Genomic DNA, 112,317 nt, shown 5'->3' with positions numbered 1-112,317 from the left:
TAAAGTATCCGATAATCGCCGCAAGTACACGTTTCCAGCACGGGGTAGTGAAGCCCATGAGAAACTGTATGATCAACGAACAGCTGTTGAACGTGTATTTGCCTATCTCAAAGGACAGTTCCAACTTGATAATGTTCGTCATCGTGGAGGTAAAAAAGCCAAAATGCATATGGAGTTAGCCTGCTTACTTTATACATCCTGTAAACTTTCAGTTGATCGAATTAACCAAGCAATGAATACCCCTCAGCTTTCTGCTTAATTTTTTTGAAAAGTACCGATTCAAATTGGAGAAGCAGATTCTCAAATAAATTACATTGTGAAACTTACTCCCAGAGACTCTTATTTGTTTTCGGGGCAAGCGAGGGTTAGTCGGTCGATGATAACAAGTCAAACTACATCTGCGAGCCTCCTTTTAGGCGTCTACTACCTTCAGCAAACTCTCAGAAACCTCTCAACTAACATTCAGTTTAAATTAAGTTGAGATTCAGGTTAGGCGTCTATACTTGGTTTTGTAAGGAAGAAACAAAAAAATAAAGAAAAAGGTGGAAACAAATTATGAAAAACATCGGAAGAAAAATTCTTACAGGTTCATTGGTAGCTTCTTTTGTACTCGGAGTTGGTTTTGTTGGAGCTTTACATAATCAAGCATTTGCAGATACGGTAACAGGCACGTCAACGAGCACATCGACTCAAAAAGCAGGAGCGGGTTTCAAAGGTCATGGAGATTTCGGAGACCGCGGTGGCTTCAAGGGTGCGAACGTGGTAAAAGAAACTGCGACAATCCTGGGCGTTGACGAAAGCGTCGTACAGGACGCATTGAAAGCGGACAAAACATTGGCTGCATTTGCAGAGGAAAAAGGACTTGCGAAAGCAGACTTTTTGCAAAAGCTAGTCGATGCAGAGACGGCTTCCATAACAGCTGATGTAACAGCGGGCAAATTGACACAAGCGCAAGCAGATAAGATTCTCAATGGTCTATCTGATCAATTATCGAAGCGTATTGACAGCAAAGGGTTCAAAGGCGGCTTCCCAGGTGGCGATCGAGATGGCATGGGCAGAGGTCATGAAAGCAATCTTGTAGAGCAAACAGCAACAATTCTTAGCGTGGATCAAAGTGTCGTAAAGGATGCTTTGAAGGCAGGCAAAACATTATCAGCTTTTGCAGTGGAAAAAGGTTTAACGGAAGCAGACTATGTAGCTAAGCTAGTTGCAGCAGAAACCACTGCCATCAACGCTGAAGTTACAGCTGGTAAACTAACGCAAGTCCAAGCAGACAAAATGTTGTCCGGCCTATCCGACCGTTTGACGAAACAAGTGCAAAGCACGCGTCCTGAAGGTGATCGGGAAGGTAAAGGCGGCCGTCATGGCGGCCCTGGCGGTGGACAATTCGGGAACCCTGAAGTGTTGACACAAATTCTGGGCATCACACAAGATGAGCTAAAAACAGAACTGAAAGCGGGCAAATCGATCGTGGATATTGCTACAGCTAAAGGCATCAGTGAAGATGATCTCATTAGCAAAATCAAAGACGGAATGACGGATTCCATTAAGAAGCATGTTGAGCAAAAAGGCACTGATCGTAAGCGCCCAGAAAGCGCACCGTCTGCTAATACAACAGCACCAACTACAACTCCTGCTGCAACGAACTAAAATTGATTTGGATGAAGCTGCTCGCTATGCGGGCGGCTTTTTTGTCGTGTGAGTACGCATGTGATTTCTCTCCCAGTGAGATAGCCAATGAGTTAGAAATTCCGCTCTGTAGCGATGATTTTCATCGCTAAAGTGAGCGAGTGGCGAGGAGATTGACTCGTTAACGATGTAAAACATGCTTAGATGACCAGGAAACTGGCCGTATAGACCGATTTCCGTGCTGTAGTGATGATTTTCATCGTTAAAGTGAGCGAGTGGCGGGGAGATTGTCTCGTTAACGATGTAAAACATGCTTAGATGACCAGGAAATTGGCCGTGTAGTCCGATTTCCGTGCTGTAGTGATGATTTTCATCGTTAAAGTGTGAGAGTGGCGGGAGATTAACTCGTTAGCGATGTAAAACATGTTCAAACGACGAGGAAATAGGCCGAGTAGTCCATTTTCTACTCCGAAGTGATGATTTCATCGCTAAAGTGTGCGGTGGCCGGGAGTTCGTTGCTGTAGCGACAGAATGTCTCTAGCCGCTAGAAACGATTTGAGCTCACACGGCCCAGCCGTCAGTGGACGAGTCATCGAGCACCAACTTCCAAAGCGCACCCTTGCTGAGCTCCTTCGTCCCGCGTCCCGCGTCACCAACCGACACTCGCGTAACCTAATCTTTTTCAGCAAACACTCAGCCTGTGTTCAACTTATATTCAGCCTACGCTCAGACTGGTTTCAGCGATCCCATTTACACTATGGCTAGTAGGAATTGTGATGGCCTGGGCGGTGGAAAGTCTGGGTAACTGGGAGAGGGGCATAACGGATGAAATTAGGTTGGAAGAAGAGATGGGTCATTGTGGCCCTAGCTGCCATTCTATGTGGAGCGGGAACATACTATTACGTACATAACAAGGCGCAGCCAGCGTCTGCAGCAACACAGCAAACAACGATGAAAGTGACCAAAGGGGCGATATCCATGGCGGTATCGGGAACTTCTCAGCTGGATGCCAAGGACAAGCAAAATATTGTGATCCCCATAGATGGTATCATCAAAACGATGAATTTGACGCAAAATCAGGCGGTCAAGAAAGGCGATGTGCTCGTCGAGTTGTCGGTACCTTCAACGGAAACGACTCTCAAGGAAGCTCAGGTCAGCTTGCAGCAGCTTGAGAAAGAGCTTGCAGATCTACAGGACCAACAAAATCATATGAGTGTTGCAGCCAGTATGTCTGGCAAAATTACTTTACCAGCCAATCTAGATGTAGGCAGTCAAGTCAACAAGACAACGAAGATCGGCACGATTTCAGATACAACACAGTTTAAAGTGAAACTGCCATTCTCCTTGCAAGAAGCTGTGCAGCTGAAAAAAGGTGACCCTGTAGAGCTTAGCGTTGATGGCTATTTACTATCCAAAGTCGGAGCCGTGGATACGATAGATCGTGAAATTAAAGCGGATGCTAACGGGAACAAAGTGGTTACAGTGGAGGTTCTGGTTAGCAATGACGGGACGCTTTCGGCGGGCCTTAAGGTAAAAGGCAGCATAGGCAGCGGTGATGGTAAAATCGACTCCTCCGAGCAAGTGGCGCTAGAGTATGTGCGCACCTCTCCTATTTTCGCAGAGGCAAGCGGAACGATAAAAAGCATGAAATTTAAAGATGGCGAAACGGTGAAACAGGGCGATCTGATCGCCACTCTGTTCAATGACGACCTTCAGAATAGTATCATAAGCAAGCAATCAGCTATCGAAAGCCAGAAAATCCGTGTAAACGATGCGGAGCAGAAAGTAAATCAATTGACGATTAAGGCGCCGTTCGATGGCGTGTTCTCGGCTGATTTTGCCAATAGTAAAAACAATGTGCTTCGTAATTATCCAGTAGGCGCGCAAATTAATGCCAATACAACACTAGGAGCCGTAGCGAGCCTAAGCACGATGCAGCTGGCTATTGCCGTAGATGAGCTGGATTTAACAAGCGTTAAAGTGGGGCAGAAGGTGAATGTGAAGGTTGATGCTATCTCCGGCAAGACGTTCCAAGGTGAAGTGACTTCCGTATCCAATGTAGGAATAACGACGAATGGGGTCACAACGTATGATGCTGTGGTCGCGATTCCGAATACCGATCAGAATGATTTGAAATATGCGATGACGGCGACGGCTGAAATTTCTATACAAGATAAGAAAGATATTCTCGTGCTTCCGATCCAAGTGGTTACAACAACCAGAGGCAAGTCTACCGTTTCGCTGAAGAAAGCGGATGGCACCGTCGAAGAGCAGCACGAAATCAAAGTGGGAATTCGCAGCAAGACGCAGGTTGAGGTGGTAAGCGGTTTGAACGCAGGCGATGAGGTCGTGATGCCGGTGCGCAGAGCGACAACGACGAATCAACAGCAGCAAGGTTTCCCTGGGGGTGCGGGTGGTTTTCCAGGCGGCGGCGGAGGCAACTTTGGTGGAGCTGGTGGCCAAGGTGGTGGCGGTACGCAAAACGGTGGAGGCGCGGGCCGCTAACCGTGAGCCAGCCCTACGGAGAGGAGCGATTCGATGAATATCATTGAACTAAACGAGGTAACGAAGAGCTATGCTCGGGGTGCAGAGGAATTGCAAATTTTGCGCGGCATTACCCTGCATATTGCGGTAGGAGATTTTGTTGCCATTATTGGTCCCAGTGGATCGGGAAAGTCAACGTTAATGAATACAATTGGGCTTCTGGATAGTCCGACTTCTGGCTCCTATACGTTAGACGGCGTAGCGACGGAGAAGATGTCGGACAACGGGCTTGCTGAGCTGCGCAACCGAAAAATCGGCTTTATTTTTCAACAGTTCAATCTGCTGCCCAGACTTACTGCGACGGAGAACGTAGAGCTGCCGATGATTTATGCAGGCATTCCAGCCAAACAGCGGAGAGAACAGGCGCAGCGAATGCTGGAGAAGCTGGGGATGGGGGAGCGAGGACATCACAAGCCCAGTGAACTGTCTGGCGGGCAGCAGCAGCGGGTAGCCATTGCCAGAGCTTTGGCCATATCCCCGTCCTTAATTCTAGCCGATGAGCCGACTGGCGCACTGGATTCGAAGACCGGCATTGAGGTGCTGGAATTAATTAAGGAGCTGAATCAGCAAGGCAACACGATTGTTTTGATCACCCACGATCATCACATTGCAGACAACGCCAAACGCGTCGTGACACTGCGTGACGGAGAAATCATAAGCGATCAAAGAAACGAAATGCTGCCAACACCTGCACGTAAGTTAGAGGGGGCGGTTTCATGAGAATTTGGGAGCTTTTCCAAATGGCGCTGGCCACGGTGCGTTCGAATCCGCTTCGTACAGTACTGACCATGCTTGGCGTTATCATTGGCGTTAGCTCAGTTATTACGCTTGTTTCGATAGGTCAAGGCACGTCCAAAGCGATTGAAAAGCAGTACGAAGGTCTGGGAACGAACCTGCTGACGGTAAATCTGATGGGCAACGGACGCGCTACTCAACTGAATTATGATGAGATTATGCAGCTTGAAAATACATCGGGAATCAGTGCAATTGCGCCAACGATGACTAGAAATAGTACCAGTATCAAATACGACCGGACAACAGAGACCTATAATGTCATTGGAACTAATGATCGATATCTCAGTTTGCAAAAGGGGACGGTCGCCAACGGCCGCTTCCTGGCACAAGCCGATCTGGACTTCCGTAATCACGTTGCGGTCATAGGCAGTGATGTGGCCAAGCAGTTTTTCGGTACGGATGACCCGATAGACGAAGAAATTAATGTGAATGGATATATGTACACGATTATCGGTGTGCTCAAAGCGAAAGGCTCCAATACAAGCGGGACGTCGCTCGATAGCTCGGTTTATGTACCTCTCCCTACCATGAGCAGGGATTTTAAACTGGGCAACATTCGGACGGCTTACGTCGAAGCAGCTTCTGGCAATGATGTGACCCGTGCACAAAGAACGTTAGAGTTGTATTTATTTAATAAATTTAAAAGTACAACGGGCTATAACATTTTGAATTCATCCGAATTAATTAGCGCCAGACAGACGGCTTCCAGCACACTGACCAACCAGCTAGTTGCGGTAGCGGCGATATCCCTCCTGGTAGGCGGGATCGGCATCATGAACATCATGCTCGTAACCGTCAGTGAGCGAACTCGGGAAATTGGGATTCGTAAATCGATTGGCGCCAAACGGAGAAACATTTTGCTGCAGTTCCTAGTTGAAGCTACGCTGATCAGCGGCATGGGTGGGTTGATTGGACTGATTTTGGGGATCGGCTTATCTTTAGCGTGGCCTTATATCAACCCTAGTCAACAAACGAGTTTGTCCATAAATATTGGGCTTTACGCATTTTTATTCTCGGCCTTGGTTGGTGTTGTTTTCGGATTATATCCAGCTAATAAAGCATCGAAATTAAAACCTATCGACGCACTGCGTTTTGATTAGGTCCACAGGAGGTATGAAAACATGATTCGCAAATTAACATCGATTTCATTCAAACAGACTGGTCTTGCCCTACTGCTGACTGGCAGCTTTGCAGCTGCAGCGTGGGTGGCCCCAGCGGCTCATGCGGCATCGGAAGGGATTTATATCTCAAACTCCTCTTATTTTACATTAAACCAAGCATCACTTTCGTCCTCTTCTCTTCAGTTTTCCGTTCTTTTACATAACGGGGAAAGCCAATCGATCGATTTTAACCAATATGGGGTACGGGTTACGGATCAAGCAGGACATAGCTACACGGCGAAATTAAGCGAGAAAAAGAGTGCGAGTGTCCTCCCCGGGCAGGATCAAAGCTTCCGCTTCTACGCCAACCTGCCAGCAGGTGAAACAGCAGATCAATTAAAGGTTGATGTTTTCCGCTGGGATTTCAGCAAAGCCGATTTCATGAATCATCTAGGAGATCTGCCAGTTTCCTCGGTTGTGCAGGAGGGACAGGTCAAGGTGCCTGAGCAAATTATTAATTTGCATGCACTTGATAGTACGCTCTCCAATGACGCCTCTGTTGCTTTTCAATTGGGCCAAAGCGTTCGCGTAACGGAGAATGGAAAATGGTACATGTACACGCAAGTTTCAGCAAAAAACTTAGGCTCGAGCAGCGTTAAGCTGCCCTCCGGTCTACAAGTTAGACTCGTGGATGCTAATGGGCTGAAATATACAGCGACGGTTGCCAGCGGTTCCGATACAACATTCCTGCCGAATCAATCGGATACGATGACGCTCAAAACACTCGTTTCCCGACAAATGCCGACCAGTGGTCTCACGCTGGAATATTATTACTTGAACCAAAGCGAGGATGTCTCGCTGGGTACGCTTAGTCTGAATACTTCGCTTCAAACAGCAGCGCTTGGCACCAAACAAGCTTACGCTGGGCAGCAGGAGGGTGAGCAGGTCACTGTGAAGGCGAATACGTCGACGTATTCGATTCAAGCAGACGGTGTGCATGTGCAGACCGTTGTCACGCTCAGTAATGAAGGCGAGGCGATCGCCTCTGTGCCATCCTTCTCTGCTTCTTATCAATTCGGCGACGCCGGCACGTCTGTTGTATCAACCGATAACGCCGCCCGCAGCGGTTACTTGGCTCCAAAGGAGACGGCCACTTACTACTTCAACGCCACTCTACCAACGGGAGTTGATCCGAATGCGGCTCAGCTGGTGCTTTGGCAGAAGGCTAGCACGGGTAGCTCAGGGACTGGCTCGACTGCAAGTACATCCAGCGGCGGTGCCGCTTCGGGAACAGCTACCACTGGCTCAGGGGCGGGGGCTTCTGCTAGCTCGGCGTCTACAAGTAACAGCAGTGGAGCAGCAGCAACTAGTAAAATGCCTGTTGCCGTCTTCCTGCTTAAGGGGGCAAGTGAAGCGCAAAGCGGCTTTACAACAGCTGTGAACTACGAGCTTGGCAGCAAGCTAATTTTCAACAACAACGCTGTTGTAAACAAAAATCTAGATGTCTCCTTAATGGAGCTGCATGCTCACGAGAACGACGATCTAGGCTACAAAACAGCCATAGCTAAATACAAAATAACAAACAACGGAACAAGTACCCTTGCCCTTCCCGAGCTTCAAAATGAGCTGATCGACAGCAAAGGCAATACCTACACAGGCTCTCGCCAAAGTGCAGCTGCGACTCAAATTACACCAGGAAGTTCTTATGTCGTGAGCTATTCCTACCTGCTTCCGAATAAAGCACAAACGGATGATGAGACATTCGCATTGAACATGTATGATGATAAGTCTGTCTCCGAGGGCAATGTATCTGTCGGTACCTATCGGGTAGCGCTGCAGAAAGAGACGGAAAGCGATACGCTTGCTTTATATCCGTTCTCCCTCAAAGTGAATGACAGCTCGATAAGCTGGCTTTATAACAGCGGGACTTATTCCTATCAGCTTAATCTGGATTTGGATATTACCCATGAAGATCAGGTCATTATCGATTCGAATTTCTCCAAAATTGAATTCGATATGGTCGATTCCCTCGGCCGAATTGTTGGCACTCAAACAGCAACGTTGACGGGGACAGGTAAGCTTACCAGCGGTAAGCAAAAAGTTATTGTCACCGGTTTGAAAAATGAGCAGGTTGATTCCGGCGTGGTCGTCAATATGTACGAGGTCATTGAGACACCGAATGGGACGGCTAAGAGACTTATTAAGCAGTTTCATTAGTATGGATGGGGACTGAAATTCGTATAAGAAGATTAAATTGTTAACATACAAAAAGACTGCCAGACATTGGGCTATTTCTAGCCTTGTCAGGTAGTCTTTTTGGTTTGTCTCCGAGCGGAATGCTATAAGGAAGCCCTTCACCTGCAAGGCTCCTTTGACGATTGGAGGGTGGCCGCGGAGTCGGCAGATGCCTATTTCACGTCGTATCCTTTGGCGATGGATGGCTCTATCCATCGTTTTTTGAAATGTTCGCGGCGCAAGATCACCACGCGGTCCTTGTAGACGTCCACAACGAGACTCTGGCTGATGGCCTGCGTCTCGGGCACGTTTTGCGCGTTCCATACCTCCCGGATGGAGCTACTTGAAGCGGCAACAAACTTCAGCTGCTTCACTTGTCTGGTCGTTTCTAGGTTCCAGTGGGTGTGACCACTGAACAGAATGACGTTCGGGTGCGCATCGAGCAGCGCCCGCAGTTCTTCATGCTGGACGACGCCCAGCTCCAGATCCGTGCCGTCCAGCGTCCGCGGCAGCGGCTGGTGGAGGAACACGAACACGGGCTTGCCGGCGTCCGCCGAGCCCGCGGCCGTAAGCCGCTCGCGCAGCCAGCCCAGCTGCTCGGGCGAGAGGAACGCATCCTCACCGTAGGATGCGTTCACGTCTCTGTACGCTTCCCCGCTAAGGAAAAGGAAGCGGTAGCCCTCCACGATAAGCTCGTGATACGGCTTATCGTAGCCCATCATGCGGTCGAACAACGCGACCGCTTGCTTGCTCGACCATGTTGGATTCATCTTCGATGTATCCAATCCGCCCTCCGTCGTGCGCCACACGCCGTAGTAATCGTGGTTGCCCATGGTCGCATGCACAGGGGCATGGGGCTTACGGCTGAGCAGCGCCAGCAAGCTACGGTAGTCGGCCTCACTCCCACTCGTGAGGTCGCCGTTCAAGACGAGCAGCTTGCTGTCCGGGCGCAGCGCGTGATGGTCGGCCAGCGCTTGGCTCAGCCGCAGCTGAGCGACTTGGTCGTAGGAAGTGATGTGAACATCACTCATCACGGAGAACGAAAACAAAGGAGCAGCCAACGGCTGCTCGACCTTGTCGCTAGCCACGGTTGTGCTTCGCAACGGGGTCAAAAATAGAAGAAAACCAAGGATAAGTATTCGCAGCTGTAATGATTTCATCTTGCATACACCTTCCAATTAGACTTGTCGATTGTCCTTATTTAGCTTGCTTAGAGATAGCTTGCGCTGAAGGAGATTGCGGAAATTTTCCCGGCTTTAGGAGGGGGAAGTTGTACGGCGTACAACATTTTTGCCCATTTTTTCCAATAAAGCTGAGATTGTTGTAGTTTGTACAACAAAAAAGCTTTATTTCTCGATATTGAGCTGTTTTTGGGCTAAAGAGTTGTAGGTTTTACAACAATCGCCGCGAACTCGCGGATTCACTCATTTAATGTTGTACAAAGTACAACTTTGCGAAGTGGGAGCAAGCCAGAGGTGCTAAGAGTATGTAATCTTCTCTGGTTGATTGACAATTATGCCCAGCGTACCTTGAGCAGCATTTACCTTAAACCCCCTATTCCCCAAAAAACAAGCAACCACATACCCTAGTGGTATTCCCAGTTCCATGGGAATTTATTTATTTTGCTGCCCAGCCCAAATATCAGTTTTGCTGTTGACTTTTAAGTCAGTTGGTTGTATGGTTAATTACATGAGTAACTAACCAATGTGGTGGTGAGAGAAATGGGACTAATGATGGACGATAGCCGCCCGATTTTTGTGCAAATTGCAGAGCGTATTGAAGACGACATTATAGAGTCAAGAATGCCGGAGGAATCGCAAGTGCCTTCTACGAATCAGTTTGCATCCTTTTATCAAATTAATCCGGCGACAGCAGCGAAAGGCGTTAATTTGTTGGTGGACCAAGGGATTTTGTACAAGAAACGAGGGATTGGCATGTTTGTAGCGGAGGGAGCGCGAGCGAAGCTGATGGAGAAGCGGAAAGAACTATTTTATGAGCAATATGTCGTGACGATGGTGAAAGAAGCTGAGAAGCTCGGAATTACTGTTGAACAATTGACGGAAATGGTGCGAAGAGGGGAGAAAGCGTGATGACCAACATTGTGGAAGTGAAAGGATTAACCAAGTCCTATGGCCAAGTGACAGCAGTGGATCATGTTAGTTTCACGATTGAAGCGAATAAAATCTATGGCTTACTAGGCAGAAACGGCGCAGGCAAAACAACGATCATGCATATGATCTCGTCTCAACAGTTCGCGACAAGCGGCGAGTTGAAGGTATTTGGGGAAGAACCTTACGAGAATAGCCGGGTGCTTAATCAAATTTGCTTCATTAAAGAAAGCCAGAAGTACCCAGATAGCTTCCGTGTCATAGATGTAATCGAGGTTGCGAGATCGCTTTTCCCGAACTGGGATCATACTTATGCGCATGCTTTAATTGAAGATTTCCGTCTGCCTTTGAAAAGAAAAATAAAAAAGCTATCCAGAGGGATGCTTTCTTCCGTTGGTATTGTGGTTGGTTTGGCTAGCCGGGCACCTTTAACCATCTTTGATGAGCCTTATTTGGGTCTGGATGCTGTGGCGAGAATCCTATTCTATGATCGCTTGCTCGAAGACTATGCCGAGTTTCCGCGGACGGTCATCCTTTCTACGCATCTCATCGACGAAGTTAGCCGCTTACTCGAGCATGTGCTGGTTATCGATAACGGCAAATTGATTATGAATGAAGATGCGGATGCTCTTCGCGGTCGTGCTTGCACGGTTTCCGGTCTAGCGACAGCTGTGGATTCCTTCACGCGGGGCAAAGAGCTGCTTGAACGCACGGCGATAGGTGCGGCTGCAACGGCAACGATTCTAGGTGCTCTAAGTGACCGGGATCGGAAGGAAGCAGAGGCCATGGGGCTTGAATTTGCTCCGGTATCTATGCAGCAGCTTATCGTTCATCTGACACGCACATCAATCGCGGGAAAGGGGACTGAAGAATAATGAATCAAGTTAACCAGGTAGTAAAGCTCCACATGAGGAACAAAATGGCATCGTGGGCTATCCCGTGGATCATTATTGGGGCAAACTTTTTGATCAATTTTCTTATAGCGATGTCGTTGGACAAAGGTGAATCTATTAACACTGGGGCGATTGTTTCGATTTTCATCTACACCTTAGTAGCAGGTACAGTTACTATTAAAGAAACCTTTCCATTTGCCTTGGGACTAAGTATTCGTAGAAAGGATTATTTCTTTGGAACTGCTGTGACAGCTATTATTGTAAATTTTAGTTCAGCCCTAGGACTTGTCATCTTGTCTGTGATTGAAGAGGCGACCAATGGGTGGGGAGTTCGATTGCACCTTTTTAAAATCCAATTTCTAAACGATCTTTCGCTGATAGGCACGCTGGGTATTTATCTGATTGTACTTCTTCATATGTATTTCCTCGGGTTCGCGATATCCAGTTTACACCGTCGTTTCGGCGGCGCTTCGATGTATATCTTTTTTACATCCCTGCTTTTGATTGGTACGGTAGTTTCCTATACCTTCACGCACTTTGGGTTGTGGGGCGGTCTCTTGGATTGGTTCATCCATAGTTATATGGATATATTCTGGTGGATGGTGCCTTTGGTTGTCGTTTACTTAGTGGCAGCTTATGGATTGCTTCGTAGAGCGACGGCTTAGAATTAAGAATAAGGGGCAGTCACATAAGGCGTTCATCTTTAGGCTGCCTCTGTTTTCACTGTTGCAATACATGGAATTCCTGTTAGATTTCGCTCCGTATCGAAACAAAATAAAGGCTGCTCGCTAGGTTATTAAACCTTTTGAGTCAGCCTCTTATTTTGTTATTTAGTCTCCTGAACGAGATCCGTAAGAGGCGGAATCGAGCTACGTATTCGGGTTACCTGCCTAAGAGCAAACCAGCTTTGGCTTGCCGGCGCTAATCCATAAAGCGCTGGATGGAGATAAGCGCGTTTTTCGCATCTATCTCCAGTCAACCCTAGAAATAAGCGCGTTTTCTGAGCTTATCCGCGAATGCTTCACTGCGTTTTACAGGTTTAAGCGCGGAAACCGCCTTCTCCGCCTTCATATTTCAGCCATAGCCTCATAAAACCAAACCTAAACCCCTTTGGCGCAAGCCCGCATCACCCAAAGAAAAAACGCCACCCAAGCAACATACCTGAATCGGCAAGTGCTGCTAGAGTAGCGCATAGAACATCATTTTAACCTCTTAAACGATTTTGGCTAAGTAGGCATCGAGCTGATCGAACGTTCCGCCGAAGCCTTGTTTCATGGAATCATGCATGCCCTCAAAGAATTTAAGTTCTTCCTCAGTTGCATGGATAGGACCTCCACGCATGATCAGTGTAGTTTTTCCTTCATCCTCAGTAAACGATAGTTTATTCATGATCTCCAGAGGGAAGTATTCGCTAAACGGTGCTCTGATCGTATTCGCCTCTGCATCGGAAAAAGAATTCACGAAGACGAGCTTCTCAGGGGAATTAATTTCATGGTACACAAACTTGCCCCACATTTCAAAGCCTTCAGCCGATTTCATGCTGTAGTGGAAGATGCCGCCTGGGTGTAGATCAAAGGTGTGTACGTTTAATTGAAGCCTGTTGGTCCCCACCAGCGAGCTAAATGTTCAGCCTCAGTCCATGTTTTGAAAACGAGTTCACGTGGTGCATGGAAGGTGCGTGTAAGAACCAACTCGCCTCCTTCTATGGTGGCATTGAAGTTGTTCCCTGCTTTTTCTTGTGTCATGTCGAATCCTCCAAATCAAATTGTTTTTTCTTTTCCTTCTCTAACATTTGCTGCAAATAATCGTCCAAACGATCGAATCTCTCTTCCCACATACTTGTGGTTGCTGAAGCTCAAGCCGATCCGCTATTTCCCCGACGGTAAGAGGGCCGTCACGTAAGAGCTCGACGATGTGCAAGCGGTTTGGTTCAGCGAGAGCACTGAAAGTCTTATTCATAAACAAAATATACTTCGAAAGGAATACTTATATGTGTAACCGATTGAAAAGCAAAAAGACTGCCGCACAGCAGTCTTTTCCTATTTCTCAATTGTTAGTCTAAGCCAAGATTCGTTTTATATTCACTTTATGCTTTCTTATTTCTTTACCCATTTTCTTGCTTATTTTTTGGCGCTCTGTCCACCTGTCTTTTAAAATGAAAAAAATAAATACGAGACGTATATAAATCATAGAATTGGACGAATCTAGTAGCTATAACTCTATTATTTTTTAAGAGGAGGAGATACTATGTTTCGTAAAATTCTTTATGTAACTTTGACGCTTCCTTTGCTGCTTTGTTTGTGGCAGGTGCAGCCAGCCTATTCGTATCCTGAAAGTGAAGATGGGGGGGAATTACCTCCTACGTATAGTATGGCAAGCAGTGCAGGTTCTGTGGAAGCAGCGGCTCAAACCGAGCCAGTTCAGTCTAAGACGCAGTATCAAGTGGACCGAGGAGATACGCTATTCAAAATTGCACGTGATTTTGGCGTTACCGTAGATGACCTTATCAACACTAACAATATTCAAAATCCGAACCAGCTAACCATTGGTCAAAGTCTAACGATTCCGAAAAGTGAATCCGAGATTGGTTTACCAAATGGTCAAAAGAAAATTATCAAAAAAGTGTTGAACACAACCCTTACAGCTTATACGGCGGGCTTTGAATCAACAGGAAAAAAGGCTTCCCATCCCATGTATGGCATCACATTTAGTGGTCTTAAAGCCAAAGAAGGACGCACGATCGCCGTGGATCCGGCTGTAATCCCTTTAGGATCTACGGTGTTCATTGACGGTATTGGCATTCGCAAAGCCGAGGACATTGGTTCAGCTATTCGCGGTTCGAGAATTGATGTATTCATGAATGATCTAAATGACGCTCAAGAATTCGGCGTAAAGAAGAATGTGAAAGTCTATTTGCTAGATAGAGAGAATGTTTAAATCGATAGGCATTTACTAGGTTAAAGGTCAACCGGGACATCCGGTTGGCCTTTTTTTTGTGTGAAACCACACACTTTGTGTATGAATTCCCTCTATTTTGTAGAAAAATGTTGAATTTCATTATTTTATGGAATACCATGGAAATAGATAGTACTTTACAACTAGAAATAATCACTGAAACACACCTAATATCAAGCAATAATGAACAAAGGCAAATCCATCGAAAGGTGGAGACGCAAAGCCACGGGTCTAAGTCATGAGTCACATGTCATGGGATGATAGCCGGGTTACTCTTTAAGGGCTTGTTTTTTTATTGCCAAAAAAGGAAAGGAGAGTCGGGAAATGGCAACATATCTTATGCTGATTAAAGTATTCGACGATGCGGAAAAGGTCATATACAAATTTGGTCCAACAGAAGAAAGTTTGGGTGAAATTGAGTTTGATCTAGTTAATGAAGAATTTCGGCAGCTAGAGAGGATCCCGGGTACTACCAAAGACCATATGTTCATGAAGGCTGCTTCAGCAATTGCAAGATGTTATGCAGAGGGAGACGGTTTTCCAGACAAAACTTTTTTTGCTTCCTAAAAGAGTTGTTTCCATTACCAACTTTCCGTACGATACATCTGACCCGTAGCAAAAGTGCCAAGGATTTTTTTCGATTACAAAATTGCTCTAAATACTGTGTATTTCTTTAGTTGCACGATATATAAAAAGATCATCAACTACCTTGCGGTCTCGCTAGGTAGTTTTTTTATTCCACCACATTACGCTTCAAATACCGGCTCAGTCCACTTCTGCTCAAAATGCCCACGCCTCTGAATCACAATTTTTCCTGAAACCAAGAAAGCTATTCATTGGATAGATAGTAAGTATAGTTAACCATGGTATATGTCGTTTCATATAAGTTAAACCTTCTTTTTCCCATGACAAAAGCGTGAGTTACCAAGCTTGCTAAGTAACGTCTATCGTACAAACACTGTCGCGCTCTGACACAGGTCTTAGATGCGCCCCGACTAAGGTCTAGGAACAAATACCGTCGTTAGTCCGTTTTGGAAAGCTTCGTTTTTACCTAAAATAAAGACATGAACAAGAGCACAGCAAACAACAAAGCAAACAACGAAAGGCGGTGACGAAACGATGAAAAGAAATACAGGCTTAGCCGCTCTGCTAATCGCATTCGGTGCACTGATTCTGTTAAATAAGCTAGGCGTTCACATGGGACCATTTATTGGCTCGGTGATGGGATACTTGATTCCAATAGGAATGGTTGGCCTTGGTTATGTAGGCATACAGAACGGCAGCAAAATCGGTTGGATTATTGCAGGGCTTGGCGCCATCATCCTGATTGGTAAATTAGCTGGTTGGATCATCATTTTACTGGCGATTGGGTTGATATGTTACGGAGTTTCGATGTTGACAAGAAGAACGGTGTAATGCAATGAAACGAATACAGAGAGTGAAAAAGGTGGTATGAGAGATGAGCCTATTTAGGCGAATGAGAGACATTACCGTAGCGACACTGAATGAACATCTGGAGCGATCGGAAGACCCGGTCCGCTTGATTGACCAGTACTTAGCAGCGCAGCGTGAGCAGCTTCAACAGTCCGAGAGACTGTATCAACAATGCGTAAGCCACGCAGCTTCACTCCGGCAGCAATATCTGACGGCGCTGGAAACCAAAGAGAAGCGCGAGCATCAAGCGCTGCTGGCTCTGAAGGCCGGCGAAGAACATATGGCAAGGATCGTGCTTCAAGAGAAACTGCAAGCCGAAGAGAAAAGCGAGCAGTATCATGAGTTGTACGATCAAGCGAAGCAGTCCATCCTTGATTTGGATGAAGAGCTGCAGCAGCTCAAAGCCGATTACAAAGAAGTGGCAGACAAACGCAGCTACTACTTAGCACGAATGGAGTCCGCAAGGTTGCAGCAAAGATTGCATGCTCGCAGCAGTGTGGCGCAGGATGCGACACCACGGATGTTCGGTCGCTTGGAAGAGCGCGTTTCCGATATGGAGTTGCACGCCAGAACGCTCCGCGATGTAAGACGAATGGGGCGCGAAAGCTACTATAGCGGGGGCAACCCGGCTGTAGATGCTGAAATGGAAGCTCTGAGAAACAGACTGCAGCAGGAGGGAGCCAAGTAATCATGAGCAAACTTTACCGCTCACGAAGAGATAAGAAGGTTACTGGTCTATGCGGCGGACTCGCCGAGGCCATGAATGTAGATGCAACGCTATTGCGTTTGTTAGTGGTGATCACCACAATTTTCACCGGAGGAACGGTCATTTTCATCTACTTTGTAGCTGCACTTGTTATTCCAAAGGAACCTGGGTACGATCAGCCTCCATTTGATCCTTATGCTGGCTCATATGGCCGTCACGGCTATAATGGCGGGGCATGGAACAATCATAAACCGCACCCTAACCATGCGCCACAACATACGGGCTATAATGCTCCGTACGACGCTGGAAAGACAAACAATATCGATGAAATGATGAAAGATATTGAAAAGAAAGCTTTGCAAAGAGAAGTAGAAGAACTTAGAGCCAAAGTCGCTCGCTTGGAACAACCAATTGATATTAAAAAAGGAGACGTGTAAACCATGGGAGTATTTACAAGAATGAAAGATATGACAAAAGCATCAATTCACGAGGTATTGGATAAAATTGAGGATCCGATCGTTATGTTGAATCAATATTTGCGGGATATGGAGCAAGAAATCGCGCAAGCTGAAGTTACGGTTGCTAGACAAATTGCGAATGAGCGCAAGCTGAAGCAGCGTTTGGAAGAGTCTGTTCGTCTCGTGGCTGACCGTGAAGCGAAAGCTTCCGCAGCGATCAAAAATGGCCAAGAGGCTATCGCTCGCCAAGCCGTCGAAGAAAAATTGTACCACGAAGATAAAATTGTTGAGTACACAGATCTATATGCGGCTTCCAAAGCACATGCTGATGAGCTGACACAGCAGCTGCACGAAATGAAAGATGAGTTCTACAAACTGCGTAACAAACGCAACGAGCTTGTATCCCGCGCTCAACTGGCTAAAGCCAAAAAACAAATGGCACAAGTATCCTACAACGGTGTCATCGAGAGCGGCAACGCATCCCGCGGCTTCCAACGTATGGAAGAGAAAATTATCCAAATGGAAGTTGAAGCGGAAATCGCTCGCAAGCCTTACGTGCCAGCGGGTTCAGTAGGCAGCTACACACCAGTTGATGTTGCAAAGCAAGCTAAGGTCGATGAGCAGTTGAATCTGCTGAAAGAAAAATTAAACGGTAAAGAAGCCGAGTAATGAACGGTGTTTGATCGAGAAGCCCCTCCTTGTGAGGGGTTTTTTGTGTTTCAAATTCGGTGACTGATTTGATTTATTTCTCCAAGTTTAATGGGGAAGTGAAAATAGGAGGGGTTTGGAGGAAAAGTTGTACAACGTACAATAATTTCGTTGGTTTTTTCTCGCAAAACCATAGATGTTGTATGGTGTACAACAATTTTTCCTTATTTGATCCGATTGAGCTACTTTTGGTTGAAATTGTTGTGTTTTTTGCAACAATTGCCGGAATCACGCGGAATTGTCATCATATTGTTGCATAAAATACAACACTATTTGGAGCAAATGTTTTATTTGATCGTTTACACAAAATCATAAGATTTTTAACTTTTTTGCAGAGATTTATCCACTCTTTTTCCAGCAAATTGCAGATAGAATAAGCACATAAGCATGAATGGTTAAAGCAAAGCACGAATGTTAAAACAAAACACGAGGTGAGGTCATGAGTGAAGCTCTGGTCCGGATGGAAGGAATTGAGAAGCATTTTCCTGGTGTGCACGCCCTCCATCAATGTCGTCTGGAGTTGGCAGCTGGTGAAGTGCACGCGCTTGTTGGCGAGAACGGCGCCGGAAAGTCCACGTTAATGAAAATCGCAACGGGTGTCTATCAGAAAGATGAAGGCAGGATCTTCTTGAAAGGCAAGGAAGTGAACATCCCTAATACGAGAGCGGCTCAGCAGCTTGGCATCTCGATGATTCATCAAGAGCTGAACTTAATGCCGGATCTAACGATTGCCCAAAATATATTCATTGGGCGAGAGCCGAGGAAGGGAATCAAGCTGTTCGTTGATGATCGGAAGCTGAACGATCAGGCACAGCAACTGCTGAACGAAATGAATCTCCAGCTCGATCCGCGCACGAAGGTGTCCGAGCTGACTGTTGCCAAGCAGCAAATGGTGGAAATCGCTAAGGCATTATCATTTCAATCCGAAGTGCTTATCATGGATGAGCCCACGGCGGCACTCACCAATGCGGAAATCGAGGAGCTTTTTCGAATCATTGAACAGCTGCGCGGGCGTGGGGTAGGCATCGTCTATATTTCTCACCGGATGGAAGAATTGAAGCGAATTACCGATCGCATCACCGTCATGCGTGACGGCCGTTATATCGATACTGTACAGACGAAAGATACGACCATCGATCAGATCATTGCGATGATGGTTGGTAGGGAGCTGTATGCCACATCTCAGCAATACACCGTCAACACGTCAGTGACTAAGGTGCTCGAGGTTACGAATCTGAACCGCGGATCCGCCGTGAAAGACGTCTCCTTTCATTTGGCGAAAGGCGAGATTCTTGGCTTCGCGGGTCTTATGGGAGCCGGTCGTACCGAAGTGGCGAGGGCTATTTTCGGCGCTGATACGATTGACTCGGGCGACATACGCATCCACGGACACAAGGTCCAGCTCAAGGCCCCGCATGATGCCGTAAAGCATGGGATCGGTTATTTATCCGAGGATCGAAAGCGCTACGGGCTCATGGTGGATATGGATGTGAAGACGAATATTGCCATAGCCTCTTATCGCAAAGCGAGACGTCTGCTCGGGTGGATGCACGATGGCAAGATTGATCAGTCGGCCTCACATTTTGTGGAAGCGCTTCAAATCAAGACGCCAAGCATTCATCAGCAAGTCAAATTCCTGTCAGGGGGCAATCAACAGAAGGTCGTTATCGGTAAATGGCTGCTGCGGGACTGCGACATTCTCATCTTCGATGAGCCCACGCGAGGGATCGATGTTGGCGCGAAGACAGAGATTTATAAGCTGTTGGATGAGCTCGCCGCACAGGGGAAATCGATCATTATGATTTCGTCCGAGCTGCCCGAAATATTGCGCATGAGCCATCGCATCATGGTCATGTGTGAAGGACGAATTACCGGCGAGCTCCGTCAACAGGACGCCACCCAGGAAGCGATTATGAAATACGCCACGATGCGAATCAGTTAGCGGATGTCTTAGGAGGAATCATAATGTCAACATGGCTTGTACGTAAAAAAATAGTGCCCACGATGTCTGGGCAAACCGGCGCTGCACAGAAGCTGCTGGCATTCGCCAGTTTGATTATGCTGGTTATTATCTTCTCTATATCTTCTAGTAATTTTTTTCAATTCGATAACATCGTAGCCATTATGCTCTCAACAGCCGTTATCGGCGTGCTTGCGCTAGGTTCAACGTTCGTCATTATCACCTCCGGGATTGATCTGGCTGTTGGAACGGTGATGACCTTCTCATCGGTGATGGCGGGAGTCATCATCACAACGTGGCATTTACCGATGCCGCTTGGCATTATCGGGGGCATTGCCACTGGAGCCATTTGCGGTCTCATCAGTGGGCTTCTCGTGGCGAAGATGAAAATTCCGCCATTCATTGCAACACTAGCTATGATGATGGTGACCAAAGGTCTTTCACTCGTCATCTCTGGGACGAAGCCGATCTATTTTAACGATACGACGGCATTTTCGCAGATTTCGATGGGGTCCTTACTTAATTCGATCATCCCCGGCTTCGAAATTCCGAACGCGATTCTCGTCTTCTTCGGAGCTGCTGTCATTGCCAGCATTATTTTATCGAAGACGATCATTGGACGCTATAACTTTGCCCTAGGGAGCAATGAAGAATCCACGAGGCTTTCCGGCGTTAACGTAGACTATTGGAAAATTGTCATCTACTCACTGACTGGCGTGTTCAGCGGTATCGCCGGCATTATGATGGCCTCCCGCCTCAATTCCGCTCAACCCGCGCTTGGCTCTGGTTATGAACTGGAGGCGATCGCTGCTGTTGTCATCGGCGGGACTTCCTTAAGCGGCGGTAAAGGATCCATTCTCGGAACTGTTATTGGCGCCCTCATTATGAGTGTACTCACGAACGGGTTGCGCATCTTATCTGTTAAGCAAGAATGGCAGACAGTGATTGTAGGGGTTGTTGTTGTGTTAGCAGTCTACGCTGATATGATGAGACGTCGCAAAAAATAAAGGTATTTCACTCCAAATCGGAGTCACATACAACAAATTATACGTAAGGGGAGATTAAGATTGCATAAACGGACAAAGAAATTTGCGGTAGCATCATCGCTTTTATTATTAACGACGATCGTACTTGGGGCATGCGGTGCCAAAACAACAGATACGAAAACGGCGGCGACAACGCCTGCGCCAGCAGCATCAACAACTGCGGCTCCTGCGGCGGCCAAATCGGATAAAATTTATATTCCGGTCATCTCAAAAGGCTTCCAGCACCAATTCTGGCAAGCTGTTAAACAGGGGGCTGAGAAAGCCGCCAAAGAATTTAATGTTGAAATAACATTCGAAGGTCCGGAAACGGAGACGCAAGTGGATAAGCAAATTGAAATGCTGCAGGCTGCATTGGGCAAAAAACCGCAAGCCATCGCTTTCGCTGCGCTGGACAGCAAAGCGGCTACGCCGCTGCTGGAGAAGGCTAAAGCAAGCAAAATCCCCGTCATCGGCTTTGACTCTGGTGTGGACAGCGACATTCCGGTGACGACAGCCGCCACCGATAACAAAGCTGCCGCCGCGCTGGCAGCGGACAAAATGGCATCGCTCATCGGCAACGAGGGAGAGATCGCCCTTGTCGTCCACGACCAAACGAGCCGTACGGGTATTGATCGCCGGGATGGCTTCACGAATCGGATCAAAGAGAAATATCCGAATATCAAAATTGTTGATACGCAGTACGGCGGAGGCGATCAACTCAAATCCACAGATTTGGCCAAAGCCATTATCCAAGCTCATCCGAATATTAAAGGCTTCTTCGGTGCGAACGAGGGCTCCGCGATCGGTGTAATCAATGCCGTGACAGAGCTGAAAAAAGACGGCAAAATCATCGTTGTCGGCTACGACTCCGGCAAGCAGCAAATGGATGCGATCCGCAGCGGTAAGATGGCAGGTGCTATTACACAGGATCCGATCGGCATCGGCTACTGGTCAGTGAAAGCAGCCGTCCAAGCGATTAAAGGGGAGACGGTTCCTAAATCGATCGATACAGGCTTCCACTGGTACGACAAAACGAACATTGATGCTGCTGACATCAAGCCGCTGCTCTACGAATAAGAATAAAGAGGCTGCGCCCATTCGGGCCAGCCTCTATTGTCATTTCATGAAACTGCTGTGTACAATACACATAGAGCTTAATTCGATTTCGCCAGAGGTGACCCATAATGTACAAAATCATCATGATTGACGATGAAGATGAAGTCAGAGAAGGCATCAAGCGGAAGACGAATTGGGAGGCCTGCGGCTTCCAACTGGTTGGAGATTTCGATAATGGCCGAGATGCCTATGAGGCGCTGGAGCGTTTGCAGCCGGATGCCGTCATTACAGATATTTGCATGCCGTTCATGGACGGCATGCAACTGACAGAGCTAATTGCCGCGAATTACCGGGATGTTAAAGTGATTATTGTAACCGGTTACGAGGATTTTGAATATGCGAAGCAGGCGATCAAACTCAAGGTCAAAGATTATTTACTGAAGCCGATCAACTCCGCAGAGTTTACCGAATTTCTTCATAAGTTAAGGCTAGAGCTGGATGAGGAGCGCAAACAGCGGGAAGATGTCACCTTTCTCCGACATCAGTTTAACGAGAGCATGCCGCTTCTTCGAGAGCGATTCCTTGAGCGGTTAGTTACATCCTGCATGAGAAAAGATGAAATTGAACGCAAGTTCCAGATGCTTGGACTTATTTTGAGCGGTCCTAGTTTTACGGTACTTGCTCTTGATATTGATGAGTTTCACCGTGAGTTCTATAGTGACCAGGTGGCCGAGGAGGAGCTGTTACGCTTTGCAGCCTATAACATTTTTCATGAAATTATGGAGAAAGAACAAGGCGGCATCGTATTCAGAACGCGTGATGACAAGCTTGTCGCACTGCTCTCTGGCGATTCGGAAAGGATCGAATTGACCTGTCAAACACTTGCCGAACATGTGAGGCACAGCATCGAGAAATATTTGAGCATGACGGTAACGATGGGCATTGGACGCACGTATAGCGATCTGCAAGACCTGCCAAAAGCATTTCAGGAAGCGATTTCTGCGCTGGATTACCGTTTTTTGCTCGGGAAGAACCGGATCATTTCGATTGGGGATATGGAGTTTGGGAGCAGCTTGGACAATCTTAGTTACATCCATATGGAGAAGAAGTTGATTTCTGCCATTAAAATAGGTGAAAAGACGATCGTAACGCTTACGCTGCAGGATTGGATCCATGAATTGAAGAAGGGCACCTGCTCGATGGATAAATGCTACGGCAAACTGAATAAACTGCTCGTCGCCTTAATGAATGTATTGGTGGAGACTGGTTTCGAAGAAACTGCGGTGCTTGGCGATCATTCTTTTATGCAGTTATATGCGAGGAAAACCTTAGATGATGTGCGGCTCTGGTTAGAGGAAATTTGTCTAGCACTCGTGGACCTGCTGGCTGAGAAACGAACCAAAGTGTCTCAAGCTCAGATGGAAGCCGCGGTCGCCTACATTCATACGCATTATGCGGACGAACAGCTCTCGCTTCAGCAGGTTTGCAATCATATTTATATGAGCATGAGCTACTTCAGCGCCTTGTTCAAACCGCATACGGGTGAGACTTTCGTCGAGTACGTGACCCGATACCGTTTGGATAAAGCCAAAGAAATGCTCGCTGCATCGCAGCTCAAAACCTATGAATTGGCCGCTAAGGTTGGCTACAATGATCCGCAATATTTCAGTGTTATTTTCAAAAGACATACAGGCATGACCCCCAAAGAATTCAGAACAGCGCGCAAAGGGTTGCCGAGCCTATGAGAACCTGGCGGCGTCCTATTCAATTCAAAAGCATTCATACGAAGATTGCACTGGCGTTCTCGTGCTTAATTCTTTGCACAACCATCATCCTTAGCTACAGCGCTTATCGCCTCTCTACGGTGGCTGTTACGGATACTTCATTGGAATATACCAAACAGCTTATCGAGCAAGTAAACAAAAATATCCAAACCTACATCGGTAACATGGAAAGTATATCTGCTCTATCGCTGAGCAACGCGGATCTGAAACGATACTTGGCTTTGAAGAACCCGAAAGAGGCAGAAGGAGTGCAGTTGGCGAGTCAGATCAGCAGTTATTTTCATGCGATTGTTGCTTCTCGAAATGATATCGCTTCCATCGTATTTGCGGGCTCCAACGGTGCCATCGTATCGGAACGCATGGATGCTAATTTCAAATCATATGCCGAATTAATTACGCAAGAGTGGTACAGCAAAGCGAATAGAGACAATAGCGATGTGGCTATTTCTCCCTCACACGTTCAGCACCTATATAAGGATGAGTACAAATGGGTCGTATCGATTAGTAAGCAAATGCCAAATCCATTGCCTGGAGCAGCAAGCGGAGTTCTATTGGTCGATCTGAACTATAACGTCATTAATGATTTATGCAACCAAATACAGTTGGGGCAAAGAGGGTACGTCTTCATACTCGACCAAGCAGGCGACCTGATTTATCATCCTCAGCAGCAACTTATCTACTCGGGACTGAAATCAGAGGATATTCCAACTCTTTTGCAGGCGAAGGACAGTACGTTCCATACGCAAGAAAATGAGCAAAGCAAAATCTACACGGTCCGTACAACGAAATTTGGCTGGAAAATTGTTGGGGTTACCTACGCTGGGGATTTGAGCGGAAATAAGAAGGACATGCAGCTGACATCCGCGATGTGGGGCGGCATTTCGTTAATCATTGCTTTAGCGATCTCCATTTTGCTGTCTATCACCCTAACCAAGCCGATTAAACAACTGGAAGTCCATATGAAGCAGGTGGAAAAAGGCAACTTCGACATTCGTGTCGATGTAGAAGGTGCGAATGAGATCAGTAAACTGTCACGTACCTTTAACCTAATGATCAGCAAAATCAAAGAGCTCATGAACCAAACTTTGAAAGATCAGGAAGTCAAACGAATCAGTGAGCTGAAAGCGCTGCAGGCGCAGATTCAGCCCCATTTTCTATACAATACACTGGATTCTATCATTTGGATGGCTGAAATGGGTAAAGTGGATGAAGTGGTTACGATGACTTCGGCCCTGTCCAAACTCCTCCGGTCAAGCATTAGCAAAGGGGAGGAACTCATTCCAATTGCGGTTGAATTGGAGCACATTCAGAACTATTTGACGATTCAAAACATCCGTTATCGGAATAAATTTACGTACGAGATCGAAGTAGAATCGGACATTCAAAGCTATCCAATATTAAAAATTATTTTGCAGCCCTTGGTTGAAAATGCCATATACCACGGAATGAAGCATCTGCCGGAACGCGGTCATATACGCATCACGGGACGCAGGATCGAAGGGGTTATCGAGCTCAAGGTGATGGATAACGGTGTTGGGATGAGCGAGGAGAGATTGAAAACGTTGATGCTCAAAACACGTCAAACCGAGTCAGGCAAAGGCTTCGGCTTGCATAACGTGAATCATCGCATCCAGCTTTATTTCGGGGAGCTGTACGGCTTGCAATTTGAGAGTGAGCTGGAAGAAGGAACGATAGTAACTGTACGTATTCCGGCCATTCCCCCGGCCCATAACGATAGTGAGAATTGAGGTGTGAAGGTGAGAATTAGAGTAAACTACGCAGCGATTGCAGTCATAGTGGTCCTGCTCATGACGACTGCGTATCTATTCGTTTCAAAGGGGATGGAGGCAAAGGACAGGCCGTTAATCCTCATTCCCAAGACGATCGATCCTCATGTGGAATTTTGGCGGGTTTTGAACCAAGGCGTGACTGCGGCGGCCAAAGAGTACAACTCAGAGGTTAAAGTAATAGGTACGCCTTCCGAATCAGACATCGATGAGCAGATCAAGTTGGTGGAAGAAGCGATCACATTGAAGCCGAAAGCCATTATTTTGGCGGCAACGGATTATAACAGGTTGGTGCCTGCTGCTCAAAAAGTAATTGGGGCCGGCATCACGCTAGTTACCGTGGACTCGGGACTCGAGGGCGACATTTCGACCAGTTTGATTGCCACTGACAACTATGCCGCAGGGCGCAAAGCAGTGGAAGCGATGAGACGCTATGTAAAGGAACCCGCTACCTATGCGATCGTCAGTTTTGTCAAAAGGTCCACAACCCAACTGGATAGGGAGAATGGGGTGAGAGACAGTCTGAAGAATGATCCCTCCATCCAGATTTTAGACACGTTATATAGTAATGGTTCTGAAGATAAAGCGTATGAGCAAACGAAACAGCTTCTTGCTGAACATTCGAATATTCGCGGTATTTTCGGGTTGAATGAAGTTTCTACGGTCGGGGCTGCGAGGGCTTTGAAAGAGCTAGATCCTGAGCATAGCATTAAGTTGGTCGGTTTCGACAGCTCGATGAATGAAATTGCTTTCCTGGAAGGAGGGACCCTGCAAGCAACTATTGTGCAAAAACCTTTTAACATGGGATATTTAGCGGTAAAAACAGCACTTCAGGTTCATAATGGGGAAAAAGTTAAAGCATCCATAGATACAGGCTCTGAGGTTATCACGAAAGAAAATATGTATACCAGAGAAAATCAAAAGCTGCTCTTTCCATTCGTTGAGAAATAAAAATGTTTTATTAAGAAGCTCCTCCTTGCGGGGGGCTTTTTCGCGTTATTTAGACGAAGACAACAGCACTTCTACAAATTTCCCGGGAAATATTGGGTTTAATGTCGAAAGCAAAGGAAGCCATAATAAGAACGGATTGTAATGGAGCGACTGTTTGCGATGAAGAAGAGGATTTCTTAGCAAAAAGGGGTGAGCATGAAATGGGAAGCATGATTCGGACTACCGGTGTACTTGTAACGATCTTTTTTAGTGGTTCAAGTTTAATTGGATGCTCGACACCAGAATTACCTATAGGGAAGGCACCGAAATCAGTATCCATTGAGACAGTGCCACTATCACCAACTGGAATAGGAAAGACATCCACAGCTTCCACCGAGACTTACGGAAACGACGAAATTGTTGAATCGCAGCATTTCTACACGGGACCTCCACATGTCCTTTCTTCTGGAAAAATTGCGTATCTCACCTTCGATGACGGTCCCTCTGAGAGTACGAGCAAGATTCTTCATATTTTAAAAAAATTCGGTGTCACCGCTACTTTCTTTGTTATTGGTGCGGATACGAGCGAGGGGCGAGCGCTTTATAAGCAAATTGTCGCTGAAGGCCATGCACTTGGGAATCATACATACACGCATGACTATAATCGTATTTATAAATCACCTGAGGCTTTCATGAAGGATGTGCGCAGGTTGGATCAGCTCTTGGAGGAAACGGTCGGTTATCGTCCAGATATTTTGCGGTTTCCGGGAGGTTCGAATAATCACTTGAGCTGGAAGCCTGGCGGCAGAGGCATTATGAGGAAAGTAGCTAGCGAGGTGAAAAAGGAGGGTTACCAGTATTTCGACTGGAACGTGAGTTCAACCGATGCGGCTGCTCCTGTGCAAGCCAGGGAAATGATTATCGATTCTGTGCTTAGCGCAAGCCGCGGCAAGAAGAGCATAATTGTCCTTATGCACGACAACACCTACAAAACGACAACCTTAGAAGCGCTGCCTATCGTGATCAAAAAGCTGCAAGCGGCCGGCTTTCATTTTGAAAAATTAAAGAAATCTTCCTTCACGTTTCAATTTTTGGAACCTTAACAGTTGCAGATGCCCCTTACTTTGACTACGATAAAGAGAGTCGAAAGAGAGAGGCTGGCGTTATCTATGCCTGATGTGTTACAGATTGGACCGTTTCAATTGCAAGGACAATTACTGGCGCTGCTGTTGGCGTGTGCTTTGGGACTATGGCTAATCCGGAGGGTCACGCAGCGTTTGCTGCAGATCACCCAAATCGTGATTGCCAAGCCTATTGAGGATCTTATTTTTAACAGTGCCATTATCGTTTTGTTGACCTGGAAACTAGGGGCCATTGTGACGCAGCCATCCCTATTATGGAACAATCCATTGAAGCTGCTAATGGTATCTGGCTCCGGCACGGAGATTGCCTTAGGTGTGCTTATTGCTTGTATCTATATGTACTACCAAATTCGTAAAAATCGAACGCCACTCTTCCTTGTACTGGATGTTATCGCAATTGGAATAGCGGCTGCTGTATTCCTATTCTGCGCACTGATTCCCGCATATGGACTGCCTACAACGGTACCTTGGGGCATTGGGGTCGATGGTACGGTATCTCGTTTTCATCCTTATCACGCTTATATTTCGCTGCTTCTTGTGCCACTGCTTATTTGGCAGCATGTTATAGAACCTCGCAAGAAGACGCTTGGGCAAGGCATACTGCTCAAATATTCGCTAATGTATGGGGGCGCGGCAGGAATGCTGGCCAGCTTCTTTACCACTGCTAAACCGACACTGCTGTACCTTAGCGTAGCGCAGCTGGTGTTTCTATTCATGCTCATCCTTGGAATGCTTCTCCCCGTTTTGACACATAATACTAGCAGAAAGGAGCTGAGTGCAATGAGTCAAAACGATTCGAAGACGCAAATCCAGCAAGAACAGCAAAACCAAGAGCGCGAGAAGGCCGCAACACCAGCTGGGAAAGAGGGCTTTGTTGATAAGAAACTGGACGGTCCCAACCGACCTTCCACATGACGCAAGACAAGAATAAGATGGCCAAATCCGCTCAGGAGCAGAGCAATCAGAACCAAAGCGATCTGGATCCGTTCGAGATTGAATTTCTCCCTCAGTTTGAGCAGGGGCGCGGTCCGCGAGAAGCTTTTGTGAATGAGCATGGCGTCGTTATTGGTGATCACGAGTATGAATCGGACAATTCCCCGCTAGAGCAGTGGACGGCTGAGACCGACCCTGAGGTCATGGCTGGAGATGAATGGGTTCATCCTTTTAAGGATGTTGGGTTCCAAAGTGCCGAGAATCGGGAATATTTTGAAAAAGGCATCTTACCGCAAAGCGGTATTTTCACGCATCCGGATAAGGATGTTTCCTATGAGCCTGGACAGGCTTCAAGCAAGAAGAAGGAAGATGAAGCGGAAGCGTAAAAGCTTTCGCTTTATTTCTATTTAGGACATTAGACTTTGCTTTCACGGCTATCGGATGTATAATATAAGTTGTAACGATTACGTTTTGAGAGTAACTAATAAATCCTAAGGGGTGGCACATATGGCAATGTCTTTTGATTCTTACATGAAAGATATGGTTAAACCGATGAGAGAAGATTTGACTCGTCTGGGTATTACTGAGCTTCTTACACCAGAGCAAGTAGAAGAAGCGATTGAAAAATCGAAGGATGGCACGATGCTGCTTGTCGTCAATTCCGTTTGTGGTTGCGCAGCCGGCCAATGCCGTCCAGGTGTAGCCAAAGCACTTCAAAACGATACACTGCCAACGTACACATACACGGTGTTCGCTGGACAAGAGAAGGATGCAACAGCGAAAGCGCGTGAATTCTTAGCGCCATACCCGCCATCATCCCCTTCCATCGCATTATTCAAGAATGGTGAACTTGCACACTTCATTCAACGTCACCAAATCGAAGACCGCTCCGCGGATATGATTGCTGGCGACTTAATTAGTGCCTTCAATGAATTCTGCAAATAATAAATAGCATTAATGATATTTGGAAAGGCCCGCCTTGCAGCAATTGCAAGTGGGTCTTTTTGTTTTTGGACCCATGTCCGTCGGATTGACCTTTGAAATTTCAAGATTGAAAGTCTATACTAAATCTTAAAGAACGAATGGTTTCATACTATAGAAAAGGTGGAGAGATGCATGAGTTTGCAAACGGAAATTATCGCGAAGCTCGGCGTTAAGCCGGAGATTGATGTGGATGAAGAAATCCGCAAACGTGTGGACTTTCTGAAAAACTATGTATTGGGTGCGAAGGCAAACGGCCTGCTGATTGCTATCAGCGGCGGTATCGACAGTGCAGTGGCTGCGGGATTATGCAAGAAAGCGACGGACGAGCTAACGGCTGAGAAGGGCAAAGAGTATAAAACCGTCGGCGTGTTTCAGCCTTACGGTCAGCAAGTGGATATCGAAGATAGCTACGCAGTGGCAAAAGCCTTCGATTTGAAATATCAAATCGAGAACAATATTGAAGAAGCCGTCGACGAAATCGCCATTGAAGTCGAGTATGGTCTCAAGCATATCGGCGTCCATCAGCATGTAAGCCGCGGCGGCAAAGGCAACATCAAAGCGCGGACACGCATGGTTATGCAGTATGCACTTGCATTCGAACTGGGCCTGATCGTTGTAGGGACAGACCATGCATCGGAAGCAATCACGGGCTTCTTCACCAAATATGGCGACGGTGCGGTAGACATTACGCCGCTGAGCACGCTGAACAAGCGTCAAGTGCGTTCACTTGCTTCGAAGCTTGGCGTACCGCAAAGCGTGCTGGATAAAGCTCCGACAGCCGGACTATGGGACGGCCAGACGGACGAGAATGAGCTGGGAATTACATACGGAGATAACAGTGACTACCTCGAGGGCAAGCAAATTGATCCCGCTGTGCAGGAGAAGCTGGAGAAGCAATATTTGAAAACGGAGCATAAGCGGATTCCGATTCCGGGTGTGTAGGGCTTCATATAAAACAACCCCCGACCAGATGAGGTCGGGGGTTGTTTTCGTGATCGATCCTATGGCATCGATTGGCCGCGGGAGCTTGTATAGAGGGTGTACCATTCTTCGCGAGTCAGGGATTCGGATATTCTCACAGCGTCTTTGCAAGCGACAATGCGTTCTGCAGAAGACGTACCGATAACCGGTTGAATGCGGGCAGGGTGCTTCATAAGCCATCCGAGCACGATGGATTCTGGTTTAGTTTCATATTTGTCGGCTAGTTGTTGTACGAGAGCCGTTGTTTGTCTCACGGTTTCAGGCGCATCATCGAGACTGCTGCCGGAGAACTTTCCATTGGCAAGAGGGCCCCAAGCCTGGATTTGAATGTCTAGCATTTGGCAATGCTCCATGATGCCGTCAGCGAAATTGGTGTCCAAGCCTGCCTTTTGGTTGACTGAAATGCCTTGATCCAACCAGTCTAAACGTGCCAGGCTCATTTCCAGTTGGTTCACAACGAGCGGTTCTGGCAATGAATTTTGAATGAAACGAATTTGTGCGGAAGACATGTTGGATACACCGAAATGACGCACTTTTCCAGCTGATCTCAATTGATTAAAAGCTTCAGAAATCTCTTCAGGTTCCATAAGCGGATCTGGACGATGCAGCAAGAGAATATCCAGATGTTCCACGCCAAGACGCTGCAGAATTCCATCAACCGAGCTTATGATATGGCTTTTGGAGAAGTCAAAGCGAGTTGGAAGTACGCCGTCACCAGGGCGAATGCCGCATTTGGATTGTAGAATGATTTGGTCGCGCAGATCGGGTCTTTTTTTGAGGATTTCTCCGAAAATAGACTCGGATTTGCCTTTTTTATAAATATCAGCATGATCGAACATCGTAATACCAATCGACAATGCAGCTTCTACAGCTTTTTCAGCGATGATGAAATCTTCCTTTGTATAAGGAGTCGTATTCCATTCCCCGCCAATTCCCATACATCCATAGACGACTCGGCTATTTGATATTCCACGTTTCTCAAGTGGCATGATTCTCATTATGTTTGGCCTCCCAGCTTTTAGTCTATACCCAGTATAACCCTAGTCGCGGCTCGGCATAAGAGCTGAAAATAGTGTAACTTACTTACCTTGAAGTAAGCGTTGGAGAATGAAGAGCAGGGGGGAGAACTGCTTGACCGACATCTCTCTTCAACATAGGCGCTTCCCCCATTCATGAGAATGAACAGGGATTGACTAGGGTCAAGTATGGACAGTCCCCTCTCCCCCTTGACCGCAAGCAAGGAATCATGTAAATTGTACGCACAACGTTGCAAGAAAAGTGGGGCTCAGGAGTCTATGATTATTGGGGTCGGAACGGATTTAGTTGAAATTGCACGGCTTCGCAAAATGTTAGAGGGTTCTACGGGCGAAAGGTTTCTTGAGCGTATTCTAACGCCTCAGGAGAGGGAATTGGCGCAGAGACGGCGTGGCCGTCTTGCTGAGTTTGCTTCAGGCCGTTTTGCGGCTAAGGAGGCCATTGTTAAGGCGATTGGCTGCGGCATTGGCAAGCAAATCGGTTTTCAAGACGTCGAGGTGCTGCCGGATGAACTTGGCAAACCGGTATGCCTTGTGAACGAGGCAGCGCTGCTGCGGGCAGGCTTAATAGGCAGCCACCGCATCCATATTAGCATTACACATACGGAATCGATGGCTGCCGCCTATGCTATCGTCGAGAAGCTCTAAGTCGGCGACTACTTCTTCGAATTGAGCCAGTCGGATAGAAGTGCGATTTCCTCTTCGGAAATCGTGGTTTTATAGACAGGCATGCCGCCTCCGCCATTCTTGATCTTATTGGCGATTTGCTCGCTGCTCAGTCTGCTGCCGACCTTTTGCAAATTCGTCTTCGGGCCGACTTTGCCAGCAAGATCTACACCGTGGCAGCTGATGCACTTGTTCGTTGTGAAGAGCTCCTGCGCTTTCACGAACGCAGGGTTGCTCTCGGCTGCCGCGGTTGCTGCCGGTGTCTTCGTGGCGGCGCTGCCGCCCGAAGTACCACCGCCGCACGCGGCGAGCGCCAGAACCATCGGCGCGATGACGAGCGCGTAGGTCAGATATTTATTCAGGCTTGCGCGAGTGCAAGCCTTTTTGTTTTGTTCCATAGCGAGCTTCCTCCTATGCTGGGGTTAATTCTTGCGCTTGTCTCACTATGCTACCAGTTGGCTAGCACCAAACTTTGGCAGAGGGAGATAGACTAGGCATGCGGTAGATTTCCAAAAAGATGCAAAAAGTGCATCTAATAATCATTTTTTTTCTGATCTGAAGAGTTATCATGCATTTTGTGCATCAAATTCCCACATTATAGCTGGAAATGGAGGCTATCCGCCATATTAGATGCACTTTTTGCACGTTCTCTTCTGAAACGGGAGGTGTAAGCCTGAATTTGATGCGCTTTTTACATCATTTCTGCTTTTATCTCATTCCAATTACCGTCCCCAAACACGCAGCATATACCCGCTTAGAATAAGGCTGATGCCGCCCATTCCTTCAAGCACAACACCGGAGTAACCTAAGTACCACACGCCCATCAGCGCAGACAAGGCGAACAGCCACAAGCCAAGGTAAACAAGAGGTCTGCCTAGCAGAAGTCCGACCTGTACGAAACCGATGGCGAGAATGAACGCTCGCAGCACGGGTGCGAAAAGCGGACTAACAGCGCCAATGGCTTCGAGCAGAGCAACGGCTGCAACGAGCATCGCTCCAGGCAGCACTAGTAGCGCTGGATGTCCCCAGCCACTGCGTTCACTTGACCTTGCTCCTGCCTGTGCAAGAGAGCCAGCTGATCTTTCCCGTGCGCCTTCACCTGATTCGGCCCTAAACTCCTTACGCAGGCTCCATATCTGAATCAAGCTTGCCACAACCGCTGTGATAAATGCCGCCTGCTTCAACCAATCCAAGTCGCGCCAATAGATCGCAACATCAACAAGCGCGCTGAATATCCATTCCGCACCCCAAATGAACAGAAGCGGGATTAATGCGTTAGCTTGACCGATCCATGCTTTTCTTTTATCCTCCATGTTCTGCCGCTTTTGATTCTCCAAGTTCTGCTGATTCGTATTTGCCAAATCCTTTTGTTTTGAGTTTTGCATACATTCACCTCTAGTTTTATGTTCCACACTTCTCGTATAATGGAAACATGTCCATTCATTCATTATAACTGGAACGTGTCCCATAGAGAAGGAGAGCTCATGTACAGCGAAGAACAGAAGGTTTATTTTTCCAAAAATCTATTGGATTGGTACCAAACCCATAAACGAGATTTACCATGGCGAAGAAGCAAAAACCCTTATTATATATGGATTTCCGAAGTCATGCTGCAGCAAACGCGGGTGGATACGGTGATTCCGTATTTCCATCGCTTCGTCGATCAATTTCCAACGGTTGAGGCATTGGCTACGGCGCCAGAGGAGAACGTGCTCAAAGCTTGGGAAGGGCTCGGATATTACTCGCGCGCAAGAAACCTACAATCAGCAGTAAGAGAAGTTCACGAGCGTTATGACGGTATCGTCCCCCAAAACAAAGAGGAGATTTCCTCGCTCAAAGGCGTCGGCCCCTACACATCAGGAGCGATCCTCAGCATCGCCTATAATAAACCTGAACCTGCCGTGGACGGCAATGTTATGCGAGTCCTGTCGCGCTATTTTCTAATCGAAGAAGATATTATGAAGCCCGCAACACGGACCAAAATGGAGAAGCTGGCACGCGAACTCATCTTAGAAGGTACGGCAAGTGACTTCAATCAAGCCTTGATGGAGCTTGGGGCTATGGTATGTACGCCTCGTTCACCGCACTGTTTGACATGCCCTGTTATGGCACATTGCTCCGCACGTGAAGCTGGTATGGAAGAGGCCCTGCCTATCAAAAAGAAAGCCAAACCTCCGCGCCCAGAACTGCGTGCAGTGGCTTTAATAGAAGGTACGGGTGAGAACGAAGGGAAATGGTTGATCAGGCAGCGTCCGCAAGAGGGGTTGCTCGCTCGTATGTGGGAGCTGCCGCATGTGGCCTGGAAGTCTGAGGGGTGGCATTCGGATGAGGATAATAGGAGCGAGCTCCGTCAAGCCCTTATGGATCAGGAGCAAATCGGTATTGAGCCTGACGAGTGGTTCATGGATACAGAACATATTTTCAGCCATATCGTTTGGAAAATGAAAGTATACCGCGCCAAGCTAAGCAACGCTAATCGCCCTAGTACTGGGGGAGAATGGATCCCTTTTCATTATCGCTGGGTAGGCCCGGACGAACTTGATCAATACGCTTTTCCGAACGTTTTTATACGGATTATGAGAGAGTGGCAGGAGAGAAACGAGGAGTAACTCTTCTGTTTTTCTCTTTTTATATAGACCTTTATCGAATTTCGCCCTTAATGGCATCCACGTTTCTTAATGTGATTAACTTTTTATCAATTTGTATGAATTCGTCATCGAGGAGCTCTTGCAACACCTTGGTTACGGACTCTCGCACAGTGCCAACCATATTAGCTAGCTGTTGATGTGTTAGTTTTACATTAATCAGAAGACCCTCCGGTGTAGGTACACCATGCTGCTCGGATAGACGGATAATGGTCTTTAAGATTCGAGAGCGAACCCCTAAGAACGTAAGGTCGTAGATTTGATCATTGGCCCGACGCAGTCGTCCCATCGTTGTTTCTAGCAGCTTTAAGCATAGCTTAGGGCTCTTCTCCATGAACTGAGCGAATACCGTACGTTTAAGGACATAAAGTGTGCAAGTTTCCAGCGTTTCGGCGGTTGCTGATCGAGTATGGCCACTGCCTATCAAGGACATTTCTCCGAAAAAATCCCCATCACGAAACAAAGCAAGAATAATTTCCTTGGCTTCATCCAAGCGATATATTTTCACGACACCTGATTTAATAAGAAATAATTCTTCACCTTCATCACCCTCGAGAAAAAGAATTCCGCCCTTTTTTGCTTTTTTTTCTGTGAATAAAGGGGCGATTGCCTGTAAATCTTCTTCTGAAAGCTCTTGAAATAAGGGGACATTTTGGAGTAAAGATACAATTGTTTTCACCAGGCATTCCTCTCATTTCGGCCAAATTAAGAGACCAGCTGTTCACCAATTTCTACAATCTTGAATTTATCTGTAATTCAGGGAATAAAGAAGCCTAGAGGAGATATCGCGACGTTGCCTACGGAACAGCTTGACCATGTCTATATCGTACAGCTTTCCGGTGTTTGCGTAAAGAACTTCCAGCGTGTGATGTCCGGAAAGGTCTATTGAATGAGGGATTCAAAAAGTATCATCCATAGCGGTATTTGAAAAAAGTCTGTTCTATTTATAAAACTTGCATTAATATGATAAGAACTAAAAAAAGATGGGGGTGCCAATATGTATGGAATAGTTAATTATGAGGTGTTTTTGCTTACAGGAATTCTCCTGAATCTTATTCCTGGTGCAGACACCATGTATGTGATGGGAAGAAGTATTTCCCAGGGGAGAAATGCGGGTATTTACTCGGTTTATGGAATTATAAGTGGTTCTTTAATCCATACCCTATTAGTTGCTTTTGGTCTATCGATCATACTTACGAAGTCACTTCTCCTATTCAATATCATAAAAATAGTTGGAGTCATCTATTTGGTTTATCTTGGAATCAAAATGTTGCTTGATAAAACAAATGTCAACTTTAGTGCTGCTTCCGAGTCTAATAAACAAAATATAAGCAAAATATACACACAAGGGCTTTTAACCAGTCTAACGAACCCAAAAGTTTCTTTATTTTTCATTGCCTTTCTCCCGCAATTTATTGATAAAAAGGCTTCAGGGCCTATCCCATTTATTATTCTGGGGCTTACGTTTACGTTCACTGGATTGCTATGGTGTCTCTTTATTGCCTATTTCTCTTCGTACATAACCAAAAAAGTAAGAGGAAGCGCGAAGATCGGCACGGTTTTAAACAAAATAACGGGCATTATCTTTATTGGAATGGGATTAAAGCTGCTTCAAACCAAGGCGCCTCAATAATCGTCACTTGTTGTATAGGGAATTTTGATTTTCTGAAAGCGCGGTTTTCGCGCTTATTTGTTGCTTGGCAGCCTCACGTTTACATAAACCATTGGATTTTATCCAATGTCTTTCCCATTCAGGCTTAACATTGACATCTACCATTGGATTATTTCCAATCGAACTGCCCCTGAAAGTTAATATTCATGGAAAATTTTAGATTCTGTTGGGTTTTCTCCAATGAAAGTCGGATAGCCAAAGGTTGATTAGGAGTTTTATTGGATTTACTCCAATGGAATTCAGATACCTCAGAGCTTGTGAGATCCAGTTTGCGCTACGAACTCAATAACTCATGAATGTTTTGCCACACTAATGCGAATAGTGTCCGTATTAAAAAAAAGCGACCCCGCGGGGTCGCTTTCGCTATGCACAGTTATTACTTCGCAGCGTCGTAACGTTTGCCAACTTCGTTCCAGTTCACAACGTTCCAGAAAGCCGCGATGTAGTCAGGGCGTTTGTTTTGGTAGTTCAGGTAGTAAGCATGCTCCCAAACGTCAAGACCAAGGACTGGCGTTTCGCCTTCCATGATCGGGCTGTCTTGGTTAGGCAAGCTGTATACTTTCAATTTGCCAGCTTTGTCAACAGCTAGGAAAGCCCAGCCAGAGCCAAAACGTGTTGTAGCTGCTGCAGCGAAGTCTGCTTTGAATTTGTCAAAGCCGCCAAGCTCGCTCTCGATAGCTGCTGCTAAAGCGCCAGTAGGTGCTCCGCCAGCTTCTGGTCCGATTGTTTCCCAGAACAGGGAGTGGTTTGCGTGTCCGCCACCATTGTTACGAACGGCTGTACGGATATCTTCAGGAAGGCTGTTCAGGTCAGCGATCAGGTCGTTTAAGGATTTGTCATGCAGAGCAGGGTGTTTGTCCAGAGCTGCATTCAGGTTGGTAACATAGGCGTTATGGTGACGATCGTGGTGAATTTCCATTGTTTTTGCATCGATGTGTGGCTCAAGTGCGTTGTTCGCGTACGGAAGAGCTGGTAATTGATGTGCCATTGTATAAATACCTCCTAAAATTATGTAGTTTCAACTTCATTATGAAGGAATTTCGATAATAAAGCAACATGTATGTTTACTAAGTCAGACACCTCGGCGCTCAATTTCTTGGATGATTTGACTGTGAATATGGGTTCCTTGTTCATTGAGCCAAGGAGATAAATCGCTCATGGCACTGTGATTGTACCGAAGTTCGATCTCCGTCCATTCGCTAGGTTTTATGGAGCTCAGTACCTGAAAATCACGTATTTTTCGTGGGTATGAATCACCGATCTCTTCATTGTTTGACATGAATTCACCTCCCGTTCTTTGCACATCCTTCTATAAAATCCGACGTTATCACGATTTTTATACATGAGGTAATATCTTTTAAACCAAATAAAAGTTAAATTTTGAAAAAATTTGGTGAAAACGCTTGCATTTAAGCGCTTTCAAGAGGAAATACGAAAAAAACAAAGTTTTTTGTGAATTTTAACACATTTTTAGCAGGATTCCGGACTTTTTTGTCGTATTTACTACTTTACCAGAAAATTGATCCTAACAATCTAATGTGGAATTGGGAGAGAACCGTATGCACGTTCGTTCATTTCAGCTTGGTGATACCTCTTCGGTGAAGACACTTCTGCAGGATGTTTTATCGGAAACCTGCTATGAGGAAACGATTGAAGCATTTGCACGTCAGCTATCATGGGATACAGAGCTTGTTTTAATCGCTCAAGAAGAAGAGGAAGTTGTAGGCCTGATTATCGGTACGATTGATAACAACAATGGCTACTACTATCGGATCGCAGTTGCAACAGAGTATCAACGTAAAGGTATCGGTAAAGCTTTGATCGAAGCAATGAAGCAAAGGTTCCTTCAACGGAACGTGAAGAAGATTATGGTGACGGTTGATGTCCACAATGAAATGGTGCTGCCTGTGTACGAGTCTGTTGGTTACAGCACATCGGACTTTTCCCGTACCGCACATCGTCTTAGCATTGTGAAGAAAGTCAGTGTTTAACTGATCGTTCGGATGTCCATGAAATGAATAGATTTGGAACGAGGGAAGCATATCTGTGCCGCCATTGCAATTGGGGGTCAGATATGCTTTTCTATATAATATGGGAACTTTTCGGCAGCAATGAATAGAGGAGCTTTGGACATGGATAACTTCGCGCCGTATGTGATAAAAAGCTTCAAACATGATGGACATCTTCACCGGATGTGGCTAACGAATTGGCGAGTACCGCAGCACATCCTGCATGCCGATCATCAGCAGCAAGAAATGATGGTGTTTATTAACAGTCAGACCAAGATCCAGGAAGCGGACGGCAAGGAATGGGTTAGCCGAATTCCAGGGGTATCTTTTTTTATTCCCAAAAAGTGGTTTAATATTGTTGCACTCATAGAAGAAACAGGTGTTAGATACTACTGCAATGTCGCATCTCCACTGTATGTGACACAGCAAGTACTGACTTATATTGACTACGACCTTGATGTTATTCGGATGCCGGATCGTTCCGTGCATATCGTAGATCAAGATGAATATGAACGCCATAAACTGAATTATCATTATTCTTCGCTTGTGGAGACGAAGGTGAAGGACGGTCTTGCAGCTTTGCTTGCGCTGGTGAACGCTGACAAGCCGCCGTTTCAAGATGATATGGTCATGTATTATTACGAGCAGTGGGAAAAGTATAAGAACGGAGGAGCATAAATGAGCTTCTTTGTAGGACGCAGTGAATCGAATAAAACAGCTTCTCAGCCTAAGAACTATCATGAGGCTAAAAGCCTAACCCATGAGCTATGGGATTGGACGAAATCCATTCTTGTAGCTCTTCTTGTCGTTATTCTCGTACACCAATTCGGATTCAATCTTTCCACGGTACGAGGTCACTCGATGCAGCCGACCTTGCAAGAGGGGGAGTGGTTGTTCGTGAACAAAGCAATTACATACCTGAAGGCGCCAAAACGCGGAGAGATTGTCATTCTCAAAGAGTCTGAGGAGTTTGTCACGGTGCAGCATCCTTTCTTGGTTAAAAGGATTGTCGCGATTGCCGGCGACGAGGTGCAGGGCCGAGCCGGATATTTGTATATCAACGGCGACAAGATGGAGGAGCCGTATACGGACTCGCTCATCGAGGACGGAGACTTTGGACCGACACGCGTCGGGCAAGGCCACGTCTTCGTGATGGGCGATAACCGCCATGCGGCGGCAAGTGGCGACAGCCGCAGGTTCGGGGCTGTCCCGATCGGCCAGATCCAAGGACGGGCCGAGTATGTGCTGTGGCCATTCGCGATGGCCGCAAAGCTTTAAACTTAATTGACGCGAAAGAAGAGAGAGGTGAGAGGGTTGGCGGTTTCCATAGCAGCAGGAACAGATGCGGATTGGCGCAGGCTACAACAAGAGATCGTGGAAGCCGCGCCGTCCCTCGGTATTGATAAAATCGGCTTCACATCAGCGGAGCCGTTCACAGAACTGAAAGAGATCCTTCTCCGCCATAGGGAGAAGGGGTTTGAATCCGGCTTCGAGGAGCCGGATATCGAGAAGCGGGTACATCCAAGCTTAAGCTTCGACGCGCCGCAGTCGATCATTTCCATCGCTGTTGCGTACCCGTCGAAACTGCCGAACCCTCCCCGATCCGAGCCTGGGGCGTATCGGGGGATTATTTCGCGCTCCTCGTGGGGGAGCGACTACCACGACGTGCTTCGCGATCGGCTCGCGAAGCTGGAGGCTTTCATCACGCAGCGCGTGCCTGACGCGAGACTGCAAAGCATGGTCGACACAGGCGCACTCGTCGACCGCGCCGTAGCCGAGCGGGCAGGGATCGGCTGGACCGGCAAAAACTGCGCCGTCATCACCCCCGAGTGGGGATCGTGGGTTTATTTGGGCGAAATGATCACGAATATACCGTTTACATCCGATACATCTATTATGGATCAGTGCGGGGACTGCACGATTTGTATCGATGCTTGTCCCACGGGAGCGCTGGTGGGACCAGGACAGCTGAACTCAAGCCGCTGCATTTCCTTCATCACGCAGACCAAAGGCTATGTCGATGACGAGTTTAAGCTCAAAATCGGCAACCGTCTCTATGGCTGCGATACCTGCCAGATCGTCTGCCCGAAGAACAAGGGGATGAACTGGACGCATCATCCAGAGCTCGAGCCTGACCCCGAGAAGGTCAAGCCTTTATTAATCCCCTTGCTGACGATGTCGAACAAGGATTTCAAAGAACAGTACGGGCGCATTGCAGCGTCCTGGAGGGGCAAGAAGCCGATCCAGCGCAATGCCATTATCGCGCTCGGGAATTTCAAGGACAAGACAGCTGTGCCTGTCCTAAGAGAGCTGCTGCTGGCCGATCCGCGCCCTGAGATCAGGGCTACGGCTGCGTGGGCACTAGGGCGGATTGGCGGCGAAGATGCAGCTGCCGCTCTTGATAAAGCCCGAGCAGCCGAGCAGGAACCCGCAGTTATGCTGGATATCGAGAAGGCGCTCGACATAATTAGCCATTTTACAGCTGATATGGGGGAGAAAGAGCAGATATGACACAGAAACAGACACAAGCTGCGACCGTCCTTTCCTATGCGGAGGTTGCCTCTCCAATAGGTCCGCTTGTTCTTATATCGACCTTACAGGGACTCTGCAAGGTCGATTTCGGCACCTATGAACAGAACCGAGAGAATCTTCAGCAATGGGCTGACCGCTGGTTTGGCAGGCATGAGCTGCAAGAGAATGCCTCCCAGCTCGAACCGATTGTGCAGCAGTTGGAGCAGTATTTTAGAAGAGAACGTGTAAGCTTTGAGGGTGAACTGGATTTGCATGGAACTGATTTCCAGAAACAAGTATGGACAGCACTGCTTTCTATTCCATATGGAGAGACAGCTTCCTATAAACATATTGCAGAAGCCATAGGCTCACCGAAAGCCGTCAGAGCGGTTGGTGGAGCTAACAATAAAAACCCAATTCCCGTCATTATCCCTTGTCATCGCATCATTGGAGCTAGCGGCGACCTTGTTGGCTATGGCGGAGGTCTTCCCATTAAAGTGCGCTTGCTCGATTTGGAACGAGGCCTGAATACGGTAATAACTAATAAATAAAACGTGGAGTGAATCCTATGAAATATGTGCATTTGGATTCCGTTGAGCCGGGTCAAATTTTGGGCCGAACGATATTTGCCAGCAATGGAGCAATTTTGCTTTCAGAAGATGTGCATTTAACGGTGTTTATGATTAACACGCTTAACCGAATCGGAGTCACAATGATTTATATCAAAGACCCGAACCTAGAGGATGTAGAAATCCCTGAAATCCTTTCGGATGAAACCAAACGTATCGTTATGCAGCAAATGGGCCAAACGTTCGCGGCTATCCAGTCTGGTAAGGAATTTAACTCGCGTGCTATGAGTATTTCGATTAATACACTGCTCGATGAGATCATGAAAAATCGTGATGTACTCGTGCAGTTGACGGATATTCGTACGCAAGATAACGAGATGTATGTCCATGCAACGAATGTCTGTATGATGGCCGTGCTCATTGGGATCAATATGGGGTTCAATGGAACCCAATTGAAGGAGCTCGCTATTGGTGCGCTTCTGCATGATGTGGGTAAGGTGGAGCTTGTTTGCGATGATGAATCGCCCGACATGAAGAGGCATCATACTTGGCGCGGCTTCGAGCTACTGAAGAACAAGCGTGAATTCAGCCTGCTCATCGCCCATGTAGCCTTCCAGCATCATGAAATGCTTAACGGCCAAGGGGTTCCGAGAGGACTTATGAGTGAAGAGATTCATATTTATGCGAAAATTACGGCCGTCGCGAATATGTACGATAATCTGCTCTTTGATGTCTCCTTAGGGCGCCGCATGCTGCCGCATGAGGCTTGCGAGCATATGATGGCGTTAGCGGAGACCAAGCTTGATCGCGATGTCTTGATCCAGTTTCTGAAAATCGTCTCGATCTATCCGACGGGAGCTTCCGTTCGTTTGTCCAATCGGGAGACGGGCGTCGTGGTCGGGCAGCATAGAGGATTGCCAAGCCGTCCGATTGTGCGAATCGTGAAGCAAAATGGGATGGATAAAGAACTGGATATCAAAGAAATGGATCTAGCCAAGCATACGACCATTTTCATCGAACAAGTTCTGTAATTAGGGTTAGTCATTTGTAAAAAGATGAGCAGAAATGATATGATAGGGCAAGCAATTGATACCAATTTGTATATGCAGGGGGCATAAATGATGTGGAGTTATCTGATTCCAATTCTCACGTTAATTGTTGGCTTGGTAGGTGGGTTCTTTATCGGCGTATTCTATTTAAAAAGACAGCTGGAATCCATGCAGAACAATCCGGAAATGCTGCAAAAAATGGCCAAACAAATGGGCTACAACATGAATAAGCAGCAGCTAAACAAAGCACAACAAATGATGAAAAACCAAAAGTGGAAATAATACGTAGGGTTCGAATAACCCTTCAAAAAGGGCTTTGCTGTTTAACCGTACGAACGGTGGCAGCACGAGCCCTTCCTACTATATAATTATAGGGATCTAATATAGGGATCTTTGAGTGTAGCTCAAAGTCTTTCCTAATGTGAGTGTAGCTCAAAGTAGGACATACCAGTACTATTCAGAGGTGGCTCAAGCGATGGCTAGCAACAAAGACCGCATCATGGAAGCAGCCATGGATTTATTTCACGATCATGGTTTTCAAGGAACGGGTCTGGAAGATATATTGACGATCAGCGGAGTATGCAAGAGCAATTTTTATTACCATTTTAAAAGTAAAGAAGAGTTAGGTTTGAAAGTTATTGAGCGCAAGGTGCAGGAGATGCGGCATTCAGTGATGGAGCCTAGCTTGGGTAATGCGCAATTATCGCCGAAGCAGCGGGTGCTGGCATTGTTTGAATACATGCTTGCGTTTTGTGAGGAGCATGAATGCCGCAGAGGCTGCTTCTTCGGTAATCTGGCCTTGGAGCTGAGTGATAGTTCTGAGGAGCTGCGTAAGCCGTTAAGCCGCTTTTTCAGTGAGCTTACGGCTGAGGTGGAATCCTGTTTGCAGGAAGGTAAGAGACAAGGCGAGCTGCTGCTGCAGGGGTTAACCCCAGTGGAGCTGGCGACTCCGATCGTATCCCTTCTACAGGGTGGTGTGCTGCTTACCAAAACGCACAAAGACAGCAGAGCGCTGCGCGACAGTATCAAGGTTTTGACCGTTTGTATAGGGTAGAGGATAAGAAAGAGGAGTGATAGAAAGATGGCGTCCATTGACTACAAAAATACAAGAGTTGCTGAGAATCGGGAGCTGATTGAACAGCATGTCCGCGAGATTTTACGGCTGATTGGCGAAGATGTAGATCGGGAAGGTTTGTTAGATACACCTGCTCGCGTAACCCGTATGTATGAAGAAATATTTTCGGGCTATGAGGCGAATCCGCGCGATGTGATGGGTGTAACTTTTGATGAACAGCACGAAGAGCTGGTGATTATTAAGGATATTATCTATTACAGTCAATGCGAGCATCATATGGCACCCTTTTTTGGGAAAGTGCATGTAGGGTACTTACCTAGCGGAAAAGTGGCTGGACTTAGCAAATTTGCTCGTCTGGTTGATGTGGTCACTCGTAAGCTGCAGGTGCAGGAGCGGATTACTTCAGAAATCGCCGACATTCTCGATGATGTGCTGAAGCCGCACGGCGTCATGGTAGTCGTAGAGGGAGAACACATGTGTATGTGCTCCAGAGGCGTGAAGAAATACGGAAGTCAAACGATTACCTCAGCCGTTCGCGGTTCATTCCGCACGGACTCTACACTTCGTACCGAATTTCTGTCTTTGTTAAAATAAGTAGATATACAAGGGATGTGCATGGAGACAATAGTCTTGTGCAGCATCCCTTTTTTTGTTCAGGAAGAGCGTCATGACTTGTTGCGAGGTAGACGATATAGTATTATTTTACCACATAAGAAAGTTTGAGATTCTCGGACCTCGAGAGAGGTTATCTGACATAATACAAGATCCCCAAGGGACTATTGTACATGCAGTAGCATAAACTGATAGGAAAGCAAGATGAGGTAAACGGAGGGGCTTATTGAACTTGAAAAAAAAGATTAAGAGCGATACCGGGCGTCCGGCAAGAGCACTAGAGGAGGCAAGCTTATGAACAACATACGTAAATATCGGCCAGGTGAGGCCGGTTCCTCTAAATTGAGTGAAGAACGGGATGAATTTGAGCGTGATTATGCGAGGTTAATCCAATCTCCGACCTTTCGTCGGCTGCAGGGCAAATCGCAGGTGTTTGGCGCAGGATCAGGTGATTACTATCGAACACGTCTGACCCATTCGCTCGAAGTTGCCCAAATCGCCAGAGAAGTGGCGAAGCGTTTAGAACGGACGAACCCTTTTTTGAGTAAAAGAGAGCATCCTGGCTTGATCATTGATCCTACCGTCGTCGAGTGTGCATCGATCGCTCACGACTTCGGTCACCCGCCTTTTGGGCATAAAGGGGAAGAGGTTCTGAATCATATTCTGATGAGGGATCATGGCTTGAAATATGAAGGCAATGCCCAAAATTTCCGTATCCTGATGTTTCTCGAAAAAAGAGCAGGAAGTGAAAGCGGTCTGGACCTTACAGCCGCGGTGCTTCTTGGCATTAATAAGTATCCATTTTTAATCGAGGAAGAAGGCCGGCTTAAGGGTGTCTACGCTTCGGAATGGGAGATCATTCAAGATCTGCGCTCGCAATGGAATATGCCGGAGGGCTGTTCGACGTTGGAAGCACAAATGATGGATTTATGCGACGATATCGCGTACTCTACCCATGATATTGAAGATGGTATCCGTGCAGGCAAAATTCAAATGAACGCAACCTTTTTTGAGGATCAAAGACTGATTCGCCATGTGGTCATGGAAATATTGAATGATCCCAACAAGCACAAATTCGGCTGGGAGCAAGTCAATATCGAGCAAATGGTCAGGCAAGTTCTGTCGGACTACCTGGAGCAGTGGGAGCAAATTTTCGCAGAGTGCAACGGGGAAGAGTCGCGTACGCGCAGAGAGATGAAAGCCCGCTGGGTGAGCTCTTTCGCGAGTAGTCTGGACATTATAGATGACCCTGACCGAGGCTGGAAAAAGGTTGCGCTTGTGAAAGACGGAGCTGAGGATATGAATCTGCTGCGCACGATGGAAATTCTCAAGAAGCTTGCGTGGGTCACGCTGATCAAGGACTTCCGCGTGCTGCGCCTGCAAAAACGCAGCGAGATCATCGTCGAGCGCCTGTGGGACAGCTTCATCGACAAGGACAAGGGGCAGTGGATCATGCCTCCCGACTGGATAGATAGCTACGAACGCCGTAATGCCACTTGGAGCTGGCCGCGTTTCGTCGCGGATTACATTTCCGGTATGACTGACGCCTACGCGGAGAAAGTCTACGCCGAATTGTTCGCTAGCAAATCCGGCTCGATTTATGAGATGGATTAGTTGGGTGTTAAGATCCAGACCCCAAGCGGCTGATTGGACCAGCATAATACCGTCTGTGAAAAGCAGCAAAGTGTTGCTGAGAAGTCCGAAAAGGACTTCTTGGAGGCAAAAGGATAGCTTGTTTGACCACAAATTAATGCTGAGAGAGCCGAAATGGACTTCTATCGCCCGAAAAGTAGCAAAGTGTTGCTGAGAAGTCCGAAAAGGACTTCTCAGAGCCGGAAGGATGCTTGTTGAACACAAATGAATGCTGAGAGCGCCGAAATGGACTTCTCATCGCCGGAAAAGTAGCAAAGTGTTGCTGAGAAGTCCGAAAAGGACTTCTTGGAGGCAAAAGGATAGCTTGTTTGACCACAAATTAATGCTGAGAGAGCCGAAATGGACTTCTATCGCCCGAAAAGTAGCAAAGTGTTGCTGAGAAGTCCGAAAAGGACTTCTTGGAGGCAAAAGGATGCTTGTTGACCACAAATGAATGCTGAGAGAGCCGAAAAGGACTTCTCATCGCCCGAAAAGTAGCAAAGTGTTGCTGAGAAGTCCGAAAAGGACTTCTTGGAGGCAAAAGGATGCTTGTTGACCACAAAAGAATGCTGAGAGAGCCGAAAAGGACTTCTCATCGCTAGAAAAGTAGCAATGTGGGGCTGAGAAGTCCGAAAAGGACTTCTTGGAGCCAGGAGTCCAGAAACACGCTAGTATAGGCAAAAAAATATCGACCCGCGAGGGGCCGATTTTATAGGGAGGAGGGAATACCTAGGTTAACTTGCATAGGAGTAGTTGAGATACTGTTAAGGAAATTCATCGTTCGGCGCATATACGTTTTGGGCTCTGCTCGGTACAGCAGCTCATGCTGCGCATTTGGGATAATCCAGAGCTTGGATTCGGAGTCCTTTTGCTGCTTGAACATATCTTCTACCATGCCATAGGGTGCTTTGTAATCTTCCGTACCATGGATGAAGAAAATCGGCATCGGATAAGCTGTTGAGGTTACTTTGTTGTAAGGGACTTCTTGCAAGCTAACCCCATTGAGCAAAGGGAAGAATAAGCGTACAAGCGGTAGAGATGGGAATTTCGGCACGTTAACGACTTGCTTCATATTATGATAGAGTGTGTCTGGATTGAGCAAAAAAGTGCTGTCCAGAATCATCCCCGAAATATCGTTGCCACTTTGAAGAGCAGTCTGTAGTGCTGTTCCTGCTCCCATAGAGAAGCCCCAGATATAGATAGGACCGCTGGAAATCTGCTTGATATAATGGATGGCGCCAAGCAGTTCTTGCGATTCCTGGATGCCGCCAGTCATGATTCGCTTACTGTTAGGGTGCACATAGCCATAATCGAACATGAGTACATTGTAGCTTTGCAAATGAAGTTCGCGGGCTAAGCTGTAAATGGGAACCCAAAGTTCTTCGCGATTGCCGCCGTAACCATGGGAGAAGATAACCGTTTTATCGGAATTACCAGGTATGAACCAACCGTCTAGGTTTGATGTGCCATTCAGACTAGGGAAAGTCACATTGTTGTAAGAAAGACCCACGGCCTTCATCGGATCCGAATGAAGCGGGTCAATATGCGGCCGAGCCAGTGTCCAAGCAATATAGGCGTGAAAACCAAGAAGTAAAGAAGTGCATAGGATTAGAAATGAAATGAGGATGGTGAAAACCAGCCTTTTTTTGCGCAAAAGCGGTCGGGTGACCACTTGCTCTAGTGTGGGTTGTAGTGAACCAGTTCCAGGGGTTAGAGATGTTGTTGACATCGTAGTACCCTCCCTCAAATAAAATAGTGTGATTATGCTTATGCGGGTTAGAGGTTAAAGGGAGAATGAATTATTTAAATATTCAGATAAGTATTCCATTAACTTAATAGTATTCTGAATGCGCTTTCAAGTCAATGAGATTGCGCTAATTGTAAGCCCTTTGTAATCGTTCTGTAACAAATGAGAAAACAGATTTATAGGGATCTTAGTTCAAGACCAAAGTCCCTCCTTTACGGGTTAAAAGAGATTCGCTATACTGAATATAACTGAGTTTCATATAGTGAAACTTTTTCACGCGGATGAAAGTGGTGAAAACAATGGAAGATGGCAAGCTGACCGTGCGCGCCGTTGAGCGCGCTTTAGATATTATGCTTTGTTTCACCGGTGCGTCGGAATTGACGCTGACCGAAATAGCAAGTCGTGCCCAGCTTCACAAAAGCACGGTACACCGTCTTCTAGCTTCCCTAGAAGGCAAAGGATTCATCATGCGCGATGGCTCGACGGATAAATACAGACTCGGTTACCGGCTATGGGAGTTGTCCGCTAACCTCTCCAAAGAGGGGGACCCCGGCGTCATTCTGCTGCCGGAAATGGAACGGCTGCGCGATCAGCTCGGCGAGACGATCTCGCTGTACGTGCAGGACGGCCTTGAGCGCGTACGCGTCCAAGCCGTCCAGAGCAACCATGCCATTCGCCGCGTTGCCCCTGTCGGGGCGCGAATGCCTTTGTACGTCGGCGCCTCGAGCAAGGTGCTCGTCGCCTTCGCTGAGCCAGCGCTGCAGGAGCAGCTTCTAGCCTCGGCCGATTGGCCGACCGGGCTAGATACGCTTGCGTTCCTGCAGCAGCTCAGCGACACCCGACGCGCCGGCTTCGCCACGAGCGTCGAAGAGCGCGAACCCGGTGCGGCGGCTGTGTCCGCACCGGTTCTCGACCGCGGCGGCCGGCTTGTGGCCGCCCTCGCGGTCTCGGGTCCAGCGAACCGGCTCACGCTGGAGCTGATGCAAGAGCAGGCGCCGCTCATTGTGGAGGCGGCGCGGCGTATGGGAACGATGCTGCGCTAGACGCATCGTTCTTTTGTGCGGCTTCGTGCTGGCGCGAAGCCGCAGCCCTACTCGTCATCCGTCGTCAGGATGACGGATGCTTTGCTTCTAGGAGGTCATACTAGAAGAGGGAAAGGGAGTGGCAAGTGATGAATAAGACAGCCTCGATGCTGGCGATCTGGATCAGTCTTGCCAGTAATATCGTGCTGACCGCCATCAAAATCATCGTCGGCCTCAATTTCAAAAGCCAAGTGCTAATCGCCGACGGCATCCATAACGCGGGAGATGTCATTGCAACCGCAACCGCTTATAGCTCGATGCGCGTTTCCTCCAAACCAGCGGATGTGGACCATCCTTACGGGCATGGCAAAGCCGAGGTGCTCGGAGCCTTCATTGTCGCTATCATCTTAGGTGGAGCAGCCATTTATATGGGCTACCACTCTATTCATGCGTTATTTGAGCCAGCAGGAGAGGCGCATATAATTGCATTTATCGCGGCAATCATCTCGCTAGTTTGGAAGCAAATTCTTTATGTTTACACCAAACGTATCGGCCAAAAGGTTAACAGCAAAGGATTAATAGCCACTGCTTATGATCATTTGGCCGACGTATATGCTTCGATTGCTGCTTCGGTCGGTATAGGTTTGGCTTTAATCGGCGATCACTACGGCTATAGCATACTGGCTTTTGGCGACCCCGTGGCTGGTATCATTGTTTCTTTTTTAGTGCTGAAATTGGCATACGAAATGGGCAGCGAATCTTTCGACATTCTCATGGAGCGCAGTGTAAGCACGACATACATTGAACAATACGCGGCATTGATCCGATCTGTACCAGAGGTCAAACGAATCGACCGCCTGCGTGCCCGTGAGCACGGTCATTACATATTAGTTGACGCCAGACTTGGTGTATCAGGCAAATTAACCATCCAAGAAGGTCATGACATTAGCCGCCGTATTAAGCAAAAAATCAAAGAAGCGCATAGTGATGTGGATGAGGTGCTGGTTCATTTGAATCCTTGGTATGAGGAGTCTACTACATCAGGCGGGGATTGATCTTAATTCTTAATCTTCCTGAGCTGCCAATTCGCATATCTATGTAAAACACCTCTACGCGAGGTCGCTCACCATGTGGCGGCTTCGGTAGAGGTGTTTGTTTTTCTTCTATCTTTGTATTACCTAGCAAAAATATGATGCCCAATCCGCACAGTCTGCGGTCTTGACCAGATCCATTTGCTTGTCGCTGTATCTGGATTAAAATAATACAGGGCACCCTTGGTAGGGTCCCAGCCGCGAACAGCATCCTGTGCTGCCATGTAGGCCGTGGAATCCGGCTTAAGCCAGTATTGTCCGTCACTAACGGCTGTAAAAGCCCCCGGTTCAAATATAATGCCTTGGATGGAATTCGGGAACTGACTCGATTGTAGACGATTCATGACAACGGCCCCAACAGCCACTTGTCCTTCATAGGATTCACCGCGAGCCTCGCTGTAAATCACCTTCGCTAACATATCCAATTCAGCTTGATTCACTGAATAGTTGCGTAAAGCCTCCCAAGTTTTCGCTCCAATCATGCCGTCAACGGTTAGACCATAATTATATTGAAAATTGCGAACAGCAGCGGCCGTAATCGGACCATAATTGCCATCCACAGGTTGCTGATAGTAGCCTAAAGTCCCGAGTCGGAACTGAGCGTCCCAGACATCACCGTTTTGACTGCCTTGCTTCAAAGTAGTAGCAGCAGAAGCCGGTTGGCTCCATTCGCTTACGGTAAAACCTAATCCCATTGAAGCTAGCAGCACGACAAGGACGAGTTTTTTAATCAACTTCATGTTCATCTCCCCTTTCGTTCTATCAGTATAGGTGCCAAGGAGGGGAGGCTCAACCCGCAGTTATTGGTAATACAGCCCAAACCCTTGGCGCCGTAAGGGAATTTAGGTTGTGAAAATGGCTTAATTATTGCTGATTTGGCTTCTATTAAAAATAAAAAGCCCGAGATCGCCATATATGGCAATCCCGGACTTTTGCTGTGTTATGCGTTTTTTGTGTGTATTGCTGTATTAGTTTTTCTCAGAAATGATTTGACGAAGAACGGTTTGCAGGATACCGCCATTACGGTAGTAATCTACGTCAACCATGCTATCTAAACGCACTAGTACATTGAACTCGAAAGTCGTACCATCTTCACGAGTAGCCGTTACTTTTACAGTGGACCCTGGTTGTACGTCGTTGCTCAAACCTGTGATATCGAATGTTTCGCGACCCGTGATACCTAGTGTTTTCCAACCATTTCCTTCCGTGAATTGAAGTGGAAGAACGCCCATACCAACAAGGTTACTGCGGTGAATACGCTCGAAGCTTTCCGCGATAACGGCTTTGACGCCAAGTAGGAATGTACCTTTTGCCGCCCAGTCACGGGAGCTTCCAGTTCCGTACTCTTTACCCGCGATAACTACGAGGTTTTGGCCTTCAGCTTGATACTTCATGGAAGCATCGTAGATGGATTCAACTTCGCCAGTAGGCAGGTAAGTTGTTACGCCGCCTTCTGTTCCTGGTGCCACTTGGTTACGAATGCGGATGTTCGCGAACGTTCCGCGCATCATCACTTCGTGGTTACCACGACGGGAACCGTAGGAGTTGAAGTCTTCTTTTTTCACACCATGGTTGATCAGGTACTGACCTCCAGGGCTGTCAACTTTGATGTTTCCGGCAGGGGAGATATGATCCGTAGTAACGGAATCGCCCATAAGTGCCAATGTTTTCGCGTTGCGAATATCAGCGATATCATCAAGAACCGTGCCCAAATCTGTGAAGAACGGAGGCTCTTGAATGTATGTGGAGTTCTTGTCGAACTCGTACAGATCGCCTTCTGGAATCGCGATTTGGTTGAAACGCTCGTTCGCACGGAATACGTTGCTGTATTTATCACGGAACATGTCAGCGCTCATTGCTACGCCAAGAGCTTCTTGAATCTCTTGGTTTGTAGGCCAAATGTCTTTGAGGTAAACAGGTTGGTTGTTTTGGTCATAGCCGATTGGATCGTTAGCCAAATCAATGTTCACTGTTCCTGCAAGTGCATAGGCAACAACAAGCGGAGGTGATCCCAGGTAGTTTGCTTTTACTTGAGCATGTACGCGGCCTTCGAAGTTACGGTTACCGGAAATAACGGCAGCCACAGTCATATCGTTGTCGATGATAGCTTTGCTTACTTCTTCTGGAAGCGGACCGGAGTTACCGATACAAGTTGCGCAACCGTAGCCTGCAACGTGGAAGCCTAGTGCTTCTAGTGGCTCAAGCAAGCCTGCTTTAATCAAGTACTCGGTAACAACCAAGGAACCTGGTGTCAGTGAGCTCTTAACGAAAGCTGGTTTTCTCAAACCGCGAGCTACGGCTTTTTTCGCTACAAGTCCGGCTCCTAGCATAACGCTCGGGTTCGATGTGTTTGTACAGGAAGTGATTGCCGCGATGACAACGGAGCCTGTGCCCATTTTGACCGTTTGGCCATTTGGATAAACAACATCAACGACTTCTTCGATTTTCTCATCGGTAAGGCCATAGCCGCCTTTTTCGATAGGAGTACGGATGATGGAGTTGAAAGACTCCTTCATGTTCGTAAGCTCAACACGGTCTTGCGGACGTTTAGGACCAGCTAAGCTTGGTACTACTGCGCCAAGATCAAGTTCAATGACATCTGTGAACTGTGGATCTGGTGTGCTGTCTGTACGGAACATACCTTGAGCTTTGTAGTAAGCTTCAACAAGCGCGATTTGATCAGCGTCACGACCTGTACTTCTTAGGTAGTTCAATGTTTCGTTGTCGACTGGGAAGAATCCGATTGTTGCGCCATACTCAGGAGCCATATTCGCTACTGTTGCACGGTCAGCCAAGGAAATGTTGCTCAGACCAGGACCGAAGAACTCAACGAATTTACCAACAACGCCTTTTTTACGCAAAATTTGTGTAACCGTCAGAGCCAAGTCAGTTGCTGTGGCGCCTTCTGCCAGGTGACCTGTCAATTTGAAACCAACAACGTCCGGAGCTACGAAGTAAAGCGGTTGTCCAAGCATACCAGCCTCAGCTTCAATACCGCCTACGCCCCAACCTACAACACCAAGTCCGTTGATCATTGTCGTGTGGGAATCTGTACCTACGAGGGAATCTGGGTAAACAACCGTTTCTCCATCAATCGTTTTGGTAGCTGCTACGGAAGCTAGGTACTCCAAGTTAACTTGGTGAACGATACCTGTTGAAGGTGGAACAGCACGGAAGTTATCGAACGCCGTTTGTGCCCAACGTAGGAAACGGTAACGCTCTTCGTTTCTTTCGAACTCTAAGTTAATGTTGTAGTCCAGTGCATCCGGGGATCCGAAAGCATCGACCATAACAGAGTGGTCAATAACAAGGTCTACAGGAACGAGCGGGTTGATCCGTTTTGGATCTCCGCCTTCACGAGCCATCGTCGCACGCATTGCCGCAAGGTCAACAACGACGGGGACGCCTGTGAAATCCTGAAGAACGATACGGGCAGGAATGAAAGGGATTTCTTTGTTTTCATCGCGGCCTTCAGCCCAACCAGCGATTTGTTTCACGTGTTCACTTGTAATGGCACGACCGTCGAATTGACGAATAGCCGCCTCGAGCAAAACGCGAATGGAGACAGGCAGATTGCTAACGGTTCCGTGGCCTTGATTTTCAAAATCAGGAAGACTGTAATACTGGAACGATTTCGTTCCCACAGTTAACTGCTTACGCACAGAAAAAGAGTCCTTATTGGACATGGGTAATTCCTCCTCAATAATATTAATCATCCATTGGTTTCATCTAATGAAACTCAATTTCATTAATCCCTCTACATCAAGTATAGCGTTTCGCTGTGTATGAGTAAAGATTAATTTCAATCATTTTTACCGTCAAAATGTCATATATTGAATCAATTCAAAGCAATTCGGGCTCGTCCTAAGGAGGATACCAAGATGTCCTGGAAAACAGCGCTCTATAACTACGTTCACGCTAAGAACCAGGCAGAGATCGAAGGCTCTGCTGCACCTTTGGAAGCTTATGTCTCAGACAGCGCTTATGTACGGAAACAGGATGTCAAGGTACGAAGGCTCCTGGACAGTTACCGCGACCGTGATGCTAAATTGCTGCGTGGAGAAACGAAGCTTCGTCTTACTGGTGTCAAAGAATCGCCTCAAATGATTATAGCGGATATCCAATTACATCGATTTCTAAACTATCGAATTGGAACCATCGAACATCTTGAAGAACGTATTGAACCTGAACGTGTGTTCATTGATATTGCGGCAAACCGTTGGCAGGTCCGATATACAGAATCGCTCCATGGAGAAAAGTCGCTTCCAAGCAAGCGGCGCGGCGTCTTTTTGCCTGATCCTGAAGGTTTTGAGGATGGGCTCCGAAGAGCGCCCTCACTTCCTTATATCAATTATAGTATACTCAACAGTGCTGCTCAGGAATCAGCTCCTCGCAAAATCATTTATAATCGTGCCAAAGTGGTCCAATATGCAGAAACTTGGTGGCAAACTCCGAATCCGAAATATGAGGAATTTGAAGTTGACTGTACGAATTTTGTATCGCAATGCCTCTTTGCAGGCGGGGCTCCAATGGACTATACTGGGAAAAGGGATTCGGGCTGGTGGTATGCTGGGAAAAAAGGCAATCAAGAGCTTTGGAGCTTTAGTTGGGCTGTTGCCAATAGCCTGCAAAAATTCCTCTCCCATAGCCGCAGAGGTCTGCAAGGTCATGTGGTAGATGATCCTAGTGAGCTTCAACCTGGTGATACAATTAGCTACGACTGGGATGGCGATGGCCGCTATCAGCACAATACGATTGTGATAGGCAAAGATGCCAACGGGATGCCGCTGGTCAATGCGCATACATATAATAGCCGTAATCGCTATTGGGCTTATCAGGATTCACCTGCCTGGACAGAGAGGACGAAGTACGTTTTCGTTCGGGTCGCTGATCAAATGTAATAGGAGAGAGAACGCAAATACTATACGGAGGTACGTAATGAGCCGCAAAATACGAATTGGACTAATTTATGGGGGGAAATCCGGAGAGCATGACGTGTCCTTGCAAACAGCATTGGCGGTTATGAAAGCTGTGGATTTCAATAAATATGAGATCACACCGTTTTATATATCCAAAAAAGGCGAATGGCGAAGCGGTGCACCCCTATTAGGTCCGGCTGAATCCAAAGAAGTATTGACTTTTAGCAGTGGAGAAACGGCTGCAGCCCCACCTGCTTCCAATGCTTTGGCACCTATATTCGGGGCAATTCAGACAAAAGGCGATGTGGCCATAGCAGCGAATACAGCTGCAACAATGGACAGCGGCTTAGATGTTATTTTCCCGCTTTTGCATGGCACATTCGGTGAAGATGGGACCATTCAAGGATTGCTTGAAATGGCGAACATTCCATACGTAGGAGCGGGTGTGCTAGCATCAGCTGTCGGGATGGATAAAGTCATGATGAAGAAGATCTTCGCACAAGAAGGGCTTCCTCAGTGTGTTTTCCGCCATTTCACTCGTACCGAGTGGGAAAAGAACCGTGCGTATCACCTGGTCGAGCTGGAAACAGCTATCGGATATCCGTGCTTCGTGAAGCCGGCTAATCTAGGCTCCAGTGTCGGTATTTCCAAAGCAAGAAATCAAGAAGAATTAATTAAAGCGGTCAATTTCGCTTTCCAATATGATCGTAAAGTCATTATTGAAGAGAATATCGATGCCCGCGAGATCGAAGTAGCGGTTTTGGGCAATGATGAACCTATTGCTTCTGTTGCTGGTGAAATCGTGTCCTCGAACGAATTTTACGATTACAAAGCGAAATATATGGATGGCAAATCAGCGATGGTTATTCCTGCAGACATCCCCGCCGAAACGGCCGAACAGATCAGACAGTTGGCGATTCAAGCATTCTTGGCAGTGGACGGCAGCGGCTTATCGCGTGTTGATTTTTTCTTAGGCAAAATCGATCAGAAAATCTACATCAATGAAATCAATACGATGCCGGGCTTTACACCATTCAGCATGTACCCGCTGCTATGGCAAGAAACCGGTAAACCCTACACAGAGCTGCTGGACGATCTTATTCGTCTGGCTATCGAACGGCATACAGCGAAGCAGAGTATCCAATATTCTTTTGATGTGGAGTAGATGCAAATGGGATTTCAAACGGAGTTCAATTCGGTCTGCAAGTTTAAATCAGCACAGGAGCTCTACGAGCTTCTAGAGTACGGCCGCGGCAAAATGGTGAAGAGCGGCTTCCGCGTCTTCCCGACCGGTCAGAAGGTCATTGCTTACACACCTGAGAATCAGGCGATTGCCATTGTGCGAATTGTTGCTTCCATCGCGGAAATCAATTTCCAAGGCGATGAAGTCACGCAAGTGGAGATGGAGCTCATTCGCCGTTTGACGGAAGAAGAGTCACGGATTCAGACCTCACTTGCTTTTGAGATGTTTTTTGGCGAGCAAGCATAGCCGCATAGCATAAAGTAGAAGACATCGTCCGATATGGACGGTGTCTTTTTGTTCAATTGGGAATTTTACGGCTATATGAATGATAGAATTAAACATTTGTCAAACTCGTGACATTACAAATCTTTACATTTTGGTGTCGAAATTTAGCATTATTTTGCAATTTAACTCAAAATTATGGTCACTTTTATTGCAATTTCGAGCATTTTGTACTAATATTCGGGATGCTTGCAGGAAACCTTACCCATCTATGGGATGATTACGTTTATTAAATTAGCAAATTGTCCCACTACGTTTCCTAATTTTCATAAAGGAGTGTTTTGTCATGTCATTACATAGAAGAACAATGAGATTAACAATTGGTAAAAAGTTAATGGGGGCATTTTTGATTATCGTTATCTTAATGGGAATTTCAAGTAGTATTTCTCATTATTACCTTAAACAAGTAGATGATTCATATACAGAATTAGTTGGAAGACGATCGACAATCTTAGCCAATGCTCAAACCATGCAATTAGAAGCTGCGAAGCAATCTAGTAGATTACGTGGGTATCTCTTAACCAAAGATCCGGAATATAAGAATAATTTGCAAACATCCTATGGCAGCCTATCTAAGCTAGTCAGTGAAACAATGACGTTGGCTTATAGAGAGGAAGATAAAGATAAACTAAGAAAATTGGACGAGCTCAATGTACAATTCAAACAAAAGTATGATCAATTACTACAGATGGTCCAAAATGGCCAGAATTCGACTCAAGTATTGGATTTTTACAATAATGAAGTGTTGGCTGCGGGAAGGCAATTAGAACCAGCAGCAGATGAAATAGCTAGCGGACAGCGGAAATTAATGGATGAAGCTAGCGTTAGCAATACGGAGATGGTTAATTCTGCTATTAGGACTGTTTCGATACTAAGCATCTTGGCATGTGTATTAGCGATTTTGATTGGGTATTTCAGCTCCCGTATGATATCTAGGCCTATTGTCGTTATGGAAAAATTCGCTGAGAAGATAGCATCAGGGGATATATCTATAGATAACATTCAGGTTAAAAATAAGGATGAAATCGGTACTTTAGCAAAGTCCTTTAATCAAATGAAGGAAAATCTTCATGATTTAGTCAGACAGATTAGTATAAGCGCTGAGCATGTCGCTGCTTCCTCGGAGGAGTTAACAGCTAGTGCAGAACAAACGAGTCGGGCTTCCGAAAGCATTACCACTACCATTCAGGGGGTCGTCGTTAGCGCAGAAAGACAATCTTATAGTGTAGAAGAAAGCGTACGAGCGATGAATGAAATGTCCGCGGGCGTACAACAAATCGCCGCAAACACACAAGTAGCTTCTTCAGTGTCTATGCAAGCCGCGGAAAAAACGTTGGAAGGAAACAAGGCCATTCAATCGGCAGAAGAGCAAATGGAATCGATTCATATTTCATTTAATCAGCTTGCAGGCGAAGTAAAAGAAATGGGCGAGCTTTCAGGAGAAATTGGACAGATTATCGACGTGATCGTAAGTATTGCTTCTCAAACCAATTTACTTGCTCTAAACGCAGCGATTGAAGCTGCAAGAGCCGGTGAGCAGGGCCGCGGATTTGCAGTAGTTGCGGGAGAAGTTCGTAAGTTAGCAGAACAATCAACGCAATCGGCTGAGCAAATTACACAGTTAATTACACATATCCGGAACGGTATCGAAAAGACGATTCAATCGATGGAGAACGGAACTAGGGAAATTAATGAAGGTATTCGTGTGGTCCATACTGCCGGGGGAACTTTCGAAGAGATTAAGGGATTTGTAGAGCATGTAGCCACCCAGGTCCAAGAGGTTTCCGCAGCTTCGCAACAAATGTCCGCCAGTGCTGAACAGATCGTTCATTCTTTTGAAGAAATTTCCGAGGGATCGCAAAGAGTGACCTTTCAATCTCAAAACGTAGCGAGTGCCACGGAGGAACAATTGGCTTCCATGGAGGAGATTTCCTCATCTGCCGCTTCTCTGTCTCAAATGGCCGAGGAACTACAAACGGTAATCGGTAAGTTTAAAGTTTAATTGAGGTGCAGCATGATAAATCCCATGAACAAGGTTGAGATAAATAATTGGCTAGTACGGAAGACAACTGCTTATACTGTATGCTTCTTCATCGTTCTGTTTGCCGTAGTATTGATTGACGAGATTTACCCCAGAGAAAATTTAACAAGCATGTATCTTGTTCCCTTAGTCGTTGCAGGCTTTGCATTCTGGAAACACCTATCTGTACAAATTATTGTAGCTGGTGTTCTGACATGGGTTAATAAGTTTTATTCTCCATACGGCCATTTACTAAGTATACATGTGGTTGTATCTCAGTGGCTAACCTTCACATTAGCCATATTGTCCGTATCCACTTCAATTAGGTTTTATATTAGAGATAAAGAGAATACGCTGAATCTAACATTTGCACTAGCAAAATCGTTGGATTCCAGAGATGCGCACACAGCATTTCATTCAGAGAATGTAGCCAAGTACGCTTTTTTAATAGCCAAAGAAATGAAGCTATCCAACCGCGTATGCGATCATATTTACTTAGGGGGTCTCCTGCACGATATCGGGAAAATAGGGGTGCCGGAATCTACGTTATCGAAGCCAACGTCTCTAACCGAAGATGAATATAATGCAATTAAACAACACGCTATCATTGGTTATAACATGGTTAAGCATATTCCCTCGTTCAAAAAGAACGGTATTTTGGATATGATTCTATACCATCATGAAAGGTATGATGGTACCGGTTATCCTGAAAGGTTAAAGGGTGAGCGAATTCCCCGATTAGCCCGAATCTTATCTGTTGCTGATTCATTTGATGCGATGACTTCAACACGAGTCTATAGAAACAAGTTGGATGTGGCGTATGCTACCAACCAGCTGCGAAAGAATCGGGGGACACAATTTGACCCTGAAATTACCGACGTTTTTCTTAAGATACTGGAGAAAAAAGGCCCTCATATTTTATTGCATATGGAAGATATCAAAAGGGCCCGCACTAGCTTTGTAACAAGCTAACCAGGTGTACCAAACACATTAAATTTGTTCTCGGCAAAATGAGGCTGACTCAAAAGGTTAATAACCTAGCGAGCAGCCTCTATTTTGTTTCGAAACGGAGTGAAATCTAACAGGAATTCCTCCCGTTAATTTGGCGTTAATTGTTCTAAACGGTCATCTAACTGGAAAACTCCATGTAGTGCAACAGTGAAAACAGAGGCAGCCTAAAGATGAACGCCTTATGGAACAGCCCCATCCCTTATACGTTGCCGTTACTCTTTAGTGGCTTGGCGGCACAGGTACTACAAGAACTTAGTACTTATTCTATCTAGCTCGAAGAACTACAATGTAATTAGTAGATATTCAGATTGGAGCGTGAAAAGGATGAGACAAACGTTTTTGACGGACAGGAAGTTTATTGCTTATTGGCTTTTCAATATAGGGTTAGGTATACCAACCCCTTATGTACTTATTTATTTGATCTTTGGGTTCTATGGCTTTATGTCGCCACCAACGATGCATGATCGATATATGGCTGCTGGAGTACTTTGCGTTTACTTGTTAGTTTGGTTTATCGGAAACTATCTGTGTTTGCGAAAAGAAGATCGAGGCACCAAGTACGGTATGCTAGCGTTAAGCCTGCTGCCGCTTGCGATTTCGTCTTTTATCAGCTTCAAAATCATAACATCCATTTCGTCCTAAATGAGGTGAGTTATGTATGTGCGGTGGCTCCAAAGGGCACCATATGAAAAGAATTTTTGCATCAATTATTATTAAATGCATTCGTCCAACAGGACGATATAAGCCGTTTATTCCTGCATATTCTTTTTGGAGGTTAACCTTGCATGATTATTCGCCTTGGGTATGTGGCTATGTCGACGGTAGTCAAGAACGCTTCCCCTTCCAAAACGATGACAGTCACGAACTTCAGCAAGCTCCTGGACCGAGATGCGGCCATTCGGAAGCTTGAGCGACTTGGCGCCGAAAATCTGCATAATACGCTTAGATTGCTCAGGCACAACCGTGCGCATGATATCATGGTGTTTCGTTTTTCCTCCAGGCTGATCCCGCTCATTGGGCATGTAATGTTAGGTGACTGGGACCCCATTTCCATACTTTCTGCTGAATTTCAAGAGCTTGGCAGTTACGCTAAGCAGGCTGGCATGCGCGTAAGCTTTCATCCGGATCATTTTACCGTCCTGAGTACGCCCAAGGAAGATGTGCTGCAGAAATCAATGGAGGATCTAGAGCGCCATACGGCTATGTTTAATGCGATGGGGCTGGGGATGGAAGCCATGTGCAATATTCATGTAGGTGGTTCCTACGGCGATAAAGAAAAAGCGGCTGTACGATTTATTCGGAATTTTTCCACGCTGCGCCCTGAAATCCAGAGGCGAATCACACTTGAGAACGATGATAAAACCTTTACTGCGCAAGAGACACTTGATATTGCAGAAGAGGTGGGAGCGCCTATGGTGCTGGATATTCATCATCATGCGGTCAATAACAATGGGGAGGATGCGGCTGATCTCTGGCCGCGGATCCAACAAACATGGTCGAGACAGGAGAGTGAGCTGTCGGAACAGGCTGCCAATTTACTCCCGCCGAAAATCCACGTTTCAAGTCCAAAAAGTCAAAGTGAACCAAGAAGTCATGCTGACTACGTGGAGGTAGGTCCTCTTATCACATTCCTACGTGCGATTGCTCCAATTACGCCAAATCTTGATATCATGATTGAAGCGAAGATGAAGGATGAAGCGTTATTTCGCCTCATGGAAGACCTCAAAGTGCAAGAGGGAGTTTCTGTTCTCGATCAAGCCTCAGTCCGGCTATAACCGTTCAGATTTACTTCTTGAATTGTTGGACAAAATGGAGTACTTTGGAGAGTGGGAATGAACGACGCACAATCCATTGTGAGAGGGGCTTCAGAATACCATGAGTCAATTGTTAACCGGAAAAAATATACTTGTAATGGGTGTTGCCAACGACCGCAGCATCGCTTGGGCTATTGCTCAATCTTTAGCGGCACAAGGAGCTAATCTTGTTTTTACGTTTGAAAATGAGCGTGTTGAGGAACGTGTTCGCAAGCTCGCAGATACGATTCCAGGCTCTACCTTGATGCCTTGCAACGTAACGGTAGATGCTGAGATCGAAACACTTGCATCTACACTCAAAGAGAAGTTCGGTGTGCTTCACGGTCTCGTACATAGTATTGCATTTGCTAAAACCGAAGAGCTGGACGGGTTGTTCGTTGACACTTCGCGTGACGGTTTCGCATTAGCGCATGACATCAGCGCTTACTCGCTTGTAGCGGTATCGAAACGGATTTACCCGCTGATGACAGAGGGCGGAAGCATCATGACGATGACCTACCTCGGCGCTGAGCGCGCGATGAAGAATTACAACGTCATGGGCGTTGCCAAAGCAGCGCTGGAAGCTAGCGTGCGCTACCTGGCGAATGACCTTGGCCAATTCGGCATTCGCGTGAACGGTATCTCCGCTGGTCCGATTCGCACCTTGGCTGCCAAAGGCATCAAAGATTTCAACTCCATCCTGCGCCAAGTGGAAGAGAAAGCGCCGCTGCGCAAGACAACGGATACAGCCGAAGTAGGCGACACAGCGATGTTCTTGATGAGTAACCTTTCCCGTGGGATCACAGGTGAAGTTATTTATGTAGATGGTGGGTATCATATTGTGGGCATTTAATCCCGCATACGAAGAGATTCCGTATTGCCTTATGGGTGATACGGTTTTTTTTACGGAAAAAACAGGCGGATTCTAGTTGAAATGTAAAATTATACGAATATTTTGGGATGAAACGCACTAGAATTAAAAGCGTATAATTTACTATACTGGAGTTACCGATTAAATTAATGAAAAGAAAGAGTTGATATAAATGGTAAATAGTAAGGTGGAGCCTTTCGTGGTGGGCAGTAAGAGCTTTACAGCAGTGGCCATTAATACGGCAGCCAAGGCTGGGCAATGGATTAAGAGTAAGCTGGGAGACATTAACCGTGTGGATACGAAGTACTCCTCTCAGGATTTGGTCACTGAGGTGGATAAAGGTTCAGAGAAGCTAATTCGTAATTTGATTATGACTCATTTCCCAGATCATTCCATCCTTGGTGAGGAAGGCGTGGAGCCTGGACCAGAGGCATCGGCCAGAGCGCTTCAAGCGATGAGTGATGAGGAGTATCTCTGGATCGTGGATCCAATCGATGGGACGACGAACTTTGTTCACGGTTTTCCGTTCTACTCCGTTTCCATTGCGCTGGCACATAAGGGTGAAATTATTGTAGGTGTCGTTTATGACCCTTCGCGTGACGAGCTGTTCGTCGCTGAAAAAGGGAAAGGCGCCTATATGCACGGCAATAAGACGACGGTTTCGCTCGATAGCAAGCTATCCGAAAGCTTGGTTGCAACCGGCTTTCCTGCAGATCGTGAGTGCGCACTCCCTATCAATCTTAGAGGGACGCTGGCTTTGGCGCCAAAAGTAAGGAATCTTCGCTCCGGAGGGTCGGCAGCGCTGCATATGGCTTACGTTGCAGCTGGACGATTAAGCGGATTTTGGGAGATTGGTCTCAGCGCATGGGATGTTGCTGCAGGCTCATTGTTGATTCAAGAATCCGGCGGTAAAGTGAGCGATACGGCTGGGAATCCCTACCAGCTTTCCGTGCGAAACGTGCTTGCTACCAATGGTCAAATTCATAACGAACTTCAGCAGGAGTTGGCTGGAGCGGGAGCGACAGGATTGTAAGCTTGTGAAGCATACCTGATGTTGACAATCCTGCTGCTTAAAGTATTATAAAAACTATAATTTAATTTAGCTGCGGAGCCTAGGAGAACAGCAAGTATATTTCAAATTGTACGTAACCATGCGTGCATTTGGATAGCTTGCTGTTTTCTTTTTCATACTTTTGGAGGTTGATGACCATGGAAAAGAAATTTGTGCTTTCATTAAGATCAAGGAACGACGAGCTCTCGTGCTATTTTATTTGATAAATCAGGTGCAATTAGGGGTGTTGCTCAAAAAGAGTTTGCACAATTTTACCCAAAGTCAGGTTGGGTCGAGCATAATGCCGAGGAGATTTGGGAGACGCAGCTTGAGGTGCTCAAAGAAGTTTTGATCCAAAATCATGTGCATCCGCACCAGATTGCAGCTATCGGGATCACGAACCAACGCGAAACAGCGGTTGTTTGGGATAAACTTACGGGCAAACCTGTGTACAATGCGATCGTTTGGCAAAGTCGGCAAACCATGGACATTTGTAATGAACTGAAGGAACAGGGCTTTGAGACGAAAGTGCGCCAGAAAACAGGACTGCTGATCGATGCGTATTTCTCCGGTACGAAAGTAAAATGGATACTGGACAACGTACAAGGAGCTAGAGAAAAAGCCGATAACGGCCACTTGTTGTTCGGCACTATCGATACTTGGCTCATTTGGAAATTGACCGATGGTAAGGTCCATGTAACGGACTATTCCAACGCTTCGAGAACGATGATGTACAACATCCACGAATTGCAATGGGATCAAGAGCTGCTTAACATGCTGAATGTCCCTGCATCATGCTGTCGGGTGTGCGTCCTTCTAGTGAAGTGTACGGTGAGACGTCCAAAAGTTTGTTCGAAGTGCAAATTCCTATTGCCGGAATCGCTGGTGACCAGCAAGCGGCATTGTTCGGACAGGCGTGCTTCGAAGAAGGCATGGCCAAAAATACTTACGGCACAGGCTGTTTCATGCTTATGAACACGGGCTCCAAAGCTGTTGCTTCTCAGAACGGACTGTTGACTACGATTGCATGGGGCTTGGATGGTAAAGTGGAGTACGCGCTGGAAGGCAGTATTTTCGTTGCGGGCTACGATCCAATGGTTGCGTAACTGGCCCGATTACTCCGAATGATGCGATTCCGACTATAGATTATCCCTTGCCCGCCGAACTGTTGTATTTTGTGCAACAATCCGGCGGTTTCTATGGACAAATTGGCTTTTCTGTTGTACCGCTTACAACAATTTGCTGGGAATTTCTCAGAAATAGGCGTTTGAAGCTCGAATTGTTGTACGAAATACAACAATAGCAGGCTACTCCGGCGTAAGGAAGATGTATTGTTGCACAAAATACAACTTGGACTAGTGATAATGAATGAATCGACAGTCTCCAAAGTACAACGACAAAAATACATGCGATAGTTTAAACATATCCGTCTTCGGCGTAACTTTTTATGAAATAACCTTTATAAACATTCGCTCTTAAAAAATCGCTTATCTGGGCAGCTCTCGGGATGGGAGAGAACGGTAGAGAGATTGAGGAAATTACCCATAGCATGATCGAGGATCTCTGGCTCTTGCCTCAGGAAGTCAAGTCTGGTATAAACACTCTACATGCACTATAATATGAGATATATCGTTTATTTAAACGTTTCAATTAACTGGACACGCACAGACGTGATCGGGAAATGGATGGAGAGCTTCTATGACGGCAAATACACAATCGCATTCAGGATCTGGCCCGGATATTATCACATTTGGGGAAACGATGGCACTGCTCATGCCCTCCGGTGGCAAAGGGTTGGAATATTCATCTGAGCTTCACAGCTTGTTTGGTGGTGCCGAGAGTAATGTAGCTATTGGGATATCACGGCTTGGCGGCAAGGTCGGCTGGTTCGGACGGTTAGGTAAAGATCCATTAGGTCGCATGATTTTCAAAAAAATCCGTGGTGAAGGCGTCGATGTTTCACGCGCTGAATTGACAACAGAAGCTCCTACGGGGCTGATGATGCGTGAAGTGCTTATGGGCAAAACGTCTGTTTACTACTATCGTAAAAATTCAGCAGCTAGTCATATGAGTACGAAGCATTTAGATGAGGCTTATATCGCTGGGGCCAAAATCCTGCATATCACAGGCATCACTCCTGCCTTAAGCGAGTCTTGTAAAGAGGCGGCTTTCGAAGCTGTTCGCATCGCTCGTAAGCATGGCGTCAAGGTCAGCTTTGATCCTAATCTGCGTTTGAAGCTTTGGAGTATGGAAGAAGCGCGTCCTGTACTGCTAGAACTGGCTAAGCTATCTGATATTTTCTTACCAGGTTTAGATGAACTGAAGCTGCTCTACCAGACAGAGGACTGGAATGTTATCGTGAGCAAGCTTCGTGAATTATCAGCGATATCCATTGTCAAAGGTGGAGAAAATGAAACGTACGTCGTAACCCCAGATAGCGTTACAGCTGTTCCTTATTTCAAAGCGGAGCATGTGGTGGATACCGTTGGAGCGGGTGATGGTTTTTGTGCGGGCTTTTTGGTTGGCGTGTTAAAAGAGTATGAATATGCGGAAGCCGTGCGCATCGGTAACCTCGTGGGCTCCTTGATCGTTCAGACCGAAGGTGACTGGGAAGGTGCTCCGACTTGGGAACAAGTGGATGCTGTACTTAACGATGTTAAACATATAGAACGTTAAAAGCTTGAAATAGAAGGGTGTAGATTCTAATGAAAAAAATTAAACTTATCCAACAAATATCCAGTGAAGGTGTCGTTGCCGTTCTACGCGGCGATACGCCAGAAGAAGTCGTTGCAATGGCCGATCAAGCCATTGCCGGCGGTATTAAGGTCATCGAGGTCACAATGACCGTGCCTTTCGCGCTGCGCGCTATCGAGGAGCTCGCGAAGCGCTACTCGAGCACAGCGCAGGACGCGGCCAAGTACGCGATCATCGGGGTGGGCACAGCCCTTGACCCCGAGACGGCGCGTGCCGCGATCCTCAGCGGGGCCGAGTTCGTCGTCGGCCCCTCGCTTAACCCGAAAACGGTTGAGCTCTGCAACCGTTACAGAGTTCCCGTCATGCCAGGGTGCATGACGATTCAAGAGATTCAGACGGCGCTTGAGCTCGGCGTCGATATCGTCAAGCTCTTCCCGGGCAATCTCTACTCGCCCGCGATGATTAAGGCCATTAAAGGTCCGCTGCCGCAGGCGAACATTATGCCGACCGGCGGCGTCTCGCTGAGCAATCTCGGCGAGTGGATCCAGGCCGGCGCGGTTGCCGTCGGCATCGGTTCCGATTTGACTAGCGAAGCCGTTAAAACGGGCAATTTCAGCCTTATCGCTAAGAAGGCAGCTCAATATATCGAGGCCTATCAAGCGGCCAAAAAGTAGGAAATGCGCACGCTCCGTCGAAATGATGACGGAGCGTATTTTTTTTGTAACATGAACGTTTGGTACATCCTATCTAGGACAATGACTTGCTGCCCTCGAAGTTAGTTTGGATTGATGAAAGGAAAGAGACGATGAATCATGGCAAAGCGAAGCTTCTGCTGGAGGTCGATAATCTTCAGAAGTCGGTGGATTTTTATACCAAACAGCTTGGTTGGGAATTGGTAGAGGCAGCTCCTGAGGGACATGTTGCTTTGTTTCGCATTTGGTTGAACGATGAAGTTGTATTGATACAGAGAGGCCAGCTAACTAAGCAGGAGCATGAATTACAAGAGGCTTACCTTACTCGTTGGTTGCAGCCCAAGCCTTCCAGCCCTAAAGTTGGGGATCTCATTTATATAGGGGTTAGCTCCGTCAATGAAGTGGAAAAAAGCTTGCAGGAAAACGGATGGAATGAGCTAAGAAAAGAAGAAGAGGCGGGGCATATTCGTAAGGTTTTTGTTCCAGCCCTAGATGGGTATACCTTCGTTTTCTGGGAGGAACTTTTTGCTTCGGATGATGAAATTATGAAGATGTACGCGGATGGAATAGTTGAGTTGGAATGTGCCGTAGATGGCTTGTCTGAGGAGCAGCTCAATTTAACGAAAGCACCGGGGAAATGGTCGATTCGTGAACAAGTGCTGCACCTGATTGATTTGGAACTAGTTACGATCCATAAAGTGAAATTTGCCCTAGCGGAGCCGGGGCGTACCTACCAAGGAAACAGTTTTTCGCAGGACGATTGGAGTATTAGTCTTCATTATGCGACAAGACCAATTACATACGAAGTGCAGCTGTTTCGTAGTTTAAGGCAGCATATCCTTGGATTATGTGAATATCTGCCGGGTGCCCTTGAACGGACGGTGATTACCACAAATAATCGCGAAGAGTCGGTTGCTAGATTGCTCAAAATGATGGCAGGACATGCCAGGCACCATGTAAGGACTGTGGAACGGATTCGTGAACTTCATGGCTATTAATTTCGGTTACAGCATGCTATAAAAAATGCCGAAAAACCCAAGCGCACAAGCTCTTGGGTTTATTTGTTGATTTTAGGCAGGCGAATTGATATGATAAAGAGTGATTAGGAAAAAATGTATTAAATAACATTATTATCCTAATAAAATTATAGCATCAAGACAACCTTCGTGTCAAATTTGCATTTTATATGGTCTGAAAAGAGGTGTTGTAATGAATTTAACTGAGCAGGATTGGGCAGATGAGGAACAAAGAGTTCAAGAAGTAACAGCAAAGATACGCGTAAGAATGACAGGGTTAGAGGATGAGGTTGGCAAGGTTCAATCGGATGTTGTTGAGATTCGCAAGCATTATTGGGATGAAGTCACGATGGATATGAGTACGGCCGAAGACGCGGCAGAATCGATTGCAAGTATGCGGCAGCAAGCAGAGGTGCTATCTGAGCGAGAACGCACGCATCGACAGGCAGCAGTAGCTTTAGGCAAGTTAAAAAGACTTGTGAATTCCCCTTATTTTGGGCGCATCGATTTCAAGGAACGAGATGAGAGGCAAGGAGAAGCCATTTATCTGGGCGTTGCTGGCTTTTTGGATGAGCAGAAGGATTACTATCTGGTTTATGATTGGCGAGCGCCTATATCCAGCCTTTATTACGATTATGCGCCTGGGGAAGTAGCCTTTACAACACCGAACGGCATGGTAGAGGGACAAATGCTGTTGAAGCGCCAATTTGTTATTCGCGACAGCCATATTCAGCTGATGTTTGATACGGGAGTGACGATCGGAGACGAATTGCTGAAGCAAGTGCTCAGTCGAAGCTCTGATGCGCAAATGAAGACGATCGTAGCAACGATTCAAAAAGAACAAAATCGCATTATTCGAAACGACAAAGCCCAAATGCTCATCGTGCAAGGGGTAGCAGGCAGTGGGAAAACGTCGGCTGCGCTGCAAAGAGTCGCCTACTTACTATATAAGCATAGAGATCAGCTGAGTTCAGACCAGATGGTGTTATTTTCACCGAATCCGCTTTTCAATCATTATGTGTCTACGGTATTGCCGGAATTAGGCGAAGAAAATATGCAGCAAACGACCTATCAGGCCTATTTGGAGCATCGATTGGGTGAAGAGTTTGAGGTGGAGGACTCATTTACGCAATTGGAGTATGTGTTAGCGCGGGAATGTTCATCTGAGAATGGGGAGAATGCCCAGGAACATATCCCACAGAGGGATGAGGAATTTGATTACAACGCTCGTTTAAGCGGCATTCATTACAAGTCATCCCTGGAGTTCCTAGCAGTCATACATGCTTATCAGGAGCGGTTAATGCATGCAGGTATGCTATTTAACCCTATTAAGTTTCGTGAAAAAGAAGTTTTGAGCGCAGCTCGATTGGTGGAGCGGTTTTACAGCTATGATCCGGCGATTCGGCTGCCGAACCGATTGGAATTAATGCAGGGCTGGATGCTGGAACAGTTAGAGCTCTTTGCAGAGCTTCAGTTGGAAGAAGCTTGGGTTGAGGAGGAGATTGAGCTTCTCAGCAGCGAAGATTACCATCTTGCTTATCTAAAGCTGCGTAAAATGGAACGGGGGCATGGAGCCACATTCGATGATTTTGATCAGGAGAGAGTGCTGCTTGCACGCGTTGTTATTAAGGAGCATTTGAAGCTGGTAAGGAGCGCTGTGAAGCGGCTTGAGTTTGTAGATTTGAAAGGATTGTATGGGCAATTGTTTCGAGAAGAGGTTCGTGAAGAGGAAACCATGCATGAATTGAAAGTAGGTCAGGGGAGTCTGATAAAGAATAAGCCGCCCTATTGGTCGGCTATCTGTGAGCGGACGCTGAAGGAGCTGGCGCAGGCTAGGCTGCCGTATGAGGATGCGACGCCGTTCTTATACATGATGGAAGCGGTCTGCGGCTTCCAGACGAACGGCTCCGTACGCCACGTCATCATCGACGAGGCGCAGGATTATTCTCCGTTTCAGCTGGCCTACCTGAAACGGCTCTTCCCGCGCTGCCGGATGACAGCGCTCGGAGATCTGAACCAGGCGATCTATTCGCACGCTTCGGCGTACAGCGAAATCGATCCGATCGCCGCTCTGTATGGGCCGGAGCAAACGGAGGTTATCCGTTTGCATCGCAGCTACCGCTCCACGCGCGAGCTCGTGGAGTTCACTCGCGGCATCGTGCCTGGCGGCGATGCCATAGAGCCCTTCACCCGCAGCGGCGCTAAGCCGCGGGTGATCAAGGTCAGCGATCGCGGATCGCTGCATAGCCTGCTGGCAGCCGAGATCGATCGGCTGCTCGGCGAAGGCTATGCCTCTATCGCGATCATCGGCAAAACCGCGAGCGAGAGCAAGCTCGCGCACCAAGCCCTAGAGCCCCAGCTGCAAGTGCCTCTGGGGCTCATCACCAAACATAGCCCGACCTTCGAGTCGGGCGTACTGGTCATCCCTTCGTATCTCGCGAAGGGGGTAGAGTTCGATGCCGTACTCGTCTATGACGGTTCCCGTCATCAGTACGGACATGAAAACGAGCGCAAGCTGTTCTACACCGCTTGCACCCGGGCTATGCACGAGTTAAGTATGTTCTCACTAGGTGAGCCAAGCGGCTTTATCACAGATCAGCCGAAAGAGGTGTACGAATACATTATTTAACGTTGAGTGGAGTATCTGACAGCCGATCATAAGGAGTAAATTGGAGCCCCTAAGAAATCGAACTTGGGGGCATTTTGTTGAACAAATACGAACAAAGTTCTAATTCATAAACAATATACACGATATAACAAATTATTTAGCTAGAAAGAAGGGGCTTAATTGGTTGTCAAACAGACATCGAGGCCAGTACATCAGCAAGTATAAGAGAACGTAAGAGACTTAACTCTGGCTTTGCAGCAGAGGTGAGTTTTTTTGCTTGTATTTTTCTGCTCAAAACATTAAACTAATTGATATATATGATATATTTATTATTGTTATATGGTTATAATAGCTTCATACATAAAGGTCAAAGGACGGTGCAGCTCTACATGCCATACACGCCAATAAAAGTGGAAACCCTTAAGCAGACGCTTAATCGAATCGAAAATCATATCTACAAGCCGGTAGCTCAACTGTCAGCCATCGCATATGTAACGAAGGAGCCCGTAACATTCGAGCAAAGAATGTCGGGACAACTTCTCGAAGTTCGCCCGGGTGAGAAGTGGGGGGAGCTGTGGGACTGTGCCTGGTTTCATTTCCAGGGTCAAGTGCCGCAATCGGCTGCGGGAAGGAAAATCGTATTGCTGATTGATGTTAACGGTGAGCTATGCCTTGTCGATGAGGAAGGAACTCCGACGCAAGGGCTGACAAACGTGAACTCGGAGTTTGACTTAACGCTTGGCTTACCTGGTAAACGCGTGGTGCAGATCGCTTCTAACGCATCGGGGGAAGAAGTTATCGATCTCTGGGCTGACGCTGGCAACAACGATTTGTTTGGGCGTTACCGGAGCGGAACGCTGAAGGAGGCTCAAATAGCCGTCTGCAGTGAGGAAACGAGACAGCTATTTTACGATTATGAGGTGCTGCTCGATCTTGCCAAGCATCTAGAGGATCAATCTGCAAGAAGAGCGCGTATCCTGCAGGCCCTTTATGACGTTCATCTATTGCTCAGGGATATGTCAGAAGAGAGCGTGGCGCAGGCTAGAGGTATTCTGGCTCCGTCATTAAGCAAGCAGGGCGGGGATCCAACTCTGACGGCTACCGCAATTGGACACGCGCATATTGATCTGGCGTGGCTGTGGCCTATTCGTGAGACTTACCGCAAAGGGGCTCGGACTTTTGCCACCGCTCTGCGGATGATGGAGCAGTATCCCGATTACGTATTTGGAGCTAGTCAGCCTCAATTGTACGAGTGGATCAAGCAGCAGCATCCCAAATTATATGCTGAGGTCAAGCAGCGCATTGCAGAAGGGCGCTGGGAAGTACAAGGCGCCATGTGGGTGGAGCCGGATTCCAATATTGCGGGAGGAGAAGCGCTTGTAAGGCAAATCCTCCTTGGGAAACGTTTTTTCCAGCAGGAATTCGGTAAAGATATGAAGATGCTGTGGGTTCCAGATATTTTTGGTTATTCAGCCAGCTTGCCGCAGCTTCTGCGTAAGTCTGGGGTCGAGTATGTGATGACACAGAAGCTGTCATGGAACGTCCATAATGATCATCCGCATCATACTTTTTTCTGGGAAGGGCTGGACGGAAGCCGCGTGTTGACGCATTTGCCGCCAGAAGATACTTACAATGGTCCTGCGCTGCCAAGGTCGATTCTAAAGGCTGAAAGGGATTATTTGGACAAAAATGTATCCGACCATTGCCTCGTCGTGTTTGGAATCGGAGATGGCGGCGGCGGACCAGGAGAAGAGCACCTGGAGCGCCTTCAGCGGGAGCAAAATCTCCAAGGGCTTATCCCGGTGAAACAGGAGCCTGCCCTGAACTTTTTCGAGAAGCTAGCTTCTAATAAAGAGAAATATAAGACATGGAAAGGTGAACTCTACCTTGAGAAGCACCAAGGGACGTTCACTAGCCAAGCTCGCAATAAACGATATAACCGGAAGATTGAAAAGGCGTTGAGGGAGCTTGAATTCGCTGCTTCACTCCATTTCGCTTACGGAAACGAGTATCCGTCCGAGGAGCTTGAAACGATCTGGAAGGAAGTGCTGTTGTACCAATTCCACGATATTTTGCCTGGTTCTTCTATAAAGCGTGTATTCGACGAATCTCTTGAGCGTTACGAAATATTACTAGCTAGAGTAACGGAGCTAACCGAGCAAATGTACCGCGGCTTTACATCTTCCATATGGACGCAGGACGCAGAACGTCCGATGGTCATCTTCAACTCCCTTCCATGGGAGCGCAGCGAATGGATGCAGCTCAATGATCAATGGATACAGGTCACGACTCCTGCAATGGGCTATCAGGTTATAGATTCGGCAGCGATATCGGAAGGCTCCTCATTTGAAGTGAGGGCTGTGAACGATACACTTGAGAATGAGTTGATCAAGATAGCGTTTGGATCGGACGGAAGCATTTTATCGATATTCGACAAAGAGTTAGGTAGAGAAGTAATCGCTGTCGGTGAAGCAGGGAATGTGTTATCCATTTATCATGATGACGGCGATGCTTGGGACTTCCCTGAGGATTATGCAGGAACGAAGCCTGCGCAGATGAAGCTCATGCAATCGAACGCTTTCGTCAGCGGACCTAAAGCGATAGTAGAGCAAGAGTATCACTACGGCAAGTCCGTACTCACACAAAAAGTTATTCTAACGGCGGGCAGCAAACGAATCGATTTTGAAACGGATGTCGACTGGCAGGAAGATAGTAAAATGCTGCGTGCTGCTTTCCCGGTCAACGTGTATGCCGATCAAGTGAATTGCGAAATTCAATTCGGTCATCTCAAAAGACAGACTCACCGAAATACGTTGTGGGATTACGCTAAAGACGAAATTTGCGCGCATCAATGGATCGATCTTTCACAACCGGACTTTGGTGTCGCTCTCTTGAACGACTGCAAGTATGGCTATAGTGTTAAAGGCAACGTTATGGATATTAATTTACTTCGCAGTCCATCGTACCCGGATCCGACTTGCGACAGGGCGCGCCATCAGTTCGTATACGCCATTTTGCCGCATGAAGGGGATTTCATAGAGGCGGAAGTCTACAAGCAAGGCTATGAATTAAATGCTCCGATATCCGCGGTCTTGGCGAGTGCAGAAGAAGGCGGACTGCCGAAGAAGTATTCCGGTTTTGAGATTGAAGGCGCCAAGGTCATGATTGAAGCGGTGAAAAAAGCGGAAGACGAAGACGCTCTCGTTGTTCGCCTTTATGAAACTTCTGGAGCGAATGGCGATATCAAGCTTTTGGTTCATCTTCCTCACCGAGAGGCAGTGCTTGCCGATTTGATGGAAAACCCATTGGAGCCGCTGAAAGGCGCTGACGGACACTACCAGCTTTCCTTTACACCGTTCGAGATTAAAACCGTACTCATCCGCTTGTTGCATTAAAATGCCAAGTTTCGCAATCCTAGTGCGTTAATACCAAAGAGCCCGATAACCGCGTTTCATTAGAAACGAGATTACCGGGTTCTTTGTGTTGGTCCCTCTTTCGACGGGGGAAGGGAGTTACTTACTTCTTATGTTCCGCTTCATATTCACTGGCAAATTCCTCCAGAGACTTCACCTTACCATGTGGATTGTGAGCTTGTTTGCGGCTTTTCCATGCTGCTTCATCGCGGCGTTTCGAGTGGCTCATAGCTAAAAACCTCCTATGGTATGCGGATGGGTGACGCTACTTAATAAAATGCGATGGTTGAGCATATTTTATGCACTGGGTGCAAATTGTTCCCATGAAAAAAAGCTCCACAATACCCGTTAAGGTCCTGTGGAACTTTTTAAATGATCTATTCCGTAGCAACGGATTGGTCAGCTTGCATGTTGACCGGGGAGATACGGATGAAGTTAGCTTCAAGATTGCTTAGCAAACCTTCGATTTTTGCTGCTGCATCGGATTGACCGGATTTAGCAAGCTCAGCGTGGTAAGCTGTGAGCAATTCAGTAAGATCTTTTTTGCTTTGTACGCCAATAGTCTCAAGTTTAACTTTCGCGCCTTTAGCGATACGACGTTCGATGGCTGCTTGATCTAGACCCATTTCTGGCACAAGACGTTGGTAGATCACGCCGCCTGTCATACCTGCGCAAATCCATGGACCTGGATCGCCCATAACCACGGCACGGCCGTTTGTCATGTACTCGAACGCGAAGCCTTTGAGGTTCGCACGAGCCGCAAGTCCGCCAAGTTCATCACGCAATGGCGTTGTGATCTCGCCGCCGAATACGACGTCAGCACCGGAGAAACGGATACAAGCGCGTGTATCTGCACTGCCTTGAATCAAGAACAAACCTTTTTGAGCGCCGTAACCGAATGATTTACCAACGCTGCCGTTAATGAAGGTGTTGTTTTTGCCAAGTGATTTAACAATCGCCACTTTACCGCCGAAGGCCATTTTACCAAGACCATCCTCAGCACCGCCGTGAACAGTAATGTCTACGCCGCGAGCATTGAAGGCAGCCAGACCGTTTCCTGGTACGGAACCGTCGATCAAGTTCAGCGCGACTGACGGTAATTCATCGTAGCTGCCGTCGAAGCGATCTCTTACGCGATGGCTGGAGTAACGAGCTCCGAGAATACGGGACTCAGCATCCACTTTGGACCAGTTGCGCACGATTGGAGCATCAAGAGCCAAAGATTCTGGGAAGAATTCTAGACCTTCTGCACCTGCAGCGATACGGATATCGGATGATACAGCCGCTTCTTCCATTGCTCTTTCAGCATCAGAGATGAACTGAAGTGGAGCCGGACGAAGGATGTCGGACAAATCAATGCGATCTACGTGGCTAATTTGTTCCAATAGATCGGAACGGCCAACGAGTTCTTGCAAGCTTTTGAAACCAAGGGATGCAACAACTTCGCGTACTTCTTCACCGATACCACCAAACAAACGAACCAAACTGTCTACAGCTACGTCGAATTGACGAGGTACGAAACGGCGAAGACCTTTTTCTTCCGCTTCTTCCATGGAATCGATTTGTGTAGCAATACCAACGTGACAAGTATCTAAATGACAGCCGCGGCAAGTTGTACAGCCGATCGATTGCATTGCGATACTGCCGAAACCTGCACGGTTTGCACCAAGCATAACCATTTTAACAACGTCAGAACCTGATTTCAGACCGCCATCAGACCACAGCTCAACGCGGTGACGAAGACCAGCTTCAATCAAAGCAACGTGAGCAAGCTTCGTACCGATCTCCGTAGGAAGACCAACGTGAGTCAAGGAGTGAATACGAGCCGCGCCTGTACCGCCATCAAAACCGGAAAGCGTAATTACGTCAGCGCCTGCTTTCGCTACACCAACCGCAATCGTACCGATACCTGGTACAACCGGGATTTTAACGATAATTTTCGCTTTACGACCGCTGCCTTCTTTGAGCTCGGAAATGATTTGCGCCAAATCCTCGATCGAGTAGATATCATGGTTGTTAGAAGGAGAGATCAGATCAGAACCAATGGTTGCGTTACGAGCAGCAGCGATTTTCGCTGTTACTTTGGATCCCGGTAAGTGACCGCCTTCACCCGGTTTAGCCCCTTGACCGATTTTGATCTCAAGGAAAGCGACCGCGTTAGCGAGTTCTACGTTAACACCGAAACGTCCGGATGCGACTTGCGCACCGCGCGTTTTTTTATAACGGCCGAGCATATCTTTAATCTCTCCGCCCTCGCCGTTCATGGTTACCATGTTCAGGCGTTCGCCGGCTTCAGCGTAGGCACGGAAAGCTGTTTCATTTTGTGAACCGAATGACATCGAAGAAATCAGCATCGGCAAGGAATGACCGCCAATGGAGATATCAACTTGCGACGGATCGAGTGCCTTACGGCCTTCGCTCAGTGCTTTGTCAATATTGAATCCAGCAATGTGACGAATGGAAATCGGGTTCTTCTTCTCTTCTTCACGCAGCTTGTCACGGTAGTCGCTATAAGGAGCAGCGCCGGAAGCGGCGTCGCCTAATGCTTTCCACATACGTTGGAAGAAACGGAAGTTTTTCGCTGCTTTTGCTTTTGGATTTGTAAAGTCTGTGTAACGTAATTCAGCATCAGCTTCGAGCTGGGCAAAGCCAGTTCCCGCTTTTTCGCTGCCGAGGTAGTTCACGATATCTAATACTTCAGCAACTTCCGGATGGAAGCCGATGGAGGAGAAGAAACGTGTGTAACCGCGAAGCTCATGAGTACCGATCGTGGAAATAACTTTCTCCAGACCTTTCGTCAGTGCTGCATATACTTTACGAGCTGCTGCTGCATTGCCTTCTTTGTCAGAAGCCGTTGAGAACAACAGGTATGGTGAGATGACGTCTGCGCCAAGACCGCAAGCTACAGCGATATCATGCAAGCTGCGAATGGCAGCGGAACGCAGGATCAAAGTAACATGGCGGCGCAGGTTGTCGCCGAAACCGAGCTTCTCCGCACGAAGTGCGATATCGATTTTGGAAACGGCCAGATGCGGCTCAAGCCACAAACGGTCATTCTGATGAGCTTCTGCATCGTCAAGAACGATCAGTGCAGCGCCATTACGAGCAGCAGCGATAGCAGCGGCAGCCAGAGCGTCCAAGCCATCACTCAAAGAAGTTCCACGAGCGAAAGTACTGGAAAGCACAGCTACAGCATGATCTCCTTGTGCACGGAACAGGGCTAGCAATTGCTCATAAGAAGGTTGTGACAAGTGCTCTTCGCTATCTACGCCATTCGTACCTTCGAGTACAAGTGGTGCCAGAAGCTCAAGACGCAGGTTGTTATCTACTTGAGCATAAATAGGAGTACGAGTACCAGCAATGATACGTGTGGAGAAATGCTCCATCTCACGGTCACGGTCAATCGCAGGATTCGTAACAACCGCTACGCTTTCTTTAATAAAGTCAGGCACGTTTTGGCGTTCCCAAGCAAGAGCAGCGTGAGGTGAATCGTGACCCAGGGAGCGGATAGGTTCTGCACCTGTTTCAGACATCGTTTCGATATGTTGAATACCGTCACGATCCCAACCAAATGCACTATACAATTGATCAGTCGCTACAATGTTCTCATTAAGCTCAGCTTGAGTATCCGTTTTTGCAGGATTCAGATATTTCCGAAGTCCGCCAATATTCAGACGTTTGCTTGCGCGCTCGTACACTAAAGTTTGCACTTCGTGGTAAGGAATAACTTGAACGTGTTCACCTGGTGTGAGAACAACGCCCACTTTTTCGCCTGGTGCAATTGGTTTCGGATCAGCGACCATGTCGCCAACCGTAATAACACCCTGCTCCGAGGAGAAGTACAAGGAAGTTTCGCTCTCCACCATCCATACCGGACGAAGACCAAGCGCATCCACACTGAAAATACATTCATTGCCATAACGAGAAACGATACCTGCAGGACCTTGTGCAAAATGGCCCCATACTTGACGGTAGTACACATATAAATCTTGAAGTTCCGGACGGAATTGTTTCATTTCATTAATAATAGGAGGGAATACCATTTCCATCGCTTCGAATAGGGACAAACCAAAACGGTGAATGAACGTTTCAATCGTTCTGTTCATATCTTGGGAGTCAGAACCTCCGCTAACCAGCGGTACGCCAACCATGTCTGCTTCAATACGAAGTTTCTTAACCGTGTTAATTTCACCATTGTGCCCGAGTAGGGAGAACGGTTGAACGCGGAAGAAGCTGGACAATGTGTTTGTCGAATAACGGTTGTGACCAATGGTAACTTGGGAAGCGAATAATGAATCACGAGTATCGTTAAAATATTTAGGAAGGATGCTTGCAGCTCCTAATACTTTGTAAGCAGATGTAACATTGCTTAGGGTAGCAACGTGAACATTGTAACGATCTTCAATTGCGATATGCAGTTCAAAAAGGTGATCGGCTACTTGGCCTTCCGTTTTGTTCGCAATCGCGGCAATTTGCCAGAAAGTAGGCTCATCGTTCAAGCCGTTAGGGCCTAAAACGCTGCTATCGACTTGATTCTCTTGCTCGAGAATGATGGATACATCATGGGAAGCAAAGAGCTCGCGAATACCTTTCTGGATTTCGGTAACGGTCAGGTCAAGCTTGCGTGGAACAAAGATATGTCCAACAGAAAAACGGTTGTCGTAAGCAAGCTTACCGTCAAGACCCGCATCTGTTAATTTCTTTTCCCAAAGGGCACGTGGAATATCCGTTAAAATACCGCAACCATCGCCTTCACCGTTGATAAAACCCGAACGATGCTCCATTTTTACAAGGGCTTCAATCGTTTTTTGGATGTTATCACGGGAAGGGTGACCATTCTTTTCAATAATACAAATAATACCGCAGCTGTCGTGTTCGGTTCCTAGGAGATCTTGAAAACGGCCTTCATTACGCATCAATTCATTCATTGCTCTGGTCAGTCGCCTGACCGTCACCTCCCATACATATTTAAACTCCTCTTGCACTACGCTTCTTGCATTCTGGCATTGATGAGCCCGCAACCCTAGCATTTTCAAGGAATTACCCGCAAAAGGGTCAAAACCGAAATATGCAAGAATATGAATAAAAATGCAATATTATTGAATAGCATACCAATTTCAAGGAAATAATCCCCTCGAAATGAGGCTCTAATCGACCTGTTTTAAAGTAAGGCATTACACACAAAAATCTGCAAAGAATTTGTCAATCATGCCCTAACTTTCTAGGAAAATACTGTGAAAACAAGACATTTCGCGAAAAGGGTAAAAGTAATCTTAGAATAGCATGAAAAAGTTCATCCGACAATAGTTGCAGATCGAAAACACAAATGTAAGCGTTACCTTTTTTGCATACTGGTGAATAAAACCATATTTTTCATGGCTTGGGGTACTCTTAAAATACGAACGAACTACAATCCATATAGGATCATAGTTCGTTTCTGGGACATGTAATAGTAGGAGTTGGGGCTGTTTGAGGTTAGGGAAGTTGTTGTGATTGTGGATAAGATGAGATGCAGAGCAGGGGTAAGGGTAAGGGTAAGGGTAAGGGCAAGAGCAAGAGCAAGAGCAAGAGCAAGAGCAAGAGCAAGGGCGAGTGCAAGGGCGAGAGCAAGAGCAAAGAGCAGAGCAAGAACGAGTGCAAGGGCGAGAGCAGGAGCAGGAGCATCTATCAGGTGATCAAATGGTTCTATTGGAGAAAATCCAATGGAAGTGCCTTAAAAAGTGTAAAATCACAGATTTCAATGGATTTTTTCCAATGAAATCTGTGATTTTAGGGTGTTTAGGTCGATTTCATTGGATTTTGTCCAATGGAGATTGGGGTGGGGGCATGTTGTTCAGTAGTTCGTCCTAGTTTGTGTAACCCGTAATACTTTGCCATGACATCAAACCACCAAACAGCAAAGACCAACAGCAAACAGCAAACAGCAAACATCAAACATCAAACATCAAACATCAAACATCAAACCCCAAACCCCAAACCCCAAACCTGTAACATCTAACCCTTCTACCAAACCCGTAATACCATACCCATAACACCTAACCTCAAACACCTAACCTCTAATATCAAACCCATAATCCGAAACAGATACACAAGAGAAGCATATTAGCGCATTTTCATGGTTTTGAACGCTTGGTCAACGGCATCGAGCGTCTGCGCGATGTCGTCTTCGGTGTGGGCGATGGTCATGAACCATGCCTCGTATTTGGATGGAGCGAGGTTAATGCCTTGCTCCAGCATAAGTCGGAAGAAATCAGCGAAGCGTTCGCCGTCGGTATCTTGTGCTTCGTCATAGTTCGTGACGGGATGGTCACAGAAGTGGGTAGAGAAAGCGCCGCCGATGCGATTAAGCATCAAGGCGATGCCGTGCCTTGCGGCGGATTCTGCGATTCCGCCGGCAAGCGTTGCGCCAAGCTGCTCAAGCTTGGCGTAGACACCGGCCTGCTGGAGCACCTCCAAGCAGGCGATGCCGGCCGAGATGGAGGCGGGGTTCCCCGCCATCGTGCCGGCTTGATAAGCAGGTCCGAGCGGAGCGACCTGCTCCATCACGGCCTTGCGGCCCCCGTAGGCACCGATCGGCAGTCCGCCGCCGATCACTTTGCCGAGGGCCGTAAGGTCCGGCTCCACGGCGGCGAAGCGCGCCGCCGCCTCGGAAGTGCCGCCCTCCACGAGCGGGAGGCCGGGGTAGGTCTGTGCCGCTCCGTAATGGAAGCGGAACGCCGTGATGACCTCGTCGTAGATGACGAGGGCACCGTGTCTGCGAGCAGCTGCGCAGAGCTGCTCGAGGTAGCCGGCATGGGGCATGACCATGCCGAAGTTGCCGACGATGGGCTCCACCATCACCGCGGCAATTTCTTCACCCCAACGCGCAAGCGCGGCTTCGAGTGCCGGAATGTCGTTGAACGGCACCGTGATGACCTCTTGCGCGATGCTCGCAGGTACGCCCGCGCTGTCCGGCGTGCCAAGCGTGGACGGCCCGGAGCCGGCCGCCACCAGTACAAGATCCGAGTGGCCGTGATAGCACCCGGCAAATTTAATGATCTTCGTGCGCTTCGTATAGGCGCGCGCCACGCGAATCGTCGTCATCACGGCCTCTGTGCCGGAGTTGACGAAGCGCACTTTGTCGAGCGAAGGAATCGCCGACTTCAGCATTTTGGCGAACTCGATCTCGAGTTCGGTCGGGGTGCCGTACAGCGTGCCGTTCTGTGCGGCGCGGCAAATCGCCTCGGTCACGTGCGGATGCGCGTGACCGGTAATGATAGGGCCATAGGCGGCGAGGTAATCAATGAAGCGATTCCCGTCTACATCCCAGAAGTGCGCGCCTTGCGCACGCTTCATGAAGACGGGCGCGCCGCCGCCGACGGCTTTGAATGAGCGGGAAGGGCTGTTGACCCCGCCAACGATATGTTTCAGTGCTTCTTGATATAACTGCTCGGATAGTTTGCGTTCCATAAGAAGTATCATTCCTTTACACTATGTAGTCGTTTATCGTCTTACAAAAAGCCCCTACTCGAAGGGCGCTAAGCCCTATAGCCAAGTAGAGGCATAGAATCACAATTGATTTATTATCTTCGTACATTCTAACCAACTAGCTTAGATTTCGTCCAGTCACCATAACGATGTTTCTCATCCTTAATCCAGCGGTTCCCGCCATTCCGGAGCATCATCAGCCTCAGCATCCCAAATCTCTTACTACTTCGTCGTCTTCACCGAAGACTTCGGTGTAGGCGAAGGCGATGGCTTCGTAGGACCAGAGTCAGCCTCTGCCTTCCCTGCAAAAAGGTCCTTCACATAAAGCTGCAGCTTCTCTTTATTCGCCGTAATGACAGCGGCGCCGCGGACGTTTTTCTCGATTAGCAGATCGGATGGCGGTAATTGGGAGCTGACGATTCCGTCAGCTTTTGCCTCATAACCAAGAGTACCGAGCTTCAGCATATCCGTCACGCTGAGGTTCGTATCGATATAAGGATCGATGGAATTTAGAATTCTTGGCAGCTTAATTAAGGAAGAGGTTGCTTGCATTTTTTGTGCGACCGCTGTTAGGAACTTCCGTTGACGTTCCGTACGCGAGAAGTCGGACAAAGCATCATGTCGAAAGCGTACATATTGCAAAGCCGTTTTGCCATCGAGATGCTGAAGCCCTTTTTTCAAATTAATATCATACACATGATCATCTTCCGAGTCCGAATATTTCATATCTTTCTCGACGTCAATATCAATCCCGCCAACGGCATCAATAAGTGCAATGAACCCTTTAAAGTCGGTATAAACATAATACTGAATAGGGATGCCGAGCAAATCGCTGACCGTTTTCATCGCTAAATTCGGACCGCCTAAGGTGATGGCTGTGTTAATACGATCTTCGCCTTCACCTGGGATCTTCACATATGTATCTCGAAGGATAGAGAAAAGGTGGGCCTTCTTAGTCACGGGATCAATCGATGCCAGCATGATACTGTCTGAGCGGGGCAGCTCATTCTTCGTCATCCCACGCGAATCTCCGCCTAGAAGTAAAATGTTGACTCGCTGTTTGCCTTCCCATTTGGGTGGGATAAATTTATCTCCTTTATCTTTAATGCTCTGGGCAATCATGGTACCGCCACTGCCTTGTGGTTTGTCCGACTTATGGGAGATATTGTTCGCGAAATTATAGAAAGAATAGGAATAATAACCAGCTACCACCATAAGCAGCAAGCCGATCAGGAGCAAGGTTCGTTTTATGATTCGCAAAGGTTCAGTGCTCCTTTCGTAGATAGAGGTAATCTGTACTTTTTTTTCTTACAGAATTCATGTATCATGAGTGTGTTGTACAATTCATCTTTATGATCCATATTATAGATGTTATGAAACTTCGATAGCAAGTTAAGGCGATCTTTGCCATTATATGTAGCCGAGTCTACACAGACAGGAGGTAAGTTCATGTTAGCGATTGATGTTCAAGATCTGCGCAAGGAATTTCAAGTTCAGCAGAGCCGCGGGGGTTTAAAGGGCGCATTTCAAGATTTGTTTCAAAGAGAATATAAGCAAATTACAGCTGTGAAAGACATCAGCTTTCAAATTCCTAAGGGCGAAATTTGTGGATATATCGGTGAAAATGGAGCCGGCAAGTCTACTACCATTAAAATGCTGACGGGTATTCTAGTACCTACATCAGGATATATCAAAGTCAATGGTTTCGTACCATTTAAAGAGCGTGAGAAATTCGTAGCCGGAATCGGTGTCGTTTTCGGTCAGCGCAGCCAACTCTGGTGGGATATTGGTGTTGTCGAATCCTTTCAACTCTTGAAAAAGGTGTATCGCGTGTCGGAAGCTGATTACAAAAAGCGTCTCGACGAGCTCGTGGATCGTCTGCAATTATCCGATTTGTTATCACGTCCCGTTCGTAAGCTAAGTCTAGGTCAGCGGATGCGCTGTGAGTTAGCCGCTTCCCTCATTCATAATCCAGCGATTCTGTTCCTCGATGAACCGACCATTGGTCTTGATATCGTAGTGAAAACAGAAATCCGCGAATTTCTCAAATCGCTTAATCAGCGTTACGAAACGACGATTTTGCTTACAACGCATGACCTGCAGGATATTGAAGCATTGTGTTCTCGTGTTATCATGCTCGATGATGGCCGTATTATTTATGATGGCGGACTCGAAGAGCTGAAGGTGAAATGGGGCAAAGGCAAAGAAGTCGTGCTGCAATTTGAGCATCCTACCACATTGGCTCGTCTTCAAGAGCTTACGCGGGGCCTAGATGTTGCTTGGCAGCTTGAAAATGAGCTGTCCGCCAAAGTGTTCATACCGCATGAACGCGCCAATGTTTCTGAGGTACTTAGCCGCGTAGTCGGCGTTTTGCAAATCCAAGATATCAAAATCAATGAAACGAATACGGATGATATCGTCCGTGAAATTTATAAAGCCGGCTCAGCCGATGTGAAGCGTCAAGATGAAGTGCCGCAGCCAGAGGGAGTCGCATCTCATGCTTAGTGCTTATTTAGAAGTAATCCGCATGCGATTTCTCATGATGCTCGCTTACCGTGTTAATTATTACAGCGGCATTTTGATCTATGCACTCAATATTGGTTCTTATTATTTTGTATATAAAGCAATTTATGGTGAGCAAGCTATAATCGGCGGCCTGACGCTAGGTCAGATGACGACTTATGTGGCCATTTCTTGGATGGGGCGCGCTTTTTACTTCAATAACTTAGATCGTGAGATTGCCAGCGAAATTCGTGACGGCAGTGTAGCGATCCAATTCATTCGTCCTTATAACTACGTTTTTGTGAAAATGATGCAAGGATTGGGAGAGGGCGTATTCCGTCTGATTCTCTTCACGACACCGGGAATGATCTTCATATGGCTACTCTTGCCCATTCAGTTCCCAACCGATCCAAGCCTGTGGGTTATCTACTTCGTGATGTTGTTTCTCAGCTTTCTGATTAACACGCAGCTTAATATCATTACAGGATTATTCGCTTTTTTCTTGGAAAATAACGAAGGTCTGATGCGCATGAAGCGCGTTGCGGTCGACCTGTTCTCCGGTTTAATTATTCCGATCTCCTTTTTCCCGGGATGGTCCAAATCGGTCTTGGAGTGGCTGCCTTTTCAAGCGATTACTTACCTACCGAGCGCTGTGTTCACAGGAAAAATTACAGGCACTGCGATATTCCAAAACCTTGGCGTCCAAGTGCTGTGGTTCCTGGTCTTAATTATCCCGATCTATGTCCTGTGGGTTAAATCCAAAACGCGTCTATTCGTACAGGGGGGTTAACACATGAGTTTTTATGTCTCCCTAGTTGTAGAATATTTGAAAAATTACATGAAAACACGCCTCACCTACCGATCCGATTTCTGGATTGACGTTCTTTCCGACTTGATGTTCAATGGTTTGAATCTATTCTTCATTCTCGTCGTATTTTTGCAAACACAATCGCTTGGCGGCTGGAATCAAGAACAAATTTTGTTCATTTACGGTTATTTTATGATTCCATATGGCATATTCATCACTTTTTTTAACTTATGGGGATTCAGTGAACGTTATATTGTCAAAGGGGAGATGGACCGCATCCTGACGCGTCCCGCCTATAATCTATGGCAATTGATGCTCGAAAACCTGAGTCCATCTTCACTATTTAGCGCATTAGCAGGTCTGATTGTCATGATCTATTCCTGGGTTAAGCTCGGAATCCCGTTCCATTGGCATGATCCGCTGGTCTTTATTGTACTGGTGATTGGATCGATTCTCATTTATGCAGGTGTATACATCTCGCTGACGTCGCTGGCCTTTTACTCTGATGCGCCGACAGGTATTCTGCCGCTGATTTGGAACATCCAGAACTATGGACGATATCCGGCTACGATTTACAATAAACTGCTCCGAACGATCTTGACGTGGATTTTGCCTTTTGCGTTCGTCGGCTTCTATCCGGCCGCTTATTTCATCGATCCAGTGAACTGGAAGTGGTTCGCTTTGCTAACACCGGTTGTTGGTATTGCTTTCAGCATTTTTGGTATTACAATTTGGAATATTGGTGTGAAACGGTACCGCGGCGCGGGATCTTAAAAGTAAATGGAAAAGTCCAGTTCTTGCTAAAAAGCAGGAACTGGGCTTTTTTGTATTGTAAATACCAGGCCAAGTTTTGTGACATCTAAGTTATGAATAAAGAAATAAGGCAGGACAAAACGCATAGGATATGTAGTTAGTAGTGCCTGGATTATCGGTTGTTTTAAAAAAATCTTTTATACGTGAAGGAGGGAATGCCTATGCAGCTTGAAGGAGGTATTATTGAAGCGATCGGTGGCACGCCGCTCATACGACTTGGGCGTTTGTTCAAAAATCAGCCATTCGAGGTTTACGGGAAGATGGAGTGGATGAATCCGGGCGGCAGCGCGAAGGATAGGCCAGCACTCTTTATGCTGCGAGAAGCGATACGACGCGGTGAAGTTACCAGCGACAGCGTCATTATCGAATCGAGTTCAGGTAATTTGGCGATTAGTCTTGCACAGCTATGCTGTTATCTGGGACTGCGATTCATCTGTGTGGTGGATCCCCGCACAACCGAGCAGCATAAGCAGATTATCCGCAGCTTCCATGGAGAAATCGATCTTGTTACGGAACCGGATGCGGAGACTGGTGAATTCTTGCCGGCGCGGATTCGCAGAGTAGGTGAGCTGGTTGGACAAATACCGAATGCTTATTGGACCAATCAGTATGGGAGTCCAGACAATGCCAAGGCACATATGGAGACGACCATGTCAGAAATCGGGGACCAATTGGGACCGATTGACTATTTATTTTGCGGTGTAAGCTCTTGCGGGACGATACGAGGGTGTATGGAATACATCCGAAGCCGCGGGTGGCCCACACAAATTGTTGCTGTGGATGCGGAAGGCAGTGTCATTTTTGGCGGGGAAAAAGGTTCGAGAAGGTTCCCAGGACTCGGCGCCGGAATAGTACCGAGTCTGTATAAGCATGAAGTAGCGGACCTTGTCATGTACGTGTCAGACTTGGACTGCGTGGAAGGCTGCCGCGCTTTGGTGCGCAGTGAAGCGATTTTGGCGGGGGCCTCGTCGGGAGGCGTTGTTTCCGCGATACGCAAAATGAGCGGGAGCATCCCTGAGGGAGCGGTTTGTGCCGCCATTTTACCAGATCGAGGCGAGCGTTACTTGAACACCGTGTATAACGACGAATGGGTGCAGAAAGAGATAGGCTCTAATCCGAGTACCTGGCATGGGAGACTGGAGCATGATTTATTTACACGATGACCATATCCGAGATATGGGTATCGATTGGACGATGGGTTTAGGAGTCAGGCATAACTCCAAAGATATCCACATAATTGTCCACAATTCCACAGGGTAAAAAGCCCCGTTGTGTATAACTTTCATGCATAGTGTCAACATATCCACAGATGGAGATATCCACAAGTGAATTTTAATTATGAAACCGTATCTGTCACAAAACACCGCCCTATTTCGCCTTATATATGAAAAGCGAAAAACGGAGGGTGATGAGCATGAACAAATACGACACAGCGATTATTGGCGGAGGTTTAGCTGGATTAATTGCGGCCAACGAATTAGCTAAGGGTGGAAATAAAGTGGTGATTTTGGAGAAATCGGGGCGCTTGGGCGGCAGAGCCATTACGAATAAGAAAAATGGTGTTTTCTTTAACTTAGGCGGGCATGCGTTATATCGCGCTGGGAAGGCATTTTCGATTTTACAAGAGCTTGGAGTTCGCATAGAGGGAGGAACGCCTTCATCCAAAGTGAACGCCATCTGGAATAATCAAATCCTTCCAATGCCAGCGAGTCCGATCAGCATGTTATCATCTAAGCTTCTATCATGGTCTGGCAAAATGTCCCTCTTAGGACTGGCGATGAAATTAAACAAAATCGATACAACTACATTAAGACATGCAACCTTGAGGGATTGGGCGGAAGGTGAGATTCCTGATCCTATGGTGCGTCATATTTTCTATGCGCTGTGCAGAACCGCCACATACACGCACGATCCAGATTATCAGCTGGCGGGTCCCGTACTTGCACAAGTTCAGCGTTCACTTAAGGGAGTCCTATACCTCCATGGCGGCTGGCAAAAGATCGTAGATCAGCTGCATGAGAAAGCGGTTCAAGCGGGAGTGCATGTCGTTAGCGGCAAAGATGTGAAAGAGATCGTATATGAGGATGGCAAGGTTCAAAAGCTTAAATTTGCCGATGAGGAATATTTAGAAGTCTCAAACGTGATCAGCACCGCTTCCGCTTCGGAGACCTACAAGCTCGTTCGTGATGCCGTTCACACGGTACTGAAACAGTGGAAGGATGAGGCCCGTCCATCGAAAGCGGCATGCCTTGATTTAGGGTTGAAGAAGCTGCCCGTCCATGGACGTGATGTTGCTATTGCGCTGGATCAACCCATTTTTTTCTCCCATCATACCGTCCATGCCAAACTAAGCGATAATGGTACATTGGTTGTGCATATGGTGAAGTATAATGGGCCTGGGGAAAGTGATCCAAAGGCAGACGAGCAAGTGCTAACCGCTACCATGAATGCACTTCATCCAGGCTGGGAACAAGAGGTTGTCGCAAGACAGTTCCTACCTAATATTACGGTTGTCCACGACTATATGCATATAGGTAAGTCAGATAGGTTTACAGGTCCGGCTGTTCAGGGGATTCGTGGTCTCTATGTGGCCGGGGATTGGGTCAGTCATGGTGAAATGCTCGCAGACGCATCAGCGGCAAGCGCTAAACGAGCGGCAGAGGCTATTTTAAAAGAAAGCCAATTCGCGTAAAATTGCCATATCCACTAGTTAGAGTTGGGAGATGTACAGTATGGAGTTAGCCGGATTTTCAGAGCAGGTGTACACATCGTACAAACCGCTTTTGTTCTCACTAGCCTATCGGATGCTTGGGAGTGTCATGGATGCTGAGGATGTCGTGCAGGAGGCATTTCTATATGTGAATGAGACGAATCCGGCACATGTCAACAATCCTAAAGCATATCTATGCAAAATTGTGACCAATCGGTGTATCGATAAGCTGCGTTCCGCCAGCAAAAAGCGCGAGGTCTACGTAGGTCCGTGGCTGCCGGAGCCACTTATCATGAGTGCTGACAACCAGACAGAACCTGATCTCTATTATTCGCAAAAAGAGTCTCTTTCGACCGCGTACCTGTTGCTGCTGCAGCAGCTGTCGTGGGTAGAGAGGGCGGTATTCTTATTGAGGGAGGTACTCCAATACGAGTACGACGAAATTGCCGAGATTGTTGGGAAAAGCAGCACGAATTGCCGGCAAATTTTCCGCAGGGCCAAGAGTGCCATTAGCAGCTTTCCAGATCGCGAAGCTGATCCTAAGGCACAGGACAAACAGCCTATAGTGGAACAAACCTCAGCCGTCGTGGAACAATTCGTGCAGGCTTTAGTAGCTGGCAATATCGGTCAGTTATTGAGCATTGTCAAAGCGGATGCCGTTCTTTACTCTGACGGTGGAGGTAAGGTGAAAGCCGCTGTTAGGCCTATAATGGGGGCAGAACGTGTCGCCATGTTCATGTCCGGGGTTCTCGCCAAAGTACCGCCTGGCTTCAGTTATTCATTGGCGACCGTGAATGGAGAATTGGGCATTGTGGCTTACGATGATGGCCAACCGTATAATGTGACTTCCTTCCATGTTGTTGATGGTCAGATTGCTGCTGTCTATCTCGTTGTTAATCCAGACAAATTGAGGCATCTATAAATTAGCTCCTGCTCAAACCTTCTTTCGCATGATCTCTCTCTTAGGGATTATGCGGAGGAAGGTTTTTGTGCACTCCCCAACGGATTTGTTGCTCCTAAGTTGGCTGTGCCAACCTTGTCTAGCGCAAATCAGTTCCAGGGGAAATACATTAGCTGCAAAAAATACATCAAATTTCGCGGAATCATCATTTTTGAACGCAGTTGCTGCATTTCCTACATCTAATTGTGCCTGAAATGAGGGTTTTGAGTCTTTCAGGTAAGATTACCTGCACAAAATGCAGCTAAATCGCTCCGAAGGTCGTTTCGGAGATAATTAACTGTACTAAATACATTAAGTGAAGAAAGTGTGCTCTCATACCTCTAGAGTTGGCTTCTGGGATTCACTGCAACTACTGCCGGGTCTCGCTAAGCGCCAAGCCTTTCTCTCATGGATTTTGAGTAAAAAGGATTTTTATGCAACAATTGGAAATTCATTGCGTCTAACTTATAAAGAATCTAAAGATTTGAGGTGCAGTAGACCAATGAAGTCCATACTCTTATTGCTTGTATTTGCATTTGGTTTGTCTAGTATCGGGAATCAAGGTGACGTCGCTGTTCCCCCAACTGAGGTGGAAAGTGTCTATGAGCTCCCATCCCCGAATCCTACAGCTCCGCTGCCTGAAAACTTGCAGGATCGAATGTTCCATTTAGAAAATGTGTATAGACAATTTTCTGTTAAGCCAATGAGTATTTCTAAGTCTGAACTAGAATTCCCCAATGGTGCATTTCATCTTCAACTTCTTAAGCTAGGTAATCATCGTGAGGAATTGAGCTTACAGGAGAAAGGTCAGATTAAAGAAGCCATCTACAAGGCCATAGGGTCACGCTTTTCACTTTATATTACAACTTTGGTTATACCGAAAGAGGAGGAGTTGGTTGGGTATATATCCGAACTGGATAGGGAAGAGCAAAAGATTCTCCTTGTTAATCCTGAGGCCTGTTTAGATAAGGAATGCAAGGAAAAAGAGAAGTTCTGGGTGAAGCTTGATGAAGATGCCGTTATCGTAACGAATAAAAGCAACGGTTCCAATAAGTTTGAGGATCTAAAACTAGGAGATTGGCTGCACGTATGGACGACAGGAGCCGTATTGCAAAGCTATCCTGCGCAGTACTCAGGGCTTGATATTGAAGTGGTGGAGCCTGAAGATGAGACACCAGTTGCTCTTTCAAATTTAATGAAGACAGATTTTAATGGCATTAAACAAATTGATGTCAGATTCGGTGACGGTAAAAAGCTGGCTATTACAGATGCTAAGTCACTTGAGGATATTTCGTCAAAATTGAAAAGAATTGAGCTTGTCCGAGCCAATGATAAAAGAACAATTGTTGGGTCTCTGTACGGAATGGAATTAACCATTGGGGATAATAAGTTTCTGTATGGTACCAGTCTAAGGTTTGATAACATTAAATATAAGCAAAATTCAGTTACAACCGAACTAAACGACTATATCGTAGCGCTTGGAAGAGCCAGCATTCCGAATTTGTTACCTGGCATACAAAGATAATAAAAAGCTGCTCACGAAGTCTTCGCGATTCGTAGCAGCTTTTACTTGTTAATCAAAGCGCTTTTCGGATCACCTTTTTATAATGCAGAACGGAGAGGATGCCGAATATTGAGTATAAAACGGTATACAGCACCATCACAATGATCATTGGCGTCCATAGCTCTGCACCGAAAAGAAAACATCCCGACTGAACCGCAAAATAACTGTGAATCAGCCCAACGACTAAGGGGATACCGAAATTAAAGATTTGTTTCAACTGAATGCCTTTTAACAAATCGTCCTGCGTAAAACCAAGTTTCCTGAGGATCGTATATGTCGGCTTTTCATCTTCGCTTTCATCCATTTGTTTGAAATACAGAATGCAGCCGGATGTAATCAGGAAGGTAAGTCCTAAGAAGCCGACGATGAACATGATGAGCCCCATCCTGTTTTTCTGGTCATTTGCCATGTTTTGGCGGGAATCATAAGAACGATTTTGATCAAAGCCCAGCTTATGATAAATCTGATTTGCTTCGAGAAGCTTTGCCTCATTTTCGATATCAATTCCCAGATAGACAGATGACTCTTTTTGAATCGCGGGGTCGATATCTTGCTTTAAACGCTTGAAAACCGAGTCATCAACGATAGCAACAGGCAGGCCGCCATTCGAAAAGTACCAAGAAACGATGTATTGCTTCCTAGAGCCTACATAAGTTTGCGGAATAACAATATGCTGCCCGCTAAGTTGGATTTGTCCGGAATCTTTGAGGCTCATAAATTTTTGCAGCATGTCATTGGTACCCGTAAATAGCGTTTGTTCGGCAGTGAGATCGGCGAATGGCGCGTCCTTGTCACTGATAACAGGAATCGTCATGTTACTCGGATCAAGGATAAGGCCTTCCATATTGGAAGCCAAGATTTCCTTTAGATTGGCCTTGACCTGAACGACCTCGATTGCTGTATCCTTGTGCTTGATTTGACTATCATCTAACGCGGCTTTAAATTTGTTGGCATCTTCCACATTCGTAATGGCAAAGTGTGCGGGTACGCTATTTAGGGCCGTTTTTTCTGCAGAGTAATAGGATATGTAGCTTAAAGATAACAAGGCGATGGAAAGCGCGGATATGGTTGTGATAACCGTCAATAGCAAAGCATTCGATTTCATGCGAAACATGATGGATGAAAGCGATAATACCTCGCGAACATGTAAATAGCCATTTTTCCTTCTTCGGATGACGTTAAGGATTAACCGGACAGACCCTTTATAGAACAGATAGGTTCCGATGATGACGGATGCCAGAATGAAGATCATGGCCGAAAAGATGGCAACCATCGTCATGAAATCTCCGCTAAACAGCTTCGAAGAAACGTAGTAGCCAAGCAAAATAAGGAGCAATCCCACCATCCCCATGATGGCTTCTGAAGTAGACAATCTTTTCACCTTCACTTCAGTTGAGGTAGAGACGCGAAACAACGATAAAATGCTCTGTCTTTTAATAAAAATATAGTTGACCAGCATGATCAACAAGTAGACGGCGCTAAATACAACGAGAGTCTGGGATAGTGCTTGCATTGAAAAGTGAAGCGATGCGGCAGCTTTAATGCCTGTAATTTGGAATAAAATCATTAAGATGAGCTTAGATACGGAAAATCCGATAAATGTCCCGACGATTAATGAACCGAAATATAGGACAAAGTTCTCGACGCTTAGGATGCGGAAAATCGCGGTTTTCGTCATACCGATTAGCTGCAATAAACCGATTTCTTTACTGCGCCTTTTCACGAAAATATTGTTAGCATACAGATTAAAGATAGCGACAATCGCAACAAGTAGGATGGAAGCTGCACGAATGGATGCCGCGCCTTTAATGGAGCCTTTGGTTTGGTCTAAAGCAGGGTCATACTGCAGGGTAACGAATGCGAAATAAAGCGCGACACTGAACATTAAGGCAAACATATACAGGTAGTAATGCTTGATGTTGGACTTCAGGTTTTGAGTAATCAGCTGGTTAATGCTCATTGTGCACCCCGCCTAGAACACCCTGTGTCTTCATGATGTCTTGAAAGAAGGCCTGCCTGGATGCTTGACCTTTATATAATTGGGTATAGATTTGTCCGTCCTTAATAAAAATGACTCTGCTGCTGTAGCTGGCGGCAACTGAATCATGGGTAACCATGACGATGGTCGCTTTCCGTCGTTGATTCAATTCATTTAGCTTGTTAAGTAAATCCGAAGCGGATCTGGAATCGAGGGCACCGGTGGGCTCGTCGGCGAAAATAATACTTGGTTCATGGACAAATGCTCTAGCAGCAGAAGTCCGCTGTTTCTGTCCGCCTGAGATTTCGCCAGGATACTTATCCTGAATTTCCAAAATGCCAAGCTCTGTTGCTACCGCTTGAAATTTGTGATTGGCTTCTTGCTTCGAGGCTTTGGTAATGGAAAGCGGCAGAAGGATATTCTCCTTAACGGTCAATGTATCCAACAGGTTATAGTCTTGAAAGATAAACCCCAGATGATGCTTACGGAATTCAGCTAACTGCTTCTCTTTCATGGCCGTAATTTCTTGGCCTTCGATTTTAATGGAGCCTTGACTGAGCGTGTCAATCGAAGAAAGAACATTGAGCAGGGTTGTTTTCCTGAGCCGGATGGGCCCAGGATGCTAACGAATTCCCCTTTTTCAATGCTGATGTCCAGGCCCTTGAGCACCTCTTGCTTATTCAGCTTATTGCCATAGCTTTTATGGATTTTGACAGCTTCCAAAATATTCATATGATTCACTCCTCTTCTACGATAGCTTTATTATAAAAAGCTTCGCATCCTTTTTCCTTCGATTGAACGAACAAAGAAGAAAGGCATGTGACAATGTTGTCACATGCCCGTAATCCGGACGGTTTCATTTGGTTGTGGAAAAGTGAGCGTAAAGGTTGTGCCCGCGCCTGCTTCTGAATGTACAGCAATATGGATGAGCAAGGTCTGCGCCACCTTTTTGGCCAAATATAAGCCCATACCTGTTGCGGCGCTGTCCTGGTGCCAAGTCGTAGAAGTAAAGCCTTTATCAAAGATACGCGGTAGATCCTTAGGATCGATTCCGCGACCGTGATCTTTTACTTCGAGCACCATTCGCTCATGCAGCTGGAAGCTCTTTACTATGATATCCGAAGAGTCGCTGTCGCTGTATTTCACTGCGTTCGTCAAGAGCTGCCGTAGAATAAAGGCTAACCATTTGGCATCGCTGAGCACTTTCGTGACGTCGAATTGTACATCAAAGCCTATTCCTTTTTGGATGCACCAGGACTTCAACGTCTTGATCTCCATATATATAAGCGCTTCAAGATCTACGTACTCGATATACAGGTCGTTCTCCATAGACGGCAAACGTTTTTGGTGGAGCTGCCGGTCAAGCAGCAGATGGATTCGCAGCCATTCATAGGTCAAAGCAGCTTTCATGGCTTCATCATCCAAGCGGTCAATCATGAGACGCATGGCCGTGAGCGGTGTCTTCACTTCGTGAATCCAGGACAGCAGCTCGTCTTTCTCTTGTTCTAACGCCACCTGTTGCCGTGAGGCGATTTGACTCAGCCGCTCGGTCAAGCCCGTCATACTAGTCTCGACAATTTGTTCGAATGGGCTTTCAGCATCGGCGATACTTGCGAGATCGAGATTGTTTTCACGTTCTTCCAACCTCTTATAGAACTTCGTTTCTTTGTTGTAGCGGATAATCAGAAAGATAGCAAACAAGGTCGTCAATAAAAAAACAATATAGAGAATAGGGGAGAAGGGAATCTCGTAATCGAGATATGCGATAAAAAGTAGAAGCCCTTGCCCTAGTAGAAACAGTAGGATCCAGCTTTTCCTTTCCATAACATACTTCTTAATCATGGAAAGGGGACTCCTCTGCTGCGATGTAACCCTGACCGATCTTCGTTTCGATAAAACGTCCTAAGCCAATCTCGTCCAGTCGTTTCCGAAGCCGATTGACATTCACGGTTAAGGTATTGTCACTTACAAAACGCTGGTCATCCCATAAGCTGTTAATCATTTCTTCCCGACTCACGATCGTGTTCTTATGTTCAATTAGCAGCTTGAGGATATAGATTTCATTCTTCGTCAACTCAATCGAGCCTGCTTGATTAGTAATCATATTTTTCTCGTAATCAACAGTTGCGCCGCACCATGTTTTGAGCTTGATGGGTTCCGTGTTGTAGTTATAGACGCGTCTGAGAATAGCTTGGATCTTCGCAATGAGCACATCGAAATGAAAGGGTTTTTGGATAAAATCGTCCGCTCCCAGCTGCATAGACATGACCATGTCAGTGGGGTGATCGCGTGAAGACAGGAATACAATCGGAATGTTGGAATGGGTCCGAATCATCCGGCACCAATGAAACCCGTCAAATTTGGGCAGTTGAATATCTATAATAACTAAATCAGGCTTTAGGGCAATAAACTCTTCAACCACTTTGCTGAAATCAGCTATGCCGTGTACATCATACGACCATTTGGCCAGTCTGATCTTAATCTCTGTGAACAGAGTTGCGTCATCTTCAATGAGCAAGATTTTAAACAATAGGAATCACTCCACTTGAGTCGAATTTCTAAACCTCATTGTAATGGAAAATAGCGGTTTGCTGCAATGAATTAGCTTATTCCGGCCAAAGACCAAAAGAATATTTTATGGGTCTTTGTTACCACATAAGAAAGTATAAGTTTTCGGTTCCCGAAAACCGCTTTCTTATTGGCGATAAAACCTAATATAGGGATCTTTGGTCGTAGACCAAAATCTCTCCTCGTTAAACGCGGTCGCTCATCTTTGAATGGCCTCGATAGAGGTTTTCTCATAAAATGAATACAAAAGAGCTGCACACGAAGTCTCGGACTCGTAGCAGCTCTTTTTCATGTTACGGTGTAGGTATTGGGAAAGGTTTTGCTTTCTTGGCTTCTTCTGGTAAAACAATATCGACTGGCTGATTAACATCTTTGTAAGTCATGGACATCGTCATATCCATATGATCGATCGGAATATTCGGATCTTCTCCGTAAGTGAGAATATAGTCACCGTCCATATTAATTGGCAGCTTCGTTTGTTCATCCATGGTGACAATGGCTGATAGAGAAACACTCATACCCGTGATGGCTGGTGAGTTTAGAACTTCCTTGAATGTATCTTGACTTCCGCCAAGTCCACCAAGCGTCTTCATGATATCTGCGGAATTCGTGAGCTTGCCGCGAATCGAAATCTTACGCTGCTTTTTCCCATCCTTCTCGGTAGAGCCAAGATCCTTATAGAAGAAATAAGGCGTTACCAGCGATTTGTTCACATCTAAGCTTTTCTTCTGCAGCTCCATAAGCTGGTCGAAGGTAAATGGCATTTGCTTGGATACATCGTACCATTCGACGACGTCGTTATTGGGAATCGGCATGCTCATGTAGGTACCTTGGCTGACTGTATATTGCTCCATTTTGACCGTTCTGGTTACCATATCAGAGCCAGGCGATGTGGTTATTATCGTTTGATGAAGTCCTTGGTCTCTGTTAAAGGAAACATCCGATTTTGCTTTTGTTGGAAGATTGTTCATCGGATAACCAACACTTGGCTTAAAGAAAATGTTCATGTCCATATCCATATGGGCACGGAAGGTTTTTAGCTGGGTTTGGGTAGTTGGATCTTCCGCTAACCATTTTGGAATGGAAGAATCAGTTGCCAAAGCTTTTTTAATTGCTGTTCGGGCTATTTCATTGGAAACTCCGGTATCTTTGCCAAAATCGACAGCGAAATCAGCTTGCAGCTCCGCGCTTGCTTTGCTATCAGAGAGACCGAGGAATCGCCCAAGAATAAATGAGGCTTCTTCTGGGCTAATGATTAGATCTAGTTTGAACGTTCCGTCGGAGTATCCCTGCAGGACTTGACGTTCCCGCATGACACGGACAGTGTCTGCATAAGGGGACTCGGAGCTGACATCCGAGGGGAGAATCGTTTGTTTATTCGTAGGTGTCAGTTGAAGTTGATCTGCAATTTGTTGGATAAATTGTCCGCGTGTGATAGGCAAGCTATCACTGGGTGATGCTGCAGATGCCGATAGGGGAGGGATGACTAACGTTAATCCCATCACAGTGAGTAAGGTTGTGCGTTTGATTCGTATCATTACGATGATTCACTCCTTTATTTATTATTCCTTCCTATTGAAAATACCATAATTTTCTTTAAAAATGCTAGTTTAGGTAATGGCGGTTTGATGTTCCAACCTCAAATGGCGCATAATGGATATACCTAAGAGTGGTTAAATAGAGGAGAGAACATAGATGAGTAAAAAGAAACTGATTGAGTTAGAGGCACCCAAGCGACCGGCGCCCACTTTTACACTTCCTGCATCCAACGGGAAAAAAGTATCCCTAAAGGATTTCAAAGGGAAGAAGCTGGTGATTTACTTTTACCCACAAGACAACACGCCGACCTGTACCCAACAATCGTGTGATTTTCGCGATTATAATGGTAAGTTTGCAAAGCTCGGTGTAAAAGTGATTGGAATTAGCCCAGATGAGCTGAAAGCCCACGATAAATTCATTGAAAAGTATGAACTGCCGTTTCTATTGCTCTCCGACCCTGATCATCAGGTGGCTGAGAAGTTTGGAGTATGGGCACTCAAGAAGCTTTATGGCCGTGAGTATATGGGGATTGTTCGGTCTACTTTCTTGATAGATGAAGAGGGGTATATCGTCAAGGAATGGAGTAAAGTGAGGGTTAAGAATCACGTTCAGTCAGTTTTGGACGCTGTAATGGCATTGAATACTAATACATAATGAACAAACGATAGTTGCTAATACGCAGCAAATAAAAATGGAACTTTTTTACAAATTCTTCGTCTAATTCATTGCATGGGAGAAAACTTGTGAAGAGGGGAAAGCGATGAATAAGAAGCTGATGGTTTCGATATTGTCTATTTTCATGGCTTACGGAAGTACCGCGTACGGGGCTGTGGAGGAAACCCATTGGGTGATGAAAGAGCTCAAGGATTACAAGCAATACATCGTGCCTTATAGGGACAACGCTTCGATACAAGGTACGATCACGCAGAAAGAGTGGGATTCATTTCAGCTAAATGTGTTGGACTCTGGCAAGCTGGATAAACCTATACTGCTCGATGATTGGGCGACGGCTCTTAAAATAGCGGTGGATTTGCCGGAAAAAAACCGTGATGCCTGGATCGGCATGTATGTTCACGAGCTGGGTCAAGGGACGGGGATCACACGTGAAAATGCGGTCGGAGGGATGGTAAAGTTGTTGATCGGTTCTTACTTCAAGGGGAGCTGGTCTGCGGAAGAAGTAAAGCCGGCAAAAGCGCTGCTGGATCTCCAGGATATCAGTGATAAGCAGCGAGGTCTGGTTGAGATCGCGTATGTACAGGGAATTTTGGATGATTCGGTGAAAGAAAAGTTTAGGCCGAACGATAGGCTGACGAATGCCGAAGCCATTTCTATGATGTATCAGGTCATGGGGGAATTGGCGTATGACAAGCCGGATCTGCCGGCAAACCATTGGCTCAGCGAAGAGTTGGGGTCTGCCTACCAAAGCAACAAGCTTCCAAAGCCGATGCTTAAGGTGCTGCGTCGTGCTTTTCAAGATCCGATGAATGCCGAACGCAATATTCCTGTTGGTTTGTGGCACGAAATGCTCATTTCAGGGCTGCCGGTGCCTGCCTATCTGAAGGAGAAAGCGTTTATGTATACGCTTGCTTATGACAAGGATGGAGGAATACTAAGGGACAGAGCGGTAGTCGGAATAACTAAGCTGGGGAAAAATCCAAGAAGCGCAACGGCGGAGGAAAAAATGAAAGCTGAACAAGCGTTTGCCGATTATCGCGATGCTTTTGACTCCGATAAAATCGCTGTTGCCTACGGAGATGGGCTTTTGGAGGGACAAAGCGGTCAAAGCTTCGGCGTCCATGGTTACCTAACCTATGCTGAGGCTGCTGCTCTTGCTATCCGTGCAAGCTTAAGGGAGACATTGAACGATACCCCTTTGCTAATTGATGAGAAGACAGCATTGCAAATAGCCAAAGAAAAGGACCCTGATTCTGAAGCCGAATGGAAAGCAACCTTCAAGAAGGGGCTGGTGCTTCATGATAACACGAACAGGATAATTTATGACGGATGGGTTGTTGAAGCGGTCTATCCGGCAGGCAACAAAATTGTTGTGTATATTGATGCCAGAACGGGTAAAATCATGGTCCTTGGGGAGATTGAAGCTTTCCTATAGGGGAAATAGAGGAGTCAAGCTCGAGCCTATGCGCATGGTTTTTTTGATAAATCTTTTTGTGAAAGCTATTTCCACCCATTGGGAGTGGGTAGCTTTTTTATTTTTTATTAAATAATATTATTTTTGCGGACTCCAAAATTCGATTTTAGAGTCATTCAGCTTTTATGAGGTAATTGGGCTATAGTAGTTACCAAAGTTGTATATTTATACAACATCATGTGGATTCTTACCTTCAGCAACCTCAGAGAATTGAACAGATTTGACGATTGATCCCGATTTAAGTGTATCGACGGTCTCATATGTAAAATACTGTTGAAAATCTAGCGTGAATTGGGTTAATATGTAAACCGTAGTGAATCATATGAACTAGATTGATAGACTATCTACCTATAAACCAAGTGAAATGATCAAAGGCAAACCCGTCGAAAGCCGGGGACGCAAAGCCACGGGTCTAAGTCATGAGTAACAGCTCATGATAGGACAGCCGGGCCGCTCTTTGAGCTTGGTTTTTATTTTATCACAGGAGGAGAAGCTTGTTTTGAAAAAGAACCTTTTATTTGGATTGGTTACCGCAGTTGTTATTTTTACTGGATTGGCGGTTACGCAGAGTCCAAGAGGGTACGCGGAAGAAAATATTTTTCCCACTAGGTTTGAAGGTGAAACCCACCTTTCCGGACAATCGATGGTCTGGCAACAGGATGGTGGCGATGGTTATCAGCAGGTGACCGTTCAAAACATTACCACTGGTGAAAAAAAGCAAATCACCCATACAACAACAAAAAAGAGATTCACGAACATAGGCGGTACTCTGGTGACATGGCAGGAAAAAAGAGATATGAGCACTCCCGAGCGGGATTGGGATGTGTACGCGTATGATTTGACAACTGGCACAGAAAAGAAACTTAACGAAACATCCGGTACTTACGGTCAGCCCAGTACAGATGGGGATTATATTGTTTGGTCAAACGGTGGCAGCATTCATGTGTATAACTGGAAACAAGATACACGGACATCGGTTGGGGAAGGTATTGATCCAATTATCAACAAAGGAAACATCCTGTTCAAATCAAAAGAAGGGCTTAACCTGCATAACATAGCGACGGGGGTTACGAATCTGGTTGCAGCTGCTCCCGAAGGTTATGCAATCACTTGGTTTGCATTTCAAGGAGAAACAGCGCTATTAATATTGAATAAATTCAATGAAGGTAATCAATATGCGATACTCAAGCTAGGCGGATCCAAACCGGAAATAGACTATGTAACACCTTTAGCAAAAAAGAAACGTGATTTCAGCCAAATGGCGGTCGGAAACCATTATGTTGTATGGCTTGAAGAAGATAAGGATGGGGTTCCGCAGCTAATGGGCGCTAGGGTGGATGATGGAAGCGCGGTGCAATTGACCCAGGCCAAAGCAAGCGATGTGCAACCGCTGCCGATTGGTTTTATCGGTGATACACTCATATGGGTGGAGAACTATTTTACTACGAGGGCAATGCCCCTAAACATTGAAAAGTCAACTTCCGGTTCTCTCAACTACGCACCTATCCCGAACGCGCCAAAACCCGAGCCTATAAAAAGGCCGAGGGTGCCCGAGAAGAAATTTGATATTGCACCTAGTGCACCAATGGCTACAGAATCCGAAATACAAATTGAAGTAAATGTAGAAGGACATAAGATGCAATTTGATGAACAACCTTTCATTGAAGAAGGTACCACGTTGGTTCAGTTTCGACCCATTTTTGAAAAGCTGGGACTTCAAATCCAGTGGGACGGCGATACGCAAACCATCACTGGTTCGGCAGACGGAGTGAGTATTCGATTGCAGATCAACAAGCCAGAAGCCTTCGTGAACGGAGTAGCCGTAGATTTGGAAGAAGCGCCGAGGATAGAACATGAAGTTACCGTCGTTCCGCTTCGCTTCGTTGGCGAGGCAACGGGAAGAAAGGTGATTTGGGACGATAAGCTACACGCGGTATATATCATCGCCCCGGAAACGGTAGGTAAGTTATTGTATCCAAATGGAAAGTTGAAGTATGAGGGCCAGCTGAAAAACGGCAAAATGAATGGCAAGGGCAAGCTTTATCGGGAAGATGGAACGCTTTGGTACGACGCAGAATTTATGAATGACGCAGTCGAGGGCACAGGCACTTTTATCCAGCAAGGGCTTATTGATGGAAACGACATGACTAACTTTTATTACGTCGGAGAGATTAAGCACGGAATTCCGGACGGACAAGGTAAGGGGTATGATCCTAGAGGTAGATTAATATACCAAGGCGGTTTCGAAAATGGAAAGTATGCCGGTCATGGCAAATATTTCGTCAATGGCAAAATTGTCTATGATGGAGATTTTGTAATGAGCCAATATGATGGCTACGGTAAACTATACTCAGGGGGATATCTCTTGTATGAGGGGCAGTTTAAAGCTAATAACCGCCACGGTAAAGGCAAGCTATATGAACAAGCCTTTCATCATACATTGGACTATGAAGGTGAATTCAAAAATGACATATTCAATGGCGAAGGCAGCTTTTACTCATCAATAGATTCTTTCTACACAGGACAATGGGTGAACGGGAAAAAAGAAGGGATAGGTAAAGAATATTCCTCTTACCTTCTGGACTATGAGGGTGAGTTTCATAACGGAGTGAGGGAAGGCAATGGCAAGCTCTTTGAGTCTGATCGACGGATTTACGAGGGAATGTTCAAGAACGGTAAACCGGAGGGCAAGGGTAAGCTGACAGACGAATACGGTAAAATTATATTTGAAGGACAGTTTCTGGACGGCAAGCCCGCAGGGTCCTAACTCCATTGATGCCCCTGCCATCTTACGATGACATCGTAAGGTGGTTTTCTTTTTATGATTGACAGCGATTGATTTATTAGTGAGGATACATATAAGGACAACGCTTACTACTAGCTGCACCGAAAACAAATCCGCCTAACTTGAAAGGACTTCTCACATGTGGACCATGCTCAAAGACCGAAGAATGACGTTTCTCATGATAGCCAACATTTTATCCTCGATCGGCTCAGGAATAACCATGATTGGCGTGCCGTGGCTGTTAGTGAATCGAGCAGGGGGGAGTGAGATCTTTGGTTATGCAACACTTGCATCAACCATCATACTTTTCTTCCTATCGCCGCATATCGGCGTATACATTGACCGCATTTTTAGGAAGAAAATGCTGCTGGGCAGTGAAGTGATCGGCGGATCGGTCACACTGCTATTTGCGCTATGGGGACTAAGTACAGGCCACTTCGAAACATGGCAGCTGATCGTCATTTATTTTAGCGGTTCTCTGTACTATAACGTTCACTTTCCAACCCAGTTCGCTTTTACACAGGAGATCTTCTCGAAGGAACAGTACAAGACGCTCAATTCCATCCTCGAGGTCCAAAATCAATCCACATCGATGATCGCGGGCGGCTTGGCGAGTCTACTGATTGATCATATCGATTTTGCCTGGATTCTATTAGCGGACGCGATGACTTACTTTTTAGGCTTTGGTCTATTTTTGCTTATTCCTTATATCAAGAACAGGTCTGTCACGGCAACCGGCGCCGTTTCCATGTGGTCCAATATCAGAGAAGGCTTCGATTATTTGAAAACGAGACCTCTATTGGTCATGTTTTTCCTCTGCGCGTTGATGCCGTTTCTGTGTGTGATGGTCGGTAATTACCTTTACCCCGTCTATATCACAAGTGTCCTCCATGGAGGGGCCAATGTTCTCGGGACAGCCGATATGATTTTCGCCATCGGAGCTGTCGTGGCCGGATTAACGATCCCGCTGCTTATGCAGCGTTTGGGCTCCTACTATACGACGATTCTCTCGTTTGTCATTTTTAGTCTGTCGATTGTTTTCTTTTATGTATTCCCTATTGTTTCTATTTTTCTCCTCTTCAAAACATTGAACGGATGGGGGAACGCAGGGAGTCGCGTAGCGCGTAATACGATTTTGATGGAAATGGTTCCAAATCATTTGATTGGTCGTGTGAATAGCTTTTTCAACACCGTAGGAATGGGGATGCGAGTTCTGCTCATTGGTGTCTGTACGCAAATTGTTTCTTTTCAAGGCGCTAGGATGGCCATTCTTTTGCTCGGAATCTTATTAGTCGTTAGTTTCATTGGTCTTATTGGCAGCAGGCCCTTGTTTAACGTGGCAACACAAACGAAAAATGAGGCTGTACCGCAAGAAATTTAGCAATAAATCGAACGAAGGCAGCTCGGATGTTTCATTAGAAAACTATCCTTCTCACTCCGAGAGGGGTAGTTTTTGTTATGGTGACATACTCTTGAGGGTTCTCCCATATAATCTATCAGCTAGCAAAATGATAGAACAAGCGGAGGGATCATCGGATGCGTTTTCGTGTACAACGTGCGACCAACAGACAGAAAAGAGTTCAACTTTCATTGGTAATCCTTTTACTAGTTTCTCTATTTTTCTTTACAATTCCAGCAAAGGCAACAGAGAGCGATGGAAACTCCGCACAAGTACAAGAAGGGCAAGATCTTTTTCAAAAGCTCAAAACAGGCAAGCGCCCGCAGAACGAGAAGACGTATGAAACACCGGAACAGCCAACCGTTTACTTGACCTTTGATGACGGCCCTAGCAAGCTGACAAGTCAGGTGCTGGATATTTTAGATAAAGAGAACGTGAAAGCTACGTTTTTTGCACTTGGTGAGCAAGCGCAGGCACACCCTGCATTGGTTAAAAGAATCGTGCAAGACGGACATACATTAGGCAATCATTCCTATAATCATGTATATAAAGAGCTATACAGCGATTTCCAAACCTTTTGGGACCAAATCCAGCGTAGTGAGGACATCTTTGCCAGTTTGGCTGATACCAGACCGCAATTGGTGCGCGCCCCTGGAGGTACATATACGAATTTCGATGCGTACTACTACTATTTGATGGATCAAGCGGGTTATATCGTTACAGACTGGAATGTAGACAGCGGTGATTCCAAAAGAGTGCATGTGCCTGTGAATGAGATTTGGCAAACGATTAAGGGAGCACCTCTTGAACACGAGATCAACATCCTGTTTCATGACGGCAGTGGGCATGAGTCAACGGTAGAAGTATTGCCCCAAGTCATTAGCTATTACAAAAAATTAGGTTACGCGTTCGCGCCCCTTACGTCTCAGGTTAAGCCCAAACAATTCCCAGTGGGGAAGTCGAAGTGGTCGAGAAACATGAGTTTGGCCCATTTCCAAGAGCTGATGAAAGAAACCCAGCAATATGCTTTAGCCCATATTCAGGCGGATCAAGATCAGAAGGATGCTGAGCAGCATCTTGCCAATCAAACCATTGTAGCCAGAGAAGAAACGGCACAAATTCTATCCGCGCAAGCGGCGCTGCCGCTGCAAGTTCATGTGGTAGGCGGCAGCAGTTTTACAATTGAACCTTCAGCGTATCAGTTGCGTGCTAATCGGATTGAACTGCCGCTACGCCTTCTTATTGAGAAAATAGGCGGGCAAGTAGAGTGGCAGGATGATAAGAAGACAGCGAATGCACATTTTGGTGTTTATGATTTGGAATACGATTTATCCACTAGAAGCATCAGGCTGTACACCCTAGGTAATAGCGTTGCTACCTATTCATTAGCTGATATGAATTTCAAGGATGGTAAGATCATCGTTCCTTTACGGAAAACCATAGATTTACTAGGCGGGCGAATTACGGATACGGTCATAGATTCTAATAAGCGAGAGGTGTCTGTGGCATTACGGCCTTATTATATATTTAAAGAGAATAATAGTCTTCAGAAAAACTCTCTATTTGCCATGGGAGGATAATGTCTAAAATAGTAGAGGGCTGGAAAAACTAGAAGCATACCCTTATAAAGGAGGCTTCTTGTCTATGCAGTCGAAAACCCGAATATTCGATCAGCCGCAGCCTCTCGTGGAACGGATGATCATGAACGTAGAGAAAGTAATTGTTGGAAAGAGAGAGACGATAGAGAAAGCGTTCGTTGCTATGCTGAGCGGCGGCCATCTTTTGCTAGAAGACGTTCCTGGTGTGGGGAAGACGATGCTTGTACGTGCCTTGGCTAGGACGATTGGTTGTGAGTTTAAGAGAATTCAGTGCACGCCTGATTTATTGCCGTCGGATGTAACCGGTGTATCTGTATTTAATGTGAAGTCGAATGATTTTGAGTTTCGTCCCGGACCTTTAATGACACCCATCGTGTTGGCAGACGAAGTCAACCGTACCTCACCGAAGACACAATCTGCTTTCTTAGAGGCGATGGAAGAGAAGCGGGTTACGATAGACGGGGTGAGTTATGAATTGCCTAAACCCTTCGTCTTATTAGCTACGCAAAACCCAGTGGACTATGAAGGTACTTATGCGCTGCCGGAAGCACAGATGGATCGTTTTATGATGAAGTTGTCACTTGGTTATCCGACGCCTGAGCAAGAAATTCTGATGCTGGATCGCCTACAGGATCGCCAGCCGCTGGAGCACTTGAAGCCTGTTATCGTACAGGATGAGTTCGTGCAATTGCAAAGAGAAGCAACCATGATTCATGTCGATAATACGTTAAAAGATTTCATTGTGCGTCTGGCTTTGGCAACTAGGGAGCATGTTGATTTGTACTTGGGAGCAAGTCCAAGAGCATCCTATGCTTTGATGCGCGCTGCGCAAACGTTGGCTTATATGAAGGGCAGAAGCTTTGTGGTGCCAGACGACATTAAGGATTTGGTGCTGCCGATCTGGACACACCGGCTTATTCTGACTTCCGAAGCACGAATGACGGGCAAGTCTGCGGAGACGATTTTGACAGATTTACTAGCCACCTTACAAACTCCTGTTCTTCGCTATGTCTCGGGGAAGTAGGCCAATGATGAGAAGCTGGGGTAAGACGTCGCTGTTGGTTGTGGGATGTGTGCTGTCGATTGTTTTGGCGTATTGGCAAGGTGGATTTGCCGCTTGGTATTTAGGAATTTGTTTGACATTAATTTGGATTCAGGCTGGATTATTTTATGTATTCGCATTAAATGGACTCACCGTTAGCCGGCAGTTGTCAGGCGAGGTTTTCGTATCTGGTGAAGACGTTGCCATCACTTTGCAGATTGGGCATCGTACGTTTTTGCCGCTGCCTTGGATGATTATTAAGGATAATTGGGTTCATGAAGGAAGCGGGGTGAAGCTGACCTATAGCAAGCTGGTTTTCCCATGGTTTCGATCAGCCTTCATCCTCCATTATAAAATGACGGGTCTTATGCGAGGTGTATATCGGTTCGCAGGCTTTGAGGCGGTGACCGGTGATTTATTTGGTTTTGCTGTGCGAAAAGCCTATCGCGATGATCTTCACCGGTGTGTTGTTTATCCGAGACCTGATTCTTTGACCGGATCAGGCATGACATTTCAATCCGAGGATGGTGATGTGTCTACCATCCGTGGCCCCAAAGCCGACACACCGCTGATTAGCGGTGTTCGCGATTATGTCAGCGGTGACCCCTATCACCGCATCCATTGGAAATCCACAGCCAGGCTGGGCCGGCTGATGACCAAAGACCCCGAGCAAGCATCCTCCGCGAAGCGGATGCTGCTGCTCGACGCGGCGCCTGCGGCGGGTCCAGCTGAGGCGGCGCAGCCGCTGCTGGAGAAGGGCGTCGCCCTCGCGGCGGGCTTCTTCGAAGCCGCCGCTGGCGGGCGCGAGAGCTGCGGCTTCGCCAGCAGCAGCTCCACCAGCAGGCGAATCGCGCCGACGATTCGCCCTGATCTAACGCTCGCGTACGAAGTACTCGCGAGCGTGGGCGGCAAGCCCGCCATTTCCTTTCCTGACCTCGTCAGGAAAGAGGCGGCGGCCTTGCCGCTGGATGCGTCGATGCTTTGCATCACATCGACGCTGGATTCGGCGCTGGTGCGCGCGATCGCAGATAGCGGCACCAAGCGCCGGTCCGTGCACGTGATCTACGTGCACGCGCGGCCCTCCCTCTCGGTCGCGGAGCGAGAGGGAGCTTCCCAGCTGCAGGCCGTAGGCTGCAGCTTCACGGAAGTGCCGCATCCCGTGCGCCTGTGGCCAAAGCAAGGAGGTGTCGCGGATGCAACCGCTTGAACATGGCCGCGCGCCGCGCGCTCTTTCACGTCCTTTACGCTCAAGCGCAGACTCGTCGCGCTTGAAGTCTCGGTCTCTACATACTAACGTAGACTCAACACATACAGGAGCTAATGCCGCTATCCCATCAAGCCCAATCTTCCATTCAAGCGCCATCTCTAACGCACAGTCATCATCGCTAATCACCAACACCTTTTTCCGAGATAGTCTAATCTCACTGCTGCTCTTCCTGCTGCTCTCAGAATGGCTCCGTCCTCTAGCCTGGATGGCCGATGCCTCCATTCAAATCGGTCCCATTCTGGTCGTTTTTGCGATTTGCATCGCCATAGATTGCTTCAAGGTTCCTTATGCGTGGGGATGGACAGCCAAAAGCGTTATGATCCTGCTCTTCATCGGCTTTATGTTCGACCGTGAAGGCTTTCTAACCGGAGCATGGATCATTGATTTGGTGAGGATCATTTCTCAGGATATGGTTCATATCGTTCAAGCTCATTTCGATCTGATCAGTGGTCAAATGCGAACGCTGCTCTTCCTGTTAGGTTGGTCGCTCCTGATTTCCGTTGTGCAGGCTCTCATGCTGCAGAGGCAGCACAGTCTTTGGTTTGTTGCGGCCACGCTCGTTTATCTTGTCTTCTTACAGTTGGTGCTTGGCGCGGATACGGTTCAAGGGATTATGCGCACAATAGGATATGGACTACTTCTGTTATCGCTGCTCAATCTCTCTAGAATTGAACAAACCTATGGCATCGCTTCGGTGCGTTCGGGCAGCTTTTTTCAATGGATCGTAGTCAGCTTGGTCGTTGTAAGTGCGCTAGCAAGTGTAGGGTGGTACTCGGCAAGGCAGGCGGAGCCTACTCCCCTCATGAAACCTGTTAGCTGGGCGTATTTATACGATCGCATATTTGAACTTTACAACGAAGATACCGGGGGGAAGGGGGCTTTTGCTCGGTCTGGATACGGTCAAGACGACTCCTCCTTAGGAGGTCCACTCCAGGTGGACACGACCCCAGTATTCACGGCTAAAACATCCGAATTAACCTACTGGCGCGGAGAATCCAAAAGCTTCTACGACGGCAAAGGATGGACTGAACCCAATCAAACGCTGGAGCCTTTTGTTTCTACTAATCCACCATTCACAGGTCGGGCTGTGAATCAGGAAATTCTATGGAACACGAAGTCGCCAAATAACCAAATGTTTGTGGGTGGAAAGCTATTAGGTGTTGATATGCTGTTGAGCGAGAAGGGGAAACCGCTAACATCGAACAGCCTCCTTACATCTAAATCTAATGGTAAAGTGACTTTGCCCGAGATCATGGATCCGTTGTCATATTACAAAATAACCGTCCAACCCGTGCAGGAAGATCCATCTATTCTCAATACCGATACAGGCAGCTATCCCTCTGATGTTGCAGGGGAATATCTTCAGCTTCCATCTTCATTGCCGCGGTCTGTTCGCGCCATTGCTGAGCAAGTGACAGCGAGTCGTTTGACGCCTTATGCCAAAGCGGTTGCGATTGAGCAGTATTTAAGCAATACCTATACCTATAGTCTCGAAAAGCCAACGAATCCAAGCCGCAATGAGGATTTTGTCAGTCATTTTCTGTTCGTAGACCGAACAGGGTACTGTGATCATTTTTCAACCTCGATGGTCGTTATGCTTCGTTCTGTCGGGGTGCCTGCCCGCTGGGTAAAAGGTTTCGCTCCAGGGACACTGCAAGCATCTAGCGACGGTGATGAGCTTAAAGAAGTTGTGGTTCGCAATCTAGATGCGCATTCATGGGTTGAGGTTTATTTTCCTTCTATGGGCTGGGTGCCGTTTGAGCCTACGCCGGGTTTCTCTGGTATTTCGTCCGATCATCCGAGAGAAACTTTGACGACAGCTGCCATGGAACAAGCGGCGATGACAGCTTCCCTTATGAGCGTTCCTACGCCTACTAAGTTTACAACCAATCCAAGTGAGTGGCTTCATGCAACGAAGGATAAAATCGTCAATTTTGCAAAGCCTTATAGGAAAGCATTCATTGTTCTAATCGGATGTTGTCTCCTGCTTGCGGGTATTTTCGTTTTGCTTAGGCGAAAAGGGTTCCTAGTCAACTCACGGCTGTATTTTCCAATTTACAAAAGCAAGACGGGCAATTCACACCCCATGACACCGTATATGGATCGTTTATGGATACAGCTTTTTCGAAAATACGGCGCAAAATCCGCTAGTCAGACGGTGCGAGAGTACGTCGCAATGCTAAATTTCAATGATCAAAGGCAGAAACAAGCACTGCTCGAGTTTGCCTTAATTTACGAAAGTGTCCGCTATGATACGGCCAATTCACTGACCTATACGAAGCGAGAAATTACCGCGATTTGGAAAGCCATTCAAAAGACACATTAAACCCCTTTACATCCTAGGTACCTAATGTTTAAAATTAGTACCTATAAATAGTGATAAGTGGACAAGGGGAGCCCCTTAAACCTCAATCGCTATGAATCTAGGAGGTCGGATAATGAGTAAACCGAGTGAAATGATTGTCGTATTAGATTTTGGAGGCCAGTATAATCAACTGATTGCTAGACGAATTCGTGATTTGGGCGTTTACAGCGAGCTGCTGCCGCACAATACAACTGTTGATAAAATTCGTGAGCTTAACCCTAAAGGGATTGTGTTCTCGGGCGGTCCGTCGAGCGTATACGGTGAAGGAGCTCCGGCGGTTGACGCAGGAGTCTTTGATCTAGGCATTCCAATCTTGGGGATATGCTATGGCATGCAGTTAATTGCTCACCAACTGAACGGTAAAGTTGAACGTGCGCATACGCGTGAATATGGCAAGGCAGATCTTGCATTTACGAATGAAAGCCCGCTAGTGAAAGGGTTAGAATCCAAACAAACCGTGTGGATGAGTCACGGCGATCACGTTTCCGTCCTGCCTGATGGCTTCGTTATAGAAGCAAGCACGGATTCTCTTCCGATTGCTGCAATGAGTAACCGTGAGCGCAACATTCATGCCGTACAGTTCCACCCAGAAGTCCGTCACTCCCTTCAAGGGAATGAAATGATCCATAACTTTATTTATGGAGTTTGCGGTTGCGTGGGCGACTGGACGATGTCCTCCTTTGTGGAAGATATGATCAAAGAGCTTCGTCAAGAAGTTGGCGACAAGAAAGTCCTATGCGCACTTAGTGGCGGCGTGGATTCATCCGTTGTTGCTATTCTGCTGCACAAAGCCATCGGCGCTCAGCTGACGTGTATGTTTATTGATCATGGTTTGCTGCGTCAAGGTGAAGCAGAGAGCGTTATGGACACTTTCGTCGGTAAATTCGATATGAAAGTAGTCAAAATTGATGCGCGTGAACGTTTCCTAGGCAAACTGGCCGGCGTAGACGATCCCGAGCAAAAACGTAAAATTATCGGTACCGAATTCATCCGTGTATTTGAAGAGGAGTCCAGTCAGTTTGATGACTTTACTTTCCTAGCTCAAGGTACTTTATACACAGATATCGTGGAAAGCGGTACGGCTACGGCTCAAACGATCAAATCGCACCATAACGTAGGCGGATTGCCGAAAGATATGAAGTTCAAGCTCATCGAGCCTCTTAAAACACTTTTCAAAGACGAAGTGCGTAAAGTAGGCGAGGAATGTGGCCTTCCAGCAGCTATCGTGTGGAGACAGCCTTTCCCAGGTCCTGGTCTGGCAATTCGTGTTCTAGGTGAAGTTACGGAAGATAAGCTGAAAATCGTTCGTGAATCCGACGCCATTCTGCGCGACGAAATCGCCAAAGCAGGCTTAGATCGTGAGATCTGGCAGTACTTCACAGCACTTCCGGGCATGAAAAGCGTGGGAGTTATGGGTGACGCAAGAACTTACTCTTACACCGTAGGTATTCGTGCAGTTACATCTATTGATGGAATGACAGCGGACTGGGCGCGTATTCCTTGGGATGTGCTTGAGAAGATTTCGGTTCGAATCGTTAATGAAGTTGAGAACGTGAATCGTATCGTTTATGACATCACTTCTAAGCCGCCAGCTACCATTGAGTGGGAATAATATAAATCACTGTAAAAGACGAACGTTTTGGGAAAATATACCCCTTTATCGTTCGTCTTTTTTATTGACATCAGGTTATTTCCCGACTAAAATGTGTTATGGATAACAGTTTTTCGTATAATCTTGGGAATTGGCCTGAGAGTTTCTACGAGATCACCGCAAATGATCTGGCTACGAAAAAAAGGAACGGAATCCGTATGAGTTACTACGTGCACCTTTACACATGAAGGCAGCTCTCATATGGATAGCTCCTTTTTCGTACCCGGAATCAGGCAGTATGATTCCGGGTTTTTTGCTGTTGCCAGAAAGTATATATGTATACTTTTGCTTCGCACAACCTTGATAAACGCGCTCGTCCTAGAAGGACGACAGGGGCGTTTATCCTGGGTTCCCCACATTCGTTTTAGGAGGAGTAGGAAAATGGATCGCTTTTTTAAATTGAAACAAAACGGCACGACCGTAAGAACAGAAATCATGGCGGGGATCACCACGTTCATGACGATGGCTTACATTTTGGCGGTAAATCCAGACATTCTCAGTGCTTTTAAATCGGGTGCAACCGGCGGTGACTGGACTTCGATTTTCTTGGCAACAGCGATTGCTGCGGGTGTAATGACGATTGCAATGGGGTTATTCGTTAACTTTCCAGTTGCGTTAGCTCCGGGAATGGGCTTGAATGCTTACTTCGCGACCATCATTTTAACTTCGCAAGGTAAATTTACGTTTTCTATGGCTTTAACAGCTGTATTCATTTCGGGGATTATTTTTATCATTCTTACCGTTACCAGAGTTCGTCAAATGCTCCTCGTGGCCATTCCTGATAGCCTGAAGCATGCGATTACTGTGGGTATTGGTTTGTTTATCGCCATGATCGGTTTCAAAAACAGCGGGATCTTAACCGTTGCGGTTGAAAGCGGCAAAGATATTAAGGCGCATCAATTTACAGATGTACTTTCATTTGAAACTGTGTTCCACATGGGTTCATTAGAAGATAAAGGCGTTATTTTAACAATCGTTGGGGTCTTGTTGATTTCTATTTTTATGGTGCTTCGTCTTCGTGGTGCTATCTTGATCGGTATATTGGCTACGACAATCATTGGGTACTTCATGGGTATGGTTAATCTAGGTTCATTGACTAGCGCAGATACGACATGGGTTCCTGATTTAACAAAGCTTCGTTTTGCTGATTTTGATTTTGCAGGCATTATGACAACGGGGATCGTTTCGGTTATTGCTACGTTTACGTTTGTTGAGCTTTTTGATACATTCGGTACGATGGTTGGAACAGCGAATCGCGCTGGTATTATGAAGAATAAAGAAGAAGGCAACAAGCGCGTAGGTAAGGCCATGTTCGTGGATGCGATTGGTGTTAGTGGCGGTGCGTTAGTTGGGACAAGTACGGTTACTGCTTTTGTAGAGAGCGCAGCAGGTGTAGCTGAAGGCGGACGTACAGGTTTAACGGCGGTAACGACAGGCGTATGTTTCTTGCTTGCCCTGTTCTTAGCTCCGATTGCCATGTTGGTTCCTGGTTCTGCGACAGCGGCAGCGTTGATCGTGGTTGGTGTTCTGATGGTTCAATCCATTCGTGAGATCGACTTCCAAGACTTTGTTCTGGCGATTCCAGCTTTCCTTACCATTGTTTTGATGCCTTTCACTTACAATATTGCGAATGGTATCTCCTTCGGTATTGTTTCGTATGTAGTTCTGGCAGCAGCTTCTAACCTAGGTGGCAAAAGTCAGACACGTTACCCGATTCACTGGTTAATGTGGGTACTGGCGATTCTAATCCTAGCTCGTTACATCTTTATAGGAAGCCAAGGTTAAAAAGCTTCAAGCTCTGGTGCATTACGCACTGGAGCTTTTTTATTTCCATATTTTTCAAGGTATATAAAGCTTGCAATCAGTTCGTGGATTTGTTATATTACTCCTTGTCGCTTCGGCGGTCGAATGAAGAACGAAAGAAATTTTAAAAAAAGTTCTTGCAATCGAATAGACTGATGTGGTATATTGATCAAGTCGCCTTTGAGGGGCGAAGGATTAAATCGAAAGAAATTGATCTTTGAAAACTGAACAACGAGTGAGTAAGCACGAACGAGAAATCGTTCAAAAAGAGATTG

Annotated in this window: 93 protein-coding genes, 3 pseudogenes and 3 riboswitches; of the genes and pseudogenes, 74 read left to right on the top strand and 22 right to left on the bottom strand. The window is 46.6% G+C overall.

Annotated elements, in window-relative coordinates:
- The 6 genes from G519_RS0109835 to G519_RS47340 all read left to right on the top strand — a co-directional run.
- Positions 1–259: transposase (locus tag G519_RS0109835; RefSeq protein WP_029194533.1), on the top strand; the 259-nt coding region annotated here is incomplete at its 5' end.
- 296 nt (positions 260–555) lie between these two features.
- Positions 556–1,650, top strand: coding sequence for a hypothetical protein (locus tag G519_RS42460; protein ID WP_036632523.1), 1,095 nt, complete (start codon positions 556–558; stop codon positions 1,648–1,650).
- An 804-nt stretch (positions 1,651–2,454) separates the two neighbouring features.
- The gene (locus tag G519_RS0109825) at positions 2,455–4,134 is read left to right on the top strand and encodes an HlyD family efflux transporter periplasmic adaptor subunit (RefSeq protein WP_029194532.1); all 1,680 of its coding nucleotides are present in this window, start codon (positions 2,455–2,457) and stop codon (positions 4,132–4,134) included.
- A 33-nt stretch (positions 4,135–4,167) separates the two neighbouring features.
- The gene (locus G519_RS0109820; RefSeq protein ID WP_029194531.1) at positions 4,168–4,893 is read left to right on the top strand and encodes an ABC transporter ATP-binding protein; all 726 of its coding nucleotides are present in this window, start codon (positions 4,168–4,170) and stop codon (positions 4,891–4,893) included.
- Entirely contained in the window at positions 4,890–6,068 is a 1,179-nt protein-coding gene (locus tag G519_RS0109815; RefSeq protein ID WP_029194530.1) for an ABC transporter permease, read from the top strand. Before G519_RS0109820 ends, G519_RS0109815 begins: the two co-directional genes overlap by 4 nt.
- Before the next feature lie 21 nt (positions 6,069–6,089).
- The gene (locus tag G519_RS47340; protein ID WP_029194529.1) at positions 6,090–8,285 is read left to right on the top strand and encodes a hypothetical protein; all 2,196 of its coding nucleotides are present in this window, start codon (positions 6,090–6,092) and stop codon (positions 8,283–8,285) included.
- A 191-nt stretch (positions 8,286–8,476) separates the two neighbouring features.
- Here G519_RS47340 and G519_RS42450 read toward each other — a convergent pair whose 3' ends face one another.
- Positions 8,477–9,463 (bottom strand): metallophosphoesterase family protein, encoded by a 987-nt coding sequence (locus tag G519_RS42450; protein ID WP_051253291.1) that lies wholly within the window; start codon positions 9,461–9,463, stop codon positions 8,477–8,479.
- Positions 9,464–10,024: 561 nt separating this feature from the next.
- On the opposite strand from G519_RS42450, the gene G519_RS0109800 reads away from it, so the two are divergent.
- The 3 genes from G519_RS0109800 to G519_RS0109790 are packed head-to-tail and all read left to right on the top strand — an operon-like array spanning position 10,025 to position 11,969.
- The gene (locus G519_RS0109800) at positions 10,025–10,393 is read left to right on the top strand and encodes a GntR family transcriptional regulator (RefSeq protein WP_029194528.1); all 369 of its coding nucleotides are present in this window, start codon (positions 10,025–10,027) and stop codon (positions 10,391–10,393) included.
- The gene (locus G519_RS0109795) at positions 10,393–11,286 is read left to right on the top strand and encodes an ABC transporter ATP-binding protein (RefSeq protein ID WP_029194527.1); all 894 of its coding nucleotides are present in this window, start codon (positions 10,393–10,395) and stop codon (positions 11,284–11,286) included. The genes G519_RS0109800 and G519_RS0109795 overlap by 1 nt, the downstream gene beginning before the upstream one ends.
- A complete protein-coding gene (locus G519_RS0109790) occupies positions 11,286–11,969 on the top strand; it encodes a hypothetical protein (protein ID WP_029194526.1) in 684 nt (227 codons plus the stop codon). Before G519_RS0109795 ends, G519_RS0109790 begins: the two co-directional genes overlap by 1 nt.
- A gap of 547 nt (positions 11,970–12,516) precedes the next feature.
- On the opposite strand, the gene G519_RS53260 is transcribed toward G519_RS0109790, so the two are convergent.
- The 3 genes and pseudogenes from G519_RS53260 to G519_RS53495 form a co-directional block, all read right to left on the bottom strand.
- On the bottom strand, positions 12,517–12,843 hold the full coding sequence (locus G519_RS53260) for an SRPBCC family protein (RefSeq protein WP_307720114.1): 327 nt from the start codon (positions 12,841–12,843) through the stop codon (positions 12,517–12,519).
- 47 nt (positions 12,844–12,890) lie between these two features.
- The gene (locus tag G519_RS53255; RefSeq protein ID WP_244280082.1) at positions 12,891–13,049 is read right to left on the bottom strand and encodes an SRPBCC domain-containing protein; all 159 of its coding nucleotides are present in this window, start codon (positions 13,047–13,049) and stop codon (positions 12,891–12,893) included.
- Between the two features lie 94 nt (positions 13,050–13,143).
- Positions 13,144–13,263, bottom strand: a pseudogene (locus tag G519_RS53495) (ArsR family transcriptional regulator); the annotation flags it as partial.
- A gap of 288 nt (positions 13,264–13,551) precedes the next feature.
- On the opposite strand from G519_RS53495, the gene G519_RS42440 reads away from it, so the two are divergent.
- The 17 genes from G519_RS42440 (at position 13,552) to nadE (ending at position 30,108) form a co-directional block, all read left to right on the top strand.
- Entirely contained in the window at positions 13,552–14,241 is a 690-nt protein-coding gene (locus tag G519_RS42440; protein ID WP_036632520.1) for a 3D domain-containing protein, read from the top strand.
- Between the two features lie 200 nt (positions 14,242–14,441).
- A riboswitch (cyclic di-GMP riboswitch) is annotated at positions 14,442–14,536 on the top strand.
- Positions 14,537–14,583: 47 nt separating this feature from the next.
- The gene (locus G519_RS50095; protein ID WP_029194525.1) at positions 14,584–14,826 is read left to right on the top strand and encodes a hypothetical protein; all 243 of its coding nucleotides are present in this window, start codon (positions 14,584–14,586) and stop codon (positions 14,824–14,826) included.
- 552 nt (positions 14,827–15,378) lie between these two features.
- Positions 15,379–15,675: a LiaF transmembrane domain-containing protein gene (locus tag G519_RS0109760; protein ID WP_029194524.1), complete on the top strand. Its 297-nt coding sequence runs from the start codon at positions 15,379–15,381 to the stop codon at positions 15,673–15,675.
- A 43-nt stretch (positions 15,676–15,718) separates the two neighbouring features.
- Positions 15,719–16,381 (top strand): PspA/IM30 family protein, encoded by a 663-nt coding sequence (locus tag G519_RS0109755; protein ID WP_029194523.1) that lies wholly within the window; start codon positions 15,719–15,721, stop codon positions 16,379–16,381.
- Between the two features lie 2 nt (positions 16,382–16,383).
- On the top strand, positions 16,384–16,836 hold the full coding sequence (locus G519_RS0109750; RefSeq protein ID WP_029194522.1) for a PspC domain-containing protein: 453 nt from the start codon (positions 16,384–16,386) through the stop codon (positions 16,834–16,836).
- Between the two features lie 3 nt (positions 16,837–16,839).
- On the top strand, positions 16,840–17,526 hold the full coding sequence (locus G519_RS0109745) for a PspA/IM30 family protein (RefSeq protein ID WP_029194521.1): 687 nt from the start codon (positions 16,840–16,842) through the stop codon (positions 17,524–17,526).
- Between the two features lie 478 nt (positions 17,527–18,004).
- On the top strand, positions 18,005–19,507 hold the full coding sequence (locus G519_RS0109740) for a sugar ABC transporter ATP-binding protein (RefSeq protein ID WP_029194520.1): 1,503 nt from the start codon (positions 18,005–18,007) through the stop codon (positions 19,505–19,507).
- A gap of 23 nt (positions 19,508–19,530) precedes the next feature.
- Positions 19,531–20,532, top strand: coding sequence for an ABC transporter permease (locus G519_RS0109735; protein ID WP_174806669.1), 1,002 nt, complete (start codon positions 19,531–19,533; stop codon positions 20,530–20,532).
- 60 nt (positions 20,533–20,592) lie between these two features.
- A complete protein-coding gene (locus G519_RS0109730) occupies positions 20,593–21,627 on the top strand; it encodes an ABC transporter substrate-binding protein (protein WP_029194518.1) in 1,035 nt (344 codons plus the stop codon).
- A 107-nt stretch (positions 21,628–21,734) separates the two neighbouring features.
- Positions 21,735–23,351: a response regulator gene (locus tag G519_RS0109725; RefSeq protein ID WP_029194517.1), complete on the top strand. Its 1,617-nt coding sequence runs from the start codon at positions 21,735–21,737 to the stop codon at positions 23,349–23,351.
- Positions 23,348–25,138, top strand: a complete 1,791-nt coding sequence (locus G519_RS0109720) for a cache domain-containing sensor histidine kinase (RefSeq protein ID WP_029194516.1) — start codon at positions 23,348–23,350, stop codon at positions 25,136–25,138. The genes G519_RS0109725 and G519_RS0109720 overlap by 4 nt, the downstream gene beginning before the upstream one ends.
- Before the next feature lie 9 nt (positions 25,139–25,147).
- Positions 25,148–26,128 (top strand): substrate-binding domain-containing protein, encoded by a 981-nt coding sequence (locus tag G519_RS0109715; protein ID WP_244280081.1) that lies wholly within the window; start codon positions 25,148–25,150, stop codon positions 26,126–26,128.
- Positions 26,129–26,328: 200 nt separating this feature from the next.
- Positions 26,329–27,210 carry a polysaccharide deacetylase family protein gene (locus G519_RS47335; protein WP_161632915.1) on the top strand — a complete coding sequence of 294 codons (882 nt, stop codon included), beginning with the start codon at positions 26,329–26,331 and terminating at the stop codon, positions 27,208–27,210.
- 66 nt (positions 27,211–27,276) lie between these two features.
- A complete protein-coding gene (locus G519_RS0109705) occupies positions 27,277–28,164 on the top strand; it encodes a prolipoprotein diacylglyceryl transferase family protein (RefSeq protein ID WP_029194514.1) in 888 nt (295 codons plus the stop codon).
- Positions 28,161–28,568: a DUF3905 domain-containing protein gene (locus G519_RS0109700; RefSeq protein WP_029194513.1), complete on the top strand. Its 408-nt coding sequence runs from the start codon at positions 28,161–28,163 to the stop codon at positions 28,566–28,568. Before G519_RS0109705 ends, G519_RS0109700 begins: the two co-directional genes overlap by 4 nt.
- Positions 28,569–28,689: 121 nt before the next feature.
- On the top strand, positions 28,690–29,127 hold the full coding sequence (locus G519_RS0109695) for a BrxA/BrxB family bacilliredoxin (RefSeq protein ID WP_029194512.1): 438 nt from the start codon (positions 28,690–28,692) through the stop codon (positions 29,125–29,127).
- A gap of 171 nt (positions 29,128–29,298) precedes the next feature.
- Positions 29,299–30,108 (top strand): ammonia-dependent NAD(+) synthetase, encoded by an 810-nt coding sequence (gene nadE / locus G519_RS0109690; protein WP_029194511.1) that lies wholly within the window; start codon positions 29,299–29,301, stop codon positions 30,106–30,108.
- Positions 30,109–30,167: 59 nt separating this feature from the next.
- Here the strand turns inward: nadE and G519_RS0109685 are convergent, their stop codons facing one another.
- Positions 30,168–31,145 carry an aldo/keto reductase gene (locus tag G519_RS0109685; protein WP_029194510.1) on the bottom strand — a complete coding sequence of 326 codons (978 nt, stop codon included), beginning with the start codon at positions 31,143–31,145 and terminating at the stop codon, positions 30,168–30,170.
- 297 nt (positions 31,146–31,442) lie between these two features.
- On the opposite strand from G519_RS0109685, the gene acpS reads away from it, so the two are divergent.
- Complete coding sequence (acpS, locus tag G519_RS0109680) at positions 31,443–31,829, top strand: holo-ACP synthase (RefSeq protein WP_029194509.1); 387 nt, start codon at positions 31,443–31,445, stop codon at positions 31,827–31,829.
- Between the two features lie 8 nt (positions 31,830–31,837).
- Here the strand turns inward: acpS and G519_RS0109675 are convergent, their stop codons facing one another.
- Together G519_RS0109675 and G519_RS42430 are read right to left on the bottom strand one after the other, a co-directional pair.
- Positions 31,838–32,245: a c-type cytochrome gene (locus G519_RS0109675; RefSeq protein WP_051253288.1), complete on the bottom strand. Its 408-nt coding sequence runs from the start codon at positions 32,243–32,245 to the stop codon at positions 31,838–31,840.
- Between the two features lie 324 nt (positions 32,246–32,569).
- Entirely contained in the window at positions 32,570–33,232 is a 663-nt protein-coding gene (locus tag G519_RS42430; protein WP_051253287.1) for a hypothetical protein, read from the bottom strand.
- Between the two features lie 99 nt (positions 33,233–33,331).
- On the opposite strand from G519_RS42430, the gene mutY reads away from it, so the two are divergent.
- On the top strand, positions 33,332–34,456 hold the full coding sequence (gene mutY / locus G519_RS0109665) for an A/G-specific adenine glycosylase (RefSeq protein WP_029194507.1): 1,125 nt from the start codon (positions 33,332–33,334) through the stop codon (positions 34,454–34,456).
- 31 nt (positions 34,457–34,487) lie between these two features.
- Here the strand turns inward: mutY and G519_RS0109660 are convergent, their stop codons facing one another.
- Entirely contained in the window at positions 34,488–35,171 is a 684-nt protein-coding gene (locus G519_RS0109660) for a Crp/Fnr family transcriptional regulator (protein WP_036632518.1), read from the bottom strand.
- Positions 35,172–35,489: 318 nt separating this feature from the next.
- On the opposite strand from G519_RS0109660, the gene G519_RS0109655 reads away from it, so the two are divergent.
- Entirely contained in the window at positions 35,490–36,125 is a 636-nt protein-coding gene (locus G519_RS0109655) for a LysE family translocator (RefSeq protein WP_029194505.1), read from the top strand.
- Between the two features lie 415 nt (positions 36,126–36,540).
- On the opposite strand, the gene G519_RS0109645 is transcribed toward G519_RS0109655, so the two are convergent.
- Both G519_RS0109645 and G519_RS42425 read right to left on the bottom strand, forming a co-directional pair.
- The gene (locus tag G519_RS0109645) at positions 36,541–37,152 is read right to left on the bottom strand and encodes a superoxide dismutase (RefSeq protein ID WP_029194504.1); all 612 of its coding nucleotides are present in this window, start codon (positions 37,150–37,152) and stop codon (positions 36,541–36,543) included.
- Positions 37,153–37,236: 84 nt separating this feature from the next.
- Positions 37,237–37,443, bottom strand: coding sequence for a hypothetical protein (locus tag G519_RS42425; RefSeq protein ID WP_036632516.1), 207 nt, complete (start codon positions 37,441–37,443; stop codon positions 37,237–37,239).
- Positions 37,444–37,723: 280 nt separating this feature from the next.
- Between G519_RS42425 and G519_RS0109635 the strand changes: the two genes are divergently transcribed.
- The 10 genes from G519_RS0109635 (at position 37,724) to G519_RS0109590 (ending at position 45,603) form a co-directional block, all read left to right on the top strand.
- Positions 37,724–38,155, top strand: coding sequence for a GNAT family N-acetyltransferase (locus G519_RS0109635; RefSeq protein WP_029194503.1), 432 nt, complete (start codon positions 37,724–37,726; stop codon positions 38,153–38,155).
- Positions 38,156–38,296: 141 nt separating this feature from the next.
- Positions 38,297–38,851, top strand: a complete 555-nt coding sequence (locus tag G519_RS0109630; protein WP_029194502.1) for a DUF402 domain-containing protein — start codon at positions 38,297–38,299, stop codon at positions 38,849–38,851.
- Positions 38,852–39,451 (top strand): signal peptidase I, encoded by a 600-nt coding sequence (lepB, locus tag G519_RS0109625; protein WP_029194501.1) that lies wholly within the window; start codon positions 38,852–38,854, stop codon positions 39,449–39,451.
- A gap of 36 nt (positions 39,452–39,487) precedes the next feature.
- Positions 39,488–40,684, top strand: a complete 1,197-nt coding sequence (queG, locus tag G519_RS0109620) for a tRNA epoxyqueuosine(34) reductase QueG (protein WP_051253286.1) — start codon at positions 39,488–39,490, stop codon at positions 40,682–40,684.
- Complete coding sequence (locus tag G519_RS0109615) at positions 40,681–41,235, top strand: methylated-DNA--[protein]-cysteine S-methyltransferase (protein WP_029194499.1); 555 nt, start codon at positions 40,681–40,683, stop codon at positions 41,233–41,235. Before queG ends, G519_RS0109615 begins: the two co-directional genes overlap by 4 nt.
- A 17-nt stretch (positions 41,236–41,252) precedes the next feature.
- A complete protein-coding gene (locus tag G519_RS0109610; protein WP_029194498.1) occupies positions 41,253–42,284 on the top strand; it encodes an HD-GYP domain-containing protein in 1,032 nt (343 codons plus the stop codon).
- Positions 42,285–42,371: 87 nt separating this feature from the next.
- A complete protein-coding gene (locus G519_RS0109605) occupies positions 42,372–42,584 on the top strand; it encodes a YneF family protein (RefSeq protein ID WP_029194497.1) in 213 nt (70 codons plus the stop codon).
- A gap of 193 nt (positions 42,585–42,777) precedes the next feature.
- Entirely contained in the window at positions 42,778–43,356 is a 579-nt protein-coding gene (locus G519_RS0109600) for a TetR/AcrR family transcriptional regulator (RefSeq protein WP_029194496.1), read from the top strand.
- A gap of 27 nt (positions 43,357–43,383) precedes the next feature.
- A complete protein-coding gene (gene folE / locus G519_RS0109595) occupies positions 43,384–43,971 on the top strand; it encodes a GTP cyclohydrolase I FolE (protein ID WP_029194495.1) in 588 nt (195 codons plus the stop codon).
- A gap of 312 nt (positions 43,972–44,283) precedes the next feature.
- Positions 44,284–45,603: a deoxyguanosinetriphosphate triphosphohydrolase family protein gene (locus G519_RS0109590; RefSeq protein ID WP_036632511.1), complete on the top strand. Its 1,320-nt coding sequence runs from the start codon at positions 44,284–44,286 to the stop codon at positions 45,601–45,603.
- 727 nt (positions 45,604–46,330) lie between these two features.
- On the opposite strand, the gene G519_RS42420 is transcribed toward G519_RS0109590, so the two are convergent.
- A complete protein-coding gene (locus G519_RS42420) occupies positions 46,331–47,350 on the bottom strand; it encodes an alpha/beta hydrolase (protein ID WP_051253285.1) in 1,020 nt (339 codons plus the stop codon).
- Positions 47,351–47,667: 317 nt separating this feature from the next.
- On the opposite strand from G519_RS42420, the gene G519_RS0109580 reads away from it, so the two are divergent.
- Together G519_RS0109580 and G519_RS0109575 are read left to right on the top strand one after the other, a co-directional pair.
- Complete coding sequence (locus G519_RS0109580; protein WP_029194493.1) at positions 47,668–48,411, top strand: IclR family transcriptional regulator; 744 nt, start codon at positions 47,668–47,670, stop codon at positions 48,409–48,411.
- A gap of 128 nt (positions 48,412–48,539) precedes the next feature.
- On the top strand, positions 48,540–49,445 hold the full coding sequence (locus tag G519_RS0109575) for a cation diffusion facilitator family transporter (RefSeq protein WP_029194492.1): 906 nt from the start codon (positions 48,540–48,542) through the stop codon (positions 49,443–49,445).
- 119 nt (positions 49,446–49,564) lie between these two features.
- On the opposite strand, the gene sleB is transcribed toward G519_RS0109575, so the two are convergent.
- Together sleB and acnA are read right to left on the bottom strand one after the other, a co-directional pair.
- Positions 49,565–50,221: a spore cortex-lytic enzyme gene (sleB, locus tag G519_RS0109570; RefSeq protein WP_029194491.1), complete on the bottom strand. Its 657-nt coding sequence runs from the start codon at positions 50,219–50,221 to the stop codon at positions 49,565–49,567.
- Positions 50,222–50,449: 228 nt separating this feature from the next.
- Positions 50,450–53,167 (bottom strand): aconitate hydratase AcnA, encoded by a 2,718-nt coding sequence (gene acnA, locus G519_RS0109565; protein WP_029194490.1) that lies wholly within the window; start codon positions 53,165–53,167, stop codon positions 50,450–50,452.
- A 195-nt stretch (positions 53,168–53,362) separates the two neighbouring features.
- On the opposite strand from acnA, the gene G519_RS0109560 reads away from it, so the two are divergent.
- The 15 genes and pseudogenes from G519_RS0109560 to G519_RS0109485 all read left to right on the top strand — a co-directional run bounded on the left by G519_RS0109560 (position 53,363) and on the right by G519_RS0109485 (position 73,076).
- The gene (locus tag G519_RS0109560; RefSeq protein WP_029194489.1) at positions 53,363–54,382 is read left to right on the top strand and encodes an amidase domain-containing protein; all 1,020 of its coding nucleotides are present in this window, start codon (positions 53,363–53,365) and stop codon (positions 54,380–54,382) included.
- Positions 54,383–54,419: 37 nt separating this feature from the next.
- Positions 54,420–55,565, top strand: a complete 1,146-nt coding sequence (locus tag G519_RS0109555; protein ID WP_029194488.1) for a D-alanine--D-alanine ligase — start codon at positions 54,420–54,422, stop codon at positions 55,563–55,565.
- A 6-nt stretch (positions 55,566–55,571) separates the two neighbouring features.
- On the top strand, positions 55,572–55,889 hold the full coding sequence (locus G519_RS0109550; protein WP_029194487.1) for a hypothetical protein: 318 nt from the start codon (positions 55,572–55,574) through the stop codon (positions 55,887–55,889).
- A gap of 322 nt (positions 55,890–56,211) precedes the next feature.
- Positions 56,212–57,927 (top strand): methyl-accepting chemotaxis protein, encoded by a 1,716-nt coding sequence (locus G519_RS0109545; RefSeq protein WP_244280080.1) that lies wholly within the window; start codon positions 56,212–56,214, stop codon positions 57,925–57,927.
- Positions 57,928–57,939: 12 nt separating this feature from the next.
- Positions 57,940–58,917, top strand: coding sequence for an HD-GYP domain-containing protein (locus tag G519_RS42415; protein ID WP_051253284.1), 978 nt, complete (start codon positions 57,940–57,942; stop codon positions 58,915–58,917).
- Positions 58,918–59,280: 363 nt separating this feature from the next.
- Complete coding sequence (locus G519_RS0109535; protein WP_029194485.1) at positions 59,281–59,598, top strand: hypothetical protein; 318 nt, start codon at positions 59,281–59,283, stop codon at positions 59,596–59,598.
- Between the two features lie 143 nt (positions 59,599–59,741).
- On the top strand, positions 59,742–60,731 hold the full coding sequence (gene uvsE / locus G519_RS0109530) for a UV DNA damage repair endonuclease UvsE (protein WP_029194484.1): 990 nt from the start codon (positions 59,742–59,744) through the stop codon (positions 60,729–60,731).
- A gap of 100 nt (positions 60,732–60,831) precedes the next feature.
- Positions 60,832–61,602: an enoyl-ACP reductase FabI gene (fabI, locus tag G519_RS0109525; protein ID WP_029194483.1), complete on the top strand. Its 771-nt coding sequence runs from the start codon at positions 60,832–60,834 to the stop codon at positions 61,600–61,602.
- A gap of 190 nt (positions 61,603–61,792) precedes the next feature.
- The gene (locus tag G519_RS0109520; protein WP_029194482.1) at positions 61,793–62,653 is read left to right on the top strand and encodes an inositol monophosphatase family protein; all 861 of its coding nucleotides are present in this window, start codon (positions 61,793–61,795) and stop codon (positions 62,651–62,653) included.
- A 176-nt stretch (positions 62,654–62,829) separates the two neighbouring features.
- Positions 62,830–63,778: pseudogene (locus G519_RS42410) on the top strand (FGGY family carbohydrate kinase); the annotation flags it as partial.
- A gap of 591 nt (positions 63,779–64,369) precedes the next feature.
- Positions 64,370–65,347, top strand: coding sequence for a sugar kinase (locus G519_RS0109505; protein WP_029194480.1), 978 nt, complete (start codon positions 64,370–64,372; stop codon positions 65,345–65,347).
- Between the two features lie 29 nt (positions 65,348–65,376).
- Positions 65,377–66,039: a bifunctional 2-keto-4-hydroxyglutarate aldolase/2-keto-3-deoxy-6-phosphogluconate aldolase gene (locus tag G519_RS0109500; protein WP_029194479.1), complete on the top strand. Its 663-nt coding sequence runs from the start codon at positions 65,377–65,379 to the stop codon at positions 66,037–66,039.
- A gap of 131 nt (positions 66,040–66,170) precedes the next feature.
- Entirely contained in the window at positions 66,171–67,055 is an 885-nt protein-coding gene (locus G519_RS47330; RefSeq protein ID WP_051253283.1) for a DinB family protein, read from the top strand.
- A gap of 211 nt (positions 67,056–67,266) precedes the next feature.
- Positions 67,267–69,702: an RNA polymerase recycling motor HelD gene (gene helD, locus G519_RS0109490; RefSeq protein ID WP_029194478.1), complete on the top strand. Its 2,436-nt coding sequence runs from the start codon at positions 67,267–67,269 to the stop codon at positions 69,700–69,702.
- 368 nt (positions 69,703–70,070) lie between these two features.
- Positions 70,071–73,076, top strand: a complete 3,006-nt coding sequence (locus G519_RS0109485; protein ID WP_036632508.1) for an alpha-mannosidase — start codon at positions 70,071–70,073, stop codon at positions 73,074–73,076.
- A 121-nt stretch (positions 73,077–73,197) separates the two neighbouring features.
- Here the strand turns inward: G519_RS0109485 and G519_RS52090 are convergent, their stop codons facing one another.
- Entirely contained in the window at positions 73,198–73,323 is a 126-nt protein-coding gene (locus G519_RS52090) for a DUF6254 family protein (protein ID WP_244280079.1), read from the bottom strand.
- Between the two features lie 148 nt (positions 73,324–73,471).
- Positions 73,472–78,022 carry a glutamate synthase-related protein gene (locus tag G519_RS0109475; RefSeq protein WP_244280078.1) on the bottom strand — a complete coding sequence of 1,517 codons (4,551 nt, stop codon included), beginning with the start codon at positions 78,020–78,022 and terminating at the stop codon, positions 73,472–73,474.
- Positions 78,023–78,603: 581 nt separating this feature from the next.
- Between G519_RS0109475 and G519_RS48415 the strand changes: the two genes are divergently transcribed.
- Complete coding sequence (locus tag G519_RS48415) at positions 78,604–78,852, top strand: hypothetical protein (protein WP_064743417.1); 249 nt, start codon at positions 78,604–78,606, stop codon at positions 78,850–78,852.
- 344 nt (positions 78,853–79,196) lie between these two features.
- Here the strand turns inward: G519_RS48415 and G519_RS0109465 are convergent, their stop codons facing one another.
- Complete coding sequence (locus G519_RS0109465; RefSeq protein ID WP_029194475.1) at positions 79,197–80,543, bottom strand: glutamate-1-semialdehyde 2,1-aminomutase; 1,347 nt, start codon at positions 80,541–80,543, stop codon at positions 79,197–79,199.
- 240 nt (positions 80,544–80,783) lie between these two features.
- Entirely contained in the window at positions 80,784–81,812 is a 1,029-nt protein-coding gene (locus G519_RS0109455) for an LCP family protein (RefSeq protein ID WP_029194474.1), read from the bottom strand.
- Positions 81,813–82,010: 198 nt separating this feature from the next.
- Between G519_RS0109455 and G519_RS0109450 the strand changes: the two genes are divergently transcribed.
- The 7 genes from G519_RS0109450 to G519_RS0109420 all read left to right on the top strand — a co-directional run bounded on the left by G519_RS0109450 (position 82,011) and on the right by G519_RS0109420 (position 89,859).
- Positions 82,011–83,066: an ABC transporter ATP-binding protein gene (locus tag G519_RS0109450; RefSeq protein ID WP_029194473.1), complete on the top strand. Its 1,056-nt coding sequence runs from the start codon at positions 82,011–82,013 to the stop codon at positions 83,064–83,066.
- On the top strand, positions 83,059–83,853 hold the full coding sequence (locus G519_RS0109445) for an ABC transporter permease (protein ID WP_029194472.1): 795 nt from the start codon (positions 83,059–83,061) through the stop codon (positions 83,851–83,853). The genes G519_RS0109450 and G519_RS0109445 overlap by 8 nt, the downstream gene beginning before the upstream one ends.
- Positions 83,854–83,856: 3 nt before the next feature.
- On the top strand, positions 83,857–84,645 hold the full coding sequence (locus G519_RS0109440) for an ABC transporter permease (protein WP_029194471.1): 789 nt from the start codon (positions 83,857–83,859) through the stop codon (positions 84,643–84,645).
- A 200-nt stretch (positions 84,646–84,845) separates the two neighbouring features.
- Positions 84,846–85,847 (top strand): 2,3-diaminopropionate biosynthesis protein SbnA, encoded by a 1,002-nt coding sequence (gene sbnA, locus G519_RS0109435; RefSeq protein WP_051253282.1) that lies wholly within the window; start codon positions 84,846–84,848, stop codon positions 85,845–85,847.
- Positions 85,848–86,098: 251 nt separating this feature from the next.
- A complete protein-coding gene (locus G519_RS0109430; protein ID WP_029194469.1) occupies positions 86,099–87,376 on the top strand; it encodes a phytoene desaturase family protein in 1,278 nt (425 codons plus the stop codon).
- Between the two features lie 40 nt (positions 87,377–87,416).
- A complete protein-coding gene (locus G519_RS0109425) occupies positions 87,417–88,316 on the top strand; it encodes an RNA polymerase sigma-70 factor (protein ID WP_029194468.1) in 900 nt (299 codons plus the stop codon).
- Between the two features lie 520 nt (positions 88,317–88,836).
- Positions 88,837–89,859, top strand: a complete 1,023-nt coding sequence (locus G519_RS0109420; RefSeq protein ID WP_029194467.1) for a DUF3221 domain-containing protein — start codon at positions 88,837–88,839, stop codon at positions 89,857–89,859.
- Between the two features lie 52 nt (positions 89,860–89,911).
- Here G519_RS0109420 and G519_RS0109415 read toward each other — a convergent pair whose 3' ends face one another.
- From G519_RS0109415 to G519_RS0109395, 5 genes and pseudogenes are all read right to left on the bottom strand, one after another.
- The gene (locus G519_RS0109415) at positions 89,912–91,858 is read right to left on the bottom strand and encodes an ABC transporter permease (RefSeq protein WP_029194466.1); all 1,947 of its coding nucleotides are present in this window, start codon (positions 91,856–91,858) and stop codon (positions 89,912–89,914) included.
- Positions 91,848–92,608, bottom strand: a pseudogene (locus tag G519_RS42395) (ABC transporter ATP-binding protein). Before G519_RS42395 ends, G519_RS0109415 begins: the two are co-directional and overlap by 11 nt.
- A 99-nt stretch (positions 92,609–92,707) precedes the next feature.
- Positions 92,708–93,718: a sensor histidine kinase gene (locus G519_RS0109405; protein ID WP_029194465.1), complete on the bottom strand. Its 1,011-nt coding sequence runs from the start codon at positions 93,716–93,718 to the stop codon at positions 92,708–92,710.
- Positions 93,711–94,406, bottom strand: a complete 696-nt coding sequence (locus tag G519_RS0109400) for a response regulator transcription factor (protein WP_029194464.1) — start codon at positions 94,404–94,406, stop codon at positions 93,711–93,713. Before G519_RS0109400 ends, G519_RS0109405 begins: the two co-directional genes overlap by 8 nt.
- A 331-nt stretch (positions 94,407–94,737) precedes the next feature.
- On the bottom strand, positions 94,738–95,982 hold the full coding sequence (locus G519_RS0109395; protein WP_029194463.1) for an S-layer homology domain-containing protein: 1,245 nt from the start codon (positions 95,980–95,982) through the stop codon (positions 94,738–94,740).
- Between the two features lie 157 nt (positions 95,983–96,139).
- Between G519_RS0109395 and bcp the strand changes: the two genes are divergently transcribed.
- The 10 genes from bcp to G519_RS0109345 all read left to right on the top strand — a co-directional run bounded on the left by bcp (position 96,140) and on the right by G519_RS0109345 (position 112,024).
- Positions 96,140–96,637, top strand: coding sequence for a thioredoxin-dependent thiol peroxidase (gene bcp / locus G519_RS0109390; protein WP_036632503.1), 498 nt, complete (start codon positions 96,140–96,142; stop codon positions 96,635–96,637).
- Positions 96,638–96,743: 106 nt separating this feature from the next.
- Positions 96,744–98,093: a PepSY domain-containing protein gene (locus G519_RS0109385; RefSeq protein WP_029194461.1), complete on the top strand. Its 1,350-nt coding sequence runs from the start codon at positions 96,744–96,746 to the stop codon at positions 98,091–98,093.
- Positions 98,094–98,495: 402 nt separating this feature from the next.
- Positions 98,496–98,590: riboswitch (cyclic di-GMP riboswitch) on the top strand.
- Positions 98,591–98,631: 41 nt separating this feature from the next.
- A complete protein-coding gene (locus G519_RS50090) occupies positions 98,632–100,899 on the top strand; it encodes a stalk domain-containing protein (protein ID WP_127528287.1) in 2,268 nt (755 codons plus the stop codon).
- A gap of 157 nt (positions 100,900–101,056) precedes the next feature.
- Positions 101,057–102,298, top strand: a complete 1,242-nt coding sequence (locus tag G519_RS0109375) for an MFS transporter (protein WP_029194459.1) — start codon at positions 101,057–101,059, stop codon at positions 102,296–102,298.
- Between the two features lie 155 nt (positions 102,299–102,453).
- Positions 102,454–103,896, top strand: coding sequence for a polysaccharide deacetylase (locus G519_RS42390; RefSeq protein WP_051253281.1), 1,443 nt, complete (start codon positions 102,454–102,456; stop codon positions 103,894–103,896).
- A gap of 64 nt (positions 103,897–103,960) precedes the next feature.
- The gene (locus tag G519_RS0109365) at positions 103,961–104,938 is read left to right on the top strand and encodes an AAA family ATPase (RefSeq protein WP_029194458.1); all 978 of its coding nucleotides are present in this window, start codon (positions 103,961–103,963) and stop codon (positions 104,936–104,938) included.
- A 4-nt stretch (positions 104,939–104,942) separates the two neighbouring features.
- Entirely contained in the window at positions 104,943–106,163 is a 1,221-nt protein-coding gene (locus G519_RS0109360; RefSeq protein WP_029194457.1) for a DUF58 domain-containing protein, read from the top strand.
- The gene (locus tag G519_RS0109355; protein ID WP_029194456.1) at positions 106,150–108,549 is read left to right on the top strand and encodes a transglutaminase family protein; all 2,400 of its coding nucleotides are present in this window, start codon (positions 106,150–106,152) and stop codon (positions 108,547–108,549) included. Before G519_RS0109360 ends, G519_RS0109355 begins: the two co-directional genes overlap by 14 nt.
- Before the next feature lie 112 nt (positions 108,550–108,661).
- Positions 108,662–110,200 carry a glutamine-hydrolyzing GMP synthase gene (gene guaA / locus G519_RS0109350; protein WP_029194455.1) on the top strand — a complete coding sequence of 513 codons (1,539 nt, stop codon included), beginning with the start codon at positions 108,662–108,664 and terminating at the stop codon, positions 110,198–110,200.
- Between the two features lie 93 nt (positions 110,201–110,293).
- Positions 110,294–110,394: riboswitch (purine riboswitch) on the top strand.
- 226 nt (positions 110,395–110,620) lie between these two features.
- A complete protein-coding gene (locus G519_RS0109345; protein WP_029194454.1) occupies positions 110,621–112,024 on the top strand; it encodes an NCS2 family permease in 1,404 nt (467 codons plus the stop codon).
- The last annotated feature ends 293 nt before the right edge of the window (positions 112,025–112,317 follow it).

The sequence above is a fragment of the Paenibacillus alginolyticus DSM 5050 = NBRC 15375 genome, from assembly GCF_000422905.1.
In the GTDB taxonomy this organism is placed as follows: domain Bacteria; phylum Bacillota; class Bacilli; order Paenibacillales; family NBRC-103111; genus Paenibacillus_E; species Paenibacillus_E alginolyticus.
This window is presented reverse-complemented; position numbering and strand designations above follow the sequence as displayed.

What these genes read in the sequence shown, in the direction of transcription:
- uvsE (WP_029194484.1), top strand. Translation starts at nt 59,742, where the DNA reads ATGATTATTCGCCTTGGGTATGTGGCTATGTCGACGGTAGTCAAGAAC.
- sleB (WP_029194491.1), bottom strand. Translation starts at nt 50,221, where the DNA reads ATGAAGTTGATTAAAAAACTCGTCCTTGTCGTGCTGCTAGCTTCAATG.
- G519_RS47340 (WP_029194529.1), top strand. Translation starts at nt 6,090, where the DNA reads ATGATTCGCAAATTAACATCGATTTCATTCAAACAGACTGGTCTTGCC.
- G519_RS0109750 (WP_029194522.1), top strand. Translation starts at nt 16,384, where the DNA reads ATGAGCAAACTTTACCGCTCACGAAGAGATAAGAAGGTTACTGGTCTA.
- G519_RS0109795 (WP_029194527.1), top strand. Translation starts at nt 10,393, where the DNA reads ATGACCAACATTGTGGAAGTGAAAGGATTAACCAAGTCCTATGGCCAA.
- G519_RS0109505 (WP_029194480.1), top strand. Translation starts at nt 64,370, where the DNA reads ATGACGGCAAATACACAATCGCATTCAGGATCTGGCCCGGATATTATC.
- fabI (WP_029194483.1), top strand. Translation starts at nt 60,832, where the DNA reads ATGAGTCAATTGTTAACCGGAAAAAATATACTTGTAATGGGTGTTGCC.
- G519_RS42390 (WP_051253281.1), top strand. Translation starts at nt 102,454, where the DNA reads ATGCGTTTTCGTGTACAACGTGCGACCAACAGACAGAAAAGAGTTCAA.
- G519_RS0109500 (WP_029194479.1), top strand. Translation starts at nt 65,377, where the DNA reads ATGAAAAAAATTAAACTTATCCAACAAATATCCAGTGAAGGTGTCGTT.
- G519_RS0109645 (WP_029194504.1), bottom strand. Translation starts at nt 37,152, where the DNA reads ATGGCACATCAATTACCAGCTCTTCCGTACGCGAACAACGCACTTGAG.
- G519_RS0109385 (WP_029194461.1), top strand. Translation starts at nt 96,744, where the DNA reads ATGAATAAGAAGCTGATGGTTTCGATATTGTCTATTTTCATGGCTTAC.
- G519_RS0109815 (WP_029194530.1), top strand. Translation starts at nt 4,890, where the DNA reads ATGAGAATTTGGGAGCTTTTCCAAATGGCGCTGGCCACGGTGCGTTCG.
- G519_RS53260 (WP_307720114.1), bottom strand. Translation starts at nt 12,843, where the DNA reads ATGAAATCGGCTGAAGGCTTTGAAATGTGGGGCAAGTTTGTGTACCAT.
- G519_RS42440 (WP_036632520.1), top strand. Translation starts at nt 13,552, where the DNA reads ATGTTTCGTAAAATTCTTTATGTAACTTTGACGCTTCCTTTGCTGCTT.
- G519_RS0109705 (WP_029194514.1), top strand. Translation starts at nt 27,277, where the DNA reads ATGCCTGATGTGTTACAGATTGGACCGTTTCAATTGCAAGGACAATTA.
- G519_RS0109700 (WP_029194513.1), top strand. Translation starts at nt 28,161, where the DNA reads ATGACGCAAGACAAGAATAAGATGGCCAAATCCGCTCAGGAGCAGAGC.
- G519_RS0109790 (WP_029194526.1), top strand. Translation starts at nt 11,286, where the DNA reads ATGAATCAAGTTAACCAGGTAGTAAAGCTCCACATGAGGAACAAAATG.
- acnA (WP_029194490.1), bottom strand. Translation starts at nt 53,167, where the DNA reads ATGTCCAATAAGGACTCTTTTTCTGTGCGTAAGCAGTTAACTGTGGGA.
- G519_RS42425 (WP_036632516.1), bottom strand. Translation starts at nt 37,443, where the DNA reads ATGTCAAACAATGAAGAGATCGGTGATTCATACCCACGAAAAATACGT.
- G519_RS0109485 (WP_036632508.1), top strand. Translation starts at nt 70,071, where the DNA reads ATGCCATACACGCCAATAAAAGTGGAAACCCTTAAGCAGACGCTTAAT.
- G519_RS0109590 (WP_036632511.1), top strand. Translation starts at nt 44,284, where the DNA reads ATGAACAACATACGTAAATATCGGCCAGGTGAGGCCGGTTCCTCTAAA.
- G519_RS0109720 (WP_029194516.1), top strand. Translation starts at nt 23,348, where the DNA reads ATGAGAACCTGGCGGCGTCCTATTCAATTCAAAAGCATTCATACGAAG.
- G519_RS42450 (WP_051253291.1), bottom strand. Translation starts at nt 9,463, where the DNA reads ATGAAATCATTACAGCTGCGAATACTTATCCTTGGTTTTCTTCTATTT.
- G519_RS0109580 (WP_029194493.1), top strand. Translation starts at nt 47,668, where the DNA reads ATGGAAGATGGCAAGCTGACCGTGCGCGCCGTTGAGCGCGCTTTAGAT.
- G519_RS0109630 (WP_029194502.1), top strand. Translation starts at nt 38,297, where the DNA reads ATGGATAACTTCGCGCCGTATGTGATAAAAAGCTTCAAACATGATGGA.
- G519_RS0109450 (WP_029194473.1), top strand. Translation starts at nt 82,011, where the DNA reads ATGTTAGCGATTGATGTTCAAGATCTGCGCAAGGAATTTCAAGTTCAG.
- helD (WP_029194478.1), top strand. Translation starts at nt 67,267, where the DNA reads ATGAATTTAACTGAGCAGGATTGGGCAGATGAGGAACAAAGAGTTCAA.
- G519_RS0109605 (WP_029194497.1), top strand. Translation starts at nt 42,372, where the DNA reads ATGATGTGGAGTTATCTGATTCCAATTCTCACGTTAATTGTTGGCTTG.
- G519_RS0109735 (WP_174806669.1), top strand. Translation starts at nt 19,531, where the DNA reads ATGTCAACATGGCTTGTACGTAAAAAAATAGTGCCCACGATGTCTGGG.
- G519_RS42460 (WP_036632523.1), top strand. Translation starts at nt 556, where the DNA reads ATGAAAAACATCGGAAGAAAAATTCTTACAGGTTCATTGGTAGCTTCT.
- G519_RS53255 (WP_244280082.1), bottom strand. Translation starts at nt 13,049, where the DNA reads ATGACACAAGAAAAAGCAGGGAACAACTTCAATGCCACCATAGAAGGA.
- mutY (WP_029194507.1), top strand. Translation starts at nt 33,332, where the DNA reads ATGTACAGCGAAGAACAGAAGGTTTATTTTTCCAAAAATCTATTGGAT.
- G519_RS0109520 (WP_029194482.1), top strand. Translation starts at nt 61,793, where the DNA reads ATGGTAAATAGTAAGGTGGAGCCTTTCGTGGTGGGCAGTAAGAGCTTT.
- G519_RS0109825 (WP_029194532.1), top strand. Translation starts at nt 2,455, where the DNA reads ATGAAATTAGGTTGGAAGAAGAGATGGGTCATTGTGGCCCTAGCTGCC.
- G519_RS0109375 (WP_029194459.1), top strand. Translation starts at nt 101,057, where the DNA reads ATGTGGACCATGCTCAAAGACCGAAGAATGACGTTTCTCATGATAGCC.
- G519_RS0109550 (WP_029194487.1), top strand. Translation starts at nt 55,572, where the DNA reads ATGGGATTTCAAACGGAGTTCAATTCGGTCTGCAAGTTTAAATCAGCA.
- G519_RS0109405 (WP_029194465.1), bottom strand. Translation starts at nt 93,718, where the DNA reads ATGATTAAGAAGTATGTTATGGAAAGGAAAAGCTGGATCCTACTGTTT.
- G519_RS0109740 (WP_029194520.1), top strand. Translation starts at nt 18,005, where the DNA reads ATGAGTGAAGCTCTGGTCCGGATGGAAGGAATTGAGAAGCATTTTCCT.
- G519_RS0109535 (WP_029194485.1), top strand. Translation starts at nt 59,281, where the DNA reads ATGAGACAAACGTTTTTGACGGACAGGAAGTTTATTGCTTATTGGCTT.
- G519_RS0109415 (WP_029194466.1), bottom strand. Translation starts at nt 91,858, where the DNA reads ATGAGCATTAACCAGCTGATTACTCAAAACCTGAAGTCCAACATCAAG.
- G519_RS0109440 (WP_029194471.1), top strand. Translation starts at nt 83,857, where the DNA reads ATGAGTTTTTATGTCTCCCTAGTTGTAGAATATTTGAAAAATTACATG.
- guaA (WP_029194455.1), top strand. Translation starts at nt 108,662, where the DNA reads ATGAGTAAACCGAGTGAAATGATTGTCGTATTAGATTTTGGAGGCCAG.
- G519_RS0109420 (WP_029194467.1), top strand. Translation starts at nt 88,837, where the DNA reads ATGAAGTCCATACTCTTATTGCTTGTATTTGCATTTGGTTTGTCTAGT.
- G519_RS52090 (WP_244280079.1), bottom strand. Translation starts at nt 73,323, where the DNA reads ATGAGCCACTCGAAACGCCGCGATGAAGCAGCATGGAAAAGCCGCAAA.
- G519_RS0109675 (WP_051253288.1), bottom strand. Translation starts at nt 32,245, where the DNA reads ATGGAACAAAACAAAAAGGCTTGCACTCGCGCAAGCCTGAATAAATAT.
- G519_RS0109345 (WP_029194454.1), top strand. Translation starts at nt 110,621, where the DNA reads ATGGATCGCTTTTTTAAATTGAAACAAAACGGCACGACCGTAAGAACA.
- bcp (WP_036632503.1), top strand. Translation starts at nt 96,140, where the DNA reads ATGAGTAAAAAGAAACTGATTGAGTTAGAGGCACCCAAGCGACCGGCG.
- G519_RS0109355 (WP_029194456.1), top strand. Translation starts at nt 106,150, where the DNA reads ATGCAACCGCTTGAACATGGCCGCGCGCCGCGCGCTCTTTCACGTCCT.
- G519_RS0109425 (WP_029194468.1), top strand. Translation starts at nt 87,417, where the DNA reads ATGGAGTTAGCCGGATTTTCAGAGCAGGTGTACACATCGTACAAACCG.
- G519_RS0109755 (WP_029194523.1), top strand. Translation starts at nt 15,719, where the DNA reads ATGAGCCTATTTAGGCGAATGAGAGACATTACCGTAGCGACACTGAAT.
- G519_RS0109725 (WP_029194517.1), top strand. Translation starts at nt 21,735, where the DNA reads ATGTACAAAATCATCATGATTGACGATGAAGATGAAGTCAGAGAAGGC.
- G519_RS0109465 (WP_029194475.1), bottom strand. Translation starts at nt 80,543, where the DNA reads ATGGAACGCAAACTATCCGAGCAGTTATATCAAGAAGCACTGAAACAT.
- G519_RS47330 (WP_051253283.1), top strand. Translation starts at nt 66,171, where the DNA reads ATGAATCATGGCAAAGCGAAGCTTCTGCTGGAGGTCGATAATCTTCAG.
- G519_RS0109820 (WP_029194531.1), top strand. Translation starts at nt 4,168, where the DNA reads ATGAATATCATTGAACTAAACGAGGTAACGAAGAGCTATGCTCGGGGT.
- G519_RS0109430 (WP_029194469.1), top strand. Translation starts at nt 86,099, where the DNA reads ATGAACAAATACGACACAGCGATTATTGGCGGAGGTTTAGCTGGATTA.
- G519_RS48415 (WP_064743417.1), top strand. Translation starts at nt 78,604, where the DNA reads ATGCAGAGCAGGGGTAAGGGTAAGGGTAAGGGTAAGGGCAAGAGCAAG.
- G519_RS42420 (WP_051253285.1), bottom strand. Translation starts at nt 47,350, where the DNA reads ATGTCAACAACATCTCTAACCCCTGGAACTGGTTCACTACAACCCACA.
- G519_RS0109575 (WP_029194492.1), top strand. Translation starts at nt 48,540, where the DNA reads ATGAATAAGACAGCCTCGATGCTGGCGATCTGGATCAGTCTTGCCAGT.
- G519_RS0109395 (WP_029194463.1), bottom strand. Translation starts at nt 95,982, where the DNA reads ATGATACGAATCAAACGCACAACCTTACTCACTGTGATGGGATTAACG.
- G519_RS0109800 (WP_029194528.1), top strand. Translation starts at nt 10,025, where the DNA reads ATGGGACTAATGATGGACGATAGCCGCCCGATTTTTGTGCAAATTGCA.
- G519_RS0109695 (WP_029194512.1), top strand. Translation starts at nt 28,690, where the DNA reads ATGGCAATGTCTTTTGATTCTTACATGAAAGATATGGTTAAACCGATG.
- G519_RS0109445 (WP_029194472.1), top strand. Translation starts at nt 83,059, where the DNA reads ATGCTTAGTGCTTATTTAGAAGTAATCCGCATGCGATTTCTCATGATG.
- G519_RS50095 (WP_029194525.1), top strand. Translation starts at nt 14,584, where the DNA reads ATGGCAACATATCTTATGCTGATTAAAGTATTCGACGATGCGGAAAAG.
- G519_RS42415 (WP_051253284.1), top strand. Translation starts at nt 57,940, where the DNA reads ATGATAAATCCCATGAACAAGGTTGAGATAAATAATTGGCTAGTACGG.
- G519_RS0109655 (WP_029194505.1), top strand. Translation starts at nt 35,490, where the DNA reads ATGTATGGAATAGTTAATTATGAGGTGTTTTTGCTTACAGGAATTCTC.
- acpS (WP_029194509.1), top strand. Translation starts at nt 31,443, where the DNA reads ATGATTATTGGGGTCGGAACGGATTTAGTTGAAATTGCACGGCTTCGC.
- G519_RS0109475 (WP_244280078.1), bottom strand. Translation starts at nt 78,022, where the DNA reads ATGAATGAATTGATGCGTAATGAAGGCCGTTTTCAAGATCTCCTAGGA.
- sbnA (WP_051253282.1), top strand. Translation starts at nt 84,846, where the DNA reads ATGCAGCTTGAAGGAGGTATTATTGAAGCGATCGGTGGCACGCCGCTC.
- G519_RS47335 (WP_161632915.1), top strand. Translation starts at nt 26,329, where the DNA reads ATGGGAAGCATGATTCGGACTACCGGTGTACTTGTAACGATCTTTTTT.
- G519_RS0109360 (WP_029194457.1), top strand. Translation starts at nt 104,943, where the DNA reads ATGATGAGAAGCTGGGGTAAGACGTCGCTGTTGGTTGTGGGATGTGTG.
- G519_RS0109365 (WP_029194458.1), top strand. Translation starts at nt 103,961, where the DNA reads ATGCAGTCGAAAACCCGAATATTCGATCAGCCGCAGCCTCTCGTGGAA.
- G519_RS0109615 (WP_029194499.1), top strand. Translation starts at nt 40,681, where the DNA reads ATGACACAGAAACAGACACAAGCTGCGACCGTCCTTTCCTATGCGGAG.
- lepB (WP_029194501.1), top strand. Translation starts at nt 38,852, where the DNA reads ATGAGCTTCTTTGTAGGACGCAGTGAATCGAATAAAACAGCTTCTCAG.
- G519_RS42430 (WP_051253287.1), bottom strand. Translation starts at nt 33,232, where the DNA reads ATGCAAAACTCAAAACAAAAGGATTTGGCAAATACGAATCAGCAGAAC.
- G519_RS0109745 (WP_029194521.1), top strand. Translation starts at nt 16,840, where the DNA reads ATGGGAGTATTTACAAGAATGAAAGATATGACAAAAGCATCAATTCAC.
- G519_RS0109685 (WP_029194510.1), bottom strand. Translation starts at nt 31,145, where the DNA reads ATGAGAATCATGCCACTTGAGAAACGTGGAATATCAAATAGCCGAGTC.
- G519_RS0109555 (WP_029194488.1), top strand. Translation starts at nt 54,420, where the DNA reads ATGAGCCGCAAAATACGAATTGGACTAATTTATGGGGGGAAATCCGGA.
- nadE (WP_029194511.1), top strand. Translation starts at nt 29,299, where the DNA reads ATGAGTTTGCAAACGGAAATTATCGCGAAGCTCGGCGTTAAGCCGGAG.
- G519_RS0109760 (WP_029194524.1), top strand. Translation starts at nt 15,379, where the DNA reads ATGAAAAGAAATACAGGCTTAGCCGCTCTGCTAATCGCATTCGGTGCA.
- G519_RS0109610 (WP_029194498.1), top strand. Translation starts at nt 41,253, where the DNA reads ATGAAATATGTGCATTTGGATTCCGTTGAGCCGGGTCAAATTTTGGGC.
- folE (WP_029194495.1), top strand. Translation starts at nt 43,384, where the DNA reads ATGGCGTCCATTGACTACAAAAATACAAGAGTTGCTGAGAATCGGGAG.
- G519_RS0109635 (WP_029194503.1), top strand. Translation starts at nt 37,724, where the DNA reads ATGCACGTTCGTTCATTTCAGCTTGGTGATACCTCTTCGGTGAAGACA.
- G519_RS0109545 (WP_244280080.1), top strand. Translation starts at nt 56,212, where the DNA reads ATGTCATTACATAGAAGAACAATGAGATTAACAATTGGTAAAAAGTTA.
- G519_RS0109600 (WP_029194496.1), top strand. Translation starts at nt 42,778, where the DNA reads ATGGCTAGCAACAAAGACCGCATCATGGAAGCAGCCATGGATTTATTT.
- G519_RS0109560 (WP_029194489.1), top strand. Translation starts at nt 53,363, where the DNA reads ATGTCCTGGAAAACAGCGCTCTATAACTACGTTCACGCTAAGAACCAG.